Below are 115343 nucleotides of genomic sequence, written 5' to 3' on the forward strand. Positions count from 1 at the left end.
CTGGGCACTTCAATCTCCTCGTTCGATGGCAAAGTATCCGAAAGCGGACACCTGTCCACCGAACCGAAGCAAGATCAGTTCTGAGGGGGCGGCGGCGCAGCAATGCGCCGTCGCTACCCGACAACGCAGGCCCCAACGGGTCACGCTCCACTCCTGGGCCTTCGCCCGGCTCGGTCGGTTCCTTGGGTACAAGGCGCGCCGGGCGGGTGTCCCGCTGGTGTACGTCGATCCGGCGTACACCAGCCAGGAGTGCGCCCAGTGCCATCACACCGACAAGCGCAACCGGGTCGGCCAGGCCCGCTTCGTCTGCCGGGGGTGCGGCGTCGTTGCGCACGCGGACCGGAATGCTTGCCTCACCATCGCCGCCCGTGCGGCTGGTGTGTGGGATGCGGGGCGGAAGTCACACGTCCCGACCACCAGTCCACAAGACCGATGGCCAAGACGCGGCAGGGATACCACAGCCAGTGGCGGGCTCTAGCTGCAAGCTCGGTCCTTTAGGGCCGAGAAGCTGACTTACTGGTCCGACGTCCAGGACGGCACGCACCGCGCCACCAGGGCTGAGTGGCAAGGCTCCCTGCGGCAGAGCATCGAGGCGTTCCTGTCGGACACGGGCGAGGCTCCTGGCGTGTTCAGGGCCTCGTCCGGCAAGCCCGGCGACCTGTCCGGATGGAGGGACTGGCAGACCCCGATCCTGACCGGTGACGGTGACGGCGACGACCCGGGGGACGAGGACCCCGGGGCCGTAGGGCCGGGGAGGGCGGAGGAGAACGCGTCGCGAGCACTCCCCGGAAGGCGCTAGGCTAGAGGCGTCGCCGCGTCCCCCAGGGGCACGGGGTGCGCCATCCCGCGTAGCTCAATCGGCAGAGCAGCCGGCTGTTAACCGGCAGGTTACTGGTTCGAGTCCAGTCGCGGGAGCTTCAGAGCAGGGTCCTTCCTCAGGAAGGGCCCTGTTTTCGTCGTGCTCGGGATCTCGGGTACACCCCGCAGTCAGCCGCGCCGGGCTCTGCTGACGGCGCTTCGAGGACGCTCGTATACCGGAGGCCGTGCCTGCGCGCTACCGGATGACAGCCTCGGGAACCGTGGCGGGGGAAGGGGGACCGTCGGACTCACCCGATGTGGGGCCCTCGCCCGCTGCCGGTCCGGGGCGGCTCCGACGCGGGGAGAGGGGACGGGAAAGAAGGCTCAGACTCTGCCGATGCCGCCGAGGATCAGCCGCCGGTTGCGCTGCGGCATCTGGTAGCAGCCGGGGACGGGCGGGGCCACGGGCAGTGTGCGCCAGCGTTGGACCTCGATCACGCCGGGCTCGGAGATCCGCCAGCCCTCGAAGAAGGCCTCGATGGCCTTCCGGGAACGCCAGCGTCCGGAGCCGAGGTGGTCCAGGAAGACACGCTCCAACTGCTCGGCCCGTGACGCGTCCTTCGGGAAGGCGGCCGGGTCGGGACGGCAGTAATGGCTGAGGACCATGTGGCTACCGGGGGCGAGGGCGTCGCGCAGAGCAGCGATGTGCTCGGCCGGGGTGTCGGCGTCGGAGGTGTGGGAGAGCACACCGGTGAGCAGCAGGCCCACGGGCTCGTCCAGATCGATGAAGCCCCGGGTCTCGGGGCTGCGCAGGAGCTGGTCGGGCCGGCTGAGGGAGGCACGCACCGTCGTGGTGGTACGTCTGCCGCGCAGCAGCGCGAGGTGGTGGGTCAGTACCACCGGATCGTCGGTGGCGTAGACGACACGGGCCCCGGTGTCGCTCGCGTGCGCGATCTCGTGCGGGTCGCCGGGCGCGGGTAGGCCCGCGCCGATCTGGATGAACTGCCGGATGCCCAGATCCTCGCTCAGATGGCGGACGGCTCGTTGGAGGAAGGCGCGCTCACCCAGGACGAGGTCCTGGAACCCCGGTGCGACCCGATCCACTCTGGCTGCCAGGTCCCGGTCCACCTCGAAGTGGTCCTTGCCCTTGAGGTGGAAGGAGTGCAGCCGCGCCACGCTGGGCCGGGCCAGGTCAAGGAAGGGTGGAGGGTTGGCCCTGACGTGTTTGCCCCCCGCCTTCCTGAGGAAATCGGGGGAGATGAATTGAGGCATCGCCTTCCTCTTGTCTGAGGTGGGGAAGTGTGGTCGACCACTGGATTCTATTCCGAGTGTGCTGTGTTGTTAACCGAGTCACAGACACGGGTCGCAAAAATCCTTGTGCGGCGTGTCCGGGAAGTATCGCGCAGTGTGTGGAAGTGCGTGCTTGGGGTGGCTAGTACTTATGCGCCTAATGTCCATTATGCGAGGAATTTGGGCGACGGTGTCGGGACTCCCAAGCCTCTGTGCGCAGGCTTCACGCGCGTAGCCGTGTGGCCGCGGTGTCCTCGAGGAGGTCTCGGTGCTCAGGCCTCGTGCGGCCCCGCGCTCCTCCGTGTGTCCGGGAAAAGGATTCTTCAGGTGCGGCGGGCGGTAAACTCCTCCTTCCGCAGCCGCTGCTTGCGATAATCTCCGTTCCCGTCGCAGAATACGACGTATCGGACGAGCGGTGTGACTTGCCCGGAAAGCAGCGGTACTCCTCCGGAGCGCGTCGTCGGCGCCCGCCGAGCCACACACCCTCGCCGGTGTGCCGGCCACGAGCGTCGCCGATGCGACGGAGGGGAGACCGGGGCGGTGAACCATGCCGATCACAGCACTAGCCTGGGAGCATGGACCGCCCCTACACCATCCTCAGCTGCGCTATGTCGGTCGACGGGCGCATCGACGACACCGGCCCGCAGCGGCTGCGCCTGTCCAACGAGACCGATTTCGCCGAGATCGACGAACTGCGCGCGGGATGCGACGCGATCCTCGTCGGCGCGGGCACCCTGCGCGCCGACAACCCCCGGCTCCTGGTGCGCTCGCCGCTGCTGCGCGAGCGCCGCCGCGGACAAGGGCGCACCGAGAACCTGCTGAAGGCCCTGGTCACCGGTAGCGGGGAGTTCGATCCGGGAGCCCGCTTCTTCTCCACCGGCGACGCGGGCGCCGTCGTCTACACCGGGGGCGCGGGTGTGGAGACCGCCCGACGCGCGCTGGAGGCGCGGCCCACCGACGACCCGGCCGCCGAGGTCGTGGACGCCGGGGATCCCCCTACCGCCAAGGCGGTCCTGGCCGACATGGCGGACCGGGGTGTGTCCCGTCTGCTGGTGGAGGGCGGCGGGCACGTCCACACCCTGTTCCTCACCTCGGGGCTGGTCGACGAGCTCAGGCTGGCGGTCGCCCCGTTCTTCGTGGGGGAGGAGGGCGCCCCGCGCTTCGTCGTGCCCGGCGCCTTTCCCCACACGCGCGACGCGCCCATGCGGTTGGTGGAGGCCAGGACGCTCGGTGACGTGGCAGTCCTGCGCTACCGACTGGGCTCCGGGGAAGGGGAAGAGGCGTGAGCGCCGGTCCGCCCCCCGGCGAGGGGAAGGCCGACGCGTACTGGCTGCGCCGCACCGTCGAGCTGTCCAGCTCCTGTCCGCCCTCGGACACCGCGTTCTCGGTGGGCTGCGTCGTGGTCGCCAACGACGGCACCGTCCTGGGTGAGGGCTACTCGCGCCGCGAGGGCCCGCACGACCACGCCGAGGAGGTGGCCCTGCGTGAGACGGACACCGGCGATCCCCGGTCGGCCGATGCCACCCTGTACTCGTCGCTGGAACCGTGCAGCTCCCGTTCCTCCCGCCCGCTGTCCTGTAGCGCCCTGATCCTGGCCACGCCGATCCCGCGCGTGGTCTTCGCCTGGCGCGAGCCCGACCTGTTCGTGGACTGCGACGGAGCCGAGCGCCTGCGCGCGGCGGGCCGGACCGTGGTGGAGCGCCCCGAGCTGGCCGCGGGGGTCCGCGAGGTCAACGCCCACCTGATGGGCTGACCGGGCCCCGCCGGGGCCCGGTCATGGCCGCTCAGAGCTGGTTGACGTCCACCACGTGCACCACCGCGTGGCCCTCGGCGTCGGACGCGGCCAGGTCCACCTCCGCGCTGATGCCCCAGTCGTGGTCGCCCTCCGGATCGTCGAGGATCTGGCGCACCCGCCACAGCTCCGGCTCCTCCTCGATGAGCAGCATCGCCGGTCCGCGCGCGTTCGGGCCGGTCCCGATCGAGTCGTGCTCGTCGAAGTACTCCTCCAGGGCCTCCTCCCAGGCCTCGTCGTCCCACTCCCCGTCACCGCCGTCCAGCTTGCCCAGCTCGTCGTAGCGGCGGCGGGCGGCCAGCTCCACGCGGCGGAACATCTCGTTGCGTACCAGCACCCGGAAGGCCCGCGTGTTCGTGGTGACCGGGCGTACCCTCTCCTCGGCGGGCTCCTCGTCCTCGGGGGCCTCCGCTTCGGGGTTGGTCAGCTGCTCCCACTCGTCCAGCAGGCTGGAGTCGACCTGGCGGACCAGCTCTCCCAGCCACTCGATGAGGTCGCGCAGCTCCTCGGTCTTGGCGTCGTCGGGCACCGTCTGGTTGAGCGCCTTGTACGCGCTGGCCAGGTAGCGCAGCACCAGCCCCTCCGAGCGCGCCAGCTCGTAGAAGCCCACGTACTCGGTGAAGGTCATCGTCCGCTCGTACATGTCGCGGGCCACGGTCTTGGGCCGGAGCGGGTGGTCGCCCACCCACGGGTGGCCGTGCCGGTACACCTCGTAGGCGTGGGTGAGCAGCTCCTCCAACGGCTTGGGGTAGTCGACCTCCTCCAGCCGCTCCATGCGCTCCTCGTACTCGACGCCGTCCATCTTCATCTGCTGGACGGCCTCACCGCGGGCCTTGTTGAGCTGGGCACCGAGGATCTGCCTCGGATCGTCCAGGGTGGACTCCACGATGCTGAGCACGTCCAGCGCGTACGTGGGCGACTCCTTGTCCAACAGTTCCAGCGCGGCCAGCGCGAACGTGGACAGCGGTTGGTTGAGCGCGAAGTCGGCCTGTAGGTCCACGGTCAGCCGGGCGGGACGCCCCTGCTCGTCGGGTTCGGGGAGGGTCTCCACGATCCCGCCGTCCAGCAGCGACCGGTAGATGGCGATCGCCTCGTGGATGTGGCGGCGCTGCGTCCTACGGTCGTCGTGGTTCTCGGTGAGCAGGTGCTTCATCGCGGTGAAGCAGTTTCCGGGCCGGGCGATCACGCTCAACAGCATGGCGTTGCTCACCCGGAACCGTGAGGTCAGCGGCTCGGGCTCGGCCTCGATGAGTTTGTTGAAGGTCGCCTCGTCCCAGGCGACGAACCCCTCGGGGGCCTTTTTGCGCACCAGCTTGCGCCGCTTCTTGGTGTCGTCACCGACCTTGGCCAGCGCCTTCTCGTTCTCGACGACGTGTTCGGGCGCCTGGGCCACCACGTTGCCCACGGTGTCGAACCCGGCCCGTCCGGCCCGCCCGGCGATCTGGTGGAACTCGCGGGCGCGCAGGCGGCGCACCCGCGTCCCGTCGTACTTGCTCAGGGCGGTGAACAGCACGGTGCGGATGGGCACGTTCACGCCCACCCCCAGGGTGTCGGTGCCGCAGATGACCTTGAGCAGTCCGGCCTGGGCCAGCCGCTCGACCAGGCGCCGGTACTTGGGCAGCATGCCCGCGTGGTGCACACCGATGCCGTGCCGCACGTACCGGGACAGGTTGCGGCCGAACTTGGTGGTGAAGCGGAAGTTGCCGATCTCCGCCGCGATCGCCGCCTTCTCCTCCTTGGTGCACATGTTGATACTGGTCAGCGACTGTGCGCGCTCCACGGCCTGGGCCTGGGTGAAGTGCACGATGTACACCGGGGCGTTGCCGCTGCCCAGCAGCTCCTCCAGCGTCTCGTGCAGCGGTGTGACCCGGTAGTCGTAGTAGAGGGGAACCGGGCGCTCGGCGGAGGCGACCACGGCGGTGGGACGCCCGGTGCGCTTCTTCAGGTCCTCCTCGAAGCGGCTGACGTCGCCCAGGGTCGCCGACATCAGCAGGAACTGCGCCTGTGGCATCTCCAGCAGGGGCACCTGCCAGGCCCACCCGCGCTCCGGCTCGGCGTAGAAGTGGAACTCGTCCATGACGACGGTGTTGATGTCGGCGTCCGCACCCTCGGCCAGGGCGATCTGGGCCAGGACCTCCGCCGTGCAGCACACGATGGGCGCATCGGAGTTGACGCTGGCGTCCCCGGTCATCATGCCGACGTTCTCCGTCCCGAAGATCTTGCACAGGTCGAAGAACTTCTCCGAGACCAGCGCCTTGATGGGAGCGGTGTAGAACGCGCACTCGTCGCGGGCCAGGGCGGCGAACAGCGCGCCCGTGGCCACCATGCTCTTGCCCGAGCCGGTGGGGGTGTTGAGGATGACGTTGGACCCGGAGACGACCTCGATGAGCGCCTCCTCCTGGTGCGGGTAGAGGGTGAGGCCCCGCTCCTCGGCCCACAAAGCGAACGTCTCGAAGAGGGAGTCGGGTTCTGGTTTGGCCGGAAGCACATCGATGAGACTCACAGTCTCTATACTGCCTGCTCTCCGAGGCCTTTCGGGACGGTGCCCCGCGAACCGCTCCCGGGCCCTGGACCGACACCGGAAACGGCGACGGGCACGCCTCGTGTGAGGCGTGCCCGTTCACGACGGCTCGGCCCGTGCCGAGCGCGCGGGCCTACATGCGGGTACTACACCAGGCCGAGCTGCTTGACGGTGTCGCGCTCCTCGACGAGCTCCTTGACGGAGGCGTCGATGCGGGAGCGGGAGAAGTCGTCGATCTCCAGGCCCTGGACGATCTCCCACTCGCCCTCGCGCGAGACGACGGGGAAGGAGGAGATGAGGCCCTCGGGCACGCCGTAGGAGCCGTCGGAGGGGATGGCGGCGGAGGTCCAGTCGCCCTCGGGGGTGCCGTTGACCCAGTCGTGGACGTGGTCGATGGCGGCGTTGGCGGCGGAGGCGGCGGAGGACGCGCCCCGGGCCTCGATGATCGCGGCGCCGCGCTTGGCGACGGTCGGGATGAAGTCGTTCTCCAGCCAGGACTGGTCGCCCACGGCCTTGGCGGCGCTGGTGCCGTTGACCTCGGCGTTGAACAGGTCCGGGTACTGGGTGGCGGAGTGGTTGCCCCAGATCGTGAGCTTCTTGATGTCGTTGATCGACACGTCGAGCTTCTTGGCGAGCTGGGTGAGCGCGCGGTTGTGGTCCAGGCGGGTCATCGCGGTGAAGCGCTCGGCCGGGACGTCGGGAGCGTGGCTCTGGGCGATGAGGGCGTTGGTGTTGGCGGGGTTGCCGACCGCCAGGACGCGGATGTCGTCGGCGGCGCCGGCGTTGATCGCCTCACCCTGGGGCTTGAAGATGCCGCCGTTGGCCTCGAGCAGGTCGCCGCGCTCCATGCCCTTGCCACGCGGGCGGGCGCCTACCAGCAGGGCGACGTTGGCCCCCTGGAAGGCCTGGGTGGCGTCGTCGAAGATGTCGATGTCCTGGAGCAGCGGGAAGGCGCAGTCATCCAGCTCCATCGCGGTGCCCTCGGCGGCCTTGACGGCCTGCGGGATCTCCAGCAGGCGCAGCTTCACCGGGGTGTCGGCGCCGAGCAGTTGCCCGGAGGCGATCCGGAACAGCAGTGCGTAGCCGATCTGGCCGGCGGCGCCGGTGACGGTGACGGTGACAGGTGCTTTGGGCATATCGTGAACTCTCCTGAACGACGTTGTGCGACCCGCGATGTTACCAACGGGTTCGACGCGGCGTCGGTACCGGGCGCTGGGGGCCGTCCAGGCGCGCGCCGCACCTCACCACCCTAGACCTCACGCTCTCGCGGGCCGTGGCCCAGGTGCGAGGTAGGGGAGCCGTGATCTCCACCGACGGTCGCGGGCTCTGTCCGGTAACGGATTTACGGCGCGGAAACGGCGGACACACCCTGTTAGGATGACGTTTGCCGACGACGGCGGGCCGGTAGCTCAGTTGGTTAGAGCAGGGGACTCATAATCCCTGGGTCGCGGGTTCGAGTCCCGCCCGGCCTACCCCCCTTCACCGGGCGGAACACCTCTTTGCCACAGACCTTCGGGTCTGGTGAGACATAGGATTCCGTCTGTTTCAAAGGCTTTCGATGCCTTCTTCCGGTCTGTCGGGAGTTCCCTCCGCGCTGCCGTGCAAAGGCCACCCGAATCCTCGTCCTGACATCGGATGAATCGAGTGGCACTCTTCGCCGAATCCGTGACCCCTTCACGTTTATCGTCTTCGTGCAGGTAGGCGTGGTGTGAAACGGCGCCCGGACGGCTCTGGAACCTCCCCGGAGAGCGGAGCCCGCTCGTTTACACTGACGGCCGGCCAGAGGGTCGCGGTGCGCCATGTCTCAACAACCACCGCGCGCCCGGTGTCGTCCCACAGGTGGGTGGACAGGTGTACTCCGGGGAGGCGAGCGTTGGGATCGGACGGGGCGCCACGGAAGCGCGGTACGCAACACCGACGCGGGGGCTCGGCCCGCTTCCTGCTGCGCGGTGCGGCGGCGGTCGTCGTGGCGGTGCTCCTCACGACCGTCGTCAACACCACGATCTCCCGCGGCGCCGGCACCGGATCCTTGAAGCAGACCGCGCAGGCGGCCCCCCAGACGACCGGGGCCTCCTTCAGCGACCTCATCGACCGGACCGGCATATCCCGGGACGGCTCCGCCGCCAACGTCGACCTTGACGGCTCCGGCAACAGCCTGTCCGCGCAGGCCCTGGCCGCCGCCGGGTGGACTCCCGGACGCGAGGTCGTCCTCCTGGGAGCGCCCCTGGAACTGCCCGACTACGCTCTCGGGCGCCCCGACCACCTGGTCTCCGCCGGCCAGTCCGTCCAGCTCGACGCCGGCCACTACCGGTCGCTCACCTTCCTGGCCACCGCCGCCGGCACCACCAGCACCGAGGTCGACGTCCACGGCACCGGCCGTGTGGTCTACACCGACGGGGAGGAGCAGGAGTTCGTCCTGTCCGTCCCCGACTGGATCGCCGGGCCCGCGAACGAGGCCGCGCTCACCCTGCCCTACACCAACTCCGCCGTCGAGCCCGGTCCCATGCTCGGCGAGGCACGCCTGTACGCGCGTGCCGTCCCCGTCGACCCCGCGCGCGAGGTCTCCCACGTGGTGCTGCCCGAGGTCGGCGACGGCGGGGGCCGCATCCACCTGTTCTCCGTGGGCGGGCGCGCCGCGGGCCCGGAGTGGACCGGTACCTGGGCACGGGCCACCTCCGGTTACCTGGAGGTCGGCCCCTGGGAGGACCAGACCCTGCGGCTCTCGGTACGCACCACCACCGGCGGCAGCAGAGTGCGGATCCGCCTGGACAACACCTTCGCCGCTTCCCCCGTCACCGTGGGCGCGGCCTCCATGGCACTGCGTGACACCGGTGCCGCCGCCAGCGGCGCGGCGGTCCCGCTTACCTTCGACGGGCACTCCGACACCGTCATCCCGGCGGGGGGACAGGTGTTCAGCGACCCCGTCACGGCCCCCGAGCCGCCGCAGACCGACGCCCTGGTCAGCATCTACCTGCCCGAACGGGTGTCCACCGCACCTGTGCACTACGCCTCGGTGGACACCAACTACACCAGCGAGCCCGGCAGCGGCGACCACACCCTGGACACCACCGGGGCTCCGTTCACCGGCAGGGTCGACCAGTGGCCCTTCCTCACCGGTGTGGAGGTACTCGAGGGCCCCGGTGCGATCGCGGCATTCGGAGACTCCATCACCGACGGCGTCCGCTCCACCCGCGATGCCAACGCCCGCTGGCCCGACGTGCTCAGCGCACGCCTGGCCGCCCAGCCCGAGCTGCCCAACCCGGGCGTGCTCAACCTCGGCGTGTCCGGGAACCACGTGGTCCGGGACGGCTACTCGGGGGAGGGGGTGTCCAGCAACCCCAGCGGCGTTGCGATGACCCGACGGATCCACCGGGACGTACTCGTCCAGAACGGAGCGGACACCGTCGTCGTCTTCGCGGGTATCAACGACCTGCGCTGGGGCACCTCGCCCGACGCGGTGATCAGTGGGATCGGCCAGATCGCGAGACTGGCCCACGAGTACGGCCTGCGGGTGTTCGTGGCCACACTCGGCCCGTGCGGGGGAGAGCAGCGCTGTACGGCGGAGGTCGAGCAGGCCCGCCAGCAGGTCAACACCTACCTGCGCTCCCAGGCCAACGACCCGATGTCGCCCTTCGACGGGGTGTGGGACTTCGACGCCGTCCTGCGCGACCCTGGGGACCACACACGTCTGCTGCCCGCCTACGACTCCGGGGACCACCTCCACCCGGGTGACGACGGCCTGCGCGCTCTGGCCGAGTCCATCGACCTGGAACAGCTCGTCGGGGGCTAGCACCTGTCCGGCGGGGCGTTCCGCGTTCGCCTCCCCGGGCCGTCCCGGACACTCCGCGCGGTGACCGCCAAGGTCGGTCGTGCGCCGCCCTAGCGTGGACACCCCAGGTGGTGGTGTATGACCAGGTCCACGTAGACGGAGCCGAGGTCGTCCATGCTCAGCCCGGCCTCGGGGTCGTACCAGTGCAGCAGGGAGTCGAAGGTGTCCAGCACCTCGTCGGCGGCCCGTCCGGGTTCGCGTACCCCGAAGGCGCCCGAGACCATGCCGTCCACGATGACCGTGCGGATGTGTTCCCGGTAGATCCGGGCCAGCGAACTGATCTCGCGGTGGCGGGCCGGATGGAGGGCCCGCAGCACCGGCAGTATCTCGTGCGTCAGCGAGGTCGTCGCCCGGTGTTTCCAGCCGATCTCCACATGCCTTCTGACCAGGGAGGACATGCGTTCGATCGCAGATTGTCCAGGCTGGTCCGCGGCCAGTTGTCCGTTGACCCGCTCCCGGGTGGAACACAGTACGACGGCGTAGGCCAGGTCGAACCGGGTGGGGAAGGCGCGCCTGAGCGAGGCGGTGTCGACCCCGGTCTCGGCCGAGATCTGGTGGGTCAGCGCGGACATGGCCAGACCCCGCGAGCCGTGTTCGGTGAACAGGCGTGCGGCACAGTCCAGGACAGGGGCTGTGGTTCGGAGGGTGCGAGGGGAGATGTTGGCCGTCATGTGGTGTGTCTCATCGCTCGGAGTACGCCTGCGAGGGAACGAGGCGTGTGGTCCTCACTGGGTGGGTCGTTGTTTTCGAGGGTAGTCGCGCCGCTTCGACAAAAAGCGGGAACGGCGAAAACCGGTGAGCTCCCGGCCGTCGGAGACGACCGGGCCGGAGAGGGCGGATCCCGTATCCGTTCAGACGGGACGGTTCGGCCCTTCCCCGACCGGGGCGGGGGCCGGTTCTCCCAGCTCGCGGCTACTGGTCAGTGTCACCAGGTCCTCGATCCGCTCAGTGGCGAGCGCGTCCACCCCCATTTCCGTCACATACGCTATTTCCGGAAACTCGTTCACCGTCCAAGCCGTTACGAGATAACCGGAACGGTGCATTTCTCCGACCGATTCCCGGGTCAGCAGTGTGTAATGCGTACTGAGGAAGTCTGGACGCAGGGGCCGGGACACGTCCTCGGGCGGCAGCCCCGGCTGGTCCCATGCCAGCATCAGACGGGCGTTGGGACTGCGGGCGCGCAGCGCGCCGAGGGTCTCGGTGGAACCGGTGAAGAGCACCTGGTCGCCGAAGCCGTACCCGCGCAGCAGAGTGTCCGCGGCCAGCGCGGCCTCCGGCGCGCTGGCGTCCACGAGCAGGGGAGGAGGACCCTCGCCCCCGAACTCGGCCAGGACCTCCATGAGGGTGGGCACACGCCGCTCCACGTCGTCGCGTGTGGCGGCCAGCTCGGCCAGGGTCAACTCGCTCACGGGCCGGGTCGGGGAACCGGGAGCGACCACGAGTCGTTCGTCGATCAGTACGGGGTACCCGTCGTAGGTCAGATGGACGTCGATCTTGACCAGGTCTGCTCCGGCACGCGAGGCTGAACGCAGGGCCGGGAGCGTGTTGCCCGGAAAGCGTGCGGTGTCTCCGCGTAGTGCGATGGACAGCGTCATGGTGCCAAGGGTGGCAAAAACTTCCGCTGCATGTGGTGTAAACAGGAAAAACGCCCGCAGGGGCGGCTGGTCCGGCTCCCGTACGGGTCGGCGGCGCGGGTACGTGATGCCGCGATTGCGATCGGACTCACGTCGCGCGGGCACCGACACGGTGCGAGGGACTGGGAAACTTTGTTACATGGCGTCGTGACCGTACGGCGTCCCCATGGCCGTCCCCTGGAGTGTGAGGCGAACGATGATTCCGGACCAGCGACGAGAGCACATCCTCAAGCTCCTTCAGGAGCGTCACGTGCTGAGCATCAACGAGCTCACGTCGATGCTGTCCGTGTCCCACATGACGGTCCGGCGTGACATCCAGGCGCTGGAGAACGACGGCAAGGTTCTGTCGGTCACCGGTGGGGTGCGGTTGGCGGCGCGGCTCAAGAGTGAGCCCTCCTACCTGGCCAAGGCCCAGCTGGAGGTGCCCGCCAAACGGGCCATAGCGCGGTCCGCCGCCGACCTGGTCCGGGAGAACTTCACCATTTACCTGGATGCGGGCACGACCACGCTCCAGATGGTCCCGCTGCTGACCGAGAAGGTCGGTCTGACCGTCATCACCAGTGACTTCAACGTCGTCGGCCACCTGATGGAGTACCCGGGGATCGAGCTGATCCACACCGGCGGCGTGGTCTCACACTCCGACCACTCCTCGGTCGGGCGCTTCACCGCCGACTTCCTGCGCCAGGTGAACGTGGACCTCGCCTTCATCGCCAGCAGCTCCTGGGACGTCGAGCGGGGATCGACGACGCCCTCGGAGGCCAAGGTGGTCGCCAAGCAGGCTCTGCTGCGGATCGCCTCCAAGAGCGTGCTCACCGTCGACAGCACCAAGTACGGCAAGTTCGGCACCTTCAGGGTGGCCAGCCTGGAGGAGTTCGACCTGATCATCACCGATGACCGGCTTCCGCGCTCCGCCGTGGACGATCTGGCCGAGCGCGACGTACGTCTGAAACTGGTCGGAGTCGAGTGAGGTCCTCCCTGGGGCGACCCCCGGGGAGTCCCGCCGCCTCGCGGCTGTGGGCTCGGTGCGCCTCGCGGCGTCCGCTGGTTCCCGTCCCACCGGCTGGCGCCCCGCCCCGGGGCCGCGACCGCTTCCCCCGACCGGTCCTGGGCAGGGGGAGCCCGCCCGGCCGGTGTTCGTCCACCGGGTACTGGCGGTGAACCGGACCGGTCGGCGATGGTCCTTAACGGCCCCGAGCCGCGGCAGCTCGTCCTCGGACCGCCGCGTGGGGCCGGGGCCTGCGTCGACGGATCAGTCGGAGATGCGCCCTCGGACGTGCTGGGCCAGTGCACCGGGCAGCGTCGGTGCCCGGCCTGACGGCCGGGAGGCACGGGCCCGATGCACCTTCGGACCAAAGGCCGAAGCACTCTCGGACAGGACCGGGAACGGGCCTTCAGCTGTTGTCGGCGTCGAGTTCGGCGTGGGCGAACAGGGCTAGTTCGGTGCCGTCCGGGTCGTAGAAGAGCAGCGTGGAGCCCTCCTCGGCGTGCATCACCGGGGAGTGCTCCACGTCCATCTCCGCGAAACGCTCCTCCCAGGCCTCGAGTTCGCCCAGGTTGGCGACGCCCAGGGTGAGACGGTCCAGGCCGCAGTGCCTGCGGTCGAACCTGCCCTTGAAGTTGTCCCGGTGCTGGATGAGCGCCAGCAGCAGTCCCGATGTCGGATGTTGACACTCGGTGCGCCGCGTGCCCTCATGGTCGCGTTTGCCGAGGACCCGGAACCCCAGGACCGTGCGGTAGAAGCGGACACTCTCGTCGCGGTCGCGGACCGACAGAGTGACGCGGGAAAGCCCGTTGAGCTGTGGCACGGGCACCTCTTTGCGGCGGGGGCCGATGGTGGCCAGTAGATCGAGCACGATCATCGAGCCTAGGTCGGAGTGTGAAGAATGGGCGCCTCTTTAACGCGGGTTTAACGCCCGATGTTCCCGGGATCACCCTGTTCATGCCATGTATCGCTTTCAGCCTCCCGGCGCGGGTGCCGTCACCGCCGCAGGAGAGGGCGATCCGCGCTTCCACGGCCGTACCAGCGGTCGCGCACGAGCAGTGTGGTGACCGTAAAGGAAACCAACCCGCCCAGTGTGGCCAGCGCGAACGCACCCTGGTGGCCGTGGGTGTCGGCGAGGGCGCCCGAGGCCATCGAGCCCAGCGACTGGCCCAGGATCAGGCAGCTCAGGATGAGGGCCATCGACTGGGACAGGCGGCTGGCCGGGGCGGCACGCTCGATCAGCCCGAACAGGCTCACGATGTGCGGGCCGATCGCCGCGCCCAGCACGAAGATGGCCACCGCCAGGCTGACCGCTTCATGGTCCAGGTACAGCGGCAGTGTGAGAAGGAACATCGCGCCCGCCGCGATCCGGGTGCGTGTCGTGAGCGCGAACTCCACGGGCAGGGAGGCCATCATCAGTCCCGCCGCGGCGCTGCTGGCGCCCATCGCCGCGTACATCAGCCCTGACAGGTCGCCGTTCCCGGAGGCTGAGGCGAACGCGGCCACACCGGTGGACATACCGCCGAAGAACAGGCCCTGGCAGAACATGGGGACGGCCAGCACCAGCAGCGCGGGCGTGGCGATACGGCCCTCGGCGCCGCGCACCGGTGGGCTCCCGGACGGCGCGGTGGGATGCAGGGCGAACACGGTCCCGAAGACGCCGATGAGCACCGCGGCGCCCAGTACGCTCGCCGACGGTGAGAGGGCCACGGTGAGCACGCCCACCAGCGCGGGGCCGAGGACGAACGCGGCCTCGTCCAGCACGCCCTCCACCGACATGGCCGCGGACAACGAGCGCTCCCGCTCGGCGCCCCGGTGCGGTCCCCGACGGATCAGCATCACCCAGCGCGTGCGGGCCATGGGGCCGATCTGGGGCATGCACATGCCCGCCACGGCGGCCAGTGCGGCCAGGGCGGGCGCGGGGGCGCCGGCCAGGACGGTGTAGACGAGCACGATGATCAGCACGGCGTCCGCGAGCGCGGTGGCCAGCACGGGGATCCGCTGCCCGTGCCGGTCGGCGAAGCGGGCGATGACGGGGCCGCCCACGGTCTCACCGAGGGCGAAGGCGCCGGTCACCGCACCGGCCGTGGCCACGCTGCCGGTCGTGGTGGTGACAAGGGTGAGTAGCCCGATCAGGGACATGGAGATGGGCAGGCGGGCCAGGAAGGTGGTCAGCAGGAGTGGCCAGCCGGCGACCTCGTGCATACGTCGCAGGGTCTGTAGTGGTGACATCCGGCCCTCGTCCTGTCGCGGTTTCCGCCCTCTGGATTCCAGCACGGCGGTACGGCGTGGGCAATCGTGGAAAGGGCCAAGATTCATCCCATGATATGGCCGGTCCCTGGGCGTGGCCCCGGTTCCGGTCCTCTCCCGGACGTCGGGAGGAGACCCTCCAGCGGAAGAGGGACCCGGCCACTCCGCCGGAGGACGGGGCGCCGCCCTGACTTTCGGCGGTGCCGCTCGGGCGGCGGAATGTGTAGGTTCACCCGCATGGATCTGTCCGAACCGCGCGCGTTCGTCCGGCGCGCACTCCGTCCGCTGGCGGGCTGGCCCACCAGGGGCACCGTCCTGCGAGACGTGCTGTTCGGGACCGCGATCACCGCACTGTGCCTGGCGGAGGTCCTCTTCCGCTGGACGACCGGGGGCCTGCCCGCCCCTGAGGCGCTGGCCACCGCGGCTGCCGTCGTCGGACTGACCGCCCTGGTCGTCGTGCTCAGCCGCCTCTACCCCCTGCTCTCCCTGGTCGTGGCCCTGCTCGGCTCGTTCTGGGTGTACGGCTTCGGCGTCCTGGTGCTCTGCGTGGCCTACCTGGTCGGGCGCCGCATGCCCGGTGTGTGGTCCGCGGTGGTCCTCTTCGCGTCCGGCACCGTGCTGTGGCTGGCGGTCGCGGCGGCGGTGTGGCCCGACGACATGATGGCGTGGACCACCACCGTGAGCACCATGGTGTTCAGCGTCATGCTGCCCTGGCTGGTGGGCGTCTACCGGCGCCAGCACGTCGCCCTGGCCGCGGCGGGGTGGGAGCACGCCCGCCAGCTCCAGCGCGAGCACCGGCTCACCGTCGACCAGGTCCGGCTGCGCGAGCGTTCCCGCATCGCCCAGGACATGCACGACTCCCTGGGCCACGAGCTCAGCCTCATCGCTCTGCGAGCCGGGGCCCTGGAGGTCGCCCCCGACCTGGACGAGGAGTACCGCAGCTCGGCCACCGAGCTGCGCGCCACCGCCGTCACCGCCACACAGCACCTGCGGGAGATCATCGGGGTGTTGCGCACCGACGCCGAGCCCGCGCCCACGTCCCCCGTGGACGAGGGCGTCGCCGCCCTGGTCGACCGCGTCCGCGACTCCGGGATGCGGGTCGCCCTGGTCCGCCGGGACAGCGCCGCCGACCTGCCGCCGATGGTCGACCGCGCGGTCCACCGGGTCGTTCAGGAGTCGCTCACCAACGCCGCCAAGTACGCCCCCGGCGCTGAGGTGACTGTGTGGCTCACCGTGGACGGGGAGCGGGTGGAGGTCCGGGTGACCAACTCCGCGCCCTCCGGGCGGCTCTCAGAGCCGGGCGGGGGAGGCAGGCGCGGACTCATCGGCCTGCGCGAGCGCGTCCGCCTGGCCGGGGGCTCCTTCGCCGCCGGCCCGGACGGCGACGGCGGCTGGGAGGTCTGCGCGACCATGCCGCTGGACGGCACCGTCGAGGTGGGTCCTTCGACGGAGGATGGCGCCGAGATCGACCAGCTCCAGATGGCCGCCCGCCGCCGGGTGCGCGGTTGGTCGCTGGCCCTGGCGCTGATGCCGGTCCTGGCGGCGGTGGCGGTCGTCCTCGCTCTGGGCTGGACCAACGTCCGGAACATGGAGGAGACCACGCTGACCCCGGAGGAGTTCGCCTCCCTGACGGTCGGGGACGCCCAGACCGACGTGGAGGAGGTGCTGCCGGAGACCTCTCTGTACGTGGACGCCCAGACGCTGGAGGAGAGCGCCGTCCCCGAGGGCGCCACTTGCAGCTACTACCGTAGCGACGCCGCGTTCTTCGGGTCCGAGACGATCCTCTACCAGGTGTGCTTCGCGGAGGGGCGCCTGCTGACCAAGGGCGAGGCGCCGCTACGGTGACCAGGATTCACCGAAGCCGAGGACCGAAGGAGACCGCAGACGTGATCAGGGTGCTGCTCGCCGACGATGAGGCGATGATCCGTGCCGGCGTGCGGGCGATCATGCGCAGCGACCCGGAGATCGAGGTGGTGGCCGAGGCCGCCGACGGGCGCGAGGCCGTCGACCTGGTGCTCTCCCACCGCCCCGACGTGGCGTTGCTGGACATCAGGATGCCCCGGACGGACGGGCTCGCCGCCACCGCGGAGATCCGCAGGGTCGCGCCCTCCACCGCCGTGGTCATCCTCACCACATTCGGCGAGGACAGCTACATCTCCCAAGCGCTCGGCGGCGGTGCCAGCGGGTTCCTGCTCAAGGCAGGGGATCCGCGCGAGCTGGTCACGGGGGTGCACGCGGTCGCCGACGGCGGCGCCTACCTGTCTCCGCAGGTGGCGCGGCAGGTGATCGCCCAGTTCGGTGGGGCCCGGGCATCGCGGGAGGCGGCCGCCCTCACCCGGATCGAGGAGCTCACCCAACGCGAGCGCGAGGTGCTGGCCCTGGTGGGCTCCGGGCTCTCCAACGCCGACATCGCCGAGCGGCTGTTCCTGGTGGAGGGCACCGTCAAGAGCTACGTCAGCGCCATCCTCAACCGTCTGGAGATGCGCAACAGGGTGCAGGCGGCCATTCTCGCCCACGAGGCCGGGCTCGTGGACACCTCCGACACCTGATCCTGTACCGGGGCGGAGTGGGTGGGGAAGACTGAGGACATGGACTCCCACGACCCCGGCGGATGGGCGCCCCCGCCGAACCAGGGTGCCGCGGCACGGCTGGGGGCCGCCTGGCTCGGGCTCGCCGGGGACACCCCCGAGGCGGTGGCGGTGGGCGTGGAACTCCTGGGACGCTGGAACGAGCCGCACCGCCGGTACCACACGCTCGCCCACCTGGAGAGCACACTGCGCGCGGCCGACCTTCTCCGGGACGAGGCACGCGACGTCGATCGCGTCCGCTACGCGGTTTGGTTCCACGACGCCGTCTACGAGGGGGCCCGGCCGCGATGAGAGGGAGAGCGCGCGGCTGGCCGAGCGGCTGCTGTCCCTGATGGGGCCCGGCCCGTGCTCGTCCGCGAGGTCGCGCGCCTGGTCGGGGTGACCGCGACGCACCGGCCCGGGAGGTGGGACGTGGACGGCGCGGTGGTCTGTGACGCGGACCTGTCCGTGCTGCCCGCCCCGGCCGACGAGTACCTGGCCTACACGACCGCGGTCCGCGCCGAGTACCGCCACGTTCCGGACGAGGAGTTCCGCGTGGGACGCGTCAGGGTGCTGCGGTCGCTGCTGGAGGCCCCGCACCTGTTCCACACACCGCTCGGACGGGCGCGCTGGGAGGCACGGGCCCGGGTGAACATGCTCGCCGAGCTCGACCGGCTGGAGGCACCGCCCCCGGAGGAGCTGCCTCCGCCCTGAACCGGCCCCCTGGGACCCGTCGGCGTCGGAGGGCTCAGGCGCGGTCGCGCGTCCGGGCGGCCTTGGGCCGCCGTAGCCCCGACGCGCGCAGACGGGTGACCAGCTCACGGCTGCCCACGTGTTCGGCGCCCAGTTCCAGGGCGCGGGCGTGCAGGTGCTCGGGGATGTCGTAGTGGTCGCGGTCGAACGCGCGCGGGCCCACGCCGAGCGCGCGGGCGAAGGCGTGCAGCTCCTCGTGGGAGTGGTCGCTGACCAGGTGGGCGAACAGCCAGGCGCGCGGCCCGGGCCAGAGAGGGGTGTCGATGAGTACGCTCACCTCAGGACTCTAGGCGAACCGGAGGGCGCCCCGCACTGCGCTGCGGGCGGCCTCCGCCCCAGCCCGTCCGCGTTCCGCCCGCTCGCGCCCCGTCCGCTCGGGTCAGGGCCGCGGGCGGAGGGCCGGTCAGGGGCGCCTCGTCACAGGCGCGGATACGGCGCGCCAGGACACCGGGCTGGACATGACCATGGTGCTGGAGGGACGGCCGTGCTCGGCGAGCTTGTCGATGATCTCCTCGAAGTGCTCCATGGAGCGGACCGCGATGAGCAGTACGCAGCAGTCGTCCCCGGTCACACGGTGCACCTGGAGGATCTCCGGCAGTTCCAGCGAGGAGCGTTCACGCAGCAGGCAGTGCGCGCCGAAACACTCCATGCGCACCAGCGCGGTCACCGGCAGCCCGGCGGCGGCCGGATCCACGTGCGCGTGGTAGCCGGTGATGACCCCGCGGTCGGTGAGGCGGCGCACACGGTCGGCGACGGCGGGCGCCGACAGGTTCACCCGGCGGGACAGTTCGTTGTAGGAGAGCCGTCCGTCCTGCTGGAGCTCGTTGAGGATGAGCTGGTCAACGCTGTCCAACGGGGTCGCAAGCCGTGAGGCCATACTTTGCGCTCCCAAAGTCGAAGGGCATGAGCTTTTATGAATGGTAGGCCAATGCCCGGATTGCGTGTCCGGTATCCATTCCGTTCTCGGCGCCTTCTGTCCGATGATGTGACCTCACGCGTACGGCGTCGTACCCGGGGGACGATCCCTCCTCGCGGCGCCGTGCCCGCGCAGCCGTTCACGCGAGTCCGACAAGGGGTCTTCATGCTCTCCACCACCGCCCAGCAGTGTCCGTACGCCGGAGAGGCCGACGGGGCTGAGGCGGCTCGGACACGCCAGGCAGAGTCCGACCAGGACGGTCCGACCCTGGCCTTCGACCGGAACACCCCCTACGTCGACTATGTCGGTATCGACACCCTGCTGGGCTTGCAGAGGCCACGCACCGACGAGCCCGCCGAGTCCGCGTTCATCATCACCACCCAGGTCATGGAGCTGCTGTTCGCCCTGGTACAGGAACGCTGGGAGGCCGCCCGCGACGCGCTGGAGGCCGACGACGTGCCCGGCACCCTGGCCTGGCTGCGCCGTGCGTGCAATGCTCAGGACGTGCTCAACGACTCCTGGGGCCTGCTCGCCGACATGACGCCCACCGAGTTCAACCGCTTCCGCGACTCCTTCGGTGAGGCCTCGGGCTTTCAGTCCTACGGCTACCGCAAGCTGGAGTTCCTGCTCGGCAACAAGTCCGCCGCCATGATTCGCCCGCACAAGGCCATGGACGGGGTCGTCGACCAGCTCACGGCCCTGCTGGAGCGTCCCAGCCTCTACGACGCCGCGCTGCGCCTGCTGCACCGCCGCGGCCTGTCCGTCCCCGCAGACCGGGCCGAACGCGACTGGAGCCGGCCCTATGAGTCCAGTGCAGAGGTCGAGGCCGCCTGGAAGGCCGTCTACGCCGACGACCAGCCCGGAAACGATCTGTTCCTGCTGGCCGAGGCGCTGCTCGACGTCGCCGAACGGGTGACCGGATGGCGCCACCGCCACCTCGTCGCGGTCAAGCGCACGATGGGCGGCAAGCCCGGCAGCGGCGGCTCCAACGGCCTGACCTGGCTGGCCCGCAACGCCGAGCAGGACGTCTTCCCCGAGCTGTGGTCCCTCCGCAGCGCCGTCTGACCCGTCCCCGGCCCCTTGCCCCGTTTGCGCCGTCCCCGTCCGTACCGCTCTGAGGAAGCAGGATCTGATGACCCCCGACACCCGTGAGGACTGCGTCGCACTAGACGCGGCCGATCCCCTCGCCGTGTTCCGTGAGGAGTTCGTCCTCCCCGAGGGGGTGATCTACCTGGACGGCAACTCGCTGGGCGCACTGCCGCGCGCCGCCCCCGGCCGGGTCGCCGACATGATCGAACGCGAGTGGGGGCGCGGCCTCGTCCGCAGCTGGAACGACGCAGGATGGTGGGACAAACCGCGCACCCTGGGTGCCAAGATCGCACCGCTGGTGGGCGCCGGCCCCGACGAGGTGGTCGTCGGTGACGGGGCCTCGGCCAACCTGTTCAAGACCCTGGTCGCGGCGCTGCGTATGTCGGACCGCTCGGTCGTGCTGGGCGAGGCGGGCAACTTCCCCACAGACCTGTACGTCGCCGAGGGCGCGACGGCCCTGGTGGGGGCCATCCAGCGGCGCGTGGACCCCGACGGCCCCGAACTGGCCGAGGCCCTGGCCGCGGGCGACGTCGCGGTCCTGCTGCTCAGCCACGTGGACTACCGCAGCGGCACCCTGCGCGACATGCCGGGCATCACCAGTCTGGCCCACGAGCACGGCGCCCTGGTGGTCTGGGACCTGTGCCACAGCGCGGGCGCGGTCCCGGTCGACCTGGCCGGCAGCGGTGCGGACTTCGCCGTGGGGTGCACCTACAAGTACCTCAACGCCGGTCCGGGCGCCCCGGCGTTCCTGTACGCCGCCCGGCGCCACCATGCCTCGGCTGACCAGCCGCTCAGCGGCTGGCACGGACACGCCCGCCCGTTCGACTTCAGCGCCGACTACGAGCCCGCGCCGGGGGTGTCCCGGTTCCTGAGCGGTTCGCAGCCGCTGGTGGCCGACGCCGCTCTGGAGGCGAGCCTGGACGTGTGGTCCCGGGCGGACATGTCACTGGTGCGTGCCAAGAGCCTGGTGATGACGGACCTGTTCATGGATCGCGCGGCCAAGGCGGGGATCTCCTCGATCACGCCGCAGGAGCACACGCGGCGCGGCAGCCAGGTCGCCCTGGTGCAGCCGGAGGAGGGTTCCGGGTACCCGATCGTGCAGGCGCTCATCGCACGCGGCGTGATCGGGGACTTCCGTGCCCCCGACGTCATGCGGTTCGGCTTCACACCGCTGTACCTGAGCTACGCGGACGTGTGGGACGCCGCGGCGTCCCTGCTGGAGGTCGTGGAGACGGGGGAGTGGCGCCAGGAGCGCTTCGTGCAGCGCGCACAGGTGACCTGAGCGCGGTGTCCGGTCGCCGGGGCGGTCCCTCCTCGGGAGGCGACCCTCCGGCGGCCCCTTGCTTGGCACCGGGGCGCCGTGATCGCCGTTGACCGCCTCCAAGTGCCCAAATTAAGTGGTGTTGACCACTTTTACTCGTATTCGGAGCGCACTGCCCGAAGGCCCATGACTCGCTGGTGCGCACGTGGTCCTGTGCCGCCCCTCCCCGCTCCGCGCGAACGTGTGCCGACTTATGACGAGGGCCACGCACGGGCCCGCCCGCCGTCCCGGGAGGGCCCGTAACCCCCTTCCGGCAAGGGGTTTCTGCTTTTTCGGCCCCTCGTGCGTCCTGGTTCGTAACGTATTGCGGCAGACACGCAAAGTCATTTTACCCGCCAGATCGCACGCTTTACCCAAAGCGTGGGTTAGGGTCCTCGTGATCGGTTCGTTATTACCTATTGACGATCCGATGCCGAGCCCTTGACCGGCTGTGCGCCGCAAGGGAGTCGAGACCTTTTTCGGGAACAGGGCCGCGCGAATCCACGCGCCTGCGCCAGCGGAGACATCTTCCGTTCCCGCCCGCCATCGCCGCCAGCGACGCGGGAGAACCCTGCCATGACACGTCCCGCGGGGGCGCACCCAGCGTGCCCGCGTGTCCGACGTGTCATGTCCGCGGTCTTCTCGGCCCTGCCGTCAACCTGGCTTTCACTTCATGAGCAACGACACTCCGATTCAATACGGCGAAGTCACCGCGACCTATTTCTGGGACGACGGTTCCGGCATCAATGGAGACACGGGAGCCCCCGCGGGCGGGGAACCCATGCAGGAAGGCCTGTTCTCCAGCCCCAGTTGGCCGCTCGGCACCGAGGGCTACATCGTTTACGAGGGCCAGAAGACCGAGTTCTTCATCGGGGACCGGGGCCCGGGCGCCCCGTCCCACGGCTGCGACGTGCTGCTCGACATCGACGGCAAGACCTTCGCCGAGATCACCGGCCAGGCCTGGGACGAGTCCAGCTACACCGTCAGCGGCGGCAACGGCCACCTCGACGTGGAGTACTACATCACCGAGTGGGGCGAGGGGAACGGTACCGAGGGCGCCCCGCACCCCTTCCAGCAGCCCGGGAACGAGTGCGAGAACGCGGTCTCCCCGATCCCCGAGGACGCCCTGCCCCAGGAGGAGCCTGCGGAGGAGGCCTCGGAGGAGGCCGCTGAGGAGAGTTCGGAAGGACCCTCTGATGAGCCCTCGGAGGAGCCTTCCGAGGAGGAGGCCGCTCCCGAGAAGGCCACCGACGGCGGTGCCGGGCAGGCCGCCGACGAGCAGGAGCAGTCCGATGAGGACGCTGCCACCACCACCGGCGGTGACGGTGACGGTGACGGCGGCGTGACAGCCGAGACCGCCGCCAACGACATCTCCGGATTCCAGCTCATGGGCTCGGACAGCGTCATGGGCGGTGCCGGGCTGCTGGCCCTGGCCGTCATCCCGGCTCTGATGATCGCTCTGTTCTTCGCCTGGACCCGCGGTCCGTCCGGCGCGCACGCCGGTGCGGTCGACGACGAGGGCAGGGGCCTGGCGTCCCAGAGCAGCGGTCGGCACAGCCTGGGCTCGCGTCTGAACTCCGTGGTCGACAGGCTGCGCGGCAGGTAATCCGCCCGCGCGGTGCCCGGGGACAGCTCCCGAGCGCCCGGTGGAGGCGCGCGAGGGGCCGCGGCCGACACTGCCGCGGTCCCTCGTCGCGGATTGCTCACATGTGGTCGAGCAGTAGTCGCGGGCGTTCCACGCAGTCCGCCACGAACCGCGGGAACCCGCCCGTACCCCCGCCGCACACACGGTGGTCGAAGGCCGGCGGCGGCTCCGTCACCGGTCTGGGCACCGCGTTCTCGCCCACCACCCATGGGCGGCTCAGGACCCGGACCAGGCCCGGGATCGCCGCCTCCGGGTGGTTGGTGACCGCCGCGGACCCGTCCACGCCGAACACCCCGTAGTCGTTCACGGTGAACGTCCCGCCGCGCAGGTCCTCCGGTCCCAACGAGTCCGTCCGCGCCGCCTCGGCCTCGCTCAGCTCCCGCGCGGGTCCGGGCACATGCTCTTCCCACGCGGGCCCGGATACCGCCTCCCGTTCCGCGACCAGCGACTCCACGTCCCGGCGCGGTACCAGGCCTCCTCCCCTGGGCCGCGCGCCGAGGCCGCGTCGATCCCGTGCTCACGAGTCAGGCGCCGCACCAGCGGCGGCACCACACGGACGCGCTCCTCCGGGGGCGGGGACGGGGCGCCGGTCGCCGTTGACAGCGGCGACCCGTCCTCCGCGTGGGCGCGCCGACGCGGGGTCCGCGCACCCTGTCCCGCGCCGTAACCCACCAGGGCGGCTTCCGGACCCGCCTGGCCGGCGGCGCCGTTGCCGCCGACGGGTCCGGACCGCTCCCGGGCATCCGGCACGGAGGTTTGGGTGACGTGGGTCTGTGTGACGTGCGGGGCGGCGGTGATCAGGGGAGCGCCGACCGCGACCGACACCTCGGCGGGTTCGCCGACGGGTGTACGCGCCATTCAGACCTTCCGCAGCTCATCGGCCAAATCGCGGCGCCGTCGGTCCAGCAGGGGTGGAACCGTGGAGCAGACGTTGGCGAACAGGGAAGCGGGGGCTGGCTCGCGCTTTCCGTCCATGTGCTCGCGCAGGAGGGCGGCGACCCTCTCGGCGTCGGTGTCGAAGGCGGTCAGGGCCCGGTCCGTCTCCTCGGCGTTTCCGAGCGTGCCCTCCGAGCGCAGCAGGGCCTCCGTACGCAGCAGGGGGTCGCGCTCGATCCAGTAGGCGGCCTCGGACCCGTCGCGGTAGCGCTGCGGTGCGTCGGAGGCGGTGTGCGGGTCCACCCGGTAGGTGACCGCCTCGACGATGGCGGGACCGCCTCCGGCCCGAGCCTCGGCCAGGGCCTGGGAGACCACGGAGTACACCGCCGCGGCGTCGTTGCCGTCCACGTGATAGCCCTTCATCCCGTAGCCGATCGCCTTGTGCGCCAGCGTCGGGACCGCGGTCTGAGTGCGCAGGGGCACGCTGGTCGCCCAGTGGTTGTTCTGCACGAGGAAGACCACGGGGGTGTTCCACACGGCGGCGAAGTTGTAGGCCTCGTGGGCGTCGCCCTCGCTGGTGGCGCCGTCGCCCATCAGCGCGAGGGCGGCCACGTCGTGGCCCCTGCGGCGCGCGGCGTAGGTCAGGCCCACCGCGTGGGAGGCGTTCGTGGCCAGCGGGGTGCACTGGGGCGCGCAGCGGTGGCGGCGGGGGTCGTATCCGGCGTGCCAGTCGCCGCGGAACAGGGACAGGGCCCGCACCGGGTCGACCCCGCGGGCGATGAGGGCGACGCTGTCGCGGTAGCTGGGGAAGAGCCAGTCCTGCTCGGACAGAGCCAGCACACCGCCGACCTGGGACGCCTCCTGCCCCGTCGAGGACGGGTACACGGTGAGGCGGCCCTGGCGGGCGAGTGTGCTGGCCTGTTGGTTGAAGCGACGGCCGATGACCATGGCGCGGTGGAGGTCGGCGAGCCGGGTGGGAACGGGAGCGGTGAACAACGGGTGTTCCACACGCCGACCGTGCCGGTCCACGAGGCGCACGGGCTCCGTCGAGGGGAGTGGCGGAGCCTGACGAGATCGCTCATCGGTGTGCTTCATGTCTTGAATATGAGGTGAATAACCCCATATTGTCGATAACCTCGCGCCGATGCTGGACAAACTGCTCAGTAGTGCGGCCTGACGACCCGGATGTTCTCATTCGATCATCATGTGAGCGGTACGAGGTAAGACACATGGCCGTGCAGCTGGACGACACCGATCGTCGCATCATCTCCCTGCTCCGCGACGACGGACGCATGTCCATCCGCGCGGTCGCCGAACAGGCGCACATCTCCCGCGCCAACGCCTACTCCCGTCTCGAACGCCTGCGCGGTAACGGCGTCATCCGCGGCTTCACCGCCGTCATCGACCCCGAGAAGTACGGCACCGCCCTGTCCGCCTACGTGTCGGTGCGCATCGAACAGCACTCCTGGGAGCGCTTCCGCGGCTACCTGCGTGACATCCCCGAGGTCGACCACGCGGCCCTGGTCTCCGGGGACGTCGACCTGCTCCTGCTGGTCCGCGTGACCGACGCCGCGGCCCTGCGCACCTTCGTCCTCGAACGCCTCCAGCGCCTCCCCGAGGTGAAGAGCACACAGACCATGTTCATCCTCGACGAGCCGCCCCTGTAGAGGGTCTGCGGGCGGCCGCGGAAAAAGGGTCCACCGCAGTGCCGAACGGACCTTTGGCGCGCGGTCGGGGCACTTCTAGTCTGGGTCCCATGCCTGAGTACCGCGTGGTCGACGCCTTCACCGACCGTCCCCTGGCCGGAAACCCCGCCGCCGTCCTGGTCCTGGACGAGGACTATCCGGACAGCTGGGCGCAGGGGGTGGCCGCCGAGTTCAACCTGTCCGAGACCGCCTTCGTCCGCCCCGTGGACGAGGAGGGGGCCGACTACGAGCTGCGTTGGTTCACGCCCACCGTCGAGATCGACCTGTGCGGCCACGCCACTCTGGCCACCGCCCACACCCTTTCCGTGCTCGGAGTCGCCGGCCCCTACCGCTTCACCACCCGCAGCGGCGTCCTCACCGTGACCGAGCGCGGCGGGCGGCTGTGGATGGACTTCCCCGCCAAGCCCCCGAAGCAGGTGGAGGAGCCCGCGGGCCTGGCCGAGGCCCTGGGCGCCGAGCCCCTGTGGGCGGGGCTGGGCGGGGAGGACGACCTGCTGGTCGAACTCGCCGACGAGGACACCGTGCGCGGACTGGCACCCGACACGGCCGCGCTCGGCCGGCTGCCCTACCACCTGGTGATCGCCACCGCCCCCGCCGACGACGGGCCCGACTTCGTCTCCCGGGTGTTCGCGCCCAACGTCGGCGTTCCCGAGGACCCGGTCACCGGCAGGGCGCACACCGTGCTCACCCCGTTCTGGGCCGAGCGCCTGGGCCGGAGCGCGCTGACCGCGCACCAGGCCTCCGCGCGCGGGGGCGACCTGCTCCTGGAGGACCGGGGCGAGCGTGTGCTGATCGGCGGCGAGGCGGTGTCCGTGGCCACCGGAACCCTGCATCTCTAGGGTTGACGTCATCGTCGGAAAAGAAGTGCGTCCGTGGACGGCCGCGACCGGGCCCTGCGCGCCGCCCCTGAGGGATGACGGGGCACGGCGGGGGCGGGAAGAGCCGTAGCCGCCGAAGGTGGATTCAGGGCCGGGGCCGAAGGAATCCGGGTTTGCCCCGCGCGAAGCCTCGTCTTCCGGTAGAACTGAATCGAGGCACCTCCCCACCCCTCCCGGGGAGGTGCCCGCCACACTCCACGGTGCGCCCCCTTGGTGCCGGAGGAACCTGTGGCGCACCCCCGACAGACCGGCCCCGGCGCCCCGGAGCCGGCCGCGTGTCCGGTGCCCCCTCACCGACCCCGGGCCAGGCTCAGCAGCCCGCGATCGAACAGCCCACGAGTCCGTCGACCACGGGTTTTCCCAAGGACCGGTTTCGCGGGTTCCGTTTTCTTCTTTCCGCGGCCTCTCGCGCTCGCCGAAGCGGGGCACGTCGCGGCGTCACCGCCGGCGCCCCGGTGCCGCAGTGCCTGTCAGGGAGGTCTTTTCCGGTCAGGCCGGTCCGGGCGCGGTTGTCCACAGGCCTTCTGCGGAGGATCCGCTAAACGCCTAACCTGGCCGGAGCAGCAGAAGCGACACCCAGGGGGACAGTCATGACGGGACGGCACGGGGGCGGCCAGGGCCGCCGGTACGGCGGAGGCCGCGGCGGCGGAGGCCAGGGCGGCGGGCGCAGGCCCGAGCCCGAGCCCATCCGTGGCGTCCGCGACGACGCCAGGCTCTCCGACGAGCTGCTGCGGATGGACGGAGCCTCCTACGGGCGCTACAAGTCCCTCAAGGGCGACTGGGACTTCGGCGACTTCACCCTGACCGTGCAGCGGGTCCAGGCCGACCCGTTCGCGCCACCCTCGCGCGTACGCGTGCTCGTCCCGGACACCGGCATCCCCAAGAGCGCCTGGGGCGACCCGGTGCGCCGCCGCGCCACCGCCGACTACCTGGGACGGCGTGCCCGCAGACTCCTGCGGGGATCGCTGCTCAAGGTCGACACCGGCGGCCAGGAGGTCATCGAGCGGTCCTCCTGCCAGCTCACTGACGGTGGCATCGACCTGCGCATCGGTATCGACCTGCCCGGCCACGGCCGCCGTATCGACGGCCGTACCGCCGAGCGCGAGCTGTGCCGGACCCTGCCCGACCTGGTCGACGACCTCGACTGGGAGGAGGTCGACACGGAGGAGGCCGTCGCCTTCGCCGACACCGTCGCGGACACGGTCGCCCTGCGTGCCCAGCTGGCGGAGAGGAACCTGGTCTCCTTCGTCGCGGACGGGGCCATCCTGCCCCGGCTCAGCGGCGTCAGCGATGAACCCATGGCCCGGGGCGCCGTACCCTTCGCCTCGCCCGAGAGCATGCGGGTGAGCGCCGACCTGCCGCACCGGGGCACCGTGAGCGGCATGGGCATCCCCGAGGGCATCACCCTCATCGTCGGCGGCGGCTTCCACGGCAAGTCCACCCTGCTGCACGCCCTCGAACGCGGTGTCTACGACCATGTGCCCGGTGACGGACGCGAACTGGTGGTGACCAGGGACGACGCCGTCAAGATCCGCGCGGAGGAGGGCCGTCGGGTCGAACGTGTGGACGTCAGCCCCTTCGTGCGCAACCTGCCCACCGGAGCGGATACGAGCGACTTCCGCACCGAGAACGCCTCGGGGTCCACCTCTCAGGCGGCCAACATCTGCGAGGCCGTGGAAGCGGGGTCGCGCACGCTGCTGGTGGACGAGGACTCCACCGCCACCAACCTGATGATCCGTGACGAGCGCATGCAGGCCCTCGTCCACGGCGACCGCGAGCCCCTGATCCCGTTCATCGACCTCGTCCGTCCCCTGTACCGCGACCACGGGGTCTCCACGGTCCTGGTCATGGGCGGTAGCGGCGACTACTTCGACGTCGCCGACCAGGTCGTCATGCTCGACGCCTACCATCCGCACGACGTCACCGAGCAGGCCCGCGAGCTGGCCCACGATCGCGTCGACGCCGACTTCGCCCTACCGCGCGCACGGGTGGTCGCCCCCGGCTCCGTGGACGACACCACCTCGCGCGGCAAGGGGAAGCTCAAGCGCCGCGACACGGACGTGCTGGTGTTCGGCGACAGCGACATCGACGTGCGTTCGATCGAGCAGTTCGCCGATCCCGGCCAGATCACCGGAGCCGGCCTCGCCCTGCGCGAACTCGTCGGTGGCCGTCACCTGGACGGCACCCGCACCCTGGTCGAGGCGCTCGACTCCCTGGAGGAGGCCCTGAGCAGAAAGGGCGTCACGCTGCTCGGCTCCGACTTCGGCGGCGACTACGTCCTACCGCGCCGTTACGAGATCGTGGCTGTCCTCAACCGGTTGCGCGCGCTAAGGGTGGCCGACCTGCGCTGATCCGTAAGGCGCCCCCACCGGCGCGGTAGGGGCGCCTTGCGAGGTGTGAGGGTGGTCTCACCGAGTTCGGTCCGTGGGTCCCGGCTCCCACCGGTCCGGTGCGGGGACGGCTCTGGGAGGATCGGCTCCCACCGGCCCGGTGCGGGGGTGGCTCCCAGGGGCGGCTCTGGGAGGACCGGATCGGTATTGTGGAAAAGCGGGGCACAACACCCCAAGCGGCATCAGGCCGGACTTGCCCGGCCGTATCCCGACCGCCGCGTGAGCGTGAGCTCTGCGAACCAGACCCTTTTGGAGACGAGAACCCGGTGCGTGATTCCGCAGACCTGTACGAACTCCACCCTGGCTTCGACGACGTCGCCGGGCTGGCGATGCTTGTCTGTCTGGACGGCTTCGTGGACGCCGGACACGCTGGGCGCCAGATGGTCACGTCGCTGTTCGACCGGTTCACCGCGGAGGAGGTCGCGACCTTCGACACCGACCGCCTCGTGGACTACCGGTCGCGCCGTCCGATGATGACCTTCGTCGAGAACACCTGGACCGCCTACGATACGCCCAAACTGGCCCTGTACCGGATGCACGACGAGGAGGAGGCCCCCTTCCTGGTCCTGTACGGGCCGGAACCGGACCGCGAGTGGGAGGCCTTCATCGCCGCCGTCGGCCAGCTCGTCGACCACTTCTCCGTCACGCTGTCCATCAGCGCCCACGGCATCCCCATGGCTGTTCCGCACACCCGGCCGGTCACGGTCACCCCGCACTCGACCCGTCCCGAACTGGTCGAGGGCCACACCCCGTGGATCGGCCGCGTCGAGGTGCCCGGCAGTGCCACCTCGCTGCTGGAGTACCGGCTGGGTGAGGGCGGCCACGACTTCGTCGGTTACGCCGTCCACGTGCCCAGCTACCTGGGCCAGTCCCAGTACCCGCGTGCGGCCATCGCCGCCACCGAGTACGTGTCCGGGGCCACCGGCCTGGCCCTGCCCACCGAGGGACTGGAGGAGGCCGCCCGGACGACCGACGTCGACATCGCCGAACAGGTCGCGGCCTCCGAGGAGGTCCAGCGCGTCGTGGCCAACCTGGAGCGCCAGTACGACGACATCATGTCCTCGCGGACCGACCCCGAGGAACGTCCCACACTCCCGTTGGCCGACGACGAGGCCAAGCTGCCCACCGCCGACGAACTCGGTGAGGAACTCGAACGCTACCTCGCCGAGCGCGAGGGCGACGGAAACGGATGACCGTGTTCTACCAGATTGTCTTCCGCTCGGTCCTGCGCCACATGGACGCGGAGAAGGTGCACAAGCTCAGCTTCGCCGCGTTGCGCGGGGTGTCCGCCGTCCCCGGTGTGGCCGCCGCGATGGGCAGGGCGCTCGGGCCGCGTGAGCCGGAGCTGACCGTGCGTGCCCTGGGCCGGGAGTTCCCCGGCCCGCTGGGGCTCGCGGCGGGCTTCGACAAGAACGCGGAGAGCCCCTCAGGGCTGGCCGCACTCGGCTTCGGCTTCGTGGAGATCGGTACCGTCACCGCACAACCCCAGCCGGGCAACCCCAGGCCGCGCCTGTTCCGGCTGGTGGGGGACCGCGCGATCGTCAACCGGATGGGCTTCAACAACGAGGGCTCCGCACTGATCGCCGAGCGCCTCCACCACCAGCTCGGCAAACGCCGTCCCGTACTGGGCGTCAACATCGGTAAGACCAAGGTGACCCCGGAGGAGGAGGCCCCCGCCGACTACGCGGTCAGCGCCCGGAGCCTGGCCCGCTACGCCGACTACCTGGTGGTCAACGTCAGCTCGCCGAACACGCCGGGGCTGCGCAACCTCCAGGGTGTGGAGCAGCTGCGTCCGCTTCTGACAGCCGTGCGCGAGGCCCTCACCGAGGCCGACCGCCCGGACCTGCCCCTCCTGGTCAAGATCGCCCCCGACCTCGCTGACGAGGACGTCGACGCCGTCGCCGACCTCGCTCTCGACGAGGGCCTCGACGGCATCATCGCCACCAACACCACCATCTCCCGCGAGGGCCTCACCACCGCCACCGACCAGGTGGAGGCCGCCGGTGCTGGTGGCCTGTCCGGGGCTCCGCTCAAGCAGCGCTCCCTGGAGGTACTGCGCCGTCTGCGCGCCCGCGTGGGCGACCGGGTCACCCTGGTCGCCGTCGGCGGCATCGAGACCCCGCAGGACGCCTGGGCCCGCATCCGAGCCGGAGCAACCCTCGTGCAGGGCTACACCGGCCTCATCTACGGCGGTCCCCTCTGGCCCCGCCGTATCCACCGGGGCCTGGTGCGGTTGGCCCGCTCCGCCGGTTACCGCTCCATCAGCGAGGCCGTTGGTGCTGACGTCCCCTCCCGCTCCGGCAACGGGGAGGAGCCGGACGCCGCGACCGTCACCGCGAACGGCTAGGGAGCGTTGTGCGGCGACGGGGTGCGACGGGGCCGTCCCGACGGTCGAAGGCAGAGGCAGAGCGGACGGGTCCACCTTCACCGGCGGATGGCTGAGTCCTCCCAGCCCGGCCTCCTGGGGCCGGGGCGGACACGGACGCTTCGCGTTCGCTCCGTGGCCGGGTGCTGCCGGCATCCCCGTGGTGGGGCGACAGCACCGGATCCGGCGCCCGCCCAGGGGAGCACCGAACAGACCGTTCCAGCGGCCGTCAGGATCCGATGGGGGCGGTCAGGCCCTCGGGCGGGTAGCTCTCGCCGGCCTCGGGGCCGCCGTAGACCTGGCTGACGGTCACGAACTCGTACCCCTGCCCACGCAGCTGCTCGATGATCTCAGGGGTAGCCGCCAGGGTCGGCGACAGGGTGTCGTGCAGCAGTACCACCGCTCCGGGCTCGGCATGCTCCACCACGCTCTCCACGATCTCGTCGCGGCTCAGGTCGGTCCAGTCCTTGCTGTCATGGCTCCACAGGATCTCGGCCATGCCCTGCCTGCCGATCTCCTTCAGCACCTCCGGCGAGCTGTCCCCGAACGGCGGCCGGAACAGCTCCACGGTGCCCCCCGTCTGGCGGCGCACCATAGCGCTCACCGCGGCCACCTGGCCGACCAGTTCCTCGCCGGAGAAGTATTCCGGCATGTGCTCGTGCAGGTCGTTGTGGCTGCCGAGCTCGTGTCCCTCGGCGTAGGCGCGCCGCAGCACACCGGGCCGGGTCAGGGACGGGTCGCCGTTCAGGAAGAACGAGGCCGTCACGTCCTCCTCCGCCAACAGGTCCAGCAGGTGCGGTGTCGCCTTGGCCGGGCCGTCGTCGAAGGTCAGCGCGATGCACTTGGTCTTCGCGCAGTCCACGTCCGGGTCACGGGCCGAGACCACTCCCGGAACCGCCGGGGCGGACTCCGGTTCGGTCCCGGGCTCCTCCACGGCCAGTACGGGCTCCTCGGCCAGCGACGCCTCCCGTGCCCGCTCGCCCAGGTCGGACAGCAGCGGCAGGGCCTGTTTCGAGGGCACGACCGCGACCATCCGGCCCGGCTCCGAAGTCGGTACGTGGCCCTCCACGACCGGGGACAGATGCCCGTCGTCGAACTCCACGACCAGGTCCCCGTCAGTGTTGAACCCCATCGAGTCGTACGTGCGCATCACCGGATGCAGGCCCTCCACGTCCACGTCCTCCTCGTCGGCGAACGCCTCGCGCACGATCCCGTTGAGCTTCTCCAGAGCCGCGTCGTCGGCCAGCAGCTCCGTCGCGTACGCGGTGTGGCCGGTGGACGCGTCGTACCAGTACGTCCCGTAGCCCTGGCGCAGTCCGTGGTAGTCCTCCTCGGTCCGCACCAGGCGCACGCCCAGCACGCCGTTCCCCGCGGCGGCCACCTCCCACTCGATGTCCAGGTGCATCGGGTTCCGGCTGGCGCCGCGGAAGTCCCGCACCTCCTGGTCCACCTGTGCGGCCAGTCCTTCGGCGAAGGCCTCGGCCCCCTCGAACCGTGGATAGGAGACGTCGATCTCCAAGCCTTCCGGCTGGTACGGGTGGTCCCCGAAGTCGCTCGCCTCACCGCGCCACTCGGCGATCTCATCGCCCGGCTCGTCCAGCAGGACCGTGATCAGCTCCGGATCGTCGGCCTCCGAGGCGGTCTCCTGGACGTCACAGGCCGCCAACGGCAGAACCAGTATCATCAGTACGGCCGCGGGCCACCACGGTCTGTGCTCCCACGGTCCGTGCCCTCCGCCCCTCGGGCACCGGACGGCTTCGTTCGGATGAACTCGGGTCGACGACAACACCGGACTCCCTCATCCCTAAGCAGGTGCCAACGCGGCTGCTGGGAGCAACATAAGTGACGCCGTCACCCCTCCTGTGAGCGTGACCACATGTGGTCACGCTCACAGGGCAGGATGCGTGTCCCACAAGTTGTCCCCGCTGCTTCCAGCACCATCTTGCTCACTCACGGGTTCCTTCGCCATCGTCTCCCGTCCGACGCTCCGACACCGCATCCCTAGGCGGACGTGTCGGGGAGGTCGGGAACCCCGTCGACGTAGACCTCACCGGGGGTCGTGGTTCCGAGCATCTGGGAAACGGTGACCATGGTGTACCCGCGCGCGTCCAACTCCCCGACGATCGTGCGGGCGGCGTCGATGGTGGTGCCGTGGATGTCGTGCATGAGGATGATGGCCCCGTCCGAAGCGCCGTCCAGCGTCCGGTCGGAGACCACGGGGGCCTTCCGGTCCTTCCAGTCGTTGGTGTCCACGCTCCACAGGATCTGGGCCAGCCCCATGTCCGCGGTCACCGACGCCACACCGTCGTCGGTGGAGCCGTACGGCGGGCGCATCAGATTCATGGTGTGCCCCGTCTCGCGGTACACCAACGCCTGCACGGTGTCCAGGTCCGAGCGCGCCCGGCCCGAGCTCAGGCCGGCCAGGTCGGGGTGGTTCAGGGTGTGGTTGGCCAGCTCGTGTCCCTCGGCGTAGGCGCGCCGCACCGTGTGCGGGTGCTCCATGACCGGGTATCCGGTGACGAAGAACGTGGCCCGCGCGTCGTACTCGGCCAGGACGTCCAGCAGTTCGGGGGTACGTCCGCCGGGCCCGTCGTCGTAGGTCAGCGCCACGCACTTGGTGTCGGGGCCGGAGCAGCCGACGCCGTCGTCGACCACGGGCAGCTCTCCGGGCATGGGACCGTCCCCGTCCTCCTGGCCGTCCTTGTCGGCCTGGGGCGGGGCGGGGATCACGAAGTCCTCAACACCCACGGTCGCGGTGTCACGCACGCGCGCGCCCAGCTCCGACAGCAGTTCCCCGGAGTCCTCGGCGTCGATGACCGCGTGCGTGCGGCCCTCCGACACGGGGGCGACCTGTCCGGCGTCGAACTCCACCACCAGGTCCCCGTCGGGGTTGAACCCCATCGAGTCGTACAGGGAGCGGATCGGATGGATGATGTCCGGGTCCGCGGCGCCGTCCCCGCCCTCCACCGCCTCGCGCACCAGTCTGTTGAGCTCTTCCAGCTCCTCCTGCCCGGCGATCAGCGCGGCGGAGGGGTGGTGCTCCGCGGTGGCGGTGTCGTACCAGTAGGTGGTGTACCCCTCCTCGGGCCCCTCGGAGTCGGTCTCGACCCGCGTCATCCGGACCCCCACCAGACCGTTGCCCGCCGCGGTCAGGTTCCACGCCGCCTCGAAGGAGACCGCGCCCGGGCTGGCCGCCTCGAAGGCGTGTACCTCATCGGTGAGCTCGCGCTCCAGGAAATCCTCCAGCGGCTCGGCGTTGGGGATGACCGGGTAGGTCACCGAGGTGGTGATCCCGCCGTCGTAGGCGAGTTCGGCTTCTTCGGTGCCCACAACGTCCGCCGCGTCCACCACGGTCAGCCCGTCGGGACCGCCCTCGGCCGGAGGCGGCGCCTCGTCCTCGCCGGAGGACGCCGACGCATCGTCAGCCGGCGGAGACTCGGCCCTGTCGAAAGGGCGGACGGCCAGCAACACCATCCCCGCCAGGACCAGAAACGCAGCCAGGACCGTGATCAGAGGATGGTCCGGTGTCATGGTCGGGCGGGACTGCTTGTTCACGAGGGAATCTCCACGTTCATCGTCAGACGAACGTCCGCGGGGAGCGACAGGGGAGGGCTCACCGCGTAACGCTTCACATCGGGTGTGACGTCGGCTGTGTGACAGGGGTTCGCGCTGTCTGGCCGGACGCATGAGGGCGCACGCCGGATACAAGGGCGGAGGGGGCGCTCCCTATACTTGCAGGCGTGGAAGGTACACGCGCCACCCCGCGAACCGGACGGTACCGGTGGGGTAGGGGGGTGTCGTAAGAGGGAACCCGGTGCGAATCCGGGACTGCCCCGCAGCGGTATGGGGGAACGAGCGTCACCACAGGCACTGGTGGCCCGGTCGAGAAGGTCGGGAACTGGGAAGCGGTGGCCAGTAGGAGGAGCGGTGTCCGCACCGCCCGCGCCCCCGAGTCCGAAGACCTGCCTCCACCCGGCGGTGCGTCCGTGCCGCCGGTGGTCCCGCGCTCCGAGGGAGGGCCGGGGGCGGTGGACAGGTGTGCACGCTCATGGCGTGTCCGTCGGCGTGCCCGCTCCTCGCCCCGCCTCGTGGCCGGTACCCGGCTTTCGACGAGGGAGAGAAGCTCATGACCGAGATCCCCAGGCCCAAGACGGGCCCCGCCTCCCCGGGCGCGCCCCGCTCCTCCGTGCGCTCCACCGTGCACGGTTACCCGCGCATCGGCCCCGACCGCGAACTCAAGCGCGCCAGTGAGTCCTACTGGAAGGGTGGGACCACCGCCCAGGAGCTGGACTCGGTCGCAGCCGACCTGCGCCTGGGCGTCTACACCCAGCTGCGCGAGGCCGGGGTGGACGACATCCCGTCCAACACCTTCTCCTACTACGACCACGTCCTGGACACCGCGGTCCTGTTCGACCTGGTCCCCTCCCGCTTCGCCCCGCCGGCCGCCGCGGACAGCCGGGACGAGGAGCTGAGCCGCTACTTCGCCCTCGCACGCGGCGAGCAGGGCGCCCCGCCACTGGAGATGACCAAGTGGTTCGACACCAACTACCACTACCTGGTCCCCGAGCTCTCGCCGAGCACCCGCCCCCGCCTGGTCGGTGACAAGCCCGTCGCCGAGTTCCGGGAGGCCGCCGAGGCCGGTTTCCACACCCGTCCGGTCCTGGTCGGCCCGCTCACCTTCCTGATGCTGGCCAAGGCCGCCGACGACGCTCCCGGGGGATGGGAGCCCATTGAGCTGCTCGACCAGCTCCTGGACGCCTACGCCCGGCTCCTCGGCGACCTGCGGGCCGAGGGCGCCACCGAGGTCCAGCTGGACGAGCCGATCCTGGCCACCGACGAGGGCCGCGCCGCCATCAGCCGCCTGGAGCGCGTCTACCAGCGCCTGGGCTCCCTCTCCGACCGTCCAGCCCTGCTGGTCTCCACCTACTTCGGTTCCATCGGCGCACCCGCCCTGCGCGCTCTCAAGGACTCCCGGGTCGAGGCAGTCGGCCTGGACCTGGTCACCGACGACGAGGGCGTGGACGACCTGGTGAAGGTATCCGGCCTGGGCGGGACCCGCCTGGTCGCTGGCGTGGTGGAGGGACGCAACGTCTGGCGCACCGACGTTCCGGCCGCCGTGGCCACGCTCGGCACGCTGCTCGCCCTCACCGACGAGCTCACTGTGAGCACCTCCTGCTCGCTGCTGCACGTGCCCCTGGACCTGGACGCCGAGACCTCCTTGGCTCCGGAGTTGCGCGGGGCCCTGGCCTTCGCCAAGCAGAAGGCGGGAGAGGCGGCCCTGCTCGGCCGCGTGCTGTCCGAGGGCGCCGAGGCTGAGTACGCCGAAGAGGGCGATGCCCGCGACCCGGCCTTCACCGACGCCCGCGTGCGCGCCCGCCTCGACGCCCTGGGCCCGGATGCCTACCAGCGCCCCCAGGACCGCGGCGCACCCACGGACACCCCGCTCACCACGACCACCATCGGTTCGTTCCCGCAGACCCCGGAACTGCGCCGCGCCCGGGCCGCGTACCGCAGGGGAGAGCTGGCTGAGGACGCCTACAAGCAACTCCTACGCGAGGAGATCGACCGGGTCGTCGCGCTTCAGGAGGAGATCGGCCTGGACGTGCTCGTGCACGGCGAGCCCGAGCGCAACGACATGGTCCAGTACTTCGCCGAGCAGCTGGAGGGCTACGCCACCACCGAGAACGGCTGGGTGCAGTCCTACGGTTCGCGGTGTGTGCGTCCGCCGATCCTGTTCGGCGACGTCTCGCGCCCCGAACCCATGACGGTCGAGTGGATCACCTACGCCCAGTCGCGCACCGACAAGCCGGTCAAGGGGATGCTCACCGGTCCGGTGACCATGCTCGCCTGGTCGTTCGTACGCACCGACCAGCCGCTGGGCGAGACCGCGCTCCAGGTGGGCCTTGCGCTGCGCGATGAGGTCGCTGACCTGGAACGCGCCGGGATCCGCCACATCCAGGTGGATGAGGCGGCCCTGCGCGAGCTGCTGCCGCTGCGCGGGGAGCGGCGCCGGGAGTACCTGGACTGGGCGGTGAACGCCTTCCGCCTGGCCACCTCCGGGGTGTCACCGTCCACGAACATCCACACGCACATGTGTTACTCGGAGTTCGGGCTGATCGTCGACGGGATCGAGGCCCTGGACGCCGACGTCACCAGTGTGGAGGCCGCCCGCTCGCGCATGGAACTGGTACGCGACCTCGGCAGCCGCGGTTACAAGCGGGGGATCGGCCCGGGCGTGTACGACATCCACTCCCCGCGGGTGCCCTCGGTGGAGGAGGTCGAGGGGGCGTTGCGGCTGGCGGTCGCCCACATCGACGCCGGGAACCTGTGGGTCAACCCGGACTGCGGCCTCAAGACGCGCGGCTACGCCGAGGTCGAGCAGGCCCTGCGCAACATGGTGGAGGCGGCCCGCCGGGTGCGCGCCGGCCTCTAGGGAGACGCACGGCCCGTCTGGAGGAGGGCGGCACGGGTAGGGGGCCGCGGCGAAACGCCACGGCCCCCTTGCTCATGGGAGTGGTCAGCTACCGACCACGGCCAGCGCGTCGGCGCCGGCGTTGAGCATGATCTCCTCGACGTTGTCGGGCATGACCAGGTCCTCGGCGGTGTCGTCACCGCCGTAGGACGGGTGCAGCTGGTACTCGATCCGGATGTTGAGGTTGGCGGTGCGGATCAGCAGCACGGCCTGGGGGATGTCGTCGCCCAGGAAGTCGTACTTCGTGAGGACGTAGAGGGACTCGTCGCCGAGGTCGACCTCCTTGTTCTCCTCGATGTTCTCGGCCTTGTAGACGTCGATGTACTGGTTCTCGCCGGTGATCTCCTCGACGTCGTCCTGGAAGTCGCTCTTGGCGGCCTCGATGGAGTCGGCCGCGGAGTAGGGGACCGCGTAGACGACCTCGTAGGCCGCGTAGCCGCCGGCCGCGTTGCCCTCGGGGGCGCTGGCGTCCAGGGTGTCGCAGTAGGAGTTCTCGTCCCGGACGGACTTGTCGCCGCCGTCCTGGATCAGGAAGTCGGAGACCACCTGGTCGGTGAAGGCATTGCAGGGCTCGGTCGGCACGGCGTAGGGCGGCTCTCCGGCGGGGGCCGCCTCGGTTTCGGGCGCGGGCTCGTCGCCGCCCTCTTCACCGCCCTCTTCACCGCCCTCTTCAGGGTTGTCCTCGGCGCTCTGGGAGGACTCGGTGTCGGCGGCGGGCGCGACGGCCTGGTTCCCGCTGCCGTTGGTGACTAGCATGACCACGACCGCGATCACCAGGACGATGATCACGGCACCGCCGCCGATCACGACCCACAGTCCCGCCTTGCCGCCGCCCGAGGGCTGCGGCGGCGGGGGCGGGGGATACCCGGGACCGCCGGGCCCGCCTGGTCCTCCGGGGCCGCCCGGTCCGCCGGGGTAGGGCGGCTGGCCGCCCTGGTACATCTGCTGTTCGGGAGGGCCGGGGAAGCCCGCGGGGCCGCCGTAGCCGGGCTGTCCGCCGGTGTTGGGGTCGCCGTAGGGCTGACCGAAGGGTGGCTGGCCCCCACTGTTGTCCCCGCCACCGTAGGGGTTCTGTGGTGGCTGGTTGTAAGGTCCGTTTTCGCTCATGGCTCCCCTCGCCCGTGTGTGCTGACCGTGTTGTCTGGGACGCATGTGTGCGCCGATGGGTTCTCACGATTCCCTCGCGGCCCGGCCGCGGGCGAAAGCGGGGGCGTGGGGCGGGGGTTTCCCCGTGTACGTGAGGAGGGTTCCGACAGACCGGGGTGCCGACCACCGGGGTGGAGGCCGGAAGGGGCCGAGGGGTTCCTCGGACCGGGCCGGAACTGTTGCATCCTAGCTGTGACCAAGGGTCCGGGGGCAGGTCAGAACTGGGGTAGTGGGGGGAATCGTCACTGTTTTGTGTCGGTTGTGCAGGAGCTCATCACGTACGTGACGCAATCGTGATTCCACGCGGTGGACGCTCGTACCCTGCCTGGGATAGTAGGGCCCGCCCCGCGGCCGGGTGTTCCCGGTCGTCGGCCCGCGGTTTCGTCACCGTGGGCTCAGGCCTGGACGTTCGGGGTGACCGGTTGCTTCTTCGGTGACCGGAACCGGTCACCGAAGAAGCAACCGGGCTTTCGGGCCGACGGCCAGTGGCAGAGGCTCTCCTCCGGGACGCGCGGACGCTCACGTCTCCTGGGGCTGCCCGTCCTCGGCCCCGCCGGTTTCCCTCCCCGCGACGCGCCCCTACGGACGCTGACTGTCCAGATTGTCCTCGAACAGTTCCCGGGCACGGCGAACCAGCGCCTCCCGTACCCCATCCGGTGCCAGGACCCGTAGCGGGGCGGCCAGGCTGAGCAGGTATCCGGCGAGCCCCTCCGCGTCGGGCCCGCCGATATCGACGATGGTGGCTTCGGGGCCATCCGGGCGGTGGGTACCGACTGACGGCGGGACCAGCCGGACCGCCTGGTCCATCGGTAGCGGGAGGCGGACCGTCGCGTAGAGCGGATACACACCGCTCGCTATGGCACGGGAGACGAGCAGTGCCGGGTCCGGCGGGTCGACGAGTTCCACCGTGTGCCCGGTCGGCCGAATCCGCTCGACCCTGTCAGCCCGAAACGTCCGCCACTCGTTCAGCGCCACGTCCCGGGCGACGAAGTACCAGCGGCGTCCCGTGTGCACCAAGCGGTAGGGGTCGACGTCCCGGACCGTCGCCCTCCCCTTTCGATCGCGGTACGACAAGCGGGTGCGTTCGCTCCGGCGGCACACGGTGGCCAGCTCCAGCAGCATGCCGGACACGATCTGCGGCTCATTCGGCCTGGTGGTGTGCACGAAGGCCGAGTCCATCTCGCCAAGTCGGTCCGCGACCCGTGGCGGCAGGACCTGCCGCAGCTTCAACAGGGCCGTCAGTGCGGCCTGTGCGCTTCCGAGGACACCGCTGAGCGCGGCCTCGCGCAGTCCGACGGCTACGGCCAGAGCCTCCTCGTCGTCAAGGATCAGCGGCGGTGTCCGGGTGCCGCCGCTGAGGCTGTAGCCGCCCCACGGCCCGGGGTCGGACTCGACCCCGTAGCCGAGTTCCCGGAGTCTGGCGACGTCCCGCCGGATCGTGCGCTCGGTGACCGCCATGTGTTCGGCCAGCTCGCCGCAGGTCCACAGCGGCCGTGCGGACAGCAGTGAGACCAGCTGTAGCAGGCGTGCGGATGTGCTGATCACATCCTGGAGTCTCTCTCATGACCAGGACCGAACCTGTCCTGGTCCCGTCCTAACGTGCTGCCCATGAGCACTGAAACCGCACCCGTACCCACGATTCGCTACGCGGCCGTCACCTTCGACTGCCCCGACCCCGCTGAGCTGGCCCGCTTCTACGGTGAGGCCCTCGGCCTGCCCATCGTCCACGCCAGTGACGACTTCGTCCTGCTCGGTCAGGAGGGAGCGGCCGGACTGGGCTTCTCCCGGCTGCCCGGATACCGACGACCCACCTGGCCGGACCCCGCCCAGGAGAAGCGGGCACACATCGACCTGGGCGTTGACGACCTGGACACCGCCCAAGCGAGGTTCCTGGCGCTGGGTGCGACGGAGCCCCCGAGCCAGCCCGAGCCCCACAGGTGGAGGGTCCTGCTGGACCCCGCCGGCCATCCGTTCTGCATCTCCACCCTGGTCTGACCAGCGGGCCTGGTTCGCCCGAGGCCACAGCAGGCCGCAAAGCAGAGTGCCTCTGGCCACACGCACTCGTCAGAACATCGAGATGTGCACGTGGTCGAAGTGGTTCTCGGTGAGGTTGCCACGGTCGGCCATCGCTCGCCAGTCCGTGTCGCCTCGTCGTACGTCCCAGATCTGCTGCCGGTAGATGACGTACATGATCCCGAGGTCGTCGGCGTTGTCCCTGGCCCACTCCGAGATCGCCCAGCCGCGGTCGATCTGCTCCTGTGAGGGCATGCCCCCGTTGGGGTCCAACATGAAATCGCAGGCCCGGCCCTTGGGGTGCTCGCCGACCACCCAGCCGCCGACCTCCCTGTAGCAGCCCACTCCGCCCACGTCGCTGCCCTCACCGAATTTCTCGATGACCAGCTCACGCATCTGCTCGGTGCGCGGTGTGATGGTGTACGGGCCGCCTATCGGCTGCTCGGGGTGGTCGGCGATCAGCCGCTGCACCTCCACGCGCCGGTCCTCCAGCTCCTGGAGGTCCTCCTCGGCCTGGGCCAGCCGCTCGTCGGCGGTCTCCTGCGCGGTCTCGTCGCGGCTCAGTGCCTGGTTGAGCCGGTCGATCTTGTCCTGGTTGCTTCTGGACAGGTAGTCGATCACCACCGCACGGTCGATGACCTCGTCGGGCTCGGTCTCCACGAACAGCGACATCGACGGGTTGATCCCGCCGCTGGTGTAGGTGGCCACCGCCAGGGACCGCACCTGTTCACGTGCGTCCTCCACGTCCTCGCGAGTGCCCTCGGCGCGCTCCTCCGCGCGCTCGGCCTCCGCGATGACGCCCTCCATGTCGCGCAGCTCGCCCTGGTAGTCCTCACTCAGGGCGTCCGCGCGCTCCTGGAGGGAGCTCATGTTCTCGGGGTCCATGGGCGCCGCCGTGGCGGGGGCCTGGGGAAGGAACAGGAAGGCCCCGCACAGGGCCACCGCGAGGGCGGCGGCCCGCGCCCGGCCGGGTCGGACGGGTGCGGGGAGTGCGGCGGCGATGGCTTCGACCCGGTCGGCCCAGGAGGAATCGGTTGGATCGGGAGCCCAGAAGTCGGCGAACTCGTCCACTCGGTTCTGGTGGTCGGACTGCACGGTGTGGTCGCTCCTTGAACCCGCGCGGTCTCCCTGCGGGCACGGGAGCGGTGCGGGTAATATTTCTCGTCTTTCCCGGATGGGGGCCGGCGGCCGTCGGTGCGCCCGGGGCCCCGGCCTCTCGCGCGCACGGGGCGGGAGGAAACGGGACGGTCATGAGTGTAGGCACTCACACGGGGATTCGGGAGAGACGGGACGATTCCACCGTGCGACGAAAGCCTCGGTGTGGCCCACATAACCTAGCTATAAGGTGCGATTCCGGCGAACCGGATCATTTGCCCATGGTTGGGTTGGAAGAGTGAAAGCTTCCGCGCGCCCAGACGGCCACCACGCCCACCTGGGCGAACACCGCCGTGTGGCACCAGCAGCCGCCCGACGGCCGCTGCCGTCCCTTCCGGGGGCCGAGGTCCGGTCGGGGACGCCGGGACTGAGAGGATGCCGGGCGCGGAAGGGGTGGGGAACCGCACCTTCGGACCGTTTGCCGTGCGACTCCCGTGTCGGCGCGTCGCCACCGCCCGCCCTCGGGGCGCTCCGTACGCTCGGATGTGGGCGTCAACCCCACGCTGAGTCCCGCTCCGGACCCCGCGCCGTGACACCACCGCTGAAACGTCGATGGGAAGACCGTGATTGACGCAGTGGGCCTGCACAAGGCCTACAGGTTGAAGAAGCACCGGGTGACCGCCATGAACGGGGTCGACCTGCACGTCGAACCCGGCGAGATCTTCGGGGTCGTGGGCCAGAGCGGTGCGGGCAAGAGCACCCTGCTGCGCTCGGTCAACCTCCTGGAACGCCCCGACGCCGGAACGATCCGCGTCGCGGGAGAGGAGGTCACCGCGCTGCGCGGTGCCCGCCTGCGCGCGGCACGCCGCGGTATCGGCATGGTCCACCAGCACTTCGCGCTGCTGTCCTCGCGCACCGTCGCGGGCAACGTGGGCTTTCCCCTGGAGGTCTCCGGCGTCGACCGGACCCGCCGCCGGGCGCGCGTGGGCGAGCTCCTCGAACTCGTGGGGCTCAGCGACAAGGCGCGCGCCTACCCCGCCCAGCTCTCCGGTGGCCAGAAGCAGCGGGTCGGCATCGCCCGCGCGCTGGCCTCGGACCCCAAGGTGCTGCTCAGCGACGAGGCCACCTCCGCGCTCGACCCCGCCACCACCGAGTCCATCCTCGCCCTGCTGCGTCGCCTGCGCGACGAACTGGGCCTGACCATCCTGCTGATCACACACGAGATGGACGTGATCAAGCGGATCTGCGACTCCGCGGCGATCATGGAGAACGGTGAGTTCCGCGAGTCCGGTCGTGTTCTGGACCTCATCGGCACCCCCGGCTCGCTGATGGCGCGATCGCTCTTTCCGCTACCCGCCCAGAGCGGTCAGGACACGGTGTACGTCACCTACCCGCGCTCCTTCGACGAGCCGCTCATGTCCGAGCTCACCCGCCGCTTCGACGTGGACGTCAACATCCTGGGCGGCGGTGTGGAGAAGGTCGCGGGGCAGTCCGTGGGCCGCCTGAGCGTGGACCTGAGAGGTGACCGCCGAGCCCAGGCCCTGAACTACCTGTCCGAGCACGGCCTGCTGGTCGAGGAGGCCGGAAAGTGACCATCGACCCCTCCCTCACCCTCGCCGCGGCGACCGAGGACACCAACGCCTGGGACGCCGTCGTGGCCTTCGTCCAGGCCTGGCCCGCCATGTGGCCCAACCTGTGGCTGGGCACCCTGGACACCATCTACATGGTGTGGTGGGCGACCGTTTTCAGCGTCCTCATCGGCCTGCCGCTGGGTGTGCTGCTGGTGGCCACCGACAAGGGCGGCCTCACCCCCGCCCCGGCCGTGCGCACCGTGCTCAGCGCGATCGTCAACATCGGCCGCTCGCTGCCGTTCATCGTACTGATGGTGGCGGTACTGTCCCTGACCCGCTTCCTGGTGGGTACCACCCTGGGCCCCACGGCCGCGGTCGTGCCCCTGAGTATCGGTGCCATCCCGTTCTTCGCCCGATTGGTGGAGACCTCCCTGCGCGAAGTGGACCGGGGGGTCATCGAGGCCGCGCACGCCATGGGCACCCGCCGCTTCACCATCGTGGGCAAGGTCATGCTTCCCGAGGCGCTTCCCGGCCTCATCGCCGGTCTGGTGATGACCGTGGTCACCCTCATCTCCTACTCGGCGATGGCTGGTGCCATCGGCGGCGGCGGTCTGGGCGACCTGGCCATCCGTGAGGGCTACCAGCGCTTCAACGACCACTACCTGTGGGCCACCGTCATCCTGCTCATCGTGGTCGTGCAGATCGTGCAGAGTCTCGGCGACCTGATGGCGCGCAGGCTGGCCCGGCGCTGACGGGAGCCTTCCGCCGGGCCAGCCGAGGCCGCCCCCGCCCCCAGAGTTGTCCTACCGACACGGAGGGAGACCGATGAACAGGAGTGCGAGGGCGCGCGCGGTACGGGGGAGCGCCGCCGCGGGGATGGCGGCGGTGCTGCTGGCCGCCTGCGGCAGCCCCAGTGAACGGGCGGGAGGGGGCACCGACGAGGAGGGCCTGACCACCCTGCGGATCGGCGCCACGCCGATGCCGCACGCCGAGATCCTGGAGTTCGTCGAGGAGGAGCTGGCGGCCGACGCGGGACTGACCCTGGACGTGGTGGTCTACACCGACTACAACCAGCCCAACGCCGCCTTGGCCGAGGGCGAGCTGGACGTCAACTACTACCAGACCAGGCCGTTCCTGGAGGAGTACCTACAGGGCAACCCCGGTGCGGACCTGAGCTACCTCTCGGACGTGCACCTGGAGGCGTTCGGCGTCTACTCGCAGGATCTGACGGATCTGGCGGACCTGCCCGAGGGCGCGCAGGTCGGTGTGCCCAACGACACCTCCAACATGGGGCGCGCCCTGGACCTGCTCGCCGCCCAGGACGTGATCACCCTGGCCGACACGGGGGAGGACGCGCCCTCGCGGGACGACATCGAGGACAACCCGCTCGACATCACCGTCACACCGGTGGAGGCGGCCCAGCTCCCGCGCTCGCTACAGGACCTGGACGCGGCGGTGGTCAACGGCAACTACGCCCTGGAGTCGGATCTGCCCTCGACGGCCAACGCACTGGCCTGGGAGGACACCGAGGACAACCCGTACGCCAACGGGCTGGTGGTGCGCTCGGAGGACGTCGGCGCCGAGGACATCGTCCGGTTGAACGAGCTGCTGCACAGCGACGAGGTGCGCCGGTTCATGGAGGACCGCTGGCAGGGCATCGTGCTTCCCGTCGACGGTTCCACGGAAGACCCCACCGAATAACACCTGATAGCAACTCATGCCGGTCAATACAGTAGAAATGCCAACGAAGGGGTACGCTCTGGCGGGCGTCGGGGCCACCGCGGTTCCCGGCGCCACCACTGCTTTTGCCCGTAACGGTTGGGTTGCGGTGCGAGGCGCGTTGATTGACATCAAAGTACTTCTCTGCTTCTTTTATGGGAGCGCTCCCAAAACGATGTCCCCTCGTCACGGAAGGTGCGTACACCAACAGTGAGCAACCGCAACGATTTTCCCGAGGGCTTCCTCTGGGGGGCGGCCACCGCCTCGTTCCAGGTCGAAGGCGCCACGACCGCGGACGGCCGAGGCCGCAGCATCTGGGACACCTTCGCCGACACCCCCGGCAAGATCCTGGGTGGAGACACCGGCGACCCCGCCGATGACCACTACCACCGCTACGCCGAAGACGTCGCACTCATGAGCCAGCTCAACCTGGGTGCGTACCGCTTCTCCGTCGCCTGGCCGCGGATCATCCCCGAGGGCACCGGTGCAGTGAACCAGGCCGGGATCGACTTCTACGACCGCCTGGTGGACACCCTCCTGGAGGCCGGGATCCAGCCCTGGGCCACCCTCTACCACTGGGACATGCCCCAGGCCCTGGAGGACGCGGGCGGCTGGCCCCACCGGGACACCGCCTACCGCTTCCGCGACTACGCCCAGATCGTCGCCGACGCCCTCGGCGACCGCGTCAGCAACTGGATGACCATCAACGAGCCCTGGTGCTCGGCCTTCCTCGGCTACCACAACGGCCATCACGCGCCGGGGCACAACGACGCGGCCGCGGCCCTGGCCGCGGCCCACCACTTGCTGCTCGGCCACGGTCTGGCGACCGAGGCGATCCGCTCCACCGGAAACCCCGCCCGGATCGGCGTCGCCCACAACCAGGCGGTCATCCGCCCCCACGGGCCCAGCGCCGCCGACGCCCGTGCCGCCCGCCGCGCCGACGCCGTGCGCAACCGCATCTTCACCGACCCCCTGCTCAAGGGCCGTTACCCGGCGGACGTGACCGAGGAGCTCGCCGACATCAGCGACTTCTCCTTCCTCGTCGACGGAGACCTGGACATCACCTCCGCCCCCCTGGACTTCCTGGGCGTCAACTACTACTCGCCCGAGTTCGTCGCCGCCTCCGCCAAGGGCCTGGACCCGGCGCTGGTCAGCGGCGAGGGCGGTGCCTGGCTCGGTGCCGAGCCCGAGGAGGTGCACGTCTCCCAGGGCCTGCCAGTCACCCACATGGGCTGGGAGATCGACCCCACGGGCCTGTACGACGTGCTCACGCGTCTGGCCGGGGAGAGCGGCGGCATCGACCTCTACGTCACCGAGAACGGCTGCGCCTTCGAGGACACCGTCACCAAGGACGGCGAGGTCAACGACACCGACCGCGTCGACTACTACGAGGGCCACCTGAAGGCGGCCAAGGAGGCCGTTCGGGCCGGAGTGCCCCTGCGCGGGTACTTCGCCTGGTCGCTCCTGGATAATTTCGAGTGGGCGTGGGGGTACTCCCGCCGGTTCGGGATCGTGCACGTCGACTACGAGACCCAGAAGCGGACCGTCAAGGACAGCGGGCACTGGTACGCCGAGCTGGCCAAGACGGGGTGTTTCCCAGAGCGTTAGCCCCGGCTCGCCCGTGTGACCGCGGCTCGGCCGGGGCCGCCCGCACGGCGGCCCCGGCGCGACTGCACACGTAGTGGCGATCCTGGTGAACCATGGGCGACGGTGGGGTGTCTCACGAGGCACCCCACACAGTCGTCTCAGGCGGGTACGACCATAGGAAGAACACCCGCCGAACACGCCTTCGCCCAGGGGCGGGAAACGCCGGGGCGAGGGCACACGATCCCAGAGGGAGCCTTGAAGTGGCCAAGAGCGGTGGTGGTCGGAAGCGTCCGACCCTGGAGATGGTGGCGCAGCGCGCCGGGGTCGGACGCGGGACCGTCTCCCGGGTGATCAACGGGTCCGCGCAGGTGAGCCCGCGTACCAGGGAGGCCGTGCACAGCGCGATCTCCGAACTCGGCTACAGCCCGAACCAGGCGGCGCGCACCCTGGTCACCAGGCGCACCGACACGATCGCGCTCGTCGTCTCCGAGCCCCGTGACCGGCTGTTCGCTGATCCCTTCTTCGCCGACATCATCCGCGGCGTGAGCTCGGTCCTGCACGAGCGCGACCTACAGCTAATGCTCACCACGGCCCGCACCGAGTCCGAGCACAAGCGCGTGGGCGACTACCTCTGCGGCTTCCACACGGACGGGGCGCTGCTGGTGTCCCTGCACCGGGACAATCCGCTCTCCGCCCGTCTGGCCGAAGCCGGTGTACCCGTCGTGCACGGCGGGCGCCCCCACTCGCCCGACCAGCCCGCGCCCTACTGCGTCGACATCGACAACATCGGCGGCGCCAAGGCGGCCACCCAGCACCTTCTGGAACGCGGGTGCCAACGGGTGGCCACCATCACCGGTCCCCAGGACATGAACGCCGGCGTGGAGCGGCTGCGCGGATACCGCGAGGTCATGTCCGCCGCCAGGATCGAGGTCGACGACGAGCTCGTCGTCCAGGGCGACTTCAGCGTGGACGGGGGAGCCGACGCGATGGAGCGGCTACTGGACACCGGGGCGGCCCCCGACGCGGTGTTCGTGGCCTCCGACATGATGGCCATCGGCGGCCTGCGCGTGCTGCGCTCCCGCGGCCTGCGCGTACCCGAGGACGTCGCCCTGATCGGCTACGACGACACGGTCATGGCCAAGCACAGCGACCCGCCGCTGACCACCATCCACCAGCCCACGGTGCAGATGGGCCAGGAGATGGCGCGGCTGCTGGTGGACGTGGCGATCCCGCGCACGGTGGAGGCCGACACGGTCATGCTCGACACCCACCTGGTGGTGCGCGCGTCCGGCTGAGCCGACCGGGGCGGGTGGCTCACAAGGGCTCTGACCCGCCTGTTCGCCCCGCTTCCGGCTGGACGCGCACACGACTGCTGTGCAAGGCTGGTCCCGATTTCGCGGGAGACGGTGGGAGCGCATGGACCCGATGCGGGAACCGACACATGCCCAGTGTGCGATTTCCTCGTGCGGATGGTGTGAGCAGGACGGCCTGGAGTGCCGGTTCTGCTCCGGAACCGGCTGGTGGCGGCCGGAGCGGCCGCACCGGGACGGCAGCGGGGTGATCGTCTGGCTCCGGATCGACGAGCCCTGCCGTGGCTGCGCCGGAACGGGCAAGGAACACAGCCCGACCGCCGCACACTGAGGAGGGGCGCCGCACTGCTCCCGCGGTGGACAAGGAGACGTGTATGCGCTGGGTGACCTATCTGTCGCCGAGCGGCGGCGGTGAACGCGTCGGGGCCGTGGACGACGGTGATGTACTGGGCAGCCCCGGCCCCGAACGCCTCGCCGATCTGCTGGAGTCGGGCGGCGACGCCCTCGTGGCGGCCCACGGCCGAGCCGTCGGCGCGCCGATCGAGATCATCGTCGAGCCGGAGGCGCGCATGTGCGCCCCGGTGGCACCGACGGCCCCGGTGCCCGTACGTGCGGGCGACGATGTGTGGGAGATCGGTCCCGGACTGGTCCGGGGCGTGGACGACGCGGTGCCCTCCGACGCGCTCTCGGCCCGGGTGGGTGTGGCCGCCGTCACGGGGGGCGGCTCGGTGCGTGCCTACACGCCCGCCTGCCTGTGGCTGGACCAGGCGGGGCAGCCGGTGCAGCTGAGCCTGGGCCCGGTGTTGGTCACCGCCGACGAGGTCGCCGGGGAGCCACTGCGGATGAGCGCCTCGGTGGAGGAGCGGGAGCTGGGCCGCGGGCTGGTCGATCCCGCCCAGGAGTGGTTGGTGTCCGGCCCCACGGGTGTCCGGGCGCTGTTGCCCGTGGCCACCCCACCGCTGGAGGCCGACGACGAACTGTTCGTGGACGCCGACACCCTGGGCACCTTCGAGGTCCGGGTCGGCTCCCAGGTCTGAGCGGCCCCGACCCGGGCCGGGGCCGGGCGACAAGCCAGCGCGGTGACCGCCGGGGGCGCCGGACGCCCCCGGCGGTCACCGGGGCGTGAACTCCCAGTGCCAGGGTTCGAAGCCGTTGCGGGCCCAGGCGGGGTTGTCCCAACCGTGGGCGGGGGCGTTGGCCAGCATCCACTCGTGCTCGGGCGTGCCCAACCGGTTCACGCCGCCGCACAGGTCCACGGCCACGCCCAGCCCGTGCTGGCTGCTCCCGGGCCTGGCGGCCATGCCGGGCAGCATCTCCTGGAACAGGCGTACCTGCTCGTGGTAGGGCCGGTAGGAGTCGGCCACGCACACCGGTCGCCCGAACACCCGCCTGTAGGCGCCGTCGAGCTCGATGAAGGCCTCGGCGGCGTCGGCCCGCAGCCGTTCGCCGGGCTGGGGCAGGGGGCACAGTATCGACTCGGGGATGCGTCCGTTGGCGTGGACGGCCGTGTTACCCCCGGTACATCCGTTGCCCGTACTTCCCGCCGCGGGGCGGGCTTCGCCATTCCCTTTTTTCTTTTCGGCATTGTGTCGATGATCATTGTCTTCATTTGTGGGAGTCGCGGCGGAACGCGCGTCGCGCAGCGCCTCCTCGCGCCGTTCCTCCTCGATCTTGGCGTCGCGCACCTCCGCGAGCCGTGCCTCCAGCCGGGTCTGCTCCTCCAGCATCCCCTCGACCGCGGCCTCCTGGTCGGCGACCGCCTGTACGGCCTCCTCCCGGGCGGCCTCCGCGGCCTCGACCGCCTCGGTCTGCTCCTGTTCGGCGGTCTCGGCGAGCCCGGAGAGGGTGTCCGTGGCCACACGCGCGGCTTCGGCGCGGTCCACGTCGGCCTCGCGGTGCTCACCCAGTAGGGACAGGTAGGCGCTGCGTCCGAGCAGCCCGTCGGGGCCCTCCGGCCCGGTCCAGGCGTGCACCATGCCCAGGTCGCCGCCCTTGTAGGCGGTGGCGGCCTGTCGGGCCGCGGCCAGGCGCGCCGCCTCGCCGCGCTCGTCGGCCCTCCCGGCGCGCTCGTCGGCCGCCTCGCTGCGCCCGGTCAGCTCGGCCAGGCGCTCACGCTCGGCCTCATAGCGCTCGATCTTGACCGACGCCTCCTGGCGCAGGGTCTCCATGTCCGCGCGCAGCAGGGCCAACTCCACCCGCACGTCGCCCAGCGTGGACTCCTCGGCGAAGTCGGAACCGGAGGCACCCCCGGGTGCGGCGGCCGAGAGGGCCAGGAGCACCGCCATCCCCGCTGAGAGCGCGGCACTGACCGAAAAGGTGCGCCTGGAGATGCCCTGGACTCTCGCATGCACGGAACCCTTCGCTTTTTCGTCACTACCGAGCGTGCCCGAATCAGGGCATGACGAGGGACGCATTTCAGCTTCCTCCCCGGGACCTGCGTATACGTCTTGTCACGATGTCATGTCAGGGTGGTGTTGGAGGGGAAGCTGGTGGTGTGTCCAAAAAGTTACCTAGGTACTTCTTGGGTTTCGGTCCCCATGTCTGACCTGGCGGATTGGTCATAATGCCGACATTGTGGGCATTATGGTTCCGGGCAGCCGAAGATGATCTTGCCGATCGCCGTGAAACCGACGAAGCGAGTCCTTCGCGCCCATTGGTACGCTATCCACCGCACGCGCACCTACACGGAAACCTTGGGGTGTGCGGCTCTCTCCTCCCAGGCGAGTCCGGCGGACAGTCTTCACATCTCCCCACATTCCCCACCGCTCCCGGTTCGGTGGACCTTGGTCTATACCGATTTTCCCGAAGAGTCTTCGGTCGGAGCGGTCGGCCCCTGGGGTTCACCCAGCCGCTCGAAGCGGTGACACGAAAGGTTGCGAGGGTCCGTGTCGACACGAGCGACGAAAAACGGGGCCAGCGCGCAAAGCGAGGCAGCGCAGGCCGAACATGCCGATGCCACGCCCCAGCGCAGAGCCGACTGGTGGCGGCCACGTAACTGGCGGGTGCGCTCCCGGCTGGTGGCCCTCATCGTCATCCCCACCGCGGTAGCACTCGCGCTCGGTGGTTTGCGGGTCTACGAGGCGGCGGTCTCCACCGTCACCCACGCCCACATCCAGGACCGCGCCGAGGTGGGCGTCCTCATCGTGGAGCTGGCCAACCAGCTGGGCCGCGAGCGCTCCATCAGCGCGATCTACATCTCCAGCAACGCCGATCCAGCACGGCGGTCGGACGATCTGCGCCAGCAGATGGAGGAGGAGCGCGACGCCTCCCGCGACCTCCAGCAGTCCCTCAGCGCCAGGCTGGAGGACATGGGCGAGGTCGAGGGCAACGCCTCCACACGCCTGTCCGGCATGCGCAGCCAGATCTCCACCCTGGACTCCCTGCGCACCGAGATCGACGAGACCCGCATCACCGTCTTGCCGGTCGTCACCAAGTTCCGGACGATCTCCCGCGCCCTGGCCGAGTTCAACCAGACGATCGCGGACGAGACCGGCGACACCGAGCTGCGCGAGAGCGTGCGCACGCTGACCGCGCTCTCCAACGCGCGAGACCAACTCTCGTACGAGACCGCGCTGATGAGCCACTCCCTGGCTCGCAACACGATGACCGGCGGTATCTCCGAGGCCATCGACTCCAGCCGCGCGCGCTACGAGAACGAGATCTCCAACTTCGTCCAGGCCGCGGACGACGAACAGCGCAACGTCTTCGACGAACACTTCACCGGCCTGGAGGTCAGCCAGGTCTCCACGATGCGCATGCGCGTCATGTACCGTGCCGAACGCGACGACGACCTCACCGGTGTGACCGCCAACGACGGCCCCGAGGACTACAGGGAAATCGCCGACATCGCTCTGGACCGCCTCCAGACGGTCGAGGAGGGGATCGCCGAAGGTATCGCCGGCGAGGCCAACGAGCTGCGCGACGCGGCCATGGGCCGTGCCCTCATGGACCTCTTCGTCGTCGCGGGCGTGCTCCTCGCGGTCTTCGTCCTCACCTCCCTCGTGGTCCGCTCCCTGGTGCGCCCGCTGCGGGCCCTGGAGGACGGTGCCCGCCGGATCGCCGAGCGCGACCTGCCCGACGCGATCAACCGGATGCAGGAGGCCGGGACGGTCCCCGAGAACGTCCGGGTCGCACCGATCGAGGTTGCCACCCATGACGAGATCGGTGAGGTGGCCCGCGCCTTCGACGACGTCCACCGCGTGGCCCTGACCCTGGCCTCCGACGAGGCCGCCCTGCGCAGCAACGTCAACGCGATGTTCGTCAACCTGTCCCGCCGAAGCCAGACCCTGGTGGAACGGCAGCTGCGCCTCATCGACGGTCTGGAGCAGTCCGAGCAGGACTCCGACCGCCTCTCCGACCTGTTCCAGCTGGACCACCTCGCCACGCGCATGCGCCGCAACAACGAGAACCTGCTGGTCCTGTCCGGCCAGGACAACACCCGTAAATGGGCCCAGCCCATCCCGCTGGTCGACGTCCTGCGCGGCGCCGTCTCCGAGGTCGAGCAGTACGAGCGCGTCAACGTGCGCGCCCCCTCCCACATCTCGGTGCTCGGCCGTCCGGTCAACGACGTCATCCACCTGGTCGCCGAGCTGGTGGAGAACGCCACCTCGTTCTCCCCGCACGACACCGAGGTCCTGGTCAGCGCCAAGAGCATCGAGAACGGCGGCGTCCGGGTCGACGTCACCGACAGCGGTATCGGTATGGCGCCCGAGGACCTGGAGTCGATCAACGCCCGCCTGGCCGCCCCGCCGGTCATCGACGTCGCGGTCTCGCGCCGCATGGGTCTGTTCGTGGTCTCGCGCCTGGCCCACCGCCACGGTGTCAAGCTCCGCCTGGAGGAGGCGCACGGCGGCGGAACCACCGCCCACGTCACCTTCCCGCCGGACCTGCTGATCACCCCCGTCGAGGGACAGCACTCCCTGGGCGGTGCGGACAACCGACCCGAGCTCGCCTCGGGCGCGCCCAACACCTACGCCGACGCCGAGGCGGCCTTCGCCTCCACCCCGGCGGCCGCCGAGCCGGGCGACCCCTGGCAGTCCCAGGAGGCCGGGGCCAGCCCCGGTGAACTGGGCGGGCTGCCCAAGCGCCAGCCTGGCGGCGCCCGTACCGACGAGCACCCGCCCAGCGGTCAGGACCTGTGGAACCCCTCGCAGGACTCGGGTTCTGTGTGGGACACCACCAGGGGAGCCGGGACCACCGGCGGCGCCAACGGCGCCGGCGGCCGCCCGGTCATCGACCCCTACGACGTCCCCGAGGACGAGGAGCCGCAGCGCCCGCAGCCTGAGAGCGGCGGACGCAGCCTCTTCGACCCGGCTCCGCGCTCCAACGCGGGCAGCGACTCGCCATTCGGCGACAGGGGGTCCGTGGGCCGAGCCTCCGACACCGGGTCCTTCAGCAGGCCCTCGGACACCGGCTCGTTCCGCCGCCCCACAACCGACACCGGCGCCTTCCGCCGCCCGGTGGGGGCCAACGACTCCTACGACGCCTTCGGCGGTTCCGGGGCGCCGTCACGGGACCACTCCGACATGGGCACCGGTTCCGCCAACGACGGTTCGGCAGCCGACAGCGGTACCGGCGACACGTTCCGTGGGGACACCGGTGCCCAGGAGCACTCAGCCGCCCCGGCCCGCGGCGACGAGACCGAGACCTTCCCGGCCGTCTCCTCCGACTGGAGCAGCGACGTCCCGCAGGCACCGTCGTCCTCCGACACCGGGAACTGGCGCTCCGGCGGCTTCGACTCGCGTGAGGGCTACGGCTCGACTGCCTACCTCTCCCGCCGCTACGGCGGCGCCCAGGGCCCGAACAACACGGTCGTGCCGCCGACTCCGTCGGGTGAGGACAGCGACTCGCTGCCGATCTTCGACGCGATCGAGTCCAACTGGTTCAAGCGCCGTAGCGGGGGTCCCACCGTGGACACCACCGAGACCGGCCCGATTCCGCAGGTCTCGCCTGGACAGAGTCAGAGCCAGCGCCCGCAGAGCAACGGTGCCGGCCAGAGCGCCAGCGCGGGCCAGGGTGCACGTGCCGAGCAGAGCGCCCGCCCGGACCGGGGCGCCGGCTCCGAGCAGAACACCAGCTCCGAGCAGGAGTGGAGCTCGGCGGCCGACCGCGGCTGGAAGGCCGCGCGCACCGCGGCCGAGCCCCTCGCGGGCGGGTTGACTACCTCGGGCTTGCCAAAACGGGTTCCCAAGGCAAACCTTGTTCCGGGGACGGCTCCCAAGCCGGAGAACTTCAAGCAGATGCCCACGCGTAGTGCGGACCGTGTCCGTAACCGCTTCTCGGGTTTCCAGAAGGGTGTCCGGGAGGGCCGGAACCGGCTCGACGAAGGCTCGACGGAGGGATGACCCCAGTGAAACCTGGTGGGACGGGGTCCCCATTATTCACGGGAGCTGGATGCAATAGCATCTACCGAGCTTCTCGGACGCGCCACACCCGTAGCTTGACGAGAGCAGAACACCAGACTCCCGGCCACCCCCGCGGGAGGGGCCGGGCAGCTCGTAGAGGCAGTGCTGTCACATGCTGTGCCGGCGGTAGCAGTGCCCACAGATCAGCCGGCGAATTTGGACAGGAGATCAGATGAGTCGACAGGTGAATGAACTCAACTGGTTGATCACTGACTTTGCCGACCGGGTTCCCGATGTGGCCCACGCGATCGTCGTCTCCTCTGACGGCCTTCCGCTGGCCTCGTCCGCGGGCTTCCCGGCTGACCGGGCCGACCAGCTGGCGGCGATCGCCTCCGGCCTGTCGAGCCTGACGCAGGGCGCGGCCCGGGTGTTCGAAGGTGGCGCGGTCGCCCAGACCGTCGTGGAGATGGAGCGGGGGCTGATGCTCATCATGGCCATCAGCGACGGCTCCTGCCTCGCGGTCCTGGCGGCCGCGGAAAGCGACCTGGGCCTGGTCGCGTACGAGATGACTCTGCTCGTTGAGCGGGCGGGGCGGGCGCTGACACCAACGGCGCGCACCTCGGGAATCCACTGATCCACCACCGACAGGAGGAAGTGGTGGCACCTCACAGTAGAGATGCCGGGAGCGCCTCGTGGTTCGGACAACAGCCGGGCGGTCCCCCCTCGGGGGGAATGCCGGCGGTTCCGGGCGGCGGAGATGTTCCCCGACCAATCCAACAACCGTATGAACAACGACCCGCTGCGGGGAGCGCGCCCAGTTCTCTGGTCCGCCCCTACGCGGTGACCAAGGGCCGCACCAAGCCGAAGTCTCAGCTTCCCCTGGAAGCCCTGATCTCGGCCACCGCGGCGGCCCGAAACGAGTCTGGGACGCTGACGCCCGAATGGCAGGCGATCAGCGACCTGTGCCAGGAATGGCGTTCCGTGGCGGAGGTCTCCGCGCTGTTGCGGATGCCGCTCGGTGTAGCGCGGGTGCTTGTGGCGGACATGTCCGAGCAGGGACTGCTCCAGATCAGGTCCTCGCTCAACAACGACGCCCGTCCCAACACCAACCTGCTTGAAAGGGTGCTCAGTGGACTTCGCAAGCTCTAGCCCAGCCGAGGAAGGCGGTGCTGGGGGGAACGCGATGACGTCGGTCAAGATCGTCGTCGCTGGGGGCTTCGGTGTCGGGAAGACGACATTCGTTGGCTCCGTCTCCGAGATCGTGCCGCTGACCACCGAAGCGGTCATGACCAGCGCCAGTGTCGGGGTGGACGACCTCGCCAAGACGCCGGACAAACAGACCACCACCGTGGCCATGGACTTCGGCCGTGTCTCCCTGGACTCGGACCTGATCCTGTACCTGTTCGGCACCCCCGGACAGCACCGGTTCTGGTTCATGTGGGACGACCTGGTCAAAGGCGCCATCGGTGCCGTCGTGCTGGTGGACACCCGCCGCCTGGCGGACTGCTTCCCGGCGATCGACTACTTCGAGGAGGCGCGTCTGCCCTTCATCGTGGCGATCAACGGCTTCGACGGCTACTACCCCCACGCCGCGGACGAGGTCCGGGACGCTCTGACACTCAGTCCCGAGATCCCGATCGTCCAGGTGGACGCTCGCGACCGTGCCTCCACCAAGTCGACGCTCATCACCCTCGTCGAGCACGCCATCACGGTGGGGGACCCCGAGGGCGCCGCCGGACAGCCCACATCCACGGGCGGCCAGAACTCCTGGCGCTAGGAGGGCCATCAGGGCCGGGGTCCCGCACAGAGCACGGCCCGGTTCCCGCGAGTCGGGAACCGGGCGTCCGTGCTGGCATCATGGCGTCATGAGCTCTTCCTCCCAGTCCGACTCAGAGGCGATGACCCGACGGTTCCGCGAGGTGGCCGAGCGCGTGCTCGACGCCCTGCTCGAGGACTCTCCGGAGTGGGCGCTGGACCTGGGCGACACCCGGGGCGCCGGTCGCCTGTCCGACCACTCCGCCGATGCCGACGCGCGCCGTGTCTCCGTACTCACCGACGCCCTCGGTTCCCTGGACGAGATCGACGGCGACCTGGTCCCCGAGGGCGACCTGGTCGATCTCGAGGTGCTGCGCACCCGTGTCAGCGCCGACCTGTGGCATACCGCCGAACTGCGGCCGCACACGTGGGACCCGCTCCTGCACTCGCCCGGTGAGGCCCTCCACACCCTTCTGGAACGCGACGCCCTCCCCCTTCCCGAACGCCTCTCGGCGCTCGCCGCGCGCTGTGCCGCGCTGCCCGACTACCTCGCCACCGCGCGCTCGCGCCTGTCCGAGGGGCCCGGCATGCCCCGGGTGCACGTCGAGACGGCCCTGGCGCAGGCCGACGGGGCCCGCGACATGCTCATCTCCGACGTGCCCGCGCTGGCCGCCAGAGAGCCGTCCGCGGCCTCCGAGGTGGAACCGGCCCGCGAGGCCGCCCTGGCCGCCGTGGAGGACTACGCGGCCTGGTTGCGCGGTCAGCTGGCGGGCGCCACCGCCGACCCCCGCCTGGGTGAGCGCGAGTTCGCCGCCCAGCTGTGGTACACACTCGACTCCGAGCTCTCACCCGAGGCGCTCCTGGTCCGTGCCGAGAGCGATCTGCTCGCCACCGAGGAGGCGATCGCCGAGGCCGCCGCCGAGTACCAGGGCACGCCGCGCCGGCTGGGGCAGGTGGCCGAGGTGCTCTCCGCGATCGCTGACGAGAACGCCACCGACGCCGACACCGTCCGCCCCGCCTGTGCCGACGCGCTACGGCACCTGAACGAGCGGGTGCGTGAGCTCGACATGGTGACGGTCCACGACGACCCGGTGCGGATCGTCCCGATGCCCGAGTCCCGCCGTGGAATCTCCGTGGCCTACTGCGAACCGCCCGCCCGTCTCCCCGCACCACCCTCAACGGACGCCTCCGGCGCGGTCACCCCCTCTCCGCTCGATGCCGGGGCCGGGGCCGGGGAGCAGCCGACCCTGATCGCCGTCTCCCCACCGCCCGCCGACTGGTCGGCCGAGCGCAAGGCGTCGTTCTTCCGCGAGTACAACGCGGGCATGCTGCGCAACCTCATGGTCCACGAGGCCGTGCCGGGGCACGCCCTGCAACTGGCCCACGCGGCCCGCCACACCGGCGGCACCCGAGTCGGAAACGCCCTGTGGAGCGGCACGTTCATCGAGGGCTGGGCGGTCTACGCGGAGGAGCTGCTGGCGGGGCGGGGCTGGTCGGAGGATCCCCGGGAGAACCTGGTACTGCGCCTGGTGCAGCTCAAGATGCGCCTGCGGATGATCCTCAACGCGATCCTGGACGTGCGCCTGCACACCGGGGACCTCACCGAGTCCGAGGCGATCACCCTGCTCACCCAGCGCGGCCACCAGGAGGAGGGCGAGGCGGTGGGCAAGTGGCGCCGGGCCCAGCTCACCAGCGCCCAGCTCTCGACCTACTACGTGGGATACGCGGAGATGTCCGACATCGCCCGCGACCTCGCGGCCGCACGCCCCGAGCTCAGCGAGCGCGAACGGCACGACGCGATGCTCGCCCACGGGGCGCCGCCCCCGCGCCACCTGCGCACCCTGCTGGGCCTGTAACCGCCCGAGGCGTCGTCCGGGTGTCCCGGGCCGAGGTCCCGAGTGCGTGGGAAGCCCCGCGCGCAGCGGAGCGAGGAGGCCGGATCGCCACTCCGGGCGGAGACGCACGCCCCGGCCGTTCCCACCGCGCCGATCGGAGGCGCACGCTCGGAAACCGGGGCGCCCCGGTCGGTGAGCGGTCCATGCGGGGTCGTCCACAGGCGCGCCGACCGCGGTGCGCCCTCCCCTCCGCGCTTCTATGCTTGGTGACGCGAGAGAGTACGGACAGGCGACGGAAACGGACGAGCCATGAGCGGTGCCGACAACGAGCACGGAAACGGTCCCGAAGACCCTCCCGGCGCGGGGACCGGCAGCCCCGATGCCTGGGAGCGGCTGTGGACACCGCACCGCATGGCCTACATCAAGGGTGAGAACAAGCCCACCGGCTCCCGTCCCGAGGACGGATGCCCCTTCTGCCGGGCACCGGGGCTGTCCGACCCCGAGGGCCTCGTGGTCGCCCGGGGCAGGGCGGCCTACGCGGTCCTCAACCTCTACCCCTACAACAGCGGCCACCTGCTGGTATGTCCCTACCGCCACGTCGCGGACTACACCTCCCTGGACGAGAAGGAGACCGCCGGAGTGGCCGAGCTCACCCAGGCGGGCATCCGCGCGCTGACCGACGCCTACCGGCCGCAGGGATTCAACGTCGGCATGAACCTCGGTACCGTGGCGGGTGCGGGGATCGCCGCGCACCTGCACCAGCACATCGTTCCCCGCTGGGGCGGCGACACCAACTTCATGCCCGTCGTCGGCCAGACCAAGGTGCTGCCCGAGATGTTGGAGCAGACCCGGGCCAAGCTGGCCGAGCACTGGCCCAGAGACTGAGGGACCCGGGCCGGAAACAGCCGAAGTCCGACACCACCCCCGCTCCGTCCCGACGGCGCACCACCCCACCGGTGCGGTTCCCACCCCCGCGACCGTTCCCGCCCTACGATCCCAAGAAGACATGCTGAGAATCCTTCGCCCCATGACCTCCCGGGTCACCGATCCGCTCGGCCGGAGCCTGGCCCGCATCGGACTCACACCGAACATAGTCACCATCGTTGGCGCCACCGGCGTCGTCGTCAGCGCCCTGTACTTCTATCCGCGCGGCCAGCTGTACGCGGGCTCGGTGGTCATCACCGTCTTCGCGCTCTTCGACATGCTCGACGGCGCCGTGGCCAGAGCCAACGACAGCGCCAGCTCGTTCGGCGCCTTTCTCGACTCCAGCCTCGACCGGGTGGCTGACGCCTCCATCCTCGCCGGGCTCATGTGGTGGTTCGTCGGGGAGGGCGACGACCCCCTGCTCGCCGGCCTCACCCTCTTCTGCCTCATCAGCGGCTTCATGGTGTCCTACATCAAGGCACGAGCCGAGGGCCTGGGGGTCAACTGCGACGTCGGCGTCGCGGAGCGCACCGAACGCCTGGTGATCATCCTGATCGCCGTCGGCCTCAGCGAGCTGGGCGTGCCCTACGTCCTCGCCGGGGGCCTGTGGCTGCTCGCCGGGATGAGCCTGCTCACCGTCCTGCAACGCCTGGTGGAGACCCGCGCCCGACTCAACGACCCCGGTCTCGCCGACGATGCCACCGGAACCGGTGACACCAGCGGCGGGGCCTGACCACGACAGGGACGACGGGGGAGACGACGTGGACGAACGCATGGCCGATCTGGCCTACTCGGCGGGATGGGCGATGATCCGCCGCGCTCCGGAGAGCGTGGGGCGTGCTGTGTTCCAACGCCTGGCCGACCGCTCCTGGCGCGCCCACGACGGCGGGACACGCGGCCTGGAACGCAACCTGCGGCGCCTGCTCGGCCCCGAATCCACCGACGCCCAGCTGCGTGCGTTGTCGCGTATGGGTATGCGTTCCTATATGCGCTACTACTACGAGATGTTCCGTCTCCCCGCGATGGGTGAGGGATACATCCTCGGCCGCACCCGCGTCACCGGGATCGAGGCGCTGGAGAAGCACATCCGCTCCGGCCGCGGCGTGGTCGCCGCCCTGCCGCACATGGGCAACTGGGACCATGCCGGTGCCTGGATCACCCTCAACGGCATCCCCCTGACCACCGTCGCCCAGCGGCTGCGCCCCGAGAGCCTGTTCCAGCGCTTCACCGCCTACCGGGAGTCCCTGGGCATGGAGGTGTTGCCGTTGACCGGGGGCGGCTCCAGCACCGTGGGCACCCTGGCCCGGCGACTGCGCGGGGGCGGACTGGTGTGCCTGCTCGCCGACCGCGACGTCAACGGCACCGGCCTGGAGGTGGAGTTCTTCGGTGAGAGCGCGAGAGTACCCTCCGGACCCGCCGCCCTGGCCCTGAACACCGGCGCCGCCCTGATGCCGGTCTCGCTCTGGTACGACGGCCCGTACTGGAACATCCGCATCCACGACGAGATCCCCGTCGCCGAGGGCGCCACCCGTTCCGAACGCGTTCAGGACACCACCCAGGATCTGGTTCGCGTCTTCGAGGGAGCGATCTCCGAACACCCCGAGGACTGGCACATGCTCCAGCCTGTGTTCAGCACCGACCACGAACACGACCGCGTCTCGCGCGGGCGGGCGGGGACGGCCCCGGCACCCGGGGCCCCAGGGGCCGGCGGGACGGGGACCCTCGAACGGAACGAACGGAACGGGTGACCGCGTCCATGCGTGTCGGTCTGGTCTGCCCCTACGCCTGGGACGTCCCCGGCGGGGTGCAGCAGCACGTCGGCGACCTCGCCGAGGCGCTCATCGGCATGGGCCACGAGGTGTCGGTCCTGGCGCCGGTGGGCGACGCCGACGGGAGCCGTCTGCCCCACTACCTGGTCCCCGCGGGGAAGCCGGTACCGGTGCCCTACAACGGTTCGGTGGCCAGACTCAGTTTCGGGCCCAGGGCCGCCTCGCGGGTGCGCCGGTGGATCTCCGAGGGCGGGTTCGACGTTCTGCACATCCATGAGCCCTCCTCACCGAGCGTCTCGCTGCTGGCGTGTTGGGCGGCCGACGGGCCGTTGGTGGCCACCTTCCACACCGCCAACCCGCGTTCGCGGGCGATGGCGGTCAGCTCCCCGGCACTGCGCTCGGCGATGGAGAAGATCAACGGGCGCATCGCCGTGTCCGAGGCGGCGCGGCGCACCCTGGTCGAGCACCTCGGCGGGGACGCCGTGCTCATCCCCAACGGGGTGGCGGCGCGCAGGTTCGCCCGGGCCGAGCCCCTGCCCGGGTGGCCGGGCGAAGGCGGCTCGATCGGCTTCCTGGGGCGCCTGGACGAGCCCCGTAAGGGCCTGGGAGTCCTGCTGGAGGCCTTCGCGCTGATGGCGCCGGCACGTCCGTCCCTGCGCCTGGTGGTGGCCGGTCCCGGAGATCCCTCCGCGGCCATGGCCGCCGTCCCCGAGCACCTGCGCGAACGAGTCGTGCTGCTGGGCCGCCTGGACGACTCGGACAAGGTGCGCGCCTACCACTCCGCCGACGTGTTCTGCGCGCCCAACCTGGGCGGGGAGAGCTTCGGCATCGTCCTGACCGAGGCGATGGCGGCCGGTGCGGCCATCGTGGCCAGCGATATCCCGGCCTTCTCCGCGGTCTTGGCCGGCGGTACCGCCGGAGAGCTGTTCACCGCGGGCGACCCCGCCCACCTGGCCGAGCGCGCCGGGACACTGCTGGACGCCCCCGAGCGGCGCGCCGAGCTGTCCCTGGCCGCGCGCCGTGCGGTGCGCTCCTACGACTGGGAGACGGTCGCCGCCGACGTCGCCCACGTCTACCGGACCGTCCTGATGTGGGACGGGGCGGGGCGCGGCCGCCCCGAGGGGGTGCGTCTGGACACCGGGCCCAGCGCCACCGCACTGCTGCACCGGGGGACGCCGTGACCACCGTCGTCAGCACGCCCGGACACGCACGCGTTCCGGGTGCTTCCGTCTCCGGAGCGGCCCGTTTCGGGAAGTCCGTCCCCGATGGCTCCGGCCCCGGCGCGTCCCTCGTGCCCCTCTGCCCGAGCGGGGTGAGCTGTCCTGACTGAGGACGTCCTCTTCGCCACCGCGGTCGTCGGGGCCCTTGTGGCGTTGGTGCTGTTCGGGTTCTACCTGTCGTGGCGGGCCACCCGCCTGCACCGCCTGCACCACCGCGTCGACACCGCCCGCGCCGGCCTTGAGGCCGCCCTGCTCCGGCGCCGCGCCGCCGCGCTCGCTCTGGCCGCGGCCGACACCGATGGGTTCGGCGAGCTGTCCGGGGCGGCCGTGGCCGCACGCGAGGCGGGGGAGGGCCAGCGCGACCTGGCCGAGAGCACGCTCTCCCGCGTGCTGCGCGCCTACCTGGAATCCCAGGGGACCACTGAGCGTTGGGAATCGTTGAGACCCCAGCTAGCCGAGGTGGAGGCAGCCGCCAAGGGTGTCCACATGGCCCGCACGTTCTACAACGGGGCCGTTTCCGACACCCACCGCGCCCGCCGCTCCAGACTTGTGCGGGCGTTCCGGTTGGCGGGCACGGCGCCGCTGCCGGACTTCTTCGAGATCGACGACCAGCCGCCGCGCATCCCCCTCCTACCGGTTGGGCCCGACACCCTGTAAGGGAAGGACCCTCGAAAACGCCGATCTGGCCAAAACCCCCGAAAGGGGGTGGAAGTAGGATGGGAGGCTGGTCGACCAGGGTGCGCGGCGCCGACGGTGTCCGCGTATCTCCGCGTGAGGCCGCCGACCCCGCTGCCCGCGACCGTGGCGCCGCCCGCAGGCCCCGGCACAGCCGGGAGGACGCGGCGCCGCTCGGGAACCTCAACCCTCAGCAGAACCAAGACAACGGGAGTCCACAACCGTGGCCAACAACGCATCGAACACCTCTGACAACGCCGTCGGTACCGAGCGTGTCAAGCGCGGCATGGCCGAGCAGCTCAAGAACGGCGTCATCATGGACGTCGTCACGCCCGAGCAGGCCAAGATCGCCGAGGACGCCGGTGCCGTCGCGGTCATGGCCCTGGAGCGCGTCCCGGCCGACATCCGCAAGGACGGCGGCGTCGCCCGCATGTCGGACCCGGACATGATCGACGGCATCGTCGAGGCCGTGTCCATCCCCGTCATGGCCAAGGTCCGCATCGGCCACTTCGTCGAGGCACAGGTCCTGGAGTCGCTCGGTGTCGACTTCGTCGACGAGTCCGAGGTCCTCACGCCCGCCGACGAGGCCCACCACATCGACAAGTGGGCGTTCACCGTCCCGTTCGTGTGCGGTGCGACCAACCTGGGCGAGGCGCTGCGCCGCATCGCCGAGGGCGCGGCCATGATCCGCTCCAAGGGCGAGGCCGGGACCGGAAACGTCGTCGAGGCCACCCGCCACATGCGGTCCATCCGCGCCGAGATCAAGCGCCTGGGCACGTTGGACGGGGCCGAACTGTTCGGCGCCGCCAAGGAGCTGAGCGCCCCGGTCGAGATCGTCAAGGAGGTCGCGGCGCTGGGCAAGCTCCCGGTTCCGCTGTTCTCCGCCGGAGGCGTGGCCACCCCGGCCGACGCCGCGCTCATGCGCCAGCTCGGCGCCGAGAGCGTGTTCGTGGGCTCGGGCATCTTCAAGTCCGACGACCCGGCCAAGCGTGCCGACGCCATCGTGCAGGCCACCCTGCACTACGAGGACCCCGCCGTGATCGCGCGCGTGTCCCGCGGCCTGGGCGAGGCCATGGTCGGCATCAACCTGGACGACCTGTCCGACTCCCAGCGCTACGCCGGTCGCGGCTGGTAGCCGATACCATCGGCGCGCCCGCCCACGCCCGGGAGGCGCATCCACCGGTGCCGACCAGCGGATGGCCGCGGTCCACGGGGGCGGGGCCGGACGGCTCCACCCCCGCCGTGCAAGTACGCGAGCCAAACGAGTGAGGCCGTTCTTGACCGTAAGACCCACCATCGGCGTTCTCGCCCTCCAAGGCGATGTCGCCGAACACCTGCGCGTCCTCGACACCCTGGACGCGCACACCGTCAAGGTGCTCTCCCCCGACCAGTTCGACACCCTGGACGGACTGGTCATCCCCGGCGGGGAGTCCACCACCATGTCCAAGCTGGCCGTCCGGTACGGCCTGCTGGAGCCGCTGCGCAAGCGGATCGCGGCGGGGATGCCCGTCTACGGCACGTGTGCCGGGATGATCATGCTCGCCGACCGGGTTCTGGGCGGGACCGCCGACCAGCAGACCGTCGGCGGGATCGACATGTCCGTGCGCCGCAACGCGTTCGGACGTCAGACCGAATCGTTCGAGGCAGCCGTGCCCATCGACGGTTTGGAGGGCGACCCCTTCGACGCGGTGTTCATCCGCGCCCCCTGGGTGGAGTCGGTGGGGCCCGAAGTCACCGTGCTCGGCGAAATTCCGGGCCCTGATGAGGCCGGTAGGATCGTCGCCGTACGACAGGGCGGCCTGATGGCCACGTCCTTCCATCCCGAACTGACCGGCGACACGCGCGTCCACCGCCTTTTCGTCGACATCGTGAAAGGACACTCATGAGCGGCCACTCGAAGTGGGCCACCACCAAGCACAAGAAAGCCGTCATCGATGCCAAGCGCGGCAAGCTCTTCGCCAAGCTGATCAAGAACATCGAGGTGGCCGCGCGTACCGGTGGCGGGGACCCCGACGGGAACCCGACGCTCTACGACGCCATCCAGAAGGCGAAGAAGAGCTCGGTGCCGCTCGACAACATCGAGCGCGCCCGCAAGCGCGGCTCCGGCGAAGAGGCCGGCGGTGCCGAGTGGCAGACCATCATGTACGAGGGTTACGCGGCCGGCGGCGTGGCGTTGCTGGTGGAGTGTCTGACCGACAACCGCAACCGTGCCACCTCCGAGGTGCGCGTGGCCGTGAACCGCAACGGCGGCAACATGGCCGACGCCGGTTCGGTGTCCTACCTGTTCAACCGCAAGGGCGTCGTGATCGTGTCCAAGGAGGGCACCACCGAGGACGACGTGACCCTGGCGGTACTGGAGGCCGGTGCCGAGGAGGTCGAGGACCTGGGTGAGTCCTTCCAGATCGTGTGCGAGGCCACCGACCTCGTGCAGGTGCGCACCGCGCTCCAGGAGGCCGGGATCGACTACGACTCCGCGGAGTCCAGCTTCCTGCCGACCATGGAGATCCCGGTCGACGCCGACGCGGCCAAGAAGGTGATGCGGGTGGTGGACGCGTTGGAGGACTCCGACGACGTGCAGAACGTCTACACCAACGCCAACATCCCCGACGAGGTCATGGCCGAGATCGGCTGATCCCCGGGACCCGACGCCTGTGGCCGCGCCCCTGCCGGGCCGCGGCCACAGGCGTTTGCGCTGTCAGGGCCTTCTGCGGACTCGACAGGTGTTCGGCGCGGTGAGAGTACAGTGTGCGGTGTCGTGCGCGGCACCCGCGTCCCGTGCGCGACGGTTCCCCATCTTCGACAGGTACTGAGGACCAGGCACATGAGTACTCCTCCGGAACACCCCCACGACCCCTCGCAGCCCTACGGGCAGCAGCCGCAGTACCCGCAGCAGCCGCAGTATCCGGGAGCTCCCCAGGGGACGCCTCCCGGCGGATCGGGCTACCAGGCCTACGGCGGCGCCGGTGCTCCGCCCTCCCAACCCGTTCCGGGCGTCCCGCAGGCGAACCCCGGCGCGGGGACGGGGTTCTTCGGGGCGCTGTTCGACTTCTCCTTCCGCGAGTTCGTCACCTCCAGGATCATCAAGGTCCTCTTCGTCCTCTGGCTGGTCCTCATCGGGCTCTTCACGCTCTCCGGAGTGATCAGCTCGGTCGGGATGATGGGCTTCGCCCCGATGGTCGGGATCCTCTCGCTCTTCGGCAGCCTGATCGGCGGTGCGATCGCCGTGCTGCTGTCCCGTGTCACCCTGGAGCTGCTCATCGTCGTCTTCCGCATCAGCGAGGACCTCTCGGCCATCCGGCGACGGGGCGGCATGTAGCCGGCCCGGTCAGCACAGGGGACACGGCCGTTTCGACTGCCGTGGTCGCTGTCGCGGACCCCTGGCCTCTCGCCGCCGGGGCGGGGAACAGCTGCGCGGTGCCACTGCCGGGACCGGGTCAAGTTGACCGTACCTGGCTGACCGGGGCGGGGGACGGGGCGCCGACGGTCCATGCGGGCCCGTACACCACCAGGGGCGCGGTGTCGGGAAGCCGGCCGAGCACGGCGGAGAGCTGGGCTCTCGCTACCGAGGCGGCCCGGTCAACCGGCATGGGCACGTCCTCGCCGACGCACAGGACGGGTGTCATCCCGGCCGAGGCCGCGGCCAGCGCCTTGTCCGCGGTAACGGTGTCGTCCTCGCCCAGGCGGCGCCGTTCACAGTGCCCGACCATGACATAGGAGCAGCCGAGCTCGGCGAGCAGGCTCGCGGCGGTTTCCCCCGGTGGGCGGGCGTTCGTCCCTCCAGCAGTCCTGTGCGCCGACGGTGACCCCCGTACCGTCCAGGATCCTTCCGGCGGGCTCCACGAGGGCGGCGGGCAGCAGCGCGAAGAAGCCGGTGCGGGCGATGAGCTCGGCGTCCGACCGTGCCCCGGCGGCCCGCCTCTCCAGGGAGGCGCGGCCGAGGCGTTTTGGAGTTCGTCCCGGTCACCAGGGGCGGCAGTGGGCCCGTTCCGGTCGTTTCACGGTCCGGTGTTCTCTCGATCACGAGGTTCCCCGAGGAAGTACTGCTATTCCAGGTTGGTGTGGCGCCGGAGCATTCCCTCCTGTGTCGCTGTGCCGGAGGATTCCAGGGCGATGACGACACAGTCGAAGAAGAGATAGGCGCTCTGTTCGAAGAGGGTTCCGATGAACTGCGTCGAGGGGCGGGGACTGCGGTTGGTGCCGTACTCGGTGAGGCCGACGACGGTGCCGCTGATCGCGGCGAGTTCGGACCGGGGGTCGCTGGTGACCGACGCCACCCGGCATCCGGCGGCGGAGGCGTTGCGGGCGATGCTGGTGACTGAGGGGTGGCTCCAGAACCGCTACGAGCAGGTCGCCGGGTCCCATCGCCGGTGTGGTCACGGCCTGGGCGACGTAGGCCTGGAAGCCCATGTGCGTCAGGCGCATCGCGGAGGAGTCCACCGCGAGTTTGGAGCGTCCGGCATCCAGTGTGGCGATGCGCCGGGCAGCGAGCAGTTCGTCGATGAGGAGAGCGGCCTGATCAGGATCGACCATCCTCAGTGTCACGTCGATCTCACCGGTGATCCGCTCGCGGGCCGCGGAGAACACCTTCGAGTGCCTGGGGGAAGGGTGGGGGACGGAAGAGCCTGGTCGCTGTGCTTCATCCGGATTCTGGCGGATCATGGATTCACCTGAGAACGTGATATCGGTTCTTACGGTTCAGGCTATGTGCTCATGGTCCGGCATGAAGGACAAAAAGGTGTGCCCTTTCCACTGCAGAAGTGTTTCTCTTATTCGGTTAATGCGGACGTAGGCGTTTTTCTCGATACTCGAGGGAGATGGTGCGTCCTGTGGTGGGACGGGTGCGCGCGGACATCGGAGACCGTCACGACGGGGTCCGCGAGGCCGCGGCGGGCCGCGCCCCGATCGGTCCGGCCTGTGCGCCGGTACACGGGCCGGAGTGCCCCGAGGTCAGTCGAGCATGTCGAAGGCGGCGATCACTTTGGTCGGCCGCACACGGACCGTGAGCTCTCCGGGTCCGCCGTTGCGCTGCCCGAACTCCTCGGCCTGCTCCGCGCCCACGTAGCGATGGGCGATCTCGGTAGCGGTGCGCACCAGCTCGTCGGGGTCCTCGGAGACGCTGGCCTCACCCTGGACCTGGACGAAGGCGTAGGGCGGCTCCGGCAGGTCGACGGTGAGCGTCACGCGTGGATCGCGGGCGATGGAGCGGCCCTTCGCGGTGCCGCTCCCGGTGTTGAAGACGATTTCGCCGTCCTCGACGGTGAACCACACCGGTACCGCCAGTGGCCGCCCGTCCGAGGCGGTGTAGGCGAGCATGCCGGTGCGGGTGCCCTGGAGAAGGAAGTCGCGGACGCGGGGATCGGTAAGAGAAGCCACGCGCTCAACCTAGTGCGCGTTCGCGGACTCCTCCAGCGAGACACGACGCCACCGGGACAACCGCGGCCCCAGGAGCGCGGGGAGGAGACGCGGTCGTGGGAGCACGTCGCCACGGTCACGGGAACCCCGTGCCAGCCGCTGGACTCCTCGCCCCGGAGCATCCCCGGCAACGCTCCCGTCCGACAGTGTCGTTCCACCAGCCTCATCCACTCCTCCAAGGGGTGAGCACCGGGGCCCGGGCCCGCCTCGTACGCTAAGCGCCCGATCAGCGTTTCCCCTCAGCGCAGGGGATCGAGGGCGCGCAGCTCCTCGGGGCGCTCCCCGGTGGCGATCTGCTCGGCGAGCAGCCGCCCGGTGACCGGTCCGTGGGTGAGCCCCCACATGCCATGCCCGCCAGCCATGTACACGCCGGGCGCACGGGTCGCCCCGACCAGGGGCACACCGTCGGGGGTGACCGGACGGGGACCGACCCACTCGTCGGTGCGGCCGTCCCACTCCACACCCGACAGGTAGGAGCGGGCGGAGGCGGTCACGGCCTCGACGCGCCGGTGGTCCAGGACCGAGCCGGGACGGCGGAACTCCATCGTTCCCGCCACCCTCAGGGCCCCCTGGTAGGGCGTGCACGCCACCCGGGCCTCGGGGAGGTAGACCGGGCCGGGCACGGATTCACGGGCGGGGACGGTGAAGGAGTAGCCCCGGCCCGCGCGGACCTGGGTGCGCACACCGTGGGCACGGGCGAGCCCGTCGAACCAGGCGCCGTTGGACACCACGACGGCGTCCGCGGGCAGCGGCTCGTCCTCGGAGGAGGTCGTGATGACCGTGCCGCCGCCGGCGCGGACGTCGACGGCCTCGAACCCGCCGCGGATCTCCCCGCCGCGTTCGAGCACGGACCGGGCCAGGTTCCTGACCAGCGTGCCCGGGTCGACGTAGCGCTGTCCGTCCAGACGCACGGCCGCACCGATGCGCTCGGAGGCCTGGGGCAGCGCCTCGCGCACCTGGTCACCTGTGAGTGCGCTGTAGTCCACGTGCAGGCCGGAGCGGGTGACGCGTCGCAGCTCCCGCAGCAGACCGGTCGCCGCGCCCGGTGAGCGGAAGAGCGCGGTGATGGGTGCGTCCACCATGGTCGTGTGCACACCGCCCTTGGCCAGGAGGTCGAACGCGTCCAGGCACGCGGTGTTCAGCGGCAGGTTGGCACGCATGGCCCGGTCCCACGCGCCCCACCGGCAGTGGGCGGCGAAACGGGCGAGGAACAGCCACAGCTCGGGGTCGAGGGTGGCCGGAACCGACAGCGGGGCGGCGGGGTCCAGGAGGGAACGGATGCCGTAGCGCAGGACCCCGGGTTCGTTCAGGGGCAGGGCCAGCGCGGGGGAGAGCCACCCGGCGTTGCCCCAGGACGAACCCGAGCCGACGTCGTCCCGGTCGACCACGGTGACGTGTACGTCGTGCTCCTGGAGGAACCACGCCGTCGAGAGCCCGACGATCCCAGCCCCCACGACCAGCACCTTCCGTGTGCGGCCGTCGAGCCCCGTGTCCGCCATTCCCGCGTCTCCCCCCTCGGATATCCGTGCTTCCAGCCACCAGTCTGCTTGACGACTCCAAAGCAGGGCTTGTTGAAAACAGACAAAGAGCTTTCCCCTGTTTGTGCTCATCGACCAAGGAGGAGGGATGGTGCGGCCCTGCCCCGCGTCGGGGCCCGAGAACGGTACTGTCCCCAGGGCACCGCCGAAGGTGGAAGGCTGGGGGCAGGCGGATCGTGTTCTCCGGACCGCGCCGGCCACCGGTCGACCGTTCACGGACACACCTGATCGGTCCGACGCCGAGGGTCGGTGCCCACCGCTAGCATGGTGCGAACTGGCGTTCGATAAGATGAGGGTGAAACGCGTGCGCGTGTTGGGGATCGACCCGGGACTGACCCGGTGCGGTATCGGTGCCGTCGAGGGCTCCATCGGCCGACCGCTCACCCTGCTCGGCGCCGACGCCGTTCGCACCAGCGCCGACACCGACCTGCCCCAGCGGCTGGTGGGCATCGAGCGCGGGATCGATGAGTGGCTGGACCACTACCGGCCCGACGCCGTCGCGGTCGAGCGCGTCTTCGCCCAGCACAACCTCAGCACCGTCATGGGCACCGCTCAGGCGAGCGGCATCGCCCTGGTCTGCGCGGCCCGCCGTGGTCTGCCCGTGGCCATGCACACTCCCAGCGAGGCCAAAGCCGCCATCACCGGCAACGGCCGCGCCGACAAGGCGCAGGTCGGCTCCATGGTGGCGCGTATCCTCGGACTCGACGGACCTCCCAGGCCCGTCGACGCCGCTGACGCCGTCGCCCTGGCCATCTGCCACATCTGGCGAGGCGGGGCCCAGACCCGCGTCGCCCAGGCCCAACAGGATTTCGCCCGCAAGGTGGAACTGGCCCGCCGTACCCGCGGCCGGTAATCCCTCGCCCCCAGGAAGGAGAAGGGCACCGTCCCCGGTGCCCACACGAGATGATCGCGTTCCTCACCGGCCGGGTGGCCGCACGTGGCGCGAGCAGCGCCGTGATCGACGTCGGCGGGGTCGGCATGACAGTGCAGTGCACCCCCTCCGCGCTGTCCCGCCTGCACGTGGGCGAGACCGGTACCGTCGCCACCAGCCTCGTCGTCCGAGAGGACTCCCTGACCCTGTTCGGGTTCGCCGACGACGACGAGAAGCACCTGTTCGATCAGTTGCAGACCGCTTCGGGCGTCGGTCCTCGCCTGGCCCTGGCCATGCTCGCCGTCCACAGCCCTTCCAGCCTGCGCCACGCCGTGTCCACCGAGGACACCGCCGCTCTCACCCGCGTGCCCGGTATCGGCAAGAAGGGCGCCCAGCGCATCGTCCTGGAACTGCGCGGCAAGCTCGACGCACCCGTGCTCACCGACGGCACCCTCCCCGGCACCGAGGCCGAGGCGCCCGGGGGCGAGTCCAACGGAGCCTGGCGCGGCCAGGTCGTCTCCGGCCTGACCAGCTTGGGCTGGTCGGCCAAGGACGCCGAAGCCGCGGCCTCGGCCGTGGCCGCCGAGGCCAAGGAGACCGACGACGTCGCCGTCCTGCTGCGCAGCGCCCTGCGCAGTCTCAGCCGCGCCTAGGTCGTTCTTGGAACGTTTCGTGCTCGTGGAGTGTCGGCTACGCCGGCAGAGACGAAAGCATCCGAGAGCACTCCCTAGGGGAAAGGAGTACCCGTGTACCACTCCCACGAGGAACCTGCCGAACCCCTCCGCGGGTCCGCCCCGGAGGAGGACCCCGCCTACGAGCGCGAGGCGGTCTCGCCCGACGCCAGCATGGACGACCACCAGGTGGAGAGCGCGCTGCGCCCCCGCGTCCTGGACGAGTTCGTCGGCCAGGAGCGCGTGCGCGAACAGCTCTCCCTGGTGCTGCACAGCGCCCAACGGCGCAACCGGGCGCCCGACCACATCCTGATGTCCGGCGGTCCGGGCCTGGGCAAGACCACCCTGGCCATGATCATCGCCGCCGAGATCGGTGCTCCGCTGCGCATCACCTCCGGTCCGGCCATCGAGCGCTCCGGCGACCTGGCCGCGGTGCTCTCCAGCCTTCGGGAGGGCGAGGTGCTCTTCCTGGACGAGATCCACCGGATGGCCCGTCCCGCCGAGGAGATGCTCTACGTCGCGATGGAGGACTTCCGGGTCGACGTCATGGTCGGCAAGGGTCCCGGCGCCACCGCGATCCCTCTGGAGATCGCCCCGTTCACCCTGGTCGGGGCCACCACCCGGGCGGGCATGCTCCCCGCCCCCCTGCGCGACCGCTTCGGGTTCACCGCGCACATGGACTTCTACACCCCCGCGGAGCTGGAACTGATCCTGCACCGCTCGGCCGGTCTGCTCGGCGCGCCCCTGGCGGAGGACGCCGCCCGGGAGATCGCCGGGCGCTCGCGCGGCACGCCCCGGATCGCCAACCGGCTGCTGCGCCGGGTGCGCGACTACGCCGAGGTGCGCGGTGACGGCAGGTTGTCGCTGTCCACCGCCCGTGCCGCGCTTGAGCTGTACGAGGTGGACAGGCTGGGCCTGGACAGGCTGGACCGGGCCATCCTCGATGTACTGATGAACCGCTTCCGCGGCGGCCCGGTCGGACTGTCCACGCTGGCGGTCTCGGTGGGGGAGGAGGCCGAGACCGTGGAGGTCGTCGCCGAGCCCTTCCTGGTCAGGTCCGGCTTCCTGGCCCGCACCCCGCGCGGGCGGGTGGCCACCCCGCAGGCCTGGGCGCACATGGGGCTCACACCCCCGCCGGACGCGGCCTTCGGCGCGGCGGCCGCCAACGGTGCGGGGGCGGCCAACGGCGGTCCCCCTCCCGTGGGTGGCTCCGAGACCGGCGGCACCGCAAGCCCCTGACCGGGAACGCTGACACGAGGCGTCAGCGCGGGCACAATGGGTGGCACGCGTGGAAACCGGGGCTGAACCGTTAACACTCCGATCTCAGCCGGTGGGATATCGGTGACCGACGCCACGTAAGCTGGGACGAACCAGCCGATACGGGGCAAGGCTCCGTGCGTGTCGTTCGACACCGGCGGAACGAGTCCGCTCTCCAGCGCGTTGTACGTGCCGGGTACGGTTCGGACCGCACGGTCCGGACCGACGCGAAGAAGGTGGCCGTGGCGGTGTCCGAGCCGGCAGCCGTCGGCCACACGACGAAACGTCAGGAAGGACGCCCCCGTGCAGGGCCTTTACCACCTCGCAGCCGAAGGAGAGCCCACGGGCGGACTCCTCGGTATGCTGTTCCCGTTCCTGCTGATCCTTCTGGTGTTCTGGCTGCTGTTCTGGCGCCCGAACCAGAAGCGCCGCCAGCAGGAGACGCAGATGCAGAAAGCCTTGGCCCCCGGTGTCGAGGTGATGACCAAGGCCGGCATCTTCGCCACCGTCGTCGAGATCCACGAGCAGGACGCCGTGCTGGAGATCGCGCCCGGCACCCGCATCCGCATGCTCAAGGCCGGTATCGGCGAGGTCGTCACCCCGGCCGCCGATGACACGCCGGTGGAGGACCGCCCCGACTTCGGCGACGACGACAAGCCCAAGGGCTAGGAGCCCAGGGGCAGGTCGTGTCGATGCGGACGAAAGCTTCCACGGAACACTCCCTGCTCACCCGTCCGCCGGACGGTGCCCCGCCACGCGACGGGGGAGCAGCGCCGTACGGCTGCCGCGGCCCGACAGACTTCGGTACCGGCCCCCGACCGGGGGCCGGTACCGCTGTGTGCGGCAGGAAGCCGACGGCTCAGCGCTCCGATCCGTAACTCCTGCGGCTCCAGCGGTTCGCAGCCCCAGCAGTCCGGAACCCCGGACAGCCCACAATCCAGTAGAAGGTCCCACCGCACATGCCCGACGACACCGCGACCGCGGACGCCGTCCCGAGCCCGGAGCTCATCCAGGCGCACATTCGCGATATCCCAGACTTCCCGCACGCCGGCATTCTGTTCAAGGACATTACGCCGCTGCTCAACCACCGGGAGGCCTTCGCCGCCGCGGTGGACGGCCTCGCCGAGCCCTTCCGCGGCGTCGGGGTGGACCACGTGATCGGCCTGGAGGCGCGGGGGTTCATCTTCGGGGCCCCGGTCGCCATGGCACTGGGATCCGGCTTCGTTCCCGCGCGCAAAGCCGGGAAACTGCCCGCGAAGACCATCGACCAGGCCTATGATCTGGAGTACGGCACCGCGACCGTCGAGATTCACGCCGACGCCGTCACCCCGGGCAGCCGTGTGCTGATCGTTGACGACGTCCTCGCCACCGGCGGCACCGGCAAAGCCGCGGTGGACCTGGTCGGCAAGGCGGGTGGTACGGTCGTGGGATTCTCCGTGCTGATGGAGCTCTCCGCGCTCCGAGGGCGCGAGAAGATGCCCGACGTGGAGCTGCACACCCTCCTCTCGGTCTGACCCCGCCGACCCGCGCCGTGACCGGTGCCCTTCCCGTGGGGGAATGCGCGACGGTTCGTCATCGTTGATGTACTCCATCACCGGGGGTGTCGCCCCTGGTGGTCTGTGTCACACCCGGCAATGTGTCGGAAGCGGGAGGCTCGGACCATTCCCGTGTCCGCGGGGACGGTCCCACTAGACTGGTGGGAGAGGTACCGCGGCGGTCACGTCACGACTGGCCCTGATGACACGCACGTGCACCGGTGGAGCCGGGCGGCGCCGATGGCGCCCGCGCGACCCGGGCGGACCCGCGGGAGGTAGGCATGCCAAGCGAAGTGGTTTCGACCGGGGCGGTAGCGGCGAGCGAAACGCGGCAGAACGCCCCAGGTGAGCCGAGGCCGACCATGCCAGGAGGGCAAGCGGACGGCACCGGTGTGCCGGACGCCACCACAAGACCACGGGGAGACCGCCCGGAGGGCGCCGCGGACGAAGCGGCGCCCTCCGACGTCTCTGGAGCGGGAGCCACGCGGCAGCCGTCCCCCTCCACCACGCCCTCCACGGTGCGAGTACGCAGAAGGCTCGCCCGACTCGGCGCCCAGCGGGGAGTAACGATGAACCCGGTGCTCGAACCACTGATCAAGACAGTGCGTGCCACCCATCCGAAGGTGGACGTGCGGCTGATCGAGCGCGCCTACGAGGTCGCCGCCCACCACCACCGTGACCAGAAGCGCAAGAGCGGCGACCCCTACATCACCCACCCGCTCGCGGTCGCCACGATCCTCGCCGAGCTGGGCATGCAGGAGGCCACCCTGGCCGCCGCCCTGCTGCACGACACGGTCGAGGACACCGATTACTCCCTGGCGGAGCTGCGCGCCGACTTCGGCGACGAGATCACCGAGCTGGTCGACGGCGTCACCAAGCTCGACAAGGTCAAGTACGGCGAGGCCACCCAGGCCGAGACGGTCCGCAAGATGGTCGTGGCCATGGCGCGCGACATCCGGGTGCTGGTCATCAAGCTGTGCGACCGCCTGCACAACATGCGCACCCTGCGCTATCTCCCCTCCAAGGCCAAACGAGAGAAGAAGGCCCGCGAAACCCTCGAGATCTTCGCCCCGCTCGCCCACCGGCTGGGCATGAACACCATCAAGTGGGAGCTGGAGGACCTGGCGTTCGCCACCCTCTACCCCAAGCGCTTCGACGAGATCGCCCGCCTGGTGTCGGAGCGCGCTCCGCGCCGCGACGTCTACCTCCAGGAGGTCATCGAGGCGGTCTCGGCGGATCTGCGCGAGTCCAAGCTCAAGGCCACCGTGCGCGGGCGCCCCAAGCACTACTACTCGATCTACCAGAAGATGATCGCCCGCAACTGCGGCTTCGACGAGATCTACGACCTCATCGCCGTACGGGTACTGGTGGACAGCGTCCGCGACTGCTACGCGGCCCTGGGGACCATCCACGCGCGATGGAACCCGGTGCCGGGGCGGTTCAAGGACTACATCGCGATGCCCAAGTTCAACATGTACCAGTCGCTGCACACGACGGTCATAGGGCCCTCCGGCAACCCGGTCGAGCTACAGATCCGCACCCGGGCGATGCACCGGCGCGCCGAGTACGGCATCGCCGCGCACTGGAAGTACAAGGAGGACCGCGGTAGCGGGGGCGAGAAGCCCAAGGGCAGCTCCGACATGCAATGGCTGCGCCAGCTCATCGACTGGCAGCAGGAGACCAAGGACCCCGGCGAGTTCCTGGAGTCGCTGCGCTTCGACCTGTCGGTGCAGGAGGTGTTCGTCTTCACCCCGGGCGGCGACGTCATCTCCCTGCCGCAGGGCTCCACCGCCGTCGACTTCGCGTACGCGGTGCACACCGAGGTCGGTCACCGCACCGTGGGCGCCCGTATCAACGGTCGGCTGGTGCCGCTGGAGAACGAGCTGCACAACGGCGAGACGGTGGAGGTCCTCACCTCCAAGACACCCGACGCCGGGCCCAGCCGGGACTGGCTGAACTTCGTCAAGAGCGCACGTGCCCGCAACAAGATCCGCCACTGGTTCACCAAGGAGCGCCGCGAGGCCGCCATAGACCAGGGCAAGGACGAGATCGCCAAGGTCATGCGCAAGCAGGAGCTGCCGGTCAAGCGCCTGTTCAGCGGCGAGACGATCATCGCCCTGGCCCGCGACCTGCGCTATCCGGACGTGGACTCGCTGTACGCGGCCGTGGGCGAGCGCCAGGTCAGCGCGCAGCACGTGGTGGGCAAGCTCGTCGACTCGATGGGCGGGCTGGAGAGCCGCACCGAGGACATCGCCGAGTCGTCCCTGCCGACCAAGGCGGCGATCCGCCAGCAGCAGTCCGGAAACCCGGGCGTGGTCGTGGAGGGCGACGCCGACGTGTGGGCGCGCCTGTCCAAGTGTTGTACGCCCGTGCCGGGGGACGAGATCGTCGGCTTCGTGACACGGGGCAACGGAGTGTCGGTGCACCGCAAGGACTGCGTGAACACCGCGACCCTGGACACCGAACGCATGGTGAAGGTGGACTGGTCGCCCACTGAGGACTCCATGTTCCTGGTAGCGCTGCACGTGGAGGCCCTGGACCGGTCCCGGCTGCTGTCCGACATCACCCGGGTGCTGTCGGACCAGCACGTCAACATCCTGTCCGCGACCGTCCAGACCAGCCGCGACCGGGTGGCGCAGAGCCGCTTCACCTTCGAGATGGCCGATCCCGCCCACCTGGGCAGCGTGCTGCGCGCGGTGCGGAGCGTGGACGGCGTCTACGACGTCTACCGCGTACGCAACTGAGGGCGGCCACGACTCCTGCTCGCGGGGCGGCCCGAGGGCCCGGACGGGCGAGGACCCCGGGCACCCAGGGCGCCCGGGGTCCTCGCGGACCCTCCGGTCAGATACGGACCGTGGTCGAACGCACGATCTCGAAGACCGGGTGGCGGTCGGCCTCGGCGGCGAACGCCTCGTCCGGGGCGTCCGGCGGCGTCTCGAAGTACAGCCCCACCATGGCGGCCCGTGGGTGGTTCAGATACTCCCTCAGCAACGGGGCGGCTTCCTCGGCGTCCAGTTCGCGCACGCTGACCAATTCGATCCAGCCTCCCTGGCGCAGCGTCGCGAAGCCGTCCTTGCGCAGGTTGCGGACCCAGTCGACCTCCCCGTAGGGGGCGACCAGGAACCGGCCGCGGTCGCTGTCCAGCACACTGAGCGGGATGGTGCGCAGGAAGCCCGTCTTGCGCCCACGTGTGGTGAGCAGGTGCAACTCGGGCAGGCACACCCCGTACTTGACGAAGCCGCTGACGCAGGCGTTGGCCGTCCGCCGTAGCCGCGTCATCTCGAACCGCTTCGTCGGCTCGTTCCCCATCTCGGCAACTCCCTCGCTCGGATGCTCCCCATTCTGGTGGTTGCGCGCGGCCGATGACACCGGGGAGTGGAAACGCGCCCGCCTCCGCCCCCCGGCCTTTCGCACCGGGCCTAGCGGAACGCGGGGATCCCCGTCACCGACTGGCCGATGCTGAGCGCGTGGATCTCCTCGGTGCCCTCGTACGTGGCGACCGTCTCCAGGTTCACCATGTGCCGCATCACCGGGTACTCCAGTGTGATGCCGTTGGCGCCGTGCACCGAGCGTGCGGCGCCGGCCACCCTCTGGGCGGCGGCCACACACGAGAACTTGCCGAAGCTCACATGGTTGTGGTGGCAGTCGCCCCCGTCCTTCAGCCGACCGATCCGCAGCGCCGTCATGTTGGCGTGGTTGACGTCCACCACCATGTCGGCGAGCTTGCGCTGGGTGAGCTGGAACCCGGCGATGGGCCGACCGAACTGCTCGCGGCTCAGCGCGTACTCCAGCGCCGCCTCATAGCAGGCGCGGGCGGCACCGGCCGCGCCCCACACGATGCCGTAGCGGGCCTCGTTCAGACACGACAGTGGAGAGCCCAGACCTCGGGACAGGGGCAGCAGCGCGTCGGCGGGCAGCCGCACGTCCTCCAGCACGAGCTCGGAGGTGATGGACGCGCGCAGCGACAGCTTCCTGTGGATGACGTTGGCCGAGAACCCGGGGGTGCCAGCGGGCACCACGAATCCGCGTACCCCCTCGTCGGTGCCGGCCCACACCACCGCGACGTCGGCCACCGAGCCGTTGGTGATCCACATCTTGGTGCCGTTGAGCACCCAGTCCGACCCGTCCTTGCGGGCGCGGGTGCGCATGGAACCGGGGTCGGAGCCGGAGTCGGGCTCGGTCAGGCCGAAGCAGCCGATCGCCTCACCGGCGGCCATCCTCGGCAGCCACTCGTTCTTCTGTTCCTCGGAGCCGTACTTGTGGATGGCGGCCATCGCCAGCGAACCCTGTACCGACACGAAGCTGCGCAGGCCCGAGTCGACCGCCTCCAGCTCGCGGCAGGCCAGGCCGTAGGCGACCGCGCTGGAGCCGCCGCAGCCGTACCCCTCCAGGTGCATACCCAGCACCCCTAGGTCGCCGAAGGCCTTGGCCAGCCCGCGCGGATCGGGCAGGGTGCCCGCGTCGAACCAGTCGGCCACGTTCGGCAGCAGCTCGCGGGCCGCGAAGCCGCGCACGGCGTCGCGGACGTCGCGTTCGGTGTCGGACAGCTCGGCGTCCACGGACATGAAGTCGCTCGGGTCCGGGGCGGCGGGCTTACGGGAATCGGTCATGGTGTCCTTACCTTTCTTGTGGGTGTTCCCTTCGTGATGCGGTCGGCTCATGCGGCCGGACTGGGAAGCGGATCCGGGTTCTCGGACGCGCGGTCGTGCGGACGGTCGCGGATCAGGCGGGATCGGACTGCTGAACGGCGCCGCGCTTGACCATCTCGTCCACGCTCGACTCGTCCACGCCCAACTCGGCGAGGATCTGCCGGGAGTGCTGGCCCAGCAGCGGCGGTGCGGTGAGCGGCGGCGGGGTGTCCTCCAGCCGAAACCCCGCGCGGACCTGTTCGAGCAGCCCGGCGGTGGGGTGCTCCACGGTGCGCAGGACGTCGTCGCCGCTGGCGTCGGCGGTGCGCAGGGCGTCCAGTACCCCGCGGACCCGCCCCACCGGGACCCCGGCCTCCACCAGCACCGCCATCCAGTGGTCGGCGGGCTGGGTGCGCAGGGTCGCCGACAGCTCCGCGACCAGCTCACCACGGTGCGCCACCCGCCCCGGATTGGTGGCGTACCGGGGATCCCCGCCCAGGTCGGGGCGGCCCAGGGCCGCGCACAGCCGCTGGTACAGGGCGTCGTTCCCGGCGGCGACGACGATCTCCGCGTCCGCGGCGGGGAAGGTCTGGTAGGGCACGATCGTGGTGTGCGCGTTGCCGACCCGGGCGGGTTCGGTCCCCGTCACCAGCGCCTGCTGGGTGAGGTTGACCAGACCGGACAGGGTGGAGTTGATCAGCGACACGCTGATGTTCTCGCCCCTGCCGGTCACGCGGGCCCGCATGAGCGCGCCGAGGACGCCCACGGCCGCGTTCAGCCCCGTGAGCACGTCGGTCAGGGCCACGCCCACCTTGCTCGCCGGCCCCTCGGCCGGACCGGTGGTGGCCATCAGGCCGCTCTCGGCCTGCACCACGATGTCGAAGCCGGGGCGTGTGCTCGGCTCGTGCTCGGGCCCGAACCCGCTCACCGAGCAGTACACGACGGCCGGGTTGCGGGCGCTGACCGCCTCGTAGCCGAGCCCGAGCCGGTCGATCACCCCCGGCCGGAAGTTCTGGATCACCACGTCGGAGGCCGCGCACAGCTCCTGTACGGCGGCCAGGCCCTCGGGGTCCTTCAGGTCCACGGCCATGCTGCGCTTGTTGCGGTTCACCGACAGGAAGTAGGCCGCCTCACCGGGACTGTGCCCGCTGTCCGGGGCCGCCGTGGCCCCGGCCCATGGCGGCCCCCAGGAGCGGGTGTCGTCACCGCGCCCGGGCTGTTCCACCTTGACCACCTCGGCGCCCATGTCCGCGAGCAGCATGGTGGCGTACGGGCCCGCCAGTACCCGGGACAGATCGGTGACGCGCACCCCCGCCAGCGGTAGCGGTGCGGTGGAGCCGGACTCAGGCTCAGAACGTGTGTCGGTCACGGAACTGCTCACTCCTTGCCGTCGGGGCCGCCGGGGAGCTGGTCGCCCTCCCGCAGTTGGCCGTAGGTCTCCAGGCACCGGCGCAGGGCGGTGGTCAGCGCGGCACCGGACTGGCCCGCGTACCGAGTTTGTACCCGCTGCACGAGTTCGGCGATGTCCTCTGTCACCGACGAGCCCTCGACCAGGGCGCGGAAGAAGTCCTTGGCCAGGTCGGTGAGCAGGGTGGTGTCCGCGGCGACGATGCGGCCGTCCGCGGTGTCCACGGCGAGGACGACGCCGAGGCGCTGGTACTGGGAATGGCTCGCCACCGTGTCGGGAAGGCGGGCGTAGCCGGAGACCAGGACGACCCTGGGATTGCGGAAGACCTGCTGGATACGTTCGTCGCCGTACGACATACACACCTCTCGCTCGCGGGCACGCGAAAACTCCGACGCTCTGGAGTCTCGCGCCTGGAGGGCGGCCGGGGGGAACCGGACACCCGCGGCGTGAGGGCAGGCAGGGACAAGTATGTCCCCACCGCGTTCGCGGCTGTCAAGCGGGGCGGTGGTTCGGGCCGCACGGGACGTGCGCTGTTCTTCGCGGGGCGGCTGTGTTAACCTGCCTCGCAGGTCACGAGTGCCAGCGTCAAGCCCCGGCTTGCTGGCCGGCAACCCTCCTTCCGCGGTGGGGTGCCCCGGGTGAGGACCAGGTCCCGACACGACCGTGTCGGACAAGCGCGGACCCCGGAGGCGTCGCCGTTACGGCACCCCGCGGGTCCCACGACCCGCAGGCGAGGTGTCCCATGACCACTGTCAGCTCCATCCACACTGCCCGTTCCGCCCGTTCGGTGCGTTCGTCCGACACCGACCGGTGCACGATCGTCGCCTCCGAGGAGGGCGTCCCCCTGGTCACCGGCGAGCGTGTCGAGTACGCCAATTTCGACTACGCGGCCAGTGCACCCTGCCTGACCCCGGTGGCCGAGGCCCTGTCCGAGGCGCTGCCCTACTACGCCAGCGTGCACCGCGGCGCGGGCCACCACTCCCAGGTCAGTACCGACGCCTACGAGCGGGCCCGGCGCAGCGTGGCCCGCTTCCTGGGGACACGCTCCCAGCCCGCGGACGCCGTGGTGTTCGTGCGCGGTACCACCGACGCCCTCAACCTGCTGGCCCGCTCGGTGCCCGAGGGCTGCACGGTCGTGGTCTTCGAGTCCGAGCACCACGCCAGCCTGCTGCCCTGGGAGCACTCCGCCTCCCCAGCCGGACGTGTGGTGCGCCTGCCCCTGCCCGCCACCCCCGGCGGCGCGGTGGAGGCCGCCCGCGCCGCACTGCGCGGGGCCCCCGAGGGGCCCCGGCTGCTGTGCGTGACCGCCGCCTCCAACGTCACCGGCGAGATCTGGCCGGTGGAGGAGCTGGTGGAGGCCGCGCACGCCGAGGGCGCCCGCGTGGTCGTGGACGCCGCCCAGTACGTGCCCCACCTGTCCTTCAGCCTGGAGGAGACAGGTGCCGACTACGTCGCCCTGTCCGCCCACAAGCTCTACGCCCCCTTCGGTTCCGGTGTACTGGCCGGACGCGCTGACTGGCTGCGCGAGGCCGTGCCCTACCTCTCCGGCGGTGGTGCCACCCAGTCGGTCACCGAACACGAGGTGGTGTGGAACGACCTGCCCGCCAGGCACGAGGCGGGCAGCCCCAACGTGCTGGGCGCCGTGGCGCTGGCCGCCGTCTGCGACACCTTCACCCCAGTCACGCAGGAACTGCTGCACATCCGCGAGTCGGCGCTGCTGGAGCGGTTGCGCGCGGGGCTGGCCGAGGTCGACGGCTTCACCGAGCTGACCTTGTGGGGCGGCGAGCACCCCCGGGTGGGCATCGTGTCGTTCACCGTGGACGGCCTGCCCGCGGATCTGCTGGCCGCCGCCCTGTCCGCCGAGTACGGGATCGGGGTGCGCGACGGGTTGTTCTGCGCTCATCCGCTCACCCGCCACCTGCTGCCCGAGGGCCACACACAGGCGGTTCGGGCGAGCCTGGGCGTGGGCACCACCTGGGAGCACGTGGACCGGCTCGTCGGCGCGATCGCCGACCTGGTCGCACACGGGCCGCGCTGGGAGTACGCCGACTGCGACGGTCGCCTGGCCCCGGTGCCGGACCCCGAGCGAGTGCTCTGACAAGCTGTTACGACCGGGGGGAGGGACCCACCCCGCCGGGCCCCCTGCGGCGGGGTGGGTCCCTTGGGTGCCCCTGGCGACGGGACGCCGGCCCCGCCCGCCCCTTCGAGCTCGGGGCACCGAATGTTCTGCGCGCTCGGCGGAAGGGAACGCGGACGTTGCCTGCTCGATTGTGTCGCAAGGGTCCACAAAGGGCGAAATGGGGCACATACCACTCACCCATGTGCTGAGGATCACTTTCCCAGGCGGTACCATCGGGCCCTGACGGCATGGCGCGACGCTACCCGGGCCCGACCGGCCCACCCCGCGGCGCGTCCTGCCTCCCGCGAGCGAACCGGCTGGGGGAACGTGATCGTGACCAACGTCCGAGGACCCAAGACAGGCCCGCTCACGGCCGCGTTCCGCGGACGCGAACCCGTGCCGGTCCCCGGCCAGCGCTCACGCGTGGTCAGTCTCGGTCCACGGGAGTGCGAGCCACCCGAGACCCAGCGCACCGTGCACACCCGCCTGCACCAGGCCTTCCTGGGGCGGGTGATCGCCTACCTGTGCGCCGACGCGGGCGTGCGACAGTTCGTCGACTGGGGCTGTCCCGTTCCCGGCACCGCTGAGCGCGTCCATGCCGCCGCCCCCGACGCCTCGGTGGTCCACGTCGCCCCGCACGGCACGGCGGGCATGCTCTCCGGCGCGGGCACCACGGTGCTCTCCGGTGACGGTTCCGGCTCCGACGCGCTCCTGCGCCGCCTCAGCACCTCCGGGCTCGTCGACTTCGACGAGCCCGTCGCCGTTCTGATGACACGTCCCTTCCCCGCGGACGGCCCGCCCGCCGGGATCGAGGACCTGCACACCCTCATGCGCGGTGGTGGCTACCTCGCACTCGCCTCCCCGGCGCCGCGGGCGGTGGTCGAGAGTGCTTTCTCACCGTTCCTGCCGGTTGAGCCGGGGGCCGCCGATATAGAATGGTGGCCCTACCCGGACGAGGACGTGTCCGGTCAGGGAACCGGAACCCTGGCAGGACTCGGCCGCAGGTCATCCGAGCGGGGGAGGGGAACACGCCGATGGCGGTGAACTGGACCGGCGAGGTGCTGGCCCAACTCCAGTTCTACTGGGAGTACTCCCTGTGGCCCAGGCTGGAGGGGCTCACCGACGAGGAGTTCCTCTGGGAGCCGGTACCCGGTGCCTGGACCGTCCGCGAGGTGCGGGGCGGGCGGCACCAGCCCGACCTGGCCCTTCCCGAACCGGATCCGCCGCCGGTGACCACCATCGCCTGGCGGCTCGGGCACATCGTCGTGGAAGTGCTGGAGACCCGTATCAACTGGCACTTCGGCGACCGCACCGCCACGAGTAGGGGCATCGACTGGCCTTCGACCGCCACCGACGCCAAGCAGCGGCTGCGCTACGCCTACGAGACCTGGTCCGGGCACATCCAGGCGATGGACGATGACGGCCTGGCCGCGCCCGTGGGCGACGCCGAGTCACCCCAGTGGGCGGACCTGCCGATGGTCGCGCTGGTGCTCCACCTCAACCGGGAGATCATCCATCACAGCGCCGAGGTGGCGGTTCTGCGCGACCTGTACCGCGCGGGATACGACCGCTGATTCGTTTTCACCACGGAGGGGCGGACCCGGCCCCCGCGCGGGGGACTCCTGGCGGAGGCCGACAACGCTTGCGGCCGACGCACTAGACCACGTGCAGCGGGTCCACCCTCACCTGCGCCAGGTGCTCGTCCCGGCGCGCGCTGCGCGCCGAGGCCGCCACCTTCAGCGACCGGGTCAGCGCGCCCACCCCGGCGCGGGGCACCCGCAGCAGCGCGCGCTCCGTCTGGTCGGTGCCGTCCGGGCCGACCGCGCGGTCCGACCCCACCGGTACCGGTCCCAACAGCTCGGCCGCCTCGGGCAGCTCGATCTGGTCGAGCAGCTCACGCACGTGCTCCTGGCCGCCGGTGACCGAGGCCATCGACACCGCCGGGGGAAAGCCCAGCTCACGGCGTTCGGCCAACTCGCGCTCGGCGAAGCCAGCAGGGTCCCAGCGCACGAACGACTGCACCACCGGTAGCGAGACCTCGGCCGACACCACCACCGCGCCGCCCGGCCGCACCAGCGCCGCGGCGTTCAACCAGCGCCGCAACGCCTCCTCCGAGGCGCGCAGGTCCATCCGGTTCAGCAGAGCCCAGCCGTCCAGCAGCACCGCCGCCGCGTACCCGTTCTCCGCCACCGGTTCGGCGCCCGGGGTCGCCACCACCAGCGACGGCGAGTCCGCCACCCGCGACAGGACCTCCTCGCGGCCCGAGGTGCGCACGGTCAGCGAGGGAAAGGCCCGGCCCAGCTCCTCGGCGGTGCGCCGGGCGCCCACCACCACGGCGCGCATGCGGGTGACACCGCACTCCTGGCACGCCCACTGGCCGGCCACCCGGCCGCACCAGCCGCATGAGGGCATGGCGTGGGAACCGCGCACCGCGAGCGGACCCCGACAGGAGTCGCAGCGTGCGGGTTCGCGGCATCCGGCGCACGCCAGTGTGTTCAGGTAACCCCGGCGCGGCACCTGGAAGAGCACCGGGCCGGTACGTGCGGCCTCACGCGCCGCGCGCAGGGCCACGCTCGGCATCCGCGCCGACCGCGCCGCCTCGTCGCGTGCCAGCTCCCGGTCGTCCCCGGCCGCGCGCACCATCGGCGCGAGCCGGCGCAGCGTCGCCCGGTCGGCGACCAGGGGGTGCGCCCACCCCGACTCGACGAGCAGCTGGGCGTCGGTGGTACGGGTGTGCCCGCCGATCAGCGCACCGGCGCCCGCGCGGTGCGCGCGCATCGACAGCACCGTGCGCGCGTGCGGGTAGGGGGCGTGCGGATCGGCGTGCACGTCGTCGCCGTCGTCCCACAGCACCACCAGCCCCAGGTCACGGACGGGCGCGAACACCGCCGCGCGCGTGCCGACCACCACCCGGACCCGGCCGCGCAGCACCGAGAGCCAGCGCCGGTAACGTTCCGCGGGCCCGAGGCCGGCGGTGAGCGCCACGTGTCGCCCGCCGCCCAACTGGAGGTTCAGCGCGGTGTCGACGGCCTCGACGTCGCGGCCGTCGGGCACCACGACCACCGTGCCGCGTCCCGCCGCCAGTGTCTCCCTCGCGGCGACCGCCACCGACTCCGCCCAGTCCGTGCCGGGCAGGGCGTTCCACACCGCGCGGGCGGGCTGGCCCTCGTGCAGAGCCCGCAGGAAGTAGGGGCCCTCGGGGTAGTTCGCCCAGGGGCCGGGCTCCGCCGCTCCCGGCTCGGCTCCGGACGCGGAACCGTCCTCGTCGGCGGCCCCCGCCGCGCCGTGACCGGCCTCGGACGTGTCCGCGGCTTCGGCAGCCTTGGCCTCCTCCTTCTCCACGCGGGCGTGGCGGGGCGGCACGGCCAGGCGCAGTACGTCGCTCAGCGTGCCCGCGTACCGGTCGGCGACCGCACGGGCCAGTCCCAGGATCTCGGGGGTCAGTACCGGTTCCGGAGAGACGACCGCCTCCAGGTACGCCAGTCTGCCCGAGAACTCCGAGGTCTCCACCCGCTCGGCCAGGAAGCCGTTCAGCTGGCGGTTGTTGAACCGCACCCTGACCCGGCAGCCGGGCACCGCCGCCTCGTCCATGTCGGCGGGTACCCGGTAGTCGAAGTACCGGTCCAGGTGGGGAAGCGGGGTGTCCACGATCACGCGCGCGACCGGTAGCCGCTCGGCCGGCCTGCGCGGGGCCGGGCGGCGGGACTTCCTGGTCGCCGGGGCCTTGCTCTTCTCCTGCTCCGGAAGGTCGAAGAGGGCCCTGTCGGGCTGGCCGGGCTGCGCTGTCATCACTCTTTGTCTATCAGAAGGGTGCGACACGGCCCCGTGCGACGGATCCGGCGGCGTCCGCCCACGCGGCGACACCGCCGCCGCGTGGGCGGGTCCCGTTCCCGGTAACTGGTAGAACTGGAGACCCGACAGACCGTGCCCGTGGGCTCCCCCGCTTCCCCCTCCGCGGACCCCGCACACGGGAACCCGGTCGTGGTCCCGGGCGAGTGGAGGGGATACCGCGCTTGGCTTCCTCCCCGCTCCTCAAGGAGGGGGCTTCGGAACCACCTGACGGTGGTTCGGGGCCCGGGCCCCGTCACGGGTCGCCCCGTGGCCTTCCTGCTTCGTCGCCGGTCGCCCCGTCCGGGAGGACTCCCGTTGAGGTCTCACACCAGTTCCACAGGCCAGCACCGCCGGCCCGGCGGCTTCGAGGCCGCTCGCCGCGTCCACGTCACGGTCATGGGTGGTGCCGCGCCTGGGACACCTCCACTCGCGCGCACCCGACGCCGGCCACGCGTGGACGTACCCGCACCCGGGCGCCGAGCACAGCCTGGAGGAGGGAAGGAACCGGTCCGCCACGACCAGGTCCCGCCCGTACCACGCGCACTCGTACTCCAGCACCGACCGCAGCCGCGTCCACGCCGCGTCCGAGGCCGCACGCGCCAGGGTGCCGTTCTTCGGCAGGCTGCGCACGGTCAGGTCCTCGACCACGACCACCTCCTCCCCGTCGACAACGTCACCAAGGACGTGGTCCCCGCATCGGCGCCGACCTCGTCGGGGAAGGCCAGATCCTTGGTCTTCTTCCAGCCGGTGAGCATCGCCGGGGTCTGGGGGGCGGCCCACCCTTTCCTGGCGCTGGTGCCGGGCCCGGGTGCGTTCGGCGAGAGCCTTGTCCTAGACCAGGCGCACACACCCGAACGTGCGCGACAGCTCCGCTGCCCGCGCATCGGCGGGGTAGAGCCAGTACTTGAACGCCCGCTTCACCGTCTTCCTCGCCATGGGTCACATCGTAGTAACCGCTCTGTGATCTAGTAGCGGAAAGCGACAGGAAAGTGACAGAAAGGAGAGGGCGTCTTCTCCCCGCCCTGGAGGACGGGGTGTCCACGCCCAACAACCAGATGAAGCTTGTCTTTGCCGGAACACCACAGGTGGCGGTGCCGTCCCTGCGCGCGCTGATCGACTCCGGCCACGAGGTCGCCGCCGTGGTCACCCGCCCCGACTCCCGCTCCGGGCGCGGCCGGAGGGTCTCCGCCAGCCCCGTCGGCGAACTCGCCGCCGGCGAGGGCATCGAGGTCCTCAAGCCCGCCAAGGCGGGCGACCCCGAGTTCCTGGAGCGGCTGGCCGAGATCGCCCCCGACTGCTGCCCCGTCGTCGCCTACGGCGCCCTCCTGCCGCAGTCCGCACTCGACATCCCCCGTCACGGCTGGGTCAACCTGCACTTCTCCCTGCTGCCCGCCTGGCGCGGTGCCGCGCCCGTTCAGCACGCGATCCTGCACGGTGACGACCTCACCGGCGCCTCCACCTTCCAGATCGTCAAGGAGCTCGACGCCGGACCGGTCTACGGCACCCTCGTCGAGAACGTGCGTCCCACCGACACCAGCGGTGAACTCCTCGAACGGCTCTCCGTCTCCGGCGCCGAACTCCTCGTGCGCACGATCGACGGCATCGCCGCCGGGCAGCTCAGCCCGGTCGAGCAGCCCGCCGACGACGTCTCCTACGCCGCCAAGCTCACCCCCGAGAACGCCGAGCTCGACTTCACCGCCCCCGCCCTGCGCGTGGACCGGGTGGCCCGCGCCTGCACCCCCGCCCCCGGTGCCTGGACCACCTTCCGCGGCGTCCGCCTCAAGCTCGGCCCCGTCACCCCCCTTCCCGACGCCGACACACCGATGCTCGACCCCGGCCAGCTGCACGTCGACAAGAGGCGCGTCATCGTCGGAACCAGCACTCACCCGGTCGTCCTGGGCGAGGTGCAGCCCCAGGGCAAGCGCGCCATGGCCGCGGTCGACTGGGCACGTGGCGTGCGTCCCACCGGAGACGACCGCCTGGGCTCCTGAGCTGCCGTAGTCTCGACCTTGGCGGGCCCAAGCCCGCAGGCCCCGTCCCCGGTTTGTTGAGGCACACACGTTGAGTGAGCAGTCCCGATCCCCGCACCGCCGCCCCCGCAGAGGTGGAAAGCCCGGTCAGGGCGGCGGTCAGGGCGGGTCCGGGCCGCCCAGGCCCCGCGACCCCGCGCGCCGGGTCGCCTACGACGTGCTGCGTGCGGTGGACCAGCGCGACGCCTACGCCAACCTGCTGCTGCCATCCCTGCTCAACGAGCGCGGTATCAGCGGCCGCGACGCCGCCCTGGCCACCGAGCTGACCTACGGGACCCTGCGTCTCCAGGGCTCCTACGACTCCGTCCTGGAACGCTGCGTGGACCGCACGCTCGCTTCGGTGGACTCCGAGGTAGTGCCGCTACTGCGCCTGGGAGCCCACCAGCTGCTGTCCACCAAGATCCCGCCGCACGCCGCCGTCAGCGCGACCGTGGACCTGGCTCGCAGGGTCGTCGGCCACCACCGGGGCCGGTTCGTCAACGCGGTCCTGCGCCGGGTGTCCGCCCGTGGCCTGGACGAATGGATGTCCGTGGTCGCCCCCGACCGCGCCGTCGACCCCAGCGGGTACCTGTCGGTCGTACACAGCCATCCGCGCTGGGTGGTCAAGGAACTGGCCCGGGCGCTGGGGGAGCGGTCCGCCGGCGGACTGACCGAGACCGAGCGCCTGCTCGCCGCGCACAACGAGCGCCCCCGGGTGACGCTTGTGGCCAAGCCGGGCCGTGCCACCGTCGCCGACCTGGTGGCCGCCGGTGCCGAGGAGGCCCGCTACTCGCCGTTCGCCGCCTACCTGCCCGAGGGCGATCCCGCGGCGATCCGGGAGGTGCACCAGAACCGCGCCGCCGTGCAGGACGAAGCCAGCCAGCTGGTCGCCCTGGCCCTGACCAGGGTCGACGCCCACGGTGACGACGCCCGCTGGTTGGACATGTGCGCTGGGCCGGGCGGTAAGGCCGCTCTGCTGGCGTCCCTGGCCGGGCAGCGCGGCGCCCGTCTGCTGGCCGCCGAGGTACAGCCCGCACGCGCCGGTCTGGTGGCCAAGGCGGTGCGCCGTGCCCCGCGCGAGGCGGGGCGGGCCGTGGTCGCCGACGGCACCGCGCCCGCCTGGCGTCCGAAGGCCTTCGACCGGGTGCTGGTGGATGCTCCGTGCACCGGCCTGGGCGCGTTGCGCCGCCGCCCGGAGTCACGCTGGCGGCGCACCGAGACCTCGGCCTCAGAGCTGTCGACGCTCCAGCACGCACTGCTGGTCAGTGCCGTCGAGGCCGCACGCCCCGGCGGGGTGGTCGCCTACGTGACGTGCTCGCCGCACCTGGAGGAGACCGACGCGGTCGTCCGCGGGATCCTCTCCGAGCGCGGCGACCTCACGCTGTTGCGCGCCGCCGACTACCTGGACGAGGTGCCAGACCTCGCAGCGGGCCCCGAGGGAAGGTACGTCCAGTTCTGGCCGCACCTCCACGGGACCGACGCGATGTTCCTGGCGTTGTTCCGCAAGGCCGAGGAGGCCTGACCCGCTCCGTCCTGGCGCCTTTCAGCGCTGGCTGTCCCAACGCTCCCGCACGGGACCCTCGGAGGCCTGCGGCGCGGGTGTGCGCACCGGCGGCATGCTCGCGCGCAGGCGCAGGGTCAGCCTCTCTCCCAGTTCCGCTCCGAACCCCGCGCCGTGCGCGATCCCCAGCCGGTCGGCCAGCTCGCCGACGTGCAGGCGCACGGTGGCCTCCACCAGGGTGGCGTACGTCCCGGCCGCCAGCCGGGTCCGCACCCACGCGATCGCCGCGAGGGCGGCGGCGACGAACACGGCGGGCCACCACCACACGGCCAGCGGCAGGTACAGCAGCGCCCACGCCGTCAGCCCCGTGGCACGGAAGAGCCCCTCACGGGCCCCGGCGACCTCGGCGCGCTCCTCCTCCGGCAGGACCAGCCACAGGTGCGGCCACAGCACGGCCAGGTCCGCCTGGTGGTCGCGGGCCAGCCGTGTCCGTACGGCCCCGATCCGGTCACCGCACCAGGTGGGGCGCTCCGGCCGTTCGGGGGAGAGCCGCGCCATCCGGTCGTAGGCCGTCGCGAACACCGCTCCGTCACCTTCATGGCGTGCCCGCTCGACCTCCTCGCGCAGCCGGTCCCAGCGTCCGCGCCGCGACTCCACCCACCGCTCGGTCCAGCGGCGCAGCGGCGGCGGCCAGCGGTCCCAGTCCGCGGCCGTCCACAGCCGTTCCACCAGCCAGCCCAGGCCCCGGGCGACCAGTCCCGCGGCGGCGCTACCGGCCACCACGGCCGCGAACACCAGCACCTGCCCGCCGAAGGTGTCCACACGCGGATCCTCGGCCCAGCCGGTGATCCGCTCGACCAGGTGGCCCACGTCCCACGCCGCGGCCCACCCGAGGGCGTACGCGGCGGCGGCCACCGCCAGGTAGAGGGCTCCGGGCAGGGCGAGGGCGCTCACCCATCGTTCGGTGAGCCTCTTGCCCAGTTCCGCCCACAGATCGCCCACGCCCCTACCCCTTCCGCGAGGGGCGAAGGGGCGTGCCGCTGACCCGGCAGACCGGCACGTCCTCGGCCGGTGTGGGCTCCCAGGTCCGCGCACACCGTTGCCTCGGACATCCGTACAGGGCGGAGGCGGGGCGGGGCAGGCCGATCCCGGCCACTCCCAAGTTCTGGGAGCCCACGTAGTGGATGCCGTCGGTGTATCCGGCCAACCCCTGCTCGTCGGTCGCGGCCAGCGCCCCCTGGAGGTCGGCCAGTGCCGCAGACACGTCCTCGCCGTCGCGGGCGGCCCCGAGTACCGCATCGACCAGAGCGGGTCCTTCGGGTACCCGTCGCATCCGGTCGCGGAGAGCGTCGGCGTGCTCGCAGACGACGCCCAGGTTCACCTCGGTGTCCTCACTCACGGGAATCCTCCGGTCGATCAGGGCGGGTGGGGCGAAGAGTACTCCTGCGGCGCCCGTGCGCGCCGGGTCACCCCTTCTCATCCCTCTCGGCCAGTGCCCGGAGGAAGGACTGTATTGATCTACTTTGTAAAGGTGCGATATGGGATCATCCCCGTTCCCGTGAGAACGGGAGCGGACCCCACCCGACCGCGTACGCGCAGCTCCGGGCTCCGTGGTTACACTGCACCCGTGGCCATCCAGATCTCACCCAGCATCCTGAGCGCCGACTTCGCGCACCTCGCCGACGAAGCGGCCGCCGTGTCCCCGTCCGCCGACTGGCTCCACGTCGACGTGATGGACAACCACTTCGTCCCGAACCTGACGTTGGGACTGCCGGTCGTAGAGTCCCTGATCAAGACGACCGACACTCCGCTGGACTGCCACCTGATGATCGAGGAGCCCGACCGCTGGGCCCCGGCCTACGCCGAGGCGGGCGCGGGCAGCGTCACCATCCACGCCAAAGCCGCCGGCGCGCCCGTGCGCACCCTGCGCGAGATCCGCCGCCTCGGTGCCCGCGCGGGCCTGGCCCTCAACCCCGCCGAGGCGGTCGAGCCCTACGCCGACCTCATCGGCGAGATGGACATGCTCCTGCTCATGACCGTCGAGCCCGGTTTCGGCGGCCAGAAGTTCCTCGACATGGTCCTGCCCAAGATCCGCAGGGCGCGGGAGCTCCTCGACAGCCGCGACGCCTCCGTCTGGCTCCAGGTCGACGGCGGTGTCAGCGCCGAGACCATCGAGCGCGCCGCCGAGGCCGGGGCCGACGTCTTCGTCGCCGGTTCGGCCGTCTACGGAGCACAGGACCCGTCCGGGGCCGTCGACTCCCTGCGCTCCCTGGCCGCCAAGGCATCCGGGCGGGAGTGACCCTGACGGGGCCGACCCGCCCCCACCTCCAGGCCAGCCCGTGCGCAACGATCCCGACACGGCTGCGCGCGCGGGTGGTACACGCGCGGCCTGCGGCCCTAGGCTGTGCGACTCATAGTCGTTGATTCCGCTTGGTCGCGGCTCCGTCTTCCCCTCCGCGTTCGCGCGTGCGGGGGAGCGGCGCGGCGTGAGCGCGTTGCCAGGCGCGGACCCGTGGGAGTTGCGCGTTGAACGCTTGGAAGGCCGAGCACCTGGCCATGGACGTGCTGTGGGAGGCGGAGACCACCCCCATCCGGTGGCTCCAAGGGTTGGGGGACTGGCTCGCCCATCCGCTGGGGGCGATCACCCACCTCGGCTCCCACGCCGTCATCATCGTCGTGCTCGCCCTGGTCTTCTGGTGTGTCAGCCCCGGACTGGGCGCCCGCCTCTTCATCGTGGTCGCCTCCTCCGGCATGCTTAACTACCTGCTCAAGTCGGTGTTCTACGGCGCACGGCCCTCCTGGTTCGACGCCCATGTCAAGGCCTACGCGAGCCATGCCAGCTTCGGCCTCCCCTCCGGACACGCCCAGGGCGCCACGGTCACCTGGGGCTACCTCGGTCTCCGGTCCGGCCGCCGCGCCGTGCTGTGGGCGGCCGCCGCCGTCATCGCGCTCGTGGCCCTCTCGCGGGTCTACCTGGGCGCGCATTTCATCAGCGACGTCCTGGTCGGTCTGCTGCTGGGCGCCGCCGTGCTGTGGGCGGCCCTGCGCTGGGAGGACCGGATCGCCGCCTGGTGGCTGGGGTTGAGCACGGCCCGCTGGACGGGCTACGCCCTCGCCGCCGTCCTGCTGCCCTGCCTGGCCGCGACCCTGTGGCAGCTGCTGGTGCGCGGCGACTGGACGGTTCCCGCCGACTGGATCGGCGCCAGCCCCACCGACCCGGCCGGACACACCCTCACCGGCCTATACACCGTCTCCGGTGCCCTGCTCGGCGGGATCTTCGGCTTCACCATGCTCGCCGGACGCGGCTGGTACAGCGCCCGGGGCACCCTGGTCTCGCGGATCGCCCGCTTCGTCCTCGGCATCTCGGTGGTCGTGCTCGTCCAGGTGGTCGTCGACGTGGTCTTCGGCGGCCTGACCGGGCTGGCCGAGTCGGTCGTGGCGTTCGTCTCCTACGCAGGGATCGCTTTCTGGGCCTCCTACCTCGCCCCGGAGATGTTCGTGCGCAGCGGCCTGGCCGTGCGGCCCCAGGCCCCGGACGGCCTCCCCGCCGCGGCCTCAGCCGAAGAGTCCGGCGGGAACGGCTCGCGCGCTACCGGCGACACGCCCGGCAGCACCTCAGCCGACGCCTCCCCGGACGCCTCTGACGACGGTGGACGCGGATGATCCGCGTCACAACGGCTATGCGCTCCGACTGAGGAGGGGTTATGATCCGAAATGTTGAGACAACAGTCAAACACGTGCTCCGGGGTCGGTGTAATTCCGAACCGGCGGTGACAGTCCGCGACCCGGCCGAGTCCATCGGCCGGTTGAACCGGTGGAATTCCGGTGCCGACGGTGAAAGTCCGGATGGGAGGCAGTACGTGTCGAGACGGTCCGTCCGCCGCGCCCTGTGCGCGCGGTAGCCGGTACCGCCTTGCCGTGGACCCGTTCCACACCCCCTTTCCCCCGGAGCCTGCCAGGCGAAGGGAAACAAGGGCGTGTTCACCGGAATCGTGGAAGAACTCGGCGAGGTCGTCTCCGTCGAAGCTGCGGGTGGCACGGGCGAGGCCCTGCTGCTGACCGCGCATGGGCCCCTGGTCAGCTCGGACGTCGAACACGGTGACTCCATCGCGGTCAACGGCGTGTGCCTGACCGTCGTCGGCAGTGGAGGGGACTCCTTCACCGCCGACGTGATGAAGGAGTCGGTGGACCGCTCCACTCTCGGCTCACTCACCGTCGGCTCCCCCGTCAACCTCGAACGCGCCGCCCGTGTGGGCGGCCGCCTCGGCGGCCACATCGTTCAGGGGCACGTCGACAGCACCGCCTGCCTGCTCTCCCGGAATCCCGGCGACAACTGGGATGTTCTCCGTTTCGGGCTGCCCGCCCAGATCTCCCCCTACGTGGTCGAGAAGGGCTCCATCACCGTCGACGGCACCAGCCTCACCGTCTCCGCGGTCAGCGAGCCCGGCGCGCAGGAGGAGTTCTTCGAGGTCAGCCTGATTCCCGAGACTCTGAGGGCCACCACCCTGGGAGGCCTCACCGCCGGAGCCACCGTGAACGTCGAGGTGGACGTCATCGCCAAGTACGTCGAGCGGATCACCGCCGTGGCCCCGCTCCGTCCGCGGGCGTGAACCCCGGCACACGGAAAGCAGGGGGCGGACCCGCTTGGCCGGGCCGCCATCCGACACACCACCTCAACCCACGAGCCATCCCAGGGAGCGGCATGACCGTCACCGACGCCACCCCGGCCACCACCGAGATCGAGCAGTCCGCCGTCCTGGACCCCGTCGAGGAGGCCATCGCCGAGTTCGCCCTCGGGCGGGCCATCGTGGTGGTGGACGACGAGGACCGCGAGAACGAGGGCGACATCATCTTCGCCGCCGAACTCGCCACACCCGAACTCCTGGCGTTCATGATCCGCTACACCTCCGGCGTGGTGTGCGTGCCCATGGAGGGCGAGAACCTTGACCGCCTCGACCTGCCCCTGATGACCGCGCGCAACGAGGAGAGCCTGCGTACCGCCTACACGGTCACCGTCGACGCCCGTGAGGGGGTCACCACCGGTATCTCCGCCGCCGACCGTGCCCGTACCGTCCGTCTGCTGGCCTCAGCGGGGACACGTCCCGCCGACTTCGTGCGCCCCGGTCACGTCCTGCCGCTGCGCGCCCGGCCGGGCGGTGTCCTGGCCCGGCGCGGCCACACCGAGGCCTCCGTCGACTTCGCCCGCCTGGCTGGGCTGCGGCCCGCGGGCGTGCTCGCCGAGGTCGTCAACGACGACGGCACCATGGCGCGCCTGCCGCGGCTGCGCGAGTTCGCCGACGAGCACGGGCTCAAGCTGGTGTCGGTGGAGCAGTTGGCCGCCCACCGCGCCGCGCTCGGTGAGGTCCTCACCGACACCGAGGCCCACCCGCCGCTGGTGACCCGCATGGTCGAGACCCGCATGCCCAACCGGTACGGCCAGTGGCGCGCGGTCGGGTTCAAGGGCACCACCGACGGCGCCGAACACGTCGCGCTGGTCTACGGCGACCTGTCCGACGGCGCCGACGTCCTGGCACGCCTGCACTCGGAGTGCCTCACCGGCGACGCGTTCGGCTCCCACCGCTGCGACTGCGGTGCCCAGCTGGAAGCCGCCATGGCCGACATCTCCGCGGAGGGGCGCGGAGTGGTGGTCTACCTGGGCGGACACGAGGGCCGGGGGATCGGCCTGCTGCACAAGCTGCACGCCTACAGTCTCCAGGACCAGGGTGTGGACACCGTCGACGCCAACCTGCGCCTGGGCCTGCCCGCCGATGCCCGTGAGTTCGGCGCCGGTGCCCAGATCCTCGCCGACCTGGGCGTGTCCTCGGTACGACTGCTGACCAACAACCCCGACAAGGCCGAAGGGCTGGAGCGCCACGGCGTGCGGGTCGACGAGCGGGTGAGCATGCCGTCCTTCGTTACCGAGGACAACATCACCTACCTGCGTACCAAGCGCGACCGCATGGGTCACGATCTGACCGGATTCACCCGTTGAGACCGGCGCACGAAGACAGCGGAACCCCGTGACGCGGTCCGGAGCGAGGCCTGCTGCCTCGGGACCACCGACCCCCCGCACAACACAGACAGAAAGCAGGACCCATGAGTGGTGAAGGACGTCCGGACGAGCAGGTTGTGGACGCCTCCGGAATGTCGGTGGGCATCGTCGCGACCCGGTGGAACGCGGCCCTCGTCCAGCCGATGCTCGCCAACGCCCTGGACGTGGTGAAGGCCTCGGGAGTGGCCGCGCCCGTCGTGGTGGAGGTTGCCGGGTCGGTCGAGATTCCCGTGGTCGCCCAGGAGCTGGCCCGCCAGCACGACGCTGTGATCGCCCTGGGCGCGGTCATCCGCGGCGGTACCCCGCACTTCGACTACGTGTGCCAGTCAGTCACCCACGGCCTGACCGAGGCGGCTCTACGCCACTCCACCCCCGTGGGCAACGGTGTGCTCACCTGTGACACTCTGGAACAGGCGCGTGACCGCGCTGGCCTGCCGGAGAGCGCCGAGAACAAGGGTGCCGAGGCAGCGCTGGCGGCCTTGGACACGGCGGCGGTCCTGCGCGGGCTGCGCCGCTGACCGGGCAGGGTCGCGCGGACGGGGACGGTGTTCCCGTCGGGTAAGCGCCCCGGACACGCGGGGCCGGCCAGGAGCGGAGTAGTCGGTGCGGACAAAGGAACAGCTCGTGGACGAGGCGTCGAAGCAGTCGGCCCTGCCCAGGACGTGGCGGCCCCGGGCGGTGCGGTTGGTCGCCTACGGTCTGGCCCTGCTGATCGTGACCACCCTGGCGGTGCTCGCCGTGCTCCTGCCGGGGGACTGGGGGGTCATGGACCGGATCCTGATGGTGGGGCTGGGCCTGGCCATCGCCGCGGCCCTGCACCTGCTCGCCCGACCCCGGCTCGTGGCCACGAGCGAGGGTGTGACGGTGGTCAACAGCATCCGCACCCACATGCTGTCGTGGGCCGAGATGGTGGACATTCGGATGCCCACTGGCGAGCCCTGGCCCTCGGCGGACCTGTCCGACGGCACAACCCTGGCGGTGATGGGGATCCAGAGCGCCGACGGAGAGCTCGCCCACCGCAACCTGGCGGAGTTTCGCGCACTGCTGCACGACCGCGGAGAGGCTCAGGAACCCGGCCACTCGTAGGAACATCCCGGAGGAGCCGCCGGATTCTTGAGGATCCGGGGCTCCCCGGTGTCGTGTGGAACACGTAGTTTGGTACCGAGAGCCACTTGACGGAACGTGGAAGAAGGTACCGCGTGCGCGACATCCGAGCGGCCGTGTCCGACCTGTACGCATCGGGCGAGACGTTCGCGTTGGCCACGGTGGTCGACACCTACAAGAGCGCACCCCGCGACGCCGGGGCGGCGATGCTGGTCAGCGCCTCCGGCGAGGTCGTCGGAAGCGTTTCCGGCGGCTGCGTGGAGGGCGCGGTCTACGAGGAGGCCTTGGAGGTCATCCGTACGGGCGTGCCGGTGCGCCGCACCTACGGGGTCAGCGACGACGACGCCTTCAGCGTGGGGCTGACCTGCGGCGGGACTCTGCACATGTTCGTCGAGCCGATCAGCAGGGCCGCCTACGCCCAGCTCGGCTCGGTGATCGGCGCCATCGACGAGCACCAGCCCGTCGCCGTGGCCACCGTAGTCTCCGATCCCTCCGGGGCGAACAGGACGGGGCGGCGGCGCGTGGTCTGGCCCGGCCACGCCGAGGGCGACCCGGGCAGCGACCGGCTGGCTGACGCGCTGGACGACGACGTGCGGGGCATGCTCGCTCAGGGCAGCACCGGCCTGCTGCGTTACGGGGCCGACGGACAGCGGCGCGGCGACGAACTGGAGGTGTTCGTCCAGTCGTTCGCGCCCGCACCGCGCATGCTGGTGTTCGGCGCGATCGACTTCGCGGCGGCCGTGGCCGACCTCGGCACCTATCTGGGCTACCGGGTGACGGTGTGCGACGCCCGGCCGGTGTTCGCCACGGCCAAGCGGTTCCCCACCGCCGAGGAGGTGGTGGTCAAGTGGCCGCACGTGTTCCTGGACGAGGTCGCCGACGAGATCGATGAGCGCACCGCCATCTGCGTGCTCACCCACGATCCGAAGTTCGACGTATCGGTGCTCAGGGCCGCCCTCGGGACCCGTGCGGGCTATATCGGCGCGATGGGTTCGCGGCGCACCCACGAGGACCGGTTGGAGCGGCTGCGCGAGGCGGGGGTGGAGGAGGCGGCGCTGGGCCGCCTGCACTCGCCGATCGGTCTGGACCTGGGGGCGCGCACCCCGGAGGAGACAGCGGTGTCGATCGCCGCGGAACTGGTCCAGACCCGGTGGGGCGGCAGCGGTCGTGCGCTGCGTGAGACCGATGGCCGGATCCACCACGACACTCCGGGGGCGCCCCTGGTTCCGGCCGGATTCGGTCACTCCGCCAAGTGAACCGAAACCTGTAGGGGGCCGAAGTGCCTGGTCAAGGCGAGGGTAGGTGAACGACCGCGGAACGCGTCCGTGTGAGCTGTGCCAGGCGGCCCATCCGACGCGCCTTCGCGTGGCATCATCACGTCATGGGTACTGGGGACGCGGAGGAACGAGAGCGCACACGTGCTGGCCTGGTGGCGGGCCTACTGCTGGCGGCGGGCTCCGGAAGTAGACTCGGGCGCCCCAAGGCGCTGGTGGAGGTGGGTGGTGAGCGCCTGGTCGACCGGGGCGTGCGCACCCTGACCGAGGGCGGATGCGCTCCCGTGATGGTGGTGCTGGGCGCGGCCGACACGGTGGTCGGCCGCGCCCACACAGTGCACAACCCCGACTGGCAGACCGGCATGGGGTCGTCGGTACGCGCCGGGATCGACGCCCTGCCCGACACGGTGGACGCGGTGCTGATCGCGCTGGCCGACCAGCCCCTGGTCACTCCCGAGGCGGTACGCCGCCTGGTGCACGCGCACGAGCAGGGTGCCCGCGCCGCTGTGGCCACCTACCAGGGCAACCAGCGCAACCCGGTGCTGTTGGGCCGCGAACACTGGTCGGCCGTCTACACCATGGCCGTGCACGACGTGGGGGCGCGCCCGTTCCTGCGGGCGTACTCGCATCTGGTCACCGCTGTGGCCTGTGACGACATCGCCAGTCCGGAGGACATCGACACCGCGGAGGACCTCGAGCGGCTCAGCGGCATGCTCAACCGCGCTTAGGCAGTGTTGTCTTTGGGGCTCCGCTCCGCTCCGCTTCGCCCGCCCGTCGCCCCCCGCCACCTTCAAGGGTCAGCCCAGAGGCTCGGCGGTGATGCCGAAGGTGTGCTCGGTCGTCTCGTCCGGCGCGAGTACGATCAGGTCGGTGCCGGTGGCCAGCGCGTTGGGCGGGCAGGTCATCGGCTCGGCCGCCAGATGGGCCCGGTGGTCGGCTCCGTTGAGGGTGTCAGCACTGAACAGTTGCAGCCAGCCGAAGCTCCGGTCGCACCACAGCGAAACCCGGTGCTCCGGGCCGCTGACCCGCACCCACGCGCGTCCGTCGCCGTCCCGTTCCAGCGCGGAGAACGCGGTGTCCAGGACCGTGTCGCCGAGCTGGCGGCCGGGCGGACGGAAGTCGAACAGCCCGCCGTCCACCGGGACGGGCGCGCCCGACGGCAGCATCTGCTCGTCGACCGGCTGCCGGGTGCCCGCGGTGGCCTCCAGGGCGAACTCGCCGCGTTCGGCCAGCGCAGACAAGGGCTCTCCCAGGGTCAGGTAGGGGTGGAAGCCCAGGCCGAAGGGGGCGGGCGAGCCGCCCCGGTTGCGGGCGGTGGTGGTGACCGTCAGTCCGTCCTCGGCGAGTCGGTACGTGACAGTCAGCTCCATGGGGAAGGGGAAGCCGCTCGTGCCCTCGAAGCCCAGGCAGAGCGTGGCAGCGTCCTCGGACACCGACTCCGGTGACCATGTCCGCCCGTGGACCAGGCCGTGGATGGCAGTGCCCGTGGCGGGGTCGTTGGGCTCCAACCGGTATTCGGTACCGCCGAACCGGTAGCCCTTCTCGGTGACCCGGTTCGGCCACGGTGCCAGCACCTGGCCCTGGAAGGCGGTGGGTCCGTCCTTCCCGTAGGGCCAGACCACGTCGTGGCCGCGCCAGGTGAGCGCCCGCAGGCCAGCCCCCGTGCGGTCGATGCCCGCCCGGTACTCTCCGGCACGCAGTCCGATCACGTCACCCACCTGATCACCCGCTTCCCCGTCGTGTCGTCCGGCCGTGTGCCGAACCGGGTGATCATAGCCCACTGCCGCCTCTACCGCCCCGACCGTCGCGGTCCGCGGGTGTGGGAAGCCTCCTCAGAGGGCCAGGGTCGTATGAGGGGGATCACGCGGGTCAGCCGAGCAGACCGTCCAGGGGAATCAGCACGCCAGAGCCCAGTGCCACCAGGCCCGTGGACAACAGAACGATCACCATGAACAGCGATCCCACCATGGCCAGGCGGAACGCTCCCAGACGGCGGCGGGCCCGGGCACCGGGCTTCTTGCTGGCCGCCGAGCGCCCCAGCACCACCAGCACCATCGACAACAGCACCGGGAGCCACCATGCGGTGTCCACGCCGTCCGGCAGCAGACCGGTTACCGAGCTGGTCACCTCCGACAGCCAGCCCAGGACCGCGCCGTTGCTGGCGTCCAGCAGGCCGGTGTAGGCCGATGTCCCGAACTCGCTCTCGGGATAGAAGCCCTCCTGCGGCCGTACCACCCGACCCAGTCCGTCCACCAGACCCAGCAGCGCCGCCGGGTAGGCGAAGCGGCGGCACTTGCCCGCCGACATCGCTCGCTGGATCTGGTTCATGGTCCGGTCGACCTGGCGCTTCCTGCGCTCCTGCTCCCGGGGGCTCAGTGCGGGCTCCTGCGTGCCGGCGGGATCGTAGGGGCCCGGGGCGGAGGGGGTGTTCGGCCTGGTCGGTGCCGTGGCGGCCTCGGCTCTGCGCCGTTTCGCGGCGGACACCCGCTCCCTGGCCTGCGACCAGCGCTCGCGGGCCGAACCGGCCAGTGCCGCCCACCGGTCCTGGCGGCGTGCCCTGCCGTCGGCGCGCTCGCGTTCGGTGATCCCGCTGCCCACCCGGGCGGCCTCGGGCAGCAGGAGCAACGCGGTGACCAGGGCACTCCTGGTGGCCAGGGCGTCGCGTCCGGTGCCGCCGTCACGCAACGCCAGGCGTCGCTGCTCCGCCCACCAGGGAGCGTGCGGAGCGGTGCTGCGCTGGCGGGGGTGCCAGGACTGGCGCCGCAGCAGTGAACGATACTGGGAGGCGGTCTCGGGGGCCAGTACCAGCTCGACGGCCCGCGCCCACGCGGTGTCCGCCTCGTGGGTGTCCGGGCTCCGCGGCGCGTCCGGACCTGAGCCGACCAGCCGGTCGACGGTCTCGGACACCCGCCGCATGATCAGGGGTACCTCGTACTGGACGCGTTCCAGCAGGGCGCACCGACCCGAGCCGCCCGAACGGCAGCCCGGGTGCGGGCACCAGTGCTGGGCGCCCAGCCCGACCGCGCCCGAGACCACGGCCTCGCGTACCACCGCGTGGCGGCTGGCCTCGCCGGTGGCCAGGGCCAGCAGCCCGTCGGCGCTGATCTCGTGCCCCCGGAAGCGCGGCGGCATCCCCGGCACGTACCGGGCGGCCAGCGCGCTGATCGCCACGTGCGCCCGTCCGGGGTGCTCGTCCAGGCCGGTCAGGTAGGCACGGTCGAAGGTGTAGTCGTTGACCTCGCGGTCCAGCCAGGTGCGCAGCTGCGGCCAGTGGCTGAGCAGCCACATGGCGCCGGTCTCGGAGCGGTCGAGCAGGTCGAAGGCCAGGCTCGGCGGGTCCTCGTGGCTGGTTCCGGCGAAGTCGATGGGGCGCAGCCGACGCGCCGTGCGGATCTGCGGGCGCTCACCGGCCAGCCACTGGACGACCTCCTCGTACCCCCAGCGCGCGGACGGGGCGAGCGCGAGCAGGCCGCGGGCCAGCAGCCGCCAGCGCTCGTCGGTGATCGCGGAGATGTCCACCTCGGTGTTGCGGGCGGTCAGCCAGTTGCCGCCGCGCTCGGGGCGGCGGCCGGCCACCAGTTCGTGCACGATCACGCCCAGGGACCACCAGGCGGCGGGTGCCTCACGGCGGCCCTCGACGACCTCGGGCGCGGCGTAGTCCTCGGTGACGGCCAGCCCGCCGTAGACGCGGCTCATGGTGGCGCGCACGGCGCCGCCGAAGTCGGTGAGTGCCAGGACCGGCGGGTCCAGGGACCGTACCAGCAGGTTCTCCGGTTTGACGTCGGTGTGGTTGTGCTGGAGTTCGTGTTGCCAGTGGTGCAGGCACTCGGCGATCGCGGAGACCACGGCGCGGGCCCGGTCCTCCTCCAGGGGCGCCTGGTCGATGAGCGCACGCAGTGACCCCTGGGAGAAGTACTCCTGGGCCTCCCAGGCCAGGTCCTCGCCCCAGGCACTGGTCGCGGTGCCGTAGCCGTGGATGGCGGGGGCGTGCGGTGATGCGGTGCTGCGGGCACGGAGCCGGTCGAGGAGTTCGCGGTTGATGTCGTGCCCGGGCCGGTAGACCTTGAGCGCGAGCCCGCGTCCGGGGGAGTCGGTGGGTTCGGCCAGGTAGACGATGGCCTCACCGCCCGCGCCGACGTGGTCGAGCACCCGGTAGCGGCGGCGCAGCTCGGCGGGGACCGCGTAGTCGAGGTCGCCGGCGGGGCCGACCACCACGCGGGCGACCAGGCGGGCCATCCAGTCCAGGAGCGGACCGAACAGGGTCCGCCACCAGGGGGCGCGGCCGCTGGGAACCGCGGCGGGCTGTCGGTCCCCGGCCCTCGCCGCCGGGGCGGAGGGACCCGCGCCGGCGGTGCCGGGCAGGACGCTGGTGCGGTCCGCGGCGGGGGCGGCGACGCGGGTGGGCGCCGTGTCACCGGACCGCGCGGATCCTGGGCGCAGGACGCGTGTGACCCAGCGCGTGGCTCCCGTACGGGAGGAGGCGTCGCCGGGGCCGGGCCGTGCGGTCGGCGCGGTGGGTTCGATCCGTTGGGTCGGCGCGTTGTCGTCGCCGGGGTCGGGCATGACCATGGAGGCCGGGGCCGTCCTTCGGATAGGCGTTCGTGTCGTGACGTGCGGGGGATCGGCGGTTCTTCCAGAATAGGCCCGGTGCGGCGGGTCGCGCGTGCTGTCGGCGGCACCGGTTCAGGATGCGCCGTCGTCCCCCATCCGGTTCGACTCCTCACGGCTCCGAGTAGTTCCGCCGAACATGTCCCGGTCGGCGGGGACGCCTCTGGGCTGCCCCTTTGGGCTGCCCGTTCTCGCAGGGGCGTGCGGGTGCGTGCTTCGTGGGCGGGCCAGGCGCCGCAGAGGGGCTCAGTGCTGCTCGCGGGGGGCCACACCGAGCTTCTCGCACGCTTCCTGGTACATGCGCACGACCTCCACCCGGATCTGGGCGCGCTCGGTCAGTGGCTGAGCCCACGGAAGGCGGACGGTGTGCTCCGCGCCGCCCGCGACGACCGTGTAGTCGCCGCCGTCGCCGTCCAGCCCCGTCATGCGGGCGGCGGTGGCTTCGGGGAGGCCGCCCAGGGCGCGGCAGATGAGCAGGGTGTCCTCGGGGTGGTCGCCGTTCATGTGGGCGGTGACGGCGGCGACGACCTCGGGAGAGAAGGGGGTGGGCGACGGCACGGGGCCTCCTGCTGGCGGGCGGGCACACGGGAACGCGAACGGGGGGAGGGCTGTGCGCCCTCCCCCCGTTGACGATATCCGAGGCACTCCGGGGATAATGACGGCGTGTCGTCAAATCTTCGGGGTGTCGCTCCGCCACCGCGGTCTCGCCGGGTACTGGTCCCCGCTCAGTCCTGGAAAGTGAACTCGGCGTCGATGTCGATCGTGATCCTGTCGCCGAGGACCACGCCGCCGCCGTCCATCGGAATGTCGATGTCCACGCCGAACTCCTTGCGGCTGATCTGCGTGGATGCGGTGAAGCCGGAGCGGAGCAGACCGAAGGTGTCGGGGGTGGAGCCGTTGAACTCCAGCACGAGCTCGATCGGGTGGGTGTTGCCCTTGATGCTCAGCTCGCCCTTGATGACGAAGTCCTCGCCCTTGGCCTCGATGCCGGTGGAGCGGAAGGTGAACTGCGGGTGCTGCTCGACGTCGAAGAAGTCGGCCGAGCGGATGTGGTTGTCGCGGTCGCCGTTGTCCGTGTTGATGGAGCCCGCGTCGATGGTGGCCTCGACGGAGGACTGCATGGGGTCCTCGGGAACCGTCAGCGTGGCGTCGAACTTCTCGAACCGGCCGCGGACCTTGCTGACCATCATGTGCCGTACGGAGAAGCCGACGACGCTGTGGGCGGCGTCGATCTTCCAGGTGCCGGGCTTCAGTTCCTGCGCTGCCATGGGTGTCTCCCTCATCGGGTCGGCGGACCCGGAGACCGGGCCCTGTTCACTGCTGAGCAACAAAGCGTCTTAGAAGAATCTTCCTGGGAAGGATCTTAGATGTTCTGTCGTACTTGTGCAAAGCCGGGCCCGGGCGCACCACTACGATGGCCGTATGGACAAGGCCGCGTGGCTCGACGTCGAGGAACAGCACGTCTGGCGTGGTTTCCTCAGGACGAACGCCTGGATCTACGACGAGCTGGAGAAGGACCTGCGCGCCCGCACCGGGCTCTCGCTCATCGAGTACGGCATCCTCGTGCACCTGTCCGAGGCGCACGAGCAGCGCATGCGTATGCGGGTGCTCGCTGACAGCGTCATCGTCTCCAAGAGCAGGCTCTCCCACCAGGTCGCCCGGCTCGAACGCGACGGCTACGTGCGCCGGGAACACTGCGACGACGACCGGCGCGGGCTGTGGGCCGTACTCACGGAGAAGGGTTCCCTGCTCCTCGACCAGGCCGCGCCCGGACACGCCGTGCGTGTGCGCTCCCTGGTGTTCGACAGGCTCACCGGTGAGCAGGTCTCCCAACTCGGCGCGATCATCGCCGCCCTCGAAAGCGGCGAAGCAGCGCCTTCCGGATAGGTTCGCGCGAGCACGCTACGCGCTCCACGGGGCCCCGGGTAGAGTCTGTGCCCGTGAGCAGAGCATCCATCATCGGCGCCCAGAACTTCCGTGACGACGACGGCAGCGCTGATCCCGAGGTCGAGGCGCGACTGCGCGAACACGCGTCGGGACAGACCGGTGACCGCCAGGTGTTGGCCGCACTCAGCAGGTCCCGTGTGCTCATTCCGGTGGTCGCGGCGGCCGACGAGACGGAGGAGGGCGTCGGCGGGCTCACCAAGGACAAGAGCAGTGAGGTCGCCGTCCCGATCATGCTGGGCAAGGACGGGCGCCGGGGAGTGCTCGCCTTCACCTCGGTGGACGCGGTCCGCCGCTGGCGCCCTGACGCGCGGCCGGTGCCCTTCACCACCAAGGACGCCTGTCAGGCGACCGTGGAGGAGTGCGCGGACGCTTTGGTGATCGACGTGTCCGGTCCGGCGACCTTCACCGTCCAGGGCCGGTTCCTCACCAGGATCGCCGAGACCGGCACCATCCCCGAGCCCAAGGACGATCCGCAGGTCCTCGCGCTCATCTACCGGGTCACACACACCGAGTTCGGTATCGAGCGCGTGCGCATCCATCCCTCGGAGCGCGCCGACCTCGGCATCCGCCTCGAACTCGACGAGCGCGACGACAAGGCACTGCGGCGCGTGGCCGATCGGCTCACCTTCGAACTGCGGCACGTGCTGCCCGGGGGCGTCGAGCTGAGTGCCGTAGTGCGCGCTCAGCGAGACGACGGGGAGGAACCCCGGAAACGGTAGTCCGGGGCGGGGAAGGGGCAGAGGCGCGCCGCTCCGCCCGTGCCGCCCACGCGCCCGGAACCGTCCCGGGCGGTCCTTGTCCCGGGTTGTCCACAGGCTGGTCCCGGCGGTGTCGCGGTGGGGGCCGGAAGGGTAGCTTCCCAGCATGCCCACCCCCTCGGCATTCGTGCTCCACCCGTATTTGTGGACGGCCGCCGTCGCCGTCTTCCTCGTCCTGCTCGGTGCGGCGGCGGGCCAGGTCAGCGGCCGCCTGGTCCACCTCTTCGGCCCCGCGCGGCAGCCATGGTCCCCCGGTGCCCGAGACTCGTTCGCCGCGCACAGGGACCTGCCGCTCCCCGCGGAGCGCGAGGACGATGCCACGACGGGTCCCGCGACCGCTGAGGGTGTGCCCGGCGGGCGTCCGCCGCCGGATGAGGACGACGAGTGCCCGCCACCGCCCCGCTGCCCCCACTGCCATGCCGAACTCTGCTTCCTGCGCTGGTTCCCCGTCGTGGAGGCCCGGTCGCTCCGAAGGCGCGGGGCCTGTCCCCACTGCGAGCGGGTCCTTCGGCCCGACCCCGCGGTCGTCGTCACGACCGCCCTTCTCTTCGGGCTCGTCGGACTCTGGATCACCCTGAAACCCCACTGGTGCCCGTTCGGTCTTCTCGCGGTGCTCTGGCTGGTCACCGTCGGGGTACTGCTGTCCGCCATCGATCTGCGGGTCATGCGCCTGCCCGACGCCGTCGTCGCCCCCGCCTACCCGGTGGCCGCGGCGCTGATCGGGATGGCCGTCCTCCTGCCGCCCCGCGGCCCCGACGCCGACCGGGCCGTGGGGACACTGGCCAGCATGGTCCTGGTCATGGTGCTGTACTGGTTGCTGTGGCGGTTGCACGGTGCGGGGTTCGGGTTCGGCGACGTCAAACTGTCCGGACTCACCGCGCTGTACGCGGGCTGGGCGGCGGGTCCGTTCGGGGCCCTGGTCGCCGTCTTCTGGGCCTTCGCCGCCTTCTCGCTCGTGGGCACCGTCCTCATGGCGCTACGGCGGCTCACACGAAAGGACCCGTTCCCGCTTGGCCCGTTCATGCTCGCCGCAGCACTCGCCACCGTCCTGGCCGGAGGGTCCCTGGCGCCGCAACCCTGAACCCGGATGCGCTGCTGTGCGCCGTCTCGTGGGATGATCGTGCACATGTTGCGTTGGCTGACCGCGGGGGAGTCCCACGGACCGGCACTCGTCGCGATTCTGGAGGGCCTTCCGGCCGGTGTGTCCGTCACCTCTGACGACATCGCCGCCGCATTGCTCCGCCGCCGCGCCGGGTACGGACGTGGTGCCCGGATGAAGTTCGAGAAGGACCAGGTCTCCGTTGTCGGGGGCATTCGGCACGGCCGCACCCAGGGGGGCCCGATCGCACTTGAGATCGGGAACACCGAGTGGCCCAAGTGGGAGAAGGTGATGTCGCCCGACCCGGTTCCCGACGAGGAACTGGAGGGTGTGGCACGCAACGCGCCACTCACCCGGCCCCGACCCGGGCACGCCGACCTGGTCGGTATGCAAAAGTACGGGCACCAGGAGTCGCGGCCCATCCTGGAGCGCGCCAGCGCCCGCGAGACCGCGGCCCGCGTCGCGATCGGCGAGGTGGCCCGCCAGTTCTGCCGCCAGGCGCTGGGTGTGGAACTCCTCAGCCACGTGGTGTCCATGGGGCCCGTGGCCGTGCCCGAGGACGCCTCCGAGCCGCGCCCGGAGGACCTGGCCGCGGTCGACGCCGACCCGGTGCGCTGCTTCGACCCCCAGACCAGTGCCCGCATGGTCGAGGAGATCGACGACACCAAGAAGTCCGGCGACACCCTTGGCGGCGTGGTCGAGGTGCTGGCCTACGGTCTGCCGCCCGGCCTTGGCAGCCACGTGCACTGGGACCGGCGCCTGGACTCGCGCCTGGCCGGTGCGCTCATGGGTATCCAGGCGATCAAGGGCGTGGAGGTCGGTGACGGGTTCCGTACCGCCGCACGCCGGGGTTCGGCCGCGCACGACGAGATCGAGCCCGGCCCGGACGGCGTGCGCCGCCGCACGAACCGCGCTGGTGGTGTCGAGGGTGGTATGACCACCGGCGACCCGTTGCGGGTGCGCGCCGCGATGAAGCCGATCGCGACGGTGCCCAGGGCGCTGGACACGATCGACACCGAGACCGGCGAGCCCACACGGGCCCACCACCAGCGCAGCGACGTCACCGCGGTTCCGGCCGCCGGTGTGGTCGCCGAGGCGATGGTCGCCCTGGTGCTCGCTGAGGCCGCCGTGGAGAAGTTCGGCGGCGACTCGGTCCCCGAGACCGCGCGCAACCTCAGGAGTTACCTGGACTCGCTGACCATCCGGTGAGCTCGTGCCCTCTGGCCCGCGGGCCAGAGGGCACGGGTCTTCCCGCGGGAGCGTGCAGGAGTCCCCGGCCGTGCACCCGTGGGGCTGGCAGGCCGCGCCCGCCCCAAAAGGGTCGGGCCACCGCTACACGCTTCCCCGACCCCGGGGCCCGGACATGAACCGGGCTCCGCCCTCCCTCGCACGTGCGGGTCCGGGTTCTGCTAGACAAGTAGGTGGACATACCCACCGGTGCTCCCCGTTCGTGCGGGGACGGACCTACGGATCCTTAGGCAGGCAGAGCGTGGCAAAAGCGATCGCGGTGCTCATCGGTTCACCCGGATCGGGGAAGTCCACCGTCGGCGAGGCCCTGGCCAGACGCCTGGACGCGGAGTTGCTGTGTACCGACGCCGAGATCGAGAAGCGTGCGGGCAAGCCCATCGGTGACATCTTCATCGAGGACGGCGAGGAGCACTTCCGCGCCCTGGAGCGCGAGGTCGTCGCCGAGGGGCTACGCGCCTGGGAGGGCGTGATCGCCGTCGGCGGCGGCGCGGTTCTCAACGAGGCCACGCAGAAGGACCTGGAAGGGCACTGCGTGGTGTACCTCCATGTCGAGTTCGGCGAGGCCGCCAAGCGTGTGGGCATGGACGTAGCCCGTCCCATGCTCGCGGGCAACCCGCGCACACGGCTCCGTCAGCTGCTCAACGAGCGCCTGCCCGTCTACGAGCGTCTGGCCACCGCCACCGTGGAGACGACCGGCTACCACCCGGAGGAGCTCGTGGACGCCATCCTGCCCTCGCTGGCCGGACAGGATGCTGGAAGGGCTCAGCAGTGACTGTGACTCGTATCGGTGTGGGCGATCCCACCGGCAGCTACGACGTGGTGGTCGGCAGCGGCGTCCTTTCCGAACTCCCCTCGCTGGTGGGCGACGCCGCGCAGGTCGCCGTCATCCACCCCGAAAGCCTGGGGGAGATCACCCGACCCGTGCTCGGGGCCCTGGAGGCCGCCGGGTACCGGGCACACGCCATGCCCGTTCCGGACGGTGAAGCGGCCAAGACCGCCGCCGTGGCCGCCGACCTGTGGTCCAGGCTCGGACAGCGGAGCTTCACCCGCACCGACGCCGTCGTCGGTGTCGGTGGGGGAGCGGCCACCGACCTGGCCGGGTTCGTCGCGGCGACCTGGCTGCGCGGTGTGCGCTCGGTCCTGGTCCCCACCACCCTGCTGGGCATGGTCGACGCCGCCGTCGGCGGCAAGACCGGTATCAACACCCCCGAGGGCAAGAACCTCGTCGGGGCCTTCCACCCCCCGGCCGGGGTCCTGTGCGACCTGGCCACCCTGCCGAGCCTGCCCCGGGCCGACTACGTCGGCGGCCTCGCCGAGGTCGTCAAGGCCGGGTTCATCGACGATCCCGTCATCTGCGACCTGGTCGAGGACGACCCCGAGGGCGCCGCCACCCCGGAGGGCAAGCACACCCGCGAGCTCATCGAGCGCGCCATCCGGGTCAAGGCCGACGTCGTCTCCGGCGACCTGCGTGAGAACGGCCGTCGAGAGGTCCTCAACTACGGCCACACCCTGGGACACGCGATCGAACGCGCCGAGAACTACACCTTCCGGCACGGTTACGCGGTCTCCGTCGGCATGGTCTACGCCGCCGAACTCGCCCGCCTGGACGGCCGCGTGGATGCCGGCCTGGTTCAGCGCCACCGCTCCCTGCTGTCGTCGGTGGGCCTGCCCACCTCCTACGCCCAGGAGGCCTGGCCCGAGCTGCGAGCCGCCATGAGCGTGGACAAAAAGGCACGCGGAGCCACCCTGCGCTTCGTCGTCCTGGACGGCCTGGCCCGGCCCGCCATTCTCAGCGCCCCGAACCCTGCGCTGCTCGATGAGGCGTACCGCGCGGTCACGGGCGACGTCCGTGTCCCGTGAAGCCACTAGACTGAACACAGGCGACGTGCGCACCGGTGCACCCGGGGAGGCCCCCCGAGGTGCCCACGCCCAGCCCCACCGACCACCGACCGGCCTTCACGGGCCCGGTCTCCGATGTGTCAGACCCCTTGGAGAGACGACCGACGTGGCCTCGACGAACGACATCAAGAACGGCACGACCCTGCGGCTCGAACACGGCGTCCTCTGGAACGTCCTGGAGTTCCAGCACGTCAAGCCGGGCAAGGGCGGCGCGTTCGTCCGTACCAAGCTGAAGAACGTCCTCACGGGCAAGATCGTCGACAAGACCTTCAACGCCGGCGCCAAGGTCGAGTTCGCCAACGTCGACCGCCGCGAGATGGAGTACCTCTACCACGACGGTGAGTCCTTCGTCTTCATGGACACCCAGACCTACGACCAGATCCCGGTCCCCGGGACCGTCGTCGGTGACAACAAGAACTTCCTCCTGGAGAACACCAGGGCCACGGTGGCCACCTACGAGAGCAACCCGCTCTACATCGAGCTGCCCGCCGCCGTCGAGCTGGAGATCACCCAGACCGACCCGGGCGTGCAGGGCGACCGTTCCACGGGCGGCACCAAGCCCGCCACCGTTCAGACCGGCGCCGTCATCCAGGTGCCCCTGTTCATCACCACCGGCGAGCGCATCAAGGTCGACACCCGCACGGGCGACTACCTCGGGCGAGTCAACTGATGAGCGGAGCACGACGCAAGGCCCGGCGGCGCGCGGTCGAGGTCCTCTACGAGTCCGAGGTGCGCGACACCTCGGTGGAGGACGTCATCAAGCGTCGTCGGGCCCAGCCTGAGCCACCGATCAACGAGTTCACCGAGAGCCTGGCCCGCTCGGTCGACGAGCGGCGCGAGCGCATCGACGAACTCCTGACCACCTACGCCATCGGCTGGACCCTGGAGCGCATGCCCGTCGTGGACCGCAACATCCTCCGGATGGGCGCCTACGAACTGCTCTGGGCCGACGACATCCCGGACGGCGTGGCGATCGCCGAAGCGGTCGGCGTGGCCAAGGAGCTCTCCACCGACGAGTCGCCCAACTTCATCAGCGGGCTCCTGTCCAGGCTGATGGAGAACAAGGCGACGCTCTCGCTCTGACACCGGAGAGCGGGAGCCGTCGGGGCAACCTGGATTGAGGGGACGCAGGTGACTGACAGGACCAGCGTGACCGCGACCGCCAGCGGCGGTTCCGGTGCGGGCGGGGCGACCGGACCGGGGCGTGCGGCCAACGCGGCACGGACAGCGGTCGTGTGGGAGGCCCTGGCACAACTGCTGACCCGGCTCGGGGACGGCGGCCCTCTGGAGATCGTCGACGCGGGAGGCGGCACCGGGGGCGCCGCCGTTCCGCTCGCCGAACTCGGCCACCGGGTCACCGTGGTCGAGCCCAACCCCGACTCTCTCGCCGCCCTGGAGCGCCGCGCCGCCGAGCAGGACGTGGCCGTGCGCGGGGTCCAGGGGGAGACCCGCGACCTCGCGTCCCTGTTCGAGCCCGGCAGCGCCGACCTCGTACTGGTGCACAACGTGCTGGAGTACGTGGACGACCCGGCCGCGGCGCTGCACGACGTGGTCGGTATCACCCGCGAGGGCGGTGCGGTGAGCCTGCTGGTCACCAACGCGGTCGCGGGGGCCCTGCACCGCGCGCTGGCCGGCCACATCGCCGACGCGCACCACCTGCTCGGTGACCCCGACGGCCGCTGGGGTGAGGGCGACCCGATGCCGCGCCGGTTCACCCGCCAGCAGGTTCTGGAGCTGGTCGGCAGCGTGGGGCTGGCAGGGGAGAACGTCCGTGGAGTCCGGATGTTCGCCGACATCGTTCCCGGGCACGCCTGGGAGGGCGACGCCCATGCCGGACAGCGCCTGGTGGAACTGGAGAAGGCCGCCGCCGAGTACCCCGAGCTGATCGGGATCGCTACCCAGCTGCACGTTGTCGCCCACCGCGCCTGAGGACCCCGCCCACAGCCGCCGGAAGGCGCACGGGAGCGTGGACGCCGGTTCCCCGCCCGGAGGAGCGCACGCACCGGCACGGCATAGCCTGGCACCATGAGCCGACGCCAACTGGAACGCGGCGCCGCGATGCGGGGCATGATCTCCCCGGACGGGATCGCGGCGCTGGGCGCCGACTTCCCCGCGGACGGCTCCGGTCCGGACTCCGACTGTCACGTCCTGCACCTGGACATGGACGCGTTCTTCGCGAGCGTGGAACAGCTGCGCCACCCCGAGGCGCGCGGACGCCCCGTCATCGTGGGCGGCACCGGCCCGCGCAGCGTGGTCTCCTCCGCCGACTACCTCGCCCGCGCGCGGGGAGTGCACTCGGCGATGCCCATGGCGCGGGCCACGTCCCTGTGCCCGGAGGCCCTGGTCTTTCCGCCCGACGGCCGCGCCTACCGGCAGGTGTCGGAGGCCGTCATGGACATCCTGCGCTCGGTGACCCCGCTGGTGCAGCCGCTCTCCCTGGACGAGGCGTTCCTGGACGTGTCCGGCGCGCGCCGCCGCCTGGGCGGACCGGTGCGGATCGCCGCGATGATCCGGGAACGGGTGCGCGCCGAGCAGCGCCTCACCTGCTCCGTGGGAGTGGCCGCCACCCGCTTCACCGCCAAGCTCGGTTCCACGCACTGCAAGCCCGACGGTCTGCTGCTGGTGCCCACCGCCCACGTGCGGGGCTTCCTGGACCCGCTCCCGGTCGGGGCGCTGCCCGGAGTGGGGGACCGCACCGAGCAGTCCCTGGCCAGGCTGGGCGTGCGCACGGTCGGACAGCTGGCCCGCTACGAGCCGGACATGCTGTGCATGGAGCTGGGCGACAAGGCCGGGACCCGGTTGGCCGAGCTGGCCCGGGGCGTGGACGGAAGCCCGGTGGTGCCCGACACCCCCGACAAGAGCGTCGGCGCGGAGGAGACCTTCGATGAGGACGTCACCGACCCGGGCGTGGTGGAGCGCGAGCTGCTGAGACTGGCGGAGAAGGTGGGCCGCCGCCTGCGGGCCTCAGAACAGGCGGGGCGCACGGTGAGCGTGAAGCTGCGCCGTGGGGACTTCTCCACGATCACCCGGGCGCGGACCCTGCCGGAGGGCACCGACGTGGCCCGAGAGATCAACGCCGTCGCCCGCGAGCTGTACACCGCCTCCGGGCTGCGCGGAGCACCGCTGCGCCTGGTGGGGGTCCGGGTCGAGGGGGTCCTCCCGGCGGAGCGGATGCACCACCAGTTGGCCCTGGGAGAGGAGGATTCGGGATGGAGGGATGTCGAACGGGTTATGGACCGCGTAACGGAACGTTTCGGCCCAGGCGCGATACAGTCGGCCGTGTTGGCCAAACGTGATGAAAACGACGTATGATGCGGCAACTTCCGGGGCCCTCGGAGCGTTCCAAGGGTAGGACCGGAGTCAGGGTAGAAGAGAGGCATGGAAGCCGGTGTTTCCGATACAGGGCGCGGGTATCGTGGCCGTTGTGGGTCAGGTACGCACGCAGCTTTTCTTTCCACCGGGCGCTAGCGCACCGTATTCTGGGCATACCACTGACCAAGAGACTGTTTATCAGTACCCGTCACCCCAACCGGGGACTGCCGTAGGGAGGCGCCGTGCCGCTCTCTGAACACGAGCAGCGCATGCTCGACCAGATCGAGCGGGCGCTGTATGCCGAGGACCCGAAGTTCGCGAACACTGTTCGGCAAACGAACCCCGCGGTCCATTACAAGCGCTGGATCATCAAAGCCGGGCTCGGATTCGTCGTCGGTGTGGTTCTGCTGATGACGGGGTTGATGCTCCAGTCCACAGCCGCCCAGGTCGCCATCAGCGTCCTCGGATTCCTCATCATGCTGCTGTGCTTCCTGTGGGGGGCCAACGCCTGGCGCAAGGCTTCCGGAGGCGGTGCCGAGGCCGTTGCCGCGGCGGAGCCCAAGCAGAAGCGCAAAGGCGGGAACCGGCCCGGGATGATGAACCGTTTCGAGGAGCGCTGGCGTCGCCGCCAGGAGGGCGAGGAGTAGTTCTCCGGCCGCGCCTCGCGCGCCTGGCCACGCCCACGCCGGTGGGCGCCCGGAGCGGGTCGAGCCGGGCACGGATCTCACGTGGTGGGTCCCGCACGACCGTGCGGGACCCACCACGTTTTCGTGTTCCCGGTCCGGCACTTCTGTCGGAGACAGCGGTACCCGGGCCGGCAGGGCCCCTCAGGGCCGAACGGCTAAGACGTCACGGGGCGGGGTTCGGGAGCCGGGCGCGGACGGTGCCACGGAGCGAGAGAGCGGGGCAGCAGTACCGCTCGGGTACGCGTGCCCGCGCCGACCACCGCGGCCAGTCCGGCGCGGATCGTCCGCAGGTCCTCTCGTAGTCCCTCCGGCGCGCTCGGCGAGGGTGCGTAGCGCGCCGACTCCTCGGCCAGGGCCAGACGCCACAGCGCCTCCGCGGCCTCCGGCGGCACCGGCTCCGTCGCAGCCCCGGACATCAGCCCCGCCGCTCCCGGGGCCGCCCGATCCGGCGCCGGGCCAGTACGTGTCAGGCGCTCGGCCGTGGCTCGCGGGCTCTCCGCCAGCGTCCAGGTACCGCCCAGGTCCAGGCACGTGTCCCGCAGTTCCCGCCACGCGGTGTGCGCCCCGGACGCCGCGGCGGCACCCTTCGACAGAGCGGCCATCCGGGACCAGCGCACCAGGGCGCGGATCAGTGCGGGAAGGGCCAACAGCAGCAGTCCGACCGCCGCGGCACCCGCCGCGGGCAGCCACGCCAGGTCCTGACCGGACTGGGAACCGTCGCCGGGAGCCGCCACCGAAGAGGTCGGTTCGTCCTCGGGCTCCTCGGGTGTCTGGCCCGATTCCTCATCGGGCGCCTCGCTCCCCTCAGGCTGCTCCGGCGTCTCGGTGGTCGGGACCCCGGGCTCCTCCGGAACGGTGCCGGGGCTGTCCGTGCCCTCCGCCGTGCCCCGCGCGTAGTCGGGCACCGACGCCGACCCCTGCCCGTCGGACGAGGAGGGGGTCGGCTCGAACCGGACCCAGCCCACACCTTCGAAGTACAGTTCCGGCCAGGCATGGGCATCGCCCACCGACACCGACCACCGGCCGTCGCCCATGCGCTCGCCCGCCGTGTAACCCACCGCCACCCGCGCCGGGATGTCGACCTGCCGGGCCATGATCGCCATCGCCCCCGCGAACTGCTCGCAGTAGCCCACCCGGTCCTCCAGGAGGAAATGGGCGAGCGGGTCGGCGTCGTCGGGCACCGCGGGCGGGTCCAGGTCGTAGGTGAACGCGCCCCCCGTGAAGTACTCCTGTAGCGCCACCGCCCGTTCGTAGGGACTCTGCGCTCCTAAGGTCAGCGCCTCGGCCAGCTCCCGCACCCGCGGATCCAGCCCGCGCGGCAGGTTCCGGTAGTCGCCCGGCAGGGACCGCGGGTCCCCGGTGTCGGACAGCTCCTCGGCTGTTGGCGCCTGGTCCACGGTCTCCACGGTGAAGCTCAGTCCCGTGGGCGGGCTGTCGGTGGTGAACACCATGAGGCTGTCGGGGTCGGCGTACCACTCACCGGTCGCCTTCACCGTGCGCGCCCAGTACGGCAGCGGCAGGAAGTCGAGTCGAGGCGACTCCGAGTCCAGCGAGACCCGG

103 protein-coding genes, 2 tRNA genes, 3 pseudogenes and 3 riboswitches (1 of these 111 running past the window's edge) are annotated in these 115343 nt (G+C 70.9%); of the genes and pseudogenes, 73 read left to right on the forward strand and 35 right to left on the reverse strand.

Annotation, left to right across the window (positions count from 1 at the left end; all coding sequences use genetic code 11):
• The first annotated feature begins 25 nt into the window (after positions 1 to 25).
• The 3 genes from AC0T5L_RS12550 to AC0T5L_RS12560 all read left to right on the forward strand — a co-directional run bounded on the left by AC0T5L_RS12550 (position 26) and on the right by AC0T5L_RS12560 (position 915).
• On the forward strand, positions 26 to 478 hold the full coding sequence (locus tag AC0T5L_RS12550) for a zinc ribbon domain-containing protein (RefSeq protein ID WP_476165803.1): 453 nt from the start codon (positions 26 to 28) through the stop codon (positions 476 to 478).
• Between the two features lie 147 nt (positions 479 to 625).
• Entirely contained in the window at positions 626 to 799 is a 174-nt protein-coding gene (locus AC0T5L_RS12555; RefSeq protein WP_476165616.1) for a hypothetical protein, read from the forward strand.
• A gap of 43 nt (positions 800 to 842) precedes the next feature.
• Positions 843 to 915, forward strand: a tRNA-Asn gene (locus AC0T5L_RS12560).
• Positions 916 to 1182: 267 nt separating this feature from the next.
• Here the strand turns inward: AC0T5L_RS12560 and AC0T5L_RS12565 are convergent.
• Complete coding sequence (locus tag AC0T5L_RS12565) at positions 1183 to 2070, reverse strand: SAM-dependent methyltransferase (protein WP_476165617.1); 888 nt, start codon at positions 2068 to 2070, stop codon at positions 1183 to 1185.
• A 593-nt stretch (positions 2071 to 2663) separates the two neighbouring features.
• Between AC0T5L_RS12565 and AC0T5L_RS12570 the strand changes: the two genes are divergently transcribed.
• Both AC0T5L_RS12570 and AC0T5L_RS12575 read left to right on the forward strand, forming a co-directional pair.
• Positions 2664 to 3374: a RibD family protein gene (locus tag AC0T5L_RS12570; protein WP_476165618.1), complete on the forward strand. Its 711-nt coding sequence runs from the start codon at positions 2664 to 2666 to the stop codon at positions 3372 to 3374.
• Positions 3371 to 3841 (forward strand): dCMP deaminase, encoded by a 471-nt coding sequence (locus tag AC0T5L_RS12575; protein WP_476165619.1) that lies wholly within the window; start codon positions 3371 to 3373, stop codon positions 3839 to 3841. The genes AC0T5L_RS12570 and AC0T5L_RS12575 overlap by 4 nt, the downstream gene beginning before the upstream one ends.
• Positions 3842 to 3872: 31 nt before the next feature.
• Here AC0T5L_RS12575 and AC0T5L_RS12580 read toward each other — a convergent pair whose 3' ends face one another.
• Positions 3873 to 6368: a DEAD/DEAH box helicase gene (locus AC0T5L_RS12580; protein ID WP_476165804.1), complete on the reverse strand. Its 2496-nt coding sequence runs from the start codon at positions 6366 to 6368 to the stop codon at positions 3873 to 3875.
• Between the two features lie 179 nt (positions 6369 to 6547).
• Positions 6548 to 7537: a malate dehydrogenase gene (locus AC0T5L_RS12585; protein WP_476165620.1), complete on the reverse strand. Its 990-nt coding sequence runs from the start codon at positions 7535 to 7537 to the stop codon at positions 6548 to 6550.
• A gap of 262 nt (positions 7538 to 7799) precedes the next feature.
• Between AC0T5L_RS12585 and AC0T5L_RS12590 the strand changes: the two genes are divergently transcribed.
• Positions 7800 to 7873, forward strand: a tRNA-Ile gene (locus AC0T5L_RS12590).
• A 401-nt stretch (positions 7874 to 8274) separates the two neighbouring features.
• Positions 8275 to 10191 (forward strand): GDSL-type esterase/lipase family protein, encoded by a 1917-nt coding sequence (locus tag AC0T5L_RS12595; RefSeq protein WP_476165621.1) that lies wholly within the window; start codon positions 8275 to 8277, stop codon positions 10189 to 10191.
• 89 nt (positions 10192 to 10280) lie between these two features.
• On the opposite strand, the gene AC0T5L_RS12600 is transcribed toward AC0T5L_RS12595, so the two are convergent.
• Together AC0T5L_RS12600 and AC0T5L_RS12605 are read right to left on the reverse strand one after the other, a co-directional pair.
• On the reverse strand, positions 10281 to 10901 hold the full coding sequence (locus tag AC0T5L_RS12600; RefSeq protein ID WP_476165622.1) for a TetR/AcrR family transcriptional regulator: 621 nt from the start codon (positions 10899 to 10901) through the stop codon (positions 10281 to 10283).
• A 180-nt stretch (positions 10902 to 11081) separates the two neighbouring features.
• Entirely contained in the window at positions 11082 to 11825 is a 744-nt protein-coding gene (locus AC0T5L_RS12605; protein WP_476165623.1) for a glycerophosphodiester phosphodiesterase, read from the reverse strand.
• A 235-nt stretch (positions 11826 to 12060) separates the two neighbouring features.
• Here AC0T5L_RS12605 and AC0T5L_RS12610 point away from each other — a divergent pair, with 235 nt between their 5' ends.
• A complete protein-coding gene (locus AC0T5L_RS12610) occupies positions 12061 to 12831 on the forward strand; it encodes a DeoR/GlpR family DNA-binding transcription regulator (RefSeq protein WP_476165805.1) in 771 nt (256 codons plus the stop codon).
• A 424-nt stretch (positions 12832 to 13255) separates the two neighbouring features.
• Here AC0T5L_RS12610 and AC0T5L_RS12615 read toward each other — a convergent pair whose 3' ends face one another.
• Together AC0T5L_RS12615 and AC0T5L_RS12620 are read right to left on the reverse strand one after the other, a co-directional pair.
• Positions 13256 to 13723, reverse strand: a complete 468-nt coding sequence (locus AC0T5L_RS12615) for a VOC family protein (RefSeq protein ID WP_476165624.1) — start codon at positions 13721 to 13723, stop codon at positions 13256 to 13258.
• Between the two features lie 119 nt (positions 13724 to 13842).
• Positions 13843 to 15078, reverse strand: a complete 1236-nt coding sequence (locus AC0T5L_RS12620) for an MFS transporter (RefSeq protein WP_476165625.1) — start codon at positions 15076 to 15078, stop codon at positions 13843 to 13845.
• A 255-nt stretch (positions 15079 to 15333) separates the two neighbouring features.
• Here AC0T5L_RS12620 and AC0T5L_RS12625 point away from each other — a divergent pair, with 255 nt between their 5' ends.
• The 3 genes and pseudogenes from AC0T5L_RS12625 (at position 15334) to AC0T5L_RS12635 (ending at position 18377) form a co-directional block, all read left to right on the forward strand.
• Complete coding sequence (locus AC0T5L_RS12625) at positions 15334 to 16941, forward strand: sensor histidine kinase (RefSeq protein WP_476165626.1); 1608 nt, start codon at positions 15334 to 15336, stop codon at positions 16939 to 16941.
• 41 nt (positions 16942 to 16982) lie between these two features.
• The gene (locus AC0T5L_RS12630) at positions 16983 to 17645 is read left to right on the forward strand and encodes a response regulator (RefSeq protein WP_476165627.1); all 663 of its coding nucleotides are present in this window, start codon (positions 16983 to 16985) and stop codon (positions 17643 to 17645) included.
• Between the two features lie 39 nt (positions 17646 to 17684).
• Positions 17685 to 18377, forward strand: a pseudogene (locus AC0T5L_RS12635) (HD domain-containing protein).
• Between the two features lie 34 nt (positions 18378 to 18411).
• Here the strand turns inward: AC0T5L_RS12635 and AC0T5L_RS12640 are convergent.
• On the reverse strand, positions 18412 to 18693 hold the full coding sequence (locus tag AC0T5L_RS12640; RefSeq protein WP_476165628.1) for a DUF4031 domain-containing protein: 282 nt from the start codon (positions 18691 to 18693) through the stop codon (positions 18412 to 18414).
• 126 nt (positions 18694 to 18819) lie between these two features.
• Positions 18820 to 19293, reverse strand: coding sequence for an Lrp/AsnC family transcriptional regulator (locus AC0T5L_RS12645; RefSeq protein WP_476165629.1), 474 nt, complete (start codon positions 19291 to 19293; stop codon positions 18820 to 18822).
• Between the two features lie 204 nt (positions 19294 to 19497).
• On the opposite strand from AC0T5L_RS12645, the gene AC0T5L_RS12650 reads away from it, so the two are divergent.
• The 3 genes from AC0T5L_RS12650 to AC0T5L_RS12660 all read left to right on the forward strand — a co-directional run bounded on the left by AC0T5L_RS12650 (position 19498) and on the right by AC0T5L_RS12660 (position 23327).
• Positions 19498 to 20397, forward strand: coding sequence for a tryptophan 2,3-dioxygenase (locus tag AC0T5L_RS12650; RefSeq protein ID WP_476165630.1), 900 nt, complete (start codon positions 19498 to 19500; stop codon positions 20395 to 20397).
• A gap of 67 nt (positions 20398 to 20464) precedes the next feature.
• Positions 20465 to 21703 (forward strand): kynureninase, encoded by a 1239-nt coding sequence (kynU, locus tag AC0T5L_RS12655; protein WP_476165631.1) that lies wholly within the window; start codon positions 20465 to 20467, stop codon positions 21701 to 21703.
• A 691-nt stretch (positions 21704 to 22394) separates the two neighbouring features.
• Positions 22395 to 23327, forward strand: coding sequence for a hypothetical protein (locus tag AC0T5L_RS12660; RefSeq protein ID WP_476165632.1), 933 nt, complete (start codon positions 22395 to 22397; stop codon positions 23325 to 23327).
• A 97-nt stretch (positions 23328 to 23424) separates the two neighbouring features.
• Here the strand turns inward: AC0T5L_RS12660 and AC0T5L_RS12665 are convergent, their stop codons facing one another.
• From AC0T5L_RS12665 to AC0T5L_RS12675, 3 genes are read right to left on the reverse strand one after another with little or no spacing between them, the layout of a single operon-like run.
• On the reverse strand, positions 23425 to 23763 hold the full coding sequence (locus AC0T5L_RS12665; RefSeq protein ID WP_476165633.1) for a 2-oxo acid dehydrogenase subunit E2: 339 nt from the start codon (positions 23761 to 23763) through the stop codon (positions 23425 to 23427).
• Positions 23739 to 24224, reverse strand: a complete 486-nt coding sequence (locus AC0T5L_RS12670; protein WP_476165634.1) for a hypothetical protein — start codon at positions 24222 to 24224, stop codon at positions 23739 to 23741. Before AC0T5L_RS12670 ends, AC0T5L_RS12665 begins: the two co-directional genes overlap by 25 nt.
• Positions 24225 to 25337: a thiamine pyrophosphate-dependent enzyme gene (locus AC0T5L_RS12675; protein WP_476165635.1), complete on the reverse strand. Its 1113-nt coding sequence runs from the start codon at positions 25335 to 25337 to the stop codon at positions 24225 to 24227.
• Between the two features lie 134 nt (positions 25338 to 25471).
• Between AC0T5L_RS12675 and AC0T5L_RS12680 the strand changes: the two genes are divergently transcribed.
• The 5 genes from AC0T5L_RS12680 to AC0T5L_RS12700 all read left to right on the forward strand — a co-directional run bounded on the left by AC0T5L_RS12680 (position 25472) and on the right by AC0T5L_RS12700 (position 31563).
• Entirely contained in the window at positions 25472 to 25909 is a 438-nt protein-coding gene (locus tag AC0T5L_RS12680; protein ID WP_476165636.1) for an Lrp/AsnC family transcriptional regulator, read from the forward strand.
• An 89-nt stretch (positions 25910 to 25998) separates the two neighbouring features.
• A complete protein-coding gene (locus AC0T5L_RS12685; RefSeq protein ID WP_476165637.1) occupies positions 25999 to 26787 on the forward strand; it encodes a PhzF family phenazine biosynthesis protein in 789 nt (262 codons plus the stop codon).
• 629 nt (positions 26788 to 27416) lie between these two features.
• Entirely contained in the window at positions 27417 to 29177 is a 1761-nt protein-coding gene (locus tag AC0T5L_RS12690) for an ABC-ATPase domain-containing protein (protein ID WP_476165638.1), read from the forward strand.
• A gap of 305 nt (positions 29178 to 29482) precedes the next feature.
• Positions 29483 to 30409, forward strand: coding sequence for a proteasome assembly chaperone family protein (locus AC0T5L_RS12695; protein ID WP_476165639.1), 927 nt, complete (start codon positions 29483 to 29485; stop codon positions 30407 to 30409).
• Entirely contained in the window at positions 30406 to 31563 is a 1158-nt protein-coding gene (locus tag AC0T5L_RS12700) for a quinone-dependent dihydroorotate dehydrogenase (RefSeq protein ID WP_476165640.1), read from the forward strand. Before AC0T5L_RS12695 ends, AC0T5L_RS12700 begins: the two co-directional genes overlap by 4 nt.
• Positions 31564 to 31810: 247 nt before the next feature.
• Here the strand turns inward: AC0T5L_RS12700 and AC0T5L_RS12705 are convergent, their stop codons facing one another.
• Positions 31811 to 33367 (reverse strand): polysaccharide deacetylase family protein, encoded by a 1557-nt coding sequence (locus AC0T5L_RS12705; protein ID WP_476165641.1) that lies wholly within the window; start codon positions 33365 to 33367, stop codon positions 31811 to 31813.
• A 215-nt stretch (positions 33368 to 33582) separates the two neighbouring features.
• Complete coding sequence (locus AC0T5L_RS12710; protein ID WP_476165806.1) at positions 33583 to 35112, reverse strand: polysaccharide deacetylase family protein; 1530 nt, start codon at positions 35110 to 35112, stop codon at positions 33583 to 33585.
• 244 nt (positions 35113 to 35356) lie between these two features.
• Positions 35357 to 35565, forward strand: a riboswitch (cobalamin riboswitch).
• 142 nt (positions 35566 to 35707) lie between these two features.
• Between AC0T5L_RS12710 and metE the strand changes: the two genes are divergently transcribed.
• Positions 35708 to 38014 (forward strand): 5-methyltetrahydropteroyltriglutamate--homocysteine S-methyltransferase, encoded by a 2307-nt coding sequence (metE, locus tag AC0T5L_RS12715; RefSeq protein WP_476165642.1) that lies wholly within the window; start codon positions 35708 to 35710, stop codon positions 38012 to 38014.
• Between the two features lie 84 nt (positions 38015 to 38098).
• On the opposite strand, the gene AC0T5L_RS12720 is transcribed toward metE, so the two are convergent.
• Both AC0T5L_RS12720 and AC0T5L_RS12725 read right to left on the reverse strand, forming a co-directional pair.
• Entirely contained in the window at positions 38099 to 39160 is a 1062-nt protein-coding gene (locus tag AC0T5L_RS12720) for a DUF3558 domain-containing protein (protein WP_476165643.1), read from the reverse strand.
• A gap of 618 nt (positions 39161 to 39778) precedes the next feature.
• A complete protein-coding gene (locus tag AC0T5L_RS12725) occupies positions 39779 to 40744 on the reverse strand; it encodes a helix-turn-helix transcriptional regulator (protein WP_476165644.1) in 966 nt (321 codons plus the stop codon).
• Positions 40745 to 40807: 63 nt separating this feature from the next.
• Here AC0T5L_RS12725 and AC0T5L_RS12730 point away from each other — a divergent pair, with 63 nt between their 5' ends.
• Entirely contained in the window at positions 40808 to 41194 is a 387-nt protein-coding gene (locus AC0T5L_RS12730; protein ID WP_476165645.1) for a VOC family protein, read from the forward strand.
• A gap of 69 nt (positions 41195 to 41263) precedes the next feature.
• Here AC0T5L_RS12730 and AC0T5L_RS12735 read toward each other — a convergent pair whose 3' ends face one another.
• Positions 41264 to 42307, reverse strand: a complete 1044-nt coding sequence (locus AC0T5L_RS12735; protein WP_476165646.1) for a coiled-coil domain-containing protein — start codon at positions 42305 to 42307, stop codon at positions 41264 to 41266.
• Positions 42308 to 42942: 635 nt separating this feature from the next.
• Between AC0T5L_RS12735 and AC0T5L_RS12740 the strand changes: the two genes are divergently transcribed.
• From AC0T5L_RS12740 to AC0T5L_RS12770, 7 genes are all read left to right on the forward strand, one after another.
• On the forward strand, positions 42943 to 43899 hold the full coding sequence (locus AC0T5L_RS12740; protein ID WP_476165807.1) for a methionine ABC transporter ATP-binding protein: 957 nt from the start codon (positions 42943 to 42945) through the stop codon (positions 43897 to 43899).
• Entirely contained in the window at positions 43896 to 44630 is a 735-nt protein-coding gene (locus AC0T5L_RS12745; protein WP_476165647.1) for a methionine ABC transporter permease, read from the forward strand. The genes AC0T5L_RS12740 and AC0T5L_RS12745 overlap by 4 nt, the downstream gene beginning before the upstream one ends.
• Before the next feature lie 73 nt (positions 44631 to 44703).
• Entirely contained in the window at positions 44704 to 45579 is an 876-nt protein-coding gene (locus AC0T5L_RS12750) for a MetQ/NlpA family ABC transporter substrate-binding protein (protein WP_476165648.1), read from the forward strand.
• A 228-nt stretch (positions 45580 to 45807) separates the two neighbouring features.
• On the forward strand, positions 45808 to 47205 hold the full coding sequence (locus AC0T5L_RS12755; protein WP_476165649.1) for a GH1 family beta-glucosidase: 1398 nt from the start codon (positions 45808 to 45810) through the stop codon (positions 47203 to 47205).
• A 239-nt stretch (positions 47206 to 47444) separates the two neighbouring features.
• Positions 47445 to 48479, forward strand: coding sequence for a LacI family DNA-binding transcriptional regulator (locus AC0T5L_RS12760; protein ID WP_476165650.1), 1035 nt, complete (start codon positions 47445 to 47447; stop codon positions 48477 to 48479).
• 121 nt (positions 48480 to 48600) lie between these two features.
• The gene (locus tag AC0T5L_RS12765) at positions 48601 to 48825 is read left to right on the forward strand and encodes a hypothetical protein (protein WP_476165651.1); all 225 of its coding nucleotides are present in this window, start codon (positions 48601 to 48603) and stop codon (positions 48823 to 48825) included.
• 43 nt (positions 48826 to 48868) lie between these two features.
• Positions 48869 to 49531, forward strand: a complete 663-nt coding sequence (locus AC0T5L_RS12770; protein WP_476165652.1) for a hypothetical protein — start codon at positions 48869 to 48871, stop codon at positions 49529 to 49531.
• A gap of 75 nt (positions 49532 to 49606) precedes the next feature.
• Here the strand turns inward: AC0T5L_RS12770 and AC0T5L_RS12775 are convergent, their stop codons facing one another.
• Positions 49607 to 50779 (reverse strand): D-alanyl-D-alanine carboxypeptidase family protein, encoded by a 1173-nt coding sequence (locus AC0T5L_RS12775; protein WP_476165808.1) that lies wholly within the window; start codon positions 50777 to 50779, stop codon positions 49607 to 49609.
• Between the two features lie 717 nt (positions 50780 to 51496).
• Here AC0T5L_RS12775 and AC0T5L_RS12780 point away from each other — a divergent pair.
• From AC0T5L_RS12780 to AC0T5L_RS12845, 14 genes are all read left to right on the forward strand, one after another.
• A complete protein-coding gene (locus tag AC0T5L_RS12780) occupies positions 51497 to 54838 on the forward strand; it encodes a sensor histidine kinase (RefSeq protein WP_476165809.1) in 3342 nt (1113 codons plus the stop codon).
• Between the two features lie 232 nt (positions 54839 to 55070).
• Entirely contained in the window at positions 55071 to 55472 is a 402-nt protein-coding gene (locus AC0T5L_RS12785; RefSeq protein WP_014909276.1) for a roadblock/LC7 domain-containing protein, read from the forward strand.
• Between the two features lie 98 nt (positions 55473 to 55570).
• Positions 55571 to 55987, forward strand: a complete 417-nt coding sequence (locus AC0T5L_RS12790) for a DUF742 domain-containing protein (protein WP_476165653.1) — start codon at positions 55571 to 55573, stop codon at positions 55985 to 55987.
• Between the two features lie 34 nt (positions 55988 to 56021).
• Positions 56022 to 56615: a GTP-binding protein gene (locus AC0T5L_RS12795; RefSeq protein WP_017572034.1), complete on the forward strand. Its 594-nt coding sequence runs from the start codon at positions 56022 to 56024 to the stop codon at positions 56613 to 56615.
• Between the two features lie 88 nt (positions 56616 to 56703).
• Complete coding sequence (locus AC0T5L_RS12800; protein WP_476165654.1) at positions 56704 to 58449, forward strand: DUF885 domain-containing protein; 1746 nt, start codon at positions 56704 to 56706, stop codon at positions 58447 to 58449.
• Between the two features lie 288 nt (positions 58450 to 58737).
• On the forward strand, positions 58738 to 59313 hold the full coding sequence (locus AC0T5L_RS12805; RefSeq protein ID WP_476165655.1) for an HIT family protein: 576 nt from the start codon (positions 58738 to 58740) through the stop codon (positions 59311 to 59313).
• A 142-nt stretch (positions 59314 to 59455) separates the two neighbouring features.
• Positions 59456 to 60085, forward strand: coding sequence for a phosphatidylinositol phosphate synthase (pgsA, locus tag AC0T5L_RS12810; protein WP_476165810.1), 630 nt, complete (start codon positions 59456 to 59458; stop codon positions 60083 to 60085).
• A gap of 28 nt (positions 60086 to 60113) precedes the next feature.
• On the forward strand, positions 60114 to 61100 hold the full coding sequence (locus AC0T5L_RS12815) for a phosphatidylinositol mannoside acyltransferase (RefSeq protein WP_476165656.1): 987 nt from the start codon (positions 60114 to 60116) through the stop codon (positions 61098 to 61100).
• An 8-nt stretch (positions 61101 to 61108) separates the two neighbouring features.
• Complete coding sequence (locus AC0T5L_RS12820) at positions 61109 to 62302, forward strand: glycosyltransferase family 4 protein (protein ID WP_476165811.1); 1194 nt, start codon at positions 61109 to 61111, stop codon at positions 62300 to 62302.
• A gap of 195 nt (positions 62303 to 62497) precedes the next feature.
• Positions 62498 to 62998 carry a hypothetical protein gene (locus tag AC0T5L_RS12825; RefSeq protein WP_476165812.1) on the forward strand — a complete coding sequence of 167 codons (501 nt, stop codon included), beginning with the start codon at positions 62498 to 62500 and terminating at the stop codon, positions 62996 to 62998.
• Between the two features lie 241 nt (positions 62999 to 63239).
• On the forward strand, positions 63240 to 64151 hold the full coding sequence (gene pdxS, locus AC0T5L_RS12830) for a pyridoxal 5'-phosphate synthase lyase subunit PdxS (RefSeq protein ID WP_476165657.1): 912 nt from the start codon (positions 63240 to 63242) through the stop codon (positions 64149 to 64151).
• A 142-nt stretch (positions 64152 to 64293) separates the two neighbouring features.
• A complete protein-coding gene (gene pdxT, locus AC0T5L_RS12835; protein ID WP_476165658.1) occupies positions 64294 to 64902 on the forward strand; it encodes a pyridoxal 5'-phosphate synthase glutaminase subunit PdxT in 609 nt (202 codons plus the stop codon).
• Positions 64899 to 65648 (forward strand): YebC/PmpR family DNA-binding transcriptional regulator, encoded by a 750-nt coding sequence (locus tag AC0T5L_RS12840; protein WP_476165659.1) that lies wholly within the window; start codon positions 64899 to 64901, stop codon positions 65646 to 65648. The genes pdxT and AC0T5L_RS12840 overlap by 4 nt, the downstream gene beginning before the upstream one ends.
• A gap of 189 nt (positions 65649 to 65837) precedes the next feature.
• Positions 65838 to 66332, forward strand: a complete 495-nt coding sequence (locus tag AC0T5L_RS12845) for a DUF4282 domain-containing protein (RefSeq protein WP_476165660.1) — start codon at positions 65838 to 65840, stop codon at positions 66330 to 66332.
• Positions 66333 to 66450: 118 nt separating this feature from the next.
• Here AC0T5L_RS12845 and AC0T5L_RS12850 read toward each other — a convergent pair.
• Positions 66451 to 66759, reverse strand: a pseudogene (locus tag AC0T5L_RS12850) (triose-phosphate isomerase); the annotation flags it as partial.
• A 300-nt stretch (positions 66760 to 67059) separates the two neighbouring features.
• Entirely contained in the window at positions 67060 to 67290 is a 231-nt protein-coding gene (locus AC0T5L_RS12855) for a phosphoheptose isomerase family protein (RefSeq protein WP_476165661.1), read from the reverse strand.
• Here AC0T5L_RS12855 and AC0T5L_RS12860 point away from each other — a divergent pair.
• Positions 67277 to 67687: a hypothetical protein gene (locus tag AC0T5L_RS12860; protein ID WP_476165662.1), complete on the forward strand. Its 411-nt coding sequence runs from the start codon at positions 67277 to 67279 to the stop codon at positions 67685 to 67687. The genes AC0T5L_RS12855 and AC0T5L_RS12860 overlap by 14 nt on opposite strands.
• 276 nt (positions 67688 to 67963) lie before the next feature.
• Here AC0T5L_RS12860 and AC0T5L_RS12865 read toward each other — a convergent pair whose 3' ends face one another.
• Positions 67964 to 68389: a PPOX class F420-dependent oxidoreductase gene (locus AC0T5L_RS12865; protein ID WP_476165663.1), complete on the reverse strand. Its 426-nt coding sequence runs from the start codon at positions 68387 to 68389 to the stop codon at positions 67964 to 67966.
• A gap of 278 nt (positions 68390 to 68667) precedes the next feature.
• A complete protein-coding gene (locus AC0T5L_RS12870) occupies positions 68668 to 69927 on the reverse strand; it encodes an NAD(P)/FAD-dependent oxidoreductase (protein ID WP_476165664.1) in 1260 nt (419 codons plus the stop codon).
• 343 nt (positions 69928 to 70270) lie between these two features.
• Here AC0T5L_RS12870 and ruvC point away from each other — a divergent pair, with 343 nt between their 5' ends.
• From ruvC to AC0T5L_RS12900, 6 genes are all read left to right on the forward strand, one after another.
• Entirely contained in the window at positions 70271 to 70819 is a 549-nt protein-coding gene (gene ruvC, locus AC0T5L_RS12875) for a crossover junction endodeoxyribonuclease RuvC (protein ID WP_476165665.1), read from the forward strand.
• A gap of 50 nt (positions 70820 to 70869) precedes the next feature.
• Positions 70870 to 71490 (forward strand): Holliday junction branch migration protein RuvA, encoded by a 621-nt coding sequence (ruvA, locus tag AC0T5L_RS12880; protein ID WP_476165666.1) that lies wholly within the window; start codon positions 70870 to 70872, stop codon positions 71488 to 71490.
• A gap of 192 nt (positions 71491 to 71682) precedes the next feature.
• Positions 71683 to 72747 (forward strand): Holliday junction branch migration DNA helicase RuvB, encoded by a 1065-nt coding sequence (ruvB, locus tag AC0T5L_RS12885; protein ID WP_476165813.1) that lies wholly within the window; start codon positions 71683 to 71685, stop codon positions 72745 to 72747.
• A 321-nt stretch (positions 72748 to 73068) separates the two neighbouring features.
• Complete coding sequence (yajC, locus tag AC0T5L_RS12890) at positions 73069 to 73434, forward strand: preprotein translocase subunit YajC (protein WP_476165667.1); 366 nt, start codon at positions 73069 to 73071, stop codon at positions 73432 to 73434.
• Between the two features lie 290 nt (positions 73435 to 73724).
• Entirely contained in the window at positions 73725 to 74279 is a 555-nt protein-coding gene (locus tag AC0T5L_RS12895; RefSeq protein WP_476165668.1) for an adenine phosphoribosyltransferase, read from the forward strand.
• A 590-nt stretch (positions 74280 to 74869) separates the two neighbouring features.
• Positions 74870 to 77044 carry a RelA/SpoT family protein gene (locus AC0T5L_RS12900; protein WP_476165669.1) on the forward strand — a complete coding sequence of 725 codons (2175 nt, stop codon included), beginning with the start codon at positions 74870 to 74872 and terminating at the stop codon, positions 77042 to 77044.
• 97 nt (positions 77045 to 77141) lie between these two features.
• Here AC0T5L_RS12900 and AC0T5L_RS12905 read toward each other — a convergent pair whose 3' ends face one another.
• The 4 genes from AC0T5L_RS12905 to AC0T5L_RS12920 form a co-directional block, all read right to left on the reverse strand.
• Entirely contained in the window at positions 77142 to 77609 is a 468-nt protein-coding gene (locus tag AC0T5L_RS12905) for a nitroreductase/quinone reductase family protein (protein WP_476165670.1), read from the reverse strand.
• Positions 77610 to 77719: 110 nt separating this feature from the next.
• A complete protein-coding gene (locus AC0T5L_RS12910; protein WP_476165671.1) occupies positions 77720 to 78910 on the reverse strand; it encodes an acyl-CoA dehydrogenase family protein in 1191 nt (396 codons plus the stop codon).
• A 112-nt stretch (positions 78911 to 79022) separates the two neighbouring features.
• Positions 79023 to 80297 (reverse strand): CaiB/BaiF CoA transferase family protein, encoded by a 1275-nt coding sequence (locus AC0T5L_RS12915; RefSeq protein WP_476165672.1) that lies wholly within the window; start codon positions 80295 to 80297, stop codon positions 79023 to 79025.
• 8 nt (positions 80298 to 80305) lie between these two features.
• Positions 80306 to 80692, reverse strand: coding sequence for a DUF3870 domain-containing protein (locus AC0T5L_RS12920; RefSeq protein WP_476165673.1), 387 nt, complete (start codon positions 80690 to 80692; stop codon positions 80306 to 80308).
• A 212-nt stretch (positions 80693 to 80904) separates the two neighbouring features.
• Positions 80905 to 81019: riboswitch (SAM riboswitch) on the forward strand.
• A 59-nt stretch (positions 81020 to 81078) separates the two neighbouring features.
• Between AC0T5L_RS12920 and AC0T5L_RS12925 the strand changes: the two genes are divergently transcribed.
• From AC0T5L_RS12925 to AC0T5L_RS12935, 3 genes are all read left to right on the forward strand, one after another.
• Positions 81079 to 82434, forward strand: a complete 1356-nt coding sequence (locus AC0T5L_RS12925) for an aminotransferase class V-fold PLP-dependent enzyme (RefSeq protein ID WP_476165674.1) — start codon at positions 81079 to 81081, stop codon at positions 82432 to 82434.
• 354 nt (positions 82435 to 82788) lie between these two features.
• Complete coding sequence (locus AC0T5L_RS12930) at positions 82789 to 83499, forward strand: SAM-dependent methyltransferase (protein ID WP_476165675.1); 711 nt, start codon at positions 82789 to 82791, stop codon at positions 83497 to 83499.
• On the forward strand, positions 83490 to 84029 hold the full coding sequence (locus AC0T5L_RS12935) for a DinB family protein (RefSeq protein ID WP_476165676.1): 540 nt from the start codon (positions 83490 to 83492) through the stop codon (positions 84027 to 84029). The genes AC0T5L_RS12930 and AC0T5L_RS12935 overlap by 10 nt, the downstream gene beginning before the upstream one ends.
• 82 nt (positions 84030 to 84111) lie before the next feature.
• On the opposite strand, the gene AC0T5L_RS12940 is transcribed toward AC0T5L_RS12935, so the two are convergent.
• Positions 84112 to 86244, reverse strand: coding sequence for a primosomal protein N' (locus AC0T5L_RS12940; protein ID WP_476165677.1), 2133 nt, complete (start codon positions 86242 to 86244; stop codon positions 84112 to 84114).
• Positions 86245 to 86487: 243 nt separating this feature from the next.
• Positions 86488 to 87222, reverse strand: a pseudogene (locus AC0T5L_RS12945) (helix-turn-helix domain-containing protein).
• A 119-nt stretch (positions 87223 to 87341) separates the two neighbouring features.
• Here AC0T5L_RS12945 and fmt point away from each other — a divergent pair.
• On the forward strand, positions 87342 to 88277 hold the full coding sequence (gene fmt / locus AC0T5L_RS12950; protein WP_476165678.1) for a methionyl-tRNA formyltransferase: 936 nt from the start codon (positions 87342 to 87344) through the stop codon (positions 88275 to 88277).
• 70 nt (positions 88278 to 88347) lie between these two features.
• Entirely contained in the window at positions 88348 to 89817 is a 1470-nt protein-coding gene (locus AC0T5L_RS12955) for an RsmB/NOP family class I SAM-dependent RNA methyltransferase (protein ID WP_476165679.1), read from the forward strand.
• Between the two features lie 21 nt (positions 89818 to 89838).
• On the opposite strand, the gene AC0T5L_RS12960 is transcribed toward AC0T5L_RS12955, so the two are convergent.
• Positions 89839 to 90798: a hypothetical protein gene (locus tag AC0T5L_RS12960; RefSeq protein ID WP_476165680.1), complete on the reverse strand. Its 960-nt coding sequence runs from the start codon at positions 90796 to 90798 to the stop codon at positions 89839 to 89841.
• A gap of 4 nt (positions 90799 to 90802) precedes the next feature.
• Positions 90803 to 91195 carry a hypothetical protein gene (locus AC0T5L_RS12965; protein WP_476165681.1) on the reverse strand — a complete coding sequence of 131 codons (393 nt, stop codon included), beginning with the start codon at positions 91193 to 91195 and terminating at the stop codon, positions 90803 to 90805.
• A gap of 228 nt (positions 91196 to 91423) precedes the next feature.
• Here AC0T5L_RS12965 and rpe point away from each other — a divergent pair, with 228 nt between their 5' ends.
• From rpe to AC0T5L_RS13005, 8 genes are all read left to right on the forward strand, one after another.
• A complete protein-coding gene (rpe, locus tag AC0T5L_RS12970) occupies positions 91424 to 92095 on the forward strand; it encodes a ribulose-phosphate 3-epimerase (protein ID WP_476165682.1) in 672 nt (223 codons plus the stop codon).
• A 257-nt stretch (positions 92096 to 92352) separates the two neighbouring features.
• Positions 92353 to 93459, forward strand: a complete 1107-nt coding sequence (locus AC0T5L_RS12975; protein WP_476165814.1) for a phosphatase PAP2 family protein — start codon at positions 92353 to 92355, stop codon at positions 93457 to 93459.
• A gap of 70 nt (positions 93460 to 93529) precedes the next feature.
• Positions 93530 to 93660, forward strand: a riboswitch (FMN riboswitch).
• A 113-nt stretch (positions 93661 to 93773) separates the two neighbouring features.
• Positions 93774 to 94406: a riboflavin synthase gene (locus AC0T5L_RS12980; protein ID WP_476165683.1), complete on the forward strand. Its 633-nt coding sequence runs from the start codon at positions 93774 to 93776 to the stop codon at positions 94404 to 94406.
• 92 nt (positions 94407 to 94498) lie between these two features.
• Entirely contained in the window at positions 94499 to 95788 is a 1290-nt protein-coding gene (locus tag AC0T5L_RS12985; RefSeq protein WP_476165684.1) for a bifunctional 3,4-dihydroxy-2-butanone-4-phosphate synthase/GTP cyclohydrolase II, read from the forward strand.
• Positions 95789 to 95892: 104 nt separating this feature from the next.
• Positions 95893 to 96366, forward strand: coding sequence for a 6,7-dimethyl-8-ribityllumazine synthase (gene ribH / locus AC0T5L_RS12990; protein ID WP_476165685.1), 474 nt, complete (start codon positions 95893 to 95895; stop codon positions 96364 to 96366).
• A gap of 106 nt (positions 96367 to 96472) precedes the next feature.
• On the forward strand, positions 96473 to 96934 hold the full coding sequence (locus AC0T5L_RS12995; protein ID WP_476165815.1) for a PH domain-containing protein: 462 nt from the start codon (positions 96473 to 96475) through the stop codon (positions 96932 to 96934).
• Between the two features lie 113 nt (positions 96935 to 97047).
• The gene (locus AC0T5L_RS13000; RefSeq protein ID WP_476165686.1) at positions 97048 to 98208 is read left to right on the forward strand and encodes an XdhC family protein; all 1161 of its coding nucleotides are present in this window, start codon (positions 97048 to 97050) and stop codon (positions 98206 to 98208) included.
• A gap of 173 nt (positions 98209 to 98381) precedes the next feature.
• On the forward strand, positions 98382 to 98954 hold the full coding sequence (locus AC0T5L_RS13005; RefSeq protein ID WP_476165816.1) for a nucleotidyltransferase family protein: 573 nt from the start codon (positions 98382 to 98384) through the stop codon (positions 98952 to 98954).
• Between the two features lie 69 nt (positions 98955 to 99023).
• On the opposite strand, the gene AC0T5L_RS13010 is transcribed toward AC0T5L_RS13005, so the two are convergent.
• The 4 genes from AC0T5L_RS13010 to AC0T5L_RS13025 all read right to left on the reverse strand — a co-directional run bounded on the left by AC0T5L_RS13010 (position 99024) and on the right by AC0T5L_RS13025 (position 104102).
• Positions 99024 to 99944, reverse strand: coding sequence for an aldose 1-epimerase family protein (locus tag AC0T5L_RS13010; RefSeq protein ID WP_476165687.1), 921 nt, complete (start codon positions 99942 to 99944; stop codon positions 99024 to 99026).
• Positions 99945 to 100095: 151 nt separating this feature from the next.
• Positions 100096 to 102795, reverse strand: coding sequence for a protein kinase domain-containing protein (locus tag AC0T5L_RS13015; protein WP_476165688.1), 2700 nt, complete (start codon positions 102793 to 102795; stop codon positions 100096 to 100098).
• Positions 102796 to 103080: 285 nt separating this feature from the next.
• Positions 103081 to 103392: a DUF2470 domain-containing protein gene (locus AC0T5L_RS13020; protein ID WP_476165689.1), complete on the reverse strand. Its 312-nt coding sequence runs from the start codon at positions 103390 to 103392 to the stop codon at positions 103081 to 103083.
• 167 nt (positions 103393 to 103559) lie between these two features.
• Complete coding sequence (locus AC0T5L_RS13025) at positions 103560 to 104102, reverse strand: YceI family protein (protein WP_476165690.1); 543 nt, start codon at positions 104100 to 104102, stop codon at positions 103560 to 103562.
• Positions 104103 to 104256: 154 nt separating this feature from the next.
• Here AC0T5L_RS13025 and AC0T5L_RS13030 point away from each other — a divergent pair, with 154 nt between their 5' ends.
• The 11 genes from AC0T5L_RS13030 to AC0T5L_RS13080 all read left to right on the forward strand — a co-directional run bounded on the left by AC0T5L_RS13030 (position 104257) and on the right by AC0T5L_RS13080 (position 113744).
• Positions 104257 to 104721 carry a MarR family winged helix-turn-helix transcriptional regulator gene (locus AC0T5L_RS13030; protein WP_476165691.1) on the forward strand — a complete coding sequence of 155 codons (465 nt, stop codon included), beginning with the start codon at positions 104257 to 104259 and terminating at the stop codon, positions 104719 to 104721.
• A 53-nt stretch (positions 104722 to 104774) separates the two neighbouring features.
• A complete protein-coding gene (locus tag AC0T5L_RS13035) occupies positions 104775 to 105500 on the forward strand; it encodes an SseB family protein (RefSeq protein ID WP_476165692.1) in 726 nt (241 codons plus the stop codon).
• Positions 105501 to 105645: 145 nt separating this feature from the next.
• Complete coding sequence (locus AC0T5L_RS13040) at positions 105646 to 106620, forward strand: prepilin peptidase (RefSeq protein WP_476165693.1); 975 nt, start codon at positions 105646 to 105648, stop codon at positions 106618 to 106620.
• Positions 106621 to 106665: 45 nt separating this feature from the next.
• The gene (gene aroC / locus AC0T5L_RS13045; RefSeq protein WP_476165694.1) at positions 106666 to 107847 is read left to right on the forward strand and encodes a chorismate synthase; all 1182 of its coding nucleotides are present in this window, start codon (positions 106666 to 106668) and stop codon (positions 107845 to 107847) included.
• Between the two features lie 298 nt (positions 107848 to 108145).
• Positions 108146 to 108658 carry a shikimate kinase gene (locus tag AC0T5L_RS13050; RefSeq protein WP_476165817.1) on the forward strand — a complete coding sequence of 171 codons (513 nt, stop codon included), beginning with the start codon at positions 108146 to 108148 and terminating at the stop codon, positions 108656 to 108658.
• Entirely contained in the window at positions 108655 to 109746 is a 1092-nt protein-coding gene (gene aroB, locus AC0T5L_RS13055) for a 3-dehydroquinate synthase (protein WP_476165695.1), read from the forward strand. Before AC0T5L_RS13050 ends, aroB begins: the two co-directional genes overlap by 4 nt.
• A gap of 145 nt (positions 109747 to 109891) precedes the next feature.
• Positions 109892 to 110455 (forward strand): elongation factor P, encoded by a 564-nt coding sequence (gene efp, locus AC0T5L_RS13060; RefSeq protein ID WP_476165696.1) that lies wholly within the window; start codon positions 109892 to 109894, stop codon positions 110453 to 110455.
• Positions 110455 to 110868, forward strand: a complete 414-nt coding sequence (nusB, locus tag AC0T5L_RS13065) for a transcription antitermination factor NusB (protein WP_476165697.1) — start codon at positions 110455 to 110457, stop codon at positions 110866 to 110868. Before efp ends, nusB begins: the two co-directional genes overlap by 1 nt.
• A 48-nt stretch (positions 110869 to 110916) precedes the next feature.
• Positions 110917 to 111714, forward strand: coding sequence for a methyltransferase domain-containing protein (locus AC0T5L_RS13070; RefSeq protein ID WP_476165698.1), 798 nt, complete (start codon positions 110917 to 110919; stop codon positions 111712 to 111714).
• 129 nt (positions 111715 to 111843) lie between these two features.
• A complete protein-coding gene (gene dinB, locus AC0T5L_RS13075; protein ID WP_476165818.1) occupies positions 111844 to 113097 on the forward strand; it encodes a DNA polymerase IV in 1254 nt (417 codons plus the stop codon).
• 242 nt (positions 113098 to 113339) lie between these two features.
• Positions 113340 to 113744, forward strand: a complete 405-nt coding sequence (locus tag AC0T5L_RS13080; RefSeq protein WP_476165699.1) for a DUF3040 domain-containing protein — start codon at positions 113340 to 113342, stop codon at positions 113742 to 113744.
• 194 nt (positions 113745 to 113938) lie between these two features.
• Here the strand turns inward: AC0T5L_RS13080 and AC0T5L_RS13085 are convergent, their stop codons facing one another.
• Positions 113939 to 115343, reverse strand: the 3' portion of a protein-coding gene (locus AC0T5L_RS13085; protein ID WP_476165819.1) for a transglutaminase TgpA family protein. It continues 998 nt past the right edge of the window; only the last 1405 of its 2403 coding nucleotides appear in the window; the start codon falls outside the window, past its right edge; the stop codon is at positions 113939 to 113941.

The organism is Nocardiopsis sp. TRM 82005 (assembly GCF_056312425.1).

Excerpts from the sequence above, each read along its gene's own strand:
- AC0T5L_RS12550 (WP_476165803.1), top strand. The coding sequence starts at position 26 with ATGGCAAAGTATCCGAAAGCGGACACCTGTCCACCGAACCGAAGCAAG.
- AC0T5L_RS12565 (WP_476165617.1), bottom strand. The coding sequence starts at position 2,070 with ATGCCTCAATTCATCTCCCCCGATTTCCTCAGGAAGGCGGGGGGCAAA.
- AC0T5L_RS12570 (WP_476165618.1), top strand. The coding sequence starts at position 2,664 with ATGGACCGCCCCTACACCATCCTCAGCTGCGCTATGTCGGTCGACGGG.
- AC0T5L_RS12585 (WP_476165620.1), bottom strand. The coding sequence starts at position 7,537 with ATGCCCAAAGCACCTGTCACCGTCACCGTCACCGGCGCCGCCGGCCAG.
- AC0T5L_RS12600 (WP_476165622.1), bottom strand. The coding sequence starts at position 10,901 with ATGACGGCCAACATCTCCCCTCGCACCCTCCGAACCACAGCCCCTGTC.
- AC0T5L_RS12605 (WP_476165623.1), bottom strand. The coding sequence starts at position 11,825 with ATGACGCTGTCCATCGCACTACGCGGAGACACCGCACGCTTTCCGGGC.
- AC0T5L_RS12610 (WP_476165805.1), top strand. The coding sequence starts at position 12,061 with ATGATTCCGGACCAGCGACGAGAGCACATCCTCAAGCTCCTTCAGGAG.
- AC0T5L_RS12615 (WP_476165624.1), bottom strand. The coding sequence starts at position 13,723 with ATGATCGTGCTCGATCTACTGGCCACCATCGGCCCCCGCCGCAAAGAG.
- AC0T5L_RS12620 (WP_476165625.1), bottom strand. The coding sequence starts at position 15,078 with ATGTCACCACTACAGACCCTGCGACGTATGCACGAGGTCGCCGGCTGG.
- AC0T5L_RS12625 (WP_476165626.1), top strand. The coding sequence starts at position 15,334 with ATGGATCTGTCCGAACCGCGCGCGTTCGTCCGGCGCGCACTCCGTCCG.
- AC0T5L_RS12645 (WP_476165629.1), bottom strand. The coding sequence starts at position 19,293 with ATGGCCTCACGGCTTGCGACCCCGTTGGACAGCGTTGACCAGCTCATC.
- AC0T5L_RS12650 (WP_476165630.1), top strand. The coding sequence starts at position 19,498 with ATGCTCTCCACCACCGCCCAGCAGTGTCCGTACGCCGGAGAGGCCGAC.
- kynU (WP_476165631.1), top strand. The coding sequence starts at position 20,465 with ATGACCCCCGACACCCGTGAGGACTGCGTCGCACTAGACGCGGCCGAT.
- AC0T5L_RS12660 (WP_476165632.1), top strand. The coding sequence starts at position 22,395 with ATGAGCAACGACACTCCGATTCAATACGGCGAAGTCACCGCGACCTAT.
- AC0T5L_RS12670 (WP_476165634.1), bottom strand. The coding sequence starts at position 24,224 with ATGGCGCGTACACCCGTCGGCGAACCCGCCGAGGTGTCGGTCGCGGTC.
- AC0T5L_RS12675 (WP_476165635.1), bottom strand. The coding sequence starts at position 25,337 with ATGAAGCACACCGATGAGCGATCTCGTCAGGCTCCGCCACTCCCCTCG.
- AC0T5L_RS12680 (WP_476165636.1), top strand. The coding sequence starts at position 25,472 with ATGGCCGTGCAGCTGGACGACACCGATCGTCGCATCATCTCCCTGCTC.
- AC0T5L_RS12685 (WP_476165637.1), top strand. The coding sequence starts at position 25,999 with ATGCCTGAGTACCGCGTGGTCGACGCCTTCACCGACCGTCCCCTGGCC.
- AC0T5L_RS12690 (WP_476165638.1), top strand. The coding sequence starts at position 27,417 with ATGACGGGACGGCACGGGGGCGGCCAGGGCCGCCGGTACGGCGGAGGC.
- AC0T5L_RS12700 (WP_476165640.1), top strand. The coding sequence starts at position 30,406 with ATGACCGTGTTCTACCAGATTGTCTTCCGCTCGGTCCTGCGCCACATG.
- AC0T5L_RS12710 (WP_476165806.1), bottom strand. The coding sequence starts at position 35,112 with ATGACACCGGACCATCCTCTGATCACGGTCCTGGCTGCGTTTCTGGTC.
- metE (WP_476165642.1), top strand. The coding sequence starts at position 35,708 with ATGACCGAGATCCCCAGGCCCAAGACGGGCCCCGCCTCCCCGGGCGCG.
- AC0T5L_RS12720 (WP_476165643.1), bottom strand. The coding sequence starts at position 39,160 with ATGAGCGAAAACGGACCTTACAACCAGCCACCACAGAACCCCTACGGT.
- AC0T5L_RS12730 (WP_476165645.1), top strand. The coding sequence starts at position 40,808 with ATGAGCACTGAAACCGCACCCGTACCCACGATTCGCTACGCGGCCGTC.
- AC0T5L_RS12750 (WP_476165648.1), top strand. The coding sequence starts at position 44,704 with ATGAACAGGAGTGCGAGGGCGCGCGCGGTACGGGGGAGCGCCGCCGCG.
- AC0T5L_RS12765 (WP_476165651.1), top strand. The coding sequence starts at position 48,601 with ATGGACCCGATGCGGGAACCGACACATGCCCAGTGTGCGATTTCCTCG.
- AC0T5L_RS12770 (WP_476165652.1), top strand. The coding sequence starts at position 48,869 with ATGCGCTGGGTGACCTATCTGTCGCCGAGCGGCGGCGGTGAACGCGTC.
- AC0T5L_RS12775 (WP_476165808.1), bottom strand. The coding sequence starts at position 50,779 with ATGGCGGTGCTCCTGGCCCTCTCGGCCGCCGCACCCGGGGGTGCCTCC.
- AC0T5L_RS12785 (WP_014909276.1), top strand. The coding sequence starts at position 55,071 with ATGAGTCGACAGGTGAATGAACTCAACTGGTTGATCACTGACTTTGCC.
- AC0T5L_RS12790 (WP_476165653.1), top strand. The coding sequence starts at position 55,571 with ATGCCGGCGGTTCCGGGCGGCGGAGATGTTCCCCGACCAATCCAACAA.
- AC0T5L_RS12795 (WP_017572034.1), top strand. The coding sequence starts at position 56,022 with ATGACGTCGGTCAAGATCGTCGTCGCTGGGGGCTTCGGTGTCGGGAAG.
- AC0T5L_RS12800 (WP_476165654.1), top strand. The coding sequence starts at position 56,704 with ATGAGCTCTTCCTCCCAGTCCGACTCAGAGGCGATGACCCGACGGTTC.
- AC0T5L_RS12805 (WP_476165655.1), top strand. The coding sequence starts at position 58,738 with ATGAGCGGTGCCGACAACGAGCACGGAAACGGTCCCGAAGACCCTCCC.
- pgsA (WP_476165810.1), top strand. The coding sequence starts at position 59,456 with ATGACCTCCCGGGTCACCGATCCGCTCGGCCGGAGCCTGGCCCGCATC.
- AC0T5L_RS12820 (WP_476165811.1), top strand. The coding sequence starts at position 61,109 with ATGCGTGTCGGTCTGGTCTGCCCCTACGCCTGGGACGTCCCCGGCGGG.
- AC0T5L_RS12840 (WP_476165659.1), top strand. The coding sequence starts at position 64,899 with ATGAGCGGCCACTCGAAGTGGGCCACCACCAAGCACAAGAAAGCCGTC.
- AC0T5L_RS12845 (WP_476165660.1), top strand. The coding sequence starts at position 65,838 with ATGAGTACTCCTCCGGAACACCCCCACGACCCCTCGCAGCCCTACGGG.
- AC0T5L_RS12870 (WP_476165664.1), bottom strand. The coding sequence starts at position 69,927 with ATGGCGGACACGGGGCTCGACGGCCGCACACGGAAGGTGCTGGTCGTG.
- ruvA (WP_476165666.1), top strand. The coding sequence starts at position 70,870 with ATGATCGCGTTCCTCACCGGCCGGGTGGCCGCACGTGGCGCGAGCAGC.
- ruvB (WP_476165813.1), top strand. The coding sequence starts at position 71,683 with ATGGACGACCACCAGGTGGAGAGCGCGCTGCGCCCCCGCGTCCTGGAC.
- AC0T5L_RS12895 (WP_476165668.1), top strand. The coding sequence starts at position 73,725 with ATGCCCGACGACACCGCGACCGCGGACGCCGTCCCGAGCCCGGAGCTC.
- AC0T5L_RS12900 (WP_476165669.1), top strand. The coding sequence starts at position 74,870 with ATGAACCCGGTGCTCGAACCACTGATCAAGACAGTGCGTGCCACCCAT.
- AC0T5L_RS12905 (WP_476165670.1), bottom strand. The coding sequence starts at position 77,609 with ATGGGGAACGAGCCGACGAAGCGGTTCGAGATGACGCGGCTACGGCGG.
- AC0T5L_RS12910 (WP_476165671.1), bottom strand. The coding sequence starts at position 78,910 with ATGACCGATTCCCGTAAGCCCGCCGCCCCGGACCCGAGCGACTTCATG.
- AC0T5L_RS12920 (WP_476165673.1), bottom strand. The coding sequence starts at position 80,692 with ATGTCGTACGGCGACGAACGTATCCAGCAGGTCTTCCGCAATCCCAGG.
- AC0T5L_RS12925 (WP_476165674.1), top strand. The coding sequence starts at position 81,079 with ATGACCACTGTCAGCTCCATCCACACTGCCCGTTCCGCCCGTTCGGTG.
- AC0T5L_RS12935 (WP_476165676.1), top strand. The coding sequence starts at position 83,490 with ATGGCGGTGAACTGGACCGGCGAGGTGCTGGCCCAACTCCAGTTCTAC.
- AC0T5L_RS12940 (WP_476165677.1), bottom strand. The coding sequence starts at position 86,244 with ATGACAGCGCAGCCCGGCCAGCCCGACAGGGCCCTCTTCGACCTTCCG.
- fmt (WP_476165678.1), top strand. The coding sequence starts at position 87,342 with ATGAAGCTTGTCTTTGCCGGAACACCACAGGTGGCGGTGCCGTCCCTG.
- AC0T5L_RS12975 (WP_476165814.1), top strand. The coding sequence starts at position 92,353 with ATGGACGTGCTGTGGGAGGCGGAGACCACCCCCATCCGGTGGCTCCAA.
- AC0T5L_RS12985 (WP_476165684.1), top strand. The coding sequence starts at position 94,499 with ATGACCGTCACCGACGCCACCCCGGCCACCACCGAGATCGAGCAGTCC.
- ribH (WP_476165685.1), top strand. The coding sequence starts at position 95,893 with ATGAGTGGTGAAGGACGTCCGGACGAGCAGGTTGTGGACGCCTCCGGA.
- AC0T5L_RS13015 (WP_476165688.1), bottom strand. The coding sequence starts at position 102,795 with ATGGTCATGCCCGACCCCGGCGACGACAACGCGCCGACCCAACGGATC.
- AC0T5L_RS13025 (WP_476165690.1), bottom strand. The coding sequence starts at position 104,102 with ATGGCAGCGCAGGAACTGAAGCCCGGCACCTGGAAGATCGACGCCGCC.
- AC0T5L_RS13030 (WP_476165691.1), top strand. The coding sequence starts at position 104,257 with ATGGACAAGGCCGCGTGGCTCGACGTCGAGGAACAGCACGTCTGGCGT.
- AC0T5L_RS13040 (WP_476165693.1), top strand. The coding sequence starts at position 105,646 with ATGCCCACCCCCTCGGCATTCGTGCTCCACCCGTATTTGTGGACGGCC.
- aroC (WP_476165694.1), top strand. The coding sequence starts at position 106,666 with ATGTTGCGTTGGCTGACCGCGGGGGAGTCCCACGGACCGGCACTCGTC.
- nusB (WP_476165697.1), top strand. The coding sequence starts at position 110,455 with ATGAGCGGAGCACGACGCAAGGCCCGGCGGCGCGCGGTCGAGGTCCTC.
- dinB (WP_476165818.1), top strand. The coding sequence starts at position 111,844 with ATGCGGGGCATGATCTCCCCGGACGGGATCGCGGCGCTGGGCGCCGAC.